The organism is Streptomyces sp. NPDC006326, assembly GCF_040612915.1.
In the GTDB taxonomy this organism is placed as follows: Bacteria; Actinomycetota; Actinomycetes; order Streptomycetales; family Streptomycetaceae; genus Streptomyces.
Genome location: NZ_JBEXRC010000013.1, coordinates 1 through 111294 on the forward strand (window position 1 = coordinate 1; position 111294 = coordinate 111294).

The 111294-nt window shown below is 71.0% G+C and carries 104 protein-coding genes, 8 pseudogenes and 1 riboswitch; of the genes and pseudogenes, 61 read left to right on the forward strand and 51 right to left on the reverse strand.

The annotated features are described in order from the left end of the window. Window positions 1-93: 93 nt before the first annotated feature. The 3 genes from ABZ128_RS12955 to ABZ128_RS12965 all read right to left on the reverse strand — a co-directional run bounded on the left by ABZ128_RS12955 (window position 94) and on the right by ABZ128_RS12965 (window position 3561). Window positions 94-522 carry a hypothetical protein gene (locus ABZ128_RS12955; protein ID WP_356848072.1) on the reverse strand — a complete coding sequence of 143 codons (429 nt, stop codon included), beginning with the start codon at window positions 520-522 and terminating at the stop codon, window positions 94-96. Between the two features lie 90 nt (window positions 523-612). Then, window positions 613-1932 carry a serine/threonine-protein kinase gene (locus ABZ128_RS12960; protein WP_356848074.1) on the reverse strand — a complete coding sequence of 440 codons (1320 nt, stop codon included), beginning with the start codon at window positions 1930-1932 and terminating at the stop codon, window positions 613-615. A 594-nt stretch (window positions 1933-2526) separates the two neighbouring features. Beyond that, entirely contained in the window at window positions 2527-3561 is a 1035-nt protein-coding gene (locus ABZ128_RS12965; RefSeq protein WP_356848075.1) for an endonuclease/exonuclease/phosphatase family protein, read from the reverse strand. Between the two features lie 523 nt (window positions 3562-4084). On the opposite strand from ABZ128_RS12965, the gene ABZ128_RS12970 reads away from it, so the two are divergent. Beyond that, the gene (locus ABZ128_RS12970; protein WP_356848077.1) at window positions 4085-4312 is read left to right on the forward strand and encodes a DUF5133 domain-containing protein; all 228 of its coding nucleotides are present in this window, start codon (window positions 4085-4087) and stop codon (window positions 4310-4312) included. 320 nt (window positions 4313-4632) lie between these two features. Next, window positions 4633-5658, forward strand: coding sequence for an alpha/beta hydrolase family protein (locus ABZ128_RS12975; protein ID WP_356848078.1), 1026 nt, complete (start codon window positions 4633-4635; stop codon window positions 5656-5658). Between the two features lie 21 nt (window positions 5659-5679). Here ABZ128_RS12975 and ABZ128_RS12980 read toward each other — a convergent pair whose 3' ends face one another. Beyond that, window positions 5680-6252, reverse strand: a complete 573-nt coding sequence (locus ABZ128_RS12980; protein ID WP_356848079.1) for a TetR/AcrR family transcriptional regulator — start codon at window positions 6250-6252, stop codon at window positions 5680-5682. Window positions 6253-6374: 122 nt separating this feature from the next. Here ABZ128_RS12980 and ABZ128_RS12985 point away from each other — a divergent pair, with 122 nt between their 5' ends. The 3 genes from ABZ128_RS12985 to ABZ128_RS12995 all read left to right on the forward strand — a co-directional run bounded on the left by ABZ128_RS12985 (window position 6375) and on the right by ABZ128_RS12995 (window position 8500). Next, window positions 6375-6818 carry a nuclear transport factor 2 family protein gene (locus ABZ128_RS12985; protein ID WP_356848081.1) on the forward strand — a complete coding sequence of 148 codons (444 nt, stop codon included), beginning with the start codon at window positions 6375-6377 and terminating at the stop codon, window positions 6816-6818. A 264-nt stretch (window positions 6819-7082) separates the two neighbouring features. Next, complete coding sequence (locus tag ABZ128_RS12990; protein ID WP_356848082.1) at window positions 7083-7832, forward strand: ZIP family zinc transporter; 750 nt, start codon at window positions 7083-7085, stop codon at window positions 7830-7832. A gap of 173 nt (window positions 7833-8005) precedes the next feature. Then, window positions 8006-8500, forward strand: coding sequence for a carboxymuconolactone decarboxylase family protein (locus tag ABZ128_RS12995; protein WP_356848083.1), 495 nt, complete (start codon window positions 8006-8008; stop codon window positions 8498-8500). Between the two features lie 28 nt (window positions 8501-8528). On the opposite strand, the gene ABZ128_RS13000 is transcribed toward ABZ128_RS12995, so the two are convergent. The 3 genes from ABZ128_RS13000 to ABZ128_RS13010 form a co-directional block, all read right to left on the reverse strand. Further along, complete coding sequence (locus ABZ128_RS13000) at window positions 8529-9872, reverse strand: serine/threonine-protein kinase (protein WP_356848085.1); 1344 nt, start codon at window positions 9870-9872, stop codon at window positions 8529-8531. 140 nt (window positions 9873-10012) lie between these two features. Then, window positions 10013-11605, reverse strand: a complete 1593-nt coding sequence (locus ABZ128_RS13005) for an alpha/beta fold hydrolase (RefSeq protein ID WP_356848087.1) — start codon at window positions 11603-11605, stop codon at window positions 10013-10015. 12 nt (window positions 11606-11617) lie between these two features. Then, entirely contained in the window at window positions 11618-13150 is a 1533-nt protein-coding gene (locus ABZ128_RS13010) for an alpha/beta fold hydrolase (protein WP_356848089.1), read from the reverse strand. A 370-nt stretch (window positions 13151-13520) separates the two neighbouring features. Between ABZ128_RS13010 and ABZ128_RS13015 the strand changes: the two genes are divergently transcribed. Together ABZ128_RS13015 and ABZ128_RS13020 are read left to right on the forward strand one after the other, a co-directional pair. Further along, window positions 13521-15224 (forward strand): amidohydrolase, encoded by a 1704-nt coding sequence (locus ABZ128_RS13015; RefSeq protein WP_356848091.1) that lies wholly within the window; start codon window positions 13521-13523, stop codon window positions 15222-15224. 31 nt (window positions 15225-15255) lie between these two features. Then, entirely contained in the window at window positions 15256-16059 is an 804-nt protein-coding gene (locus tag ABZ128_RS13020; RefSeq protein ID WP_356848092.1) for a LuxR C-terminal-related transcriptional regulator, read from the forward strand. A gap of 45 nt (window positions 16060-16104) precedes the next feature. Here the strand turns inward: ABZ128_RS13020 and glgX are convergent. After that, a pseudogene (gene glgX / locus ABZ128_RS13025) lies at window positions 16105-18240 on the reverse strand (glycogen debranching protein GlgX). 143 nt (window positions 18241-18383) lie between these two features. On the opposite strand from glgX, the gene ABZ128_RS13030 reads away from it, so the two are divergent. The 4 genes from ABZ128_RS13030 to ABZ128_RS13045 all read left to right on the forward strand — a co-directional run bounded on the left by ABZ128_RS13030 (window position 18384) and on the right by ABZ128_RS13045 (window position 22661). After that, complete coding sequence (locus ABZ128_RS13030; RefSeq protein ID WP_356848093.1) at window positions 18384-18833, forward strand: TspO/MBR family protein; 450 nt, start codon at window positions 18384-18386, stop codon at window positions 18831-18833. 103 nt (window positions 18834-18936) lie between these two features. Next, window positions 18937-20733, forward strand: a complete 1797-nt coding sequence (locus tag ABZ128_RS13035) for a diacylglycerol kinase family protein (protein ID WP_356848095.1) — start codon at window positions 18937-18939, stop codon at window positions 20731-20733. Between the two features lie 42 nt (window positions 20734-20775). Further along, on the forward strand, window positions 20776-21756 hold the full coding sequence (locus ABZ128_RS13040) for a YihY/virulence factor BrkB family protein (protein ID WP_356848096.1): 981 nt from the start codon (window positions 20776-20778) through the stop codon (window positions 21754-21756). Between the two features lie 101 nt (window positions 21757-21857). Continuing rightward, on the forward strand, window positions 21858-22661 hold the full coding sequence (locus ABZ128_RS13045; RefSeq protein WP_356848098.1) for a phosphatase PAP2 family protein: 804 nt from the start codon (window positions 21858-21860) through the stop codon (window positions 22659-22661). A gap of 57 nt (window positions 22662-22718) precedes the next feature. Here the strand turns inward: ABZ128_RS13045 and ABZ128_RS13050 are convergent, their stop codons facing one another. Beyond that, window positions 22719-23972: an MFS transporter gene (locus ABZ128_RS13050; protein WP_356848100.1), complete on the reverse strand. Its 1254-nt coding sequence runs from the start codon at window positions 23970-23972 to the stop codon at window positions 22719-22721. A 315-nt stretch (window positions 23973-24287) separates the two neighbouring features. On the opposite strand from ABZ128_RS13050, the gene ABZ128_RS13055 reads away from it, so the two are divergent. The 6 genes from ABZ128_RS13055 to ABZ128_RS13080 all read left to right on the forward strand — a co-directional run bounded on the left by ABZ128_RS13055 (window position 24288) and on the right by ABZ128_RS13080 (window position 29871). Continuing rightward, a complete protein-coding gene (locus ABZ128_RS13055) occupies window positions 24288-25370 on the forward strand; it encodes a low specificity L-threonine aldolase (protein WP_356848102.1) in 1083 nt (360 codons plus the stop codon). Continuing rightward, window positions 25367-26752: a condensation domain-containing protein gene (locus ABZ128_RS13060; RefSeq protein WP_356848104.1), complete on the forward strand. Its 1386-nt coding sequence runs from the start codon at window positions 25367-25369 to the stop codon at window positions 26750-26752. Before ABZ128_RS13055 ends, ABZ128_RS13060 begins: the two co-directional genes overlap by 4 nt. Before the next feature lie 58 nt (window positions 26753-26810). Continuing rightward, on the forward strand, window positions 26811-27686 hold the full coding sequence (locus tag ABZ128_RS13065) for a diiron oxygenase (protein ID WP_356848105.1): 876 nt from the start codon (window positions 26811-26813) through the stop codon (window positions 27684-27686). Window positions 27687-27756: 70 nt separating this feature from the next. Next, window positions 27757-28008, forward strand: coding sequence for a phosphopantetheine-binding protein (locus tag ABZ128_RS13070; protein ID WP_356848107.1), 252 nt, complete (start codon window positions 27757-27759; stop codon window positions 28006-28008). Further along, a complete protein-coding gene (locus ABZ128_RS13075; RefSeq protein ID WP_356848108.1) occupies window positions 27995-28870 on the forward strand; it encodes an aminoacyl--tRNA ligase-related protein in 876 nt (291 codons plus the stop codon). Before ABZ128_RS13070 ends, ABZ128_RS13075 begins: the two co-directional genes overlap by 14 nt. Further along, the gene (locus ABZ128_RS13080; RefSeq protein WP_356848110.1) at window positions 28867-29871 is read left to right on the forward strand and encodes an agmatine deiminase family protein; all 1005 of its coding nucleotides are present in this window, start codon (window positions 28867-28869) and stop codon (window positions 29869-29871) included. Before ABZ128_RS13075 ends, ABZ128_RS13080 begins: the two co-directional genes overlap by 4 nt. Before the next feature lie 139 nt (window positions 29872-30010). On the opposite strand, the gene ABZ128_RS13085 is transcribed toward ABZ128_RS13080, so the two are convergent. Both ABZ128_RS13085 and ABZ128_RS13090 read right to left on the reverse strand, forming a co-directional pair. Further along, window positions 30011-30931 (reverse strand): zinc-binding dehydrogenase, encoded by a 921-nt coding sequence (locus ABZ128_RS13085; RefSeq protein ID WP_356848111.1) that lies wholly within the window; start codon window positions 30929-30931, stop codon window positions 30011-30013. Between the two features lie 93 nt (window positions 30932-31024). Next, window positions 31025-31888, reverse strand: a complete 864-nt coding sequence (locus ABZ128_RS13090) for a hypothetical protein (protein ID WP_356848113.1) — start codon at window positions 31886-31888, stop codon at window positions 31025-31027. Between the two features lie 220 nt (window positions 31889-32108). On the opposite strand from ABZ128_RS13090, the gene ABZ128_RS13095 reads away from it, so the two are divergent. Further along, window positions 32109-32852 (forward strand): hypothetical protein, encoded by a 744-nt coding sequence (locus ABZ128_RS13095; RefSeq protein WP_356848114.1) that lies wholly within the window; start codon window positions 32109-32111, stop codon window positions 32850-32852. An 88-nt stretch (window positions 32853-32940) separates the two neighbouring features. Here ABZ128_RS13095 and ABZ128_RS13100 read toward each other — a convergent pair whose 3' ends face one another. Together ABZ128_RS13100 and ABZ128_RS13105 are read right to left on the reverse strand one after the other, a co-directional pair. Continuing rightward, on the reverse strand, window positions 32941-33795 hold the full coding sequence (locus ABZ128_RS13100) for an alpha/beta fold hydrolase (RefSeq protein ID WP_356848116.1): 855 nt from the start codon (window positions 33793-33795) through the stop codon (window positions 32941-32943). A gap of 57 nt (window positions 33796-33852) precedes the next feature. Continuing rightward, on the reverse strand, window positions 33853-34758 hold the full coding sequence (locus ABZ128_RS13105) for an NAD-dependent protein deacetylase (RefSeq protein WP_356848117.1): 906 nt from the start codon (window positions 34756-34758) through the stop codon (window positions 33853-33855). A gap of 92 nt (window positions 34759-34850) precedes the next feature. On the opposite strand from ABZ128_RS13105, the gene ABZ128_RS13110 reads away from it, so the two are divergent. The 5 genes from ABZ128_RS13110 to ABZ128_RS13130 all read left to right on the forward strand — a co-directional run bounded on the left by ABZ128_RS13110 (window position 34851) and on the right by ABZ128_RS13130 (window position 38594). Next, on the forward strand, window positions 34851-35426 hold the full coding sequence (locus ABZ128_RS13110) for a MarR family transcriptional regulator (protein WP_356848119.1): 576 nt from the start codon (window positions 34851-34853) through the stop codon (window positions 35424-35426). A 70-nt stretch (window positions 35427-35496) separates the two neighbouring features. Beyond that, window positions 35497-36108: a DUF6817 domain-containing protein gene (locus ABZ128_RS13115; RefSeq protein ID WP_356848120.1), complete on the forward strand. Its 612-nt coding sequence runs from the start codon at window positions 35497-35499 to the stop codon at window positions 36106-36108. Between the two features lie 13 nt (window positions 36109-36121). Continuing rightward, window positions 36122-36925: an alpha/beta hydrolase gene (locus ABZ128_RS13120; protein ID WP_356848122.1), complete on the forward strand. Its 804-nt coding sequence runs from the start codon at window positions 36122-36124 to the stop codon at window positions 36923-36925. Next, window positions 36925-38268, forward strand: a complete 1344-nt coding sequence (locus tag ABZ128_RS13125; RefSeq protein WP_356848124.1) for a SpoIIE family protein phosphatase — start codon at window positions 36925-36927, stop codon at window positions 38266-38268. The genes ABZ128_RS13120 and ABZ128_RS13125 overlap by 1 nt, the downstream gene beginning before the upstream one ends. Beyond that, window positions 38265-38594 carry an STAS domain-containing protein gene (locus tag ABZ128_RS13130; RefSeq protein ID WP_356848125.1) on the forward strand — a complete coding sequence of 110 codons (330 nt, stop codon included), beginning with the start codon at window positions 38265-38267 and terminating at the stop codon, window positions 38592-38594. Before ABZ128_RS13125 ends, ABZ128_RS13130 begins: the two co-directional genes overlap by 4 nt. 16 nt (window positions 38595-38610) lie before the next feature. Here the strand turns inward: ABZ128_RS13130 and puuE are convergent, their stop codons facing one another. From puuE to ABZ128_RS13155, 5 genes are all read right to left on the reverse strand, one after another. Continuing rightward, window positions 38611-39519 (reverse strand): allantoinase PuuE, encoded by a 909-nt coding sequence (gene puuE / locus ABZ128_RS13135; protein ID WP_356848126.1) that lies wholly within the window; start codon window positions 39517-39519, stop codon window positions 38611-38613. Window positions 39520-39621: 102 nt separating this feature from the next. Beyond that, on the reverse strand, window positions 39622-39972 hold the full coding sequence (locus ABZ128_RS13140; protein ID WP_356848128.1) for a VOC family protein: 351 nt from the start codon (window positions 39970-39972) through the stop codon (window positions 39622-39624). A gap of 91 nt (window positions 39973-40063) precedes the next feature. Next, on the reverse strand, window positions 40064-40237 hold the full coding sequence (locus ABZ128_RS13145; RefSeq protein ID WP_356848129.1) for a hypothetical protein: 174 nt from the start codon (window positions 40235-40237) through the stop codon (window positions 40064-40066). 307 nt (window positions 40238-40544) lie between these two features. Then, window positions 40545-40808, reverse strand: a complete 264-nt coding sequence (locus ABZ128_RS13150) for a GlsB/YeaQ/YmgE family stress response membrane protein (RefSeq protein ID WP_356848131.1) — start codon at window positions 40806-40808, stop codon at window positions 40545-40547. Window positions 40809-40978: 170 nt separating this feature from the next. Continuing rightward, window positions 40979-42226, reverse strand: a complete 1248-nt coding sequence (locus tag ABZ128_RS13155) for a geranylgeranyl reductase family protein (RefSeq protein ID WP_356848250.1) — start codon at window positions 42224-42226, stop codon at window positions 40979-40981. A 471-nt stretch (window positions 42227-42697) separates the two neighbouring features. On the opposite strand from ABZ128_RS13155, the gene ABZ128_RS13160 reads away from it, so the two are divergent. Beyond that, window positions 42698-44245 (forward strand): hypothetical protein, encoded by a 1548-nt coding sequence (locus tag ABZ128_RS13160; protein WP_356848133.1) that lies wholly within the window; start codon window positions 42698-42700, stop codon window positions 44243-44245. A 90-nt stretch (window positions 44246-44335) separates the two neighbouring features. Here ABZ128_RS13160 and ABZ128_RS13165 read toward each other — a convergent pair whose 3' ends face one another. Then, entirely contained in the window at window positions 44336-45376 is a 1041-nt protein-coding gene (locus ABZ128_RS13165; protein WP_356848135.1) for a vWA domain-containing protein, read from the reverse strand. A 236-nt stretch (window positions 45377-45612) separates the two neighbouring features. Between ABZ128_RS13165 and ABZ128_RS13170 the strand changes: the two genes are divergently transcribed. Then, window positions 45613-45945, forward strand: coding sequence for a hypothetical protein (locus tag ABZ128_RS13170; protein WP_356848137.1), 333 nt, complete (start codon window positions 45613-45615; stop codon window positions 45943-45945). A 90-nt stretch (window positions 45946-46035) separates the two neighbouring features. Here the strand turns inward: ABZ128_RS13170 and ABZ128_RS13175 are convergent, their stop codons facing one another. The 3 genes from ABZ128_RS13175 to ABZ128_RS13185 form a co-directional block, all read right to left on the reverse strand. After that, window positions 46036-46575, reverse strand: a complete 540-nt coding sequence (locus tag ABZ128_RS13175; RefSeq protein ID WP_356848140.1) for a hypothetical protein — start codon at window positions 46573-46575, stop codon at window positions 46036-46038. Between the two features lie 121 nt (window positions 46576-46696). Continuing rightward, window positions 46697-46909, reverse strand: a complete 213-nt coding sequence (locus ABZ128_RS13180; protein ID WP_356848142.1) for an N-acetylmuramoyl-L-alanine amidase — start codon at window positions 46907-46909, stop codon at window positions 46697-46699. 128 nt (window positions 46910-47037) lie between these two features. Then, entirely contained in the window at window positions 47038-47595 is a 558-nt protein-coding gene (locus ABZ128_RS13185) for a putative immunity protein (RefSeq protein WP_356848143.1), read from the reverse strand. A 127-nt stretch (window positions 47596-47722) separates the two neighbouring features. On the opposite strand from ABZ128_RS13185, the gene ABZ128_RS13190 reads away from it, so the two are divergent. Then, on the forward strand, window positions 47723-48991 hold the full coding sequence (locus ABZ128_RS13190) for an MFS transporter (protein WP_356848144.1): 1269 nt from the start codon (window positions 47723-47725) through the stop codon (window positions 48989-48991). Between the two features lie 393 nt (window positions 48992-49384). On the opposite strand, the gene ABZ128_RS13195 is transcribed toward ABZ128_RS13190, so the two are convergent. Next, window positions 49385-49888, reverse strand: a complete 504-nt coding sequence (locus tag ABZ128_RS13195) for an NUDIX hydrolase (RefSeq protein ID WP_356848146.1) — start codon at window positions 49886-49888, stop codon at window positions 49385-49387. Window positions 49889-50188: 300 nt separating this feature from the next. Between ABZ128_RS13195 and ABZ128_RS13200 the strand changes: the two genes are divergently transcribed. Both ABZ128_RS13200 and ABZ128_RS13205 read left to right on the forward strand, forming a co-directional pair. After that, a complete protein-coding gene (locus tag ABZ128_RS13200; protein WP_356848147.1) occupies window positions 50189-50461 on the forward strand; it encodes a DUF3253 domain-containing protein in 273 nt (90 codons plus the stop codon). A gap of 67 nt (window positions 50462-50528) precedes the next feature. Then, complete coding sequence (locus ABZ128_RS13205; RefSeq protein ID WP_356848148.1) at window positions 50529-51452, forward strand: hypothetical protein; 924 nt, start codon at window positions 50529-50531, stop codon at window positions 51450-51452. A gap of 54 nt (window positions 51453-51506) precedes the next feature. Here ABZ128_RS13205 and ABZ128_RS13210 read toward each other — a convergent pair whose 3' ends face one another. Beyond that, on the reverse strand, window positions 51507-51686 hold the full coding sequence (locus ABZ128_RS13210) for a hypothetical protein (protein ID WP_356848149.1): 180 nt from the start codon (window positions 51684-51686) through the stop codon (window positions 51507-51509). A gap of 330 nt (window positions 51687-52016) precedes the next feature. On the opposite strand from ABZ128_RS13210, the gene ABZ128_RS13215 reads away from it, so the two are divergent. Continuing rightward, window positions 52017-54626 carry a serine hydrolase gene (locus ABZ128_RS13215; protein ID WP_356848150.1) on the forward strand — a complete coding sequence of 870 codons (2610 nt, stop codon included), beginning with the start codon at window positions 52017-52019 and terminating at the stop codon, window positions 54624-54626. A 214-nt stretch (window positions 54627-54840) separates the two neighbouring features. Beyond that, the gene (locus tag ABZ128_RS13220; protein WP_356848151.1) at window positions 54841-56292 is read left to right on the forward strand and encodes an amidase; all 1452 of its coding nucleotides are present in this window, start codon (window positions 54841-54843) and stop codon (window positions 56290-56292) included. Between the two features lie 71 nt (window positions 56293-56363). On the opposite strand, the gene ABZ128_RS13225 is transcribed toward ABZ128_RS13220, so the two are convergent. Further along, a complete protein-coding gene (locus tag ABZ128_RS13225) occupies window positions 56364-56861 on the reverse strand; it encodes a DUF4232 domain-containing protein (RefSeq protein ID WP_356848152.1) in 498 nt (165 codons plus the stop codon). A 644-nt stretch (window positions 56862-57505) separates the two neighbouring features. On the opposite strand from ABZ128_RS13225, the gene ABZ128_RS13230 reads away from it, so the two are divergent. The 3 genes from ABZ128_RS13230 to ABZ128_RS13240 all read left to right on the forward strand — a co-directional run bounded on the left by ABZ128_RS13230 (window position 57506) and on the right by ABZ128_RS13240 (window position 60391). Then, the gene (locus tag ABZ128_RS13230; protein WP_356848153.1) at window positions 57506-58717 is read left to right on the forward strand and encodes a M4 family metallopeptidase; all 1212 of its coding nucleotides are present in this window, start codon (window positions 57506-57508) and stop codon (window positions 58715-58717) included. A 37-nt stretch (window positions 58718-58754) separates the two neighbouring features. After that, entirely contained in the window at window positions 58755-59051 is a 297-nt protein-coding gene (locus ABZ128_RS13235; protein WP_356848154.1) for a protealysin inhibitor emfourin, read from the forward strand. A 206-nt stretch (window positions 59052-59257) separates the two neighbouring features. Further along, window positions 59258-60391 (forward strand): PP2C family protein-serine/threonine phosphatase, encoded by a 1134-nt coding sequence (locus tag ABZ128_RS13240; protein WP_356848251.1) that lies wholly within the window; start codon window positions 59258-59260, stop codon window positions 60389-60391. 41 nt (window positions 60392-60432) lie between these two features. Here the strand turns inward: ABZ128_RS13240 and ABZ128_RS13245 are convergent, their stop codons facing one another. The 5 genes from ABZ128_RS13245 to ABZ128_RS13265 all read right to left on the reverse strand — a co-directional run bounded on the left by ABZ128_RS13245 (window position 60433) and on the right by ABZ128_RS13265 (window position 66414). After that, window positions 60433-62799, reverse strand: a complete 2367-nt coding sequence (locus ABZ128_RS13245) for a bifunctional serine/threonine-protein kinase/ABC transporter substrate-binding protein (RefSeq protein ID WP_356848155.1) — start codon at window positions 62797-62799, stop codon at window positions 60433-60435. 97 nt (window positions 62800-62896) lie between these two features. Then, window positions 62897-63919: a magnesium and cobalt transport protein CorA gene (locus ABZ128_RS13250; RefSeq protein ID WP_356848157.1), complete on the reverse strand. Its 1023-nt coding sequence runs from the start codon at window positions 63917-63919 to the stop codon at window positions 62897-62899. A 401-nt stretch (window positions 63920-64320) separates the two neighbouring features. Then, on the reverse strand, window positions 64321-64767 hold the full coding sequence (locus tag ABZ128_RS13255; protein ID WP_356848159.1) for a hypothetical protein: 447 nt from the start codon (window positions 64765-64767) through the stop codon (window positions 64321-64323). After that, window positions 64754-65206 carry an Ohr family peroxiredoxin gene (locus ABZ128_RS13260; protein ID WP_356848160.1) on the reverse strand — a complete coding sequence of 151 codons (453 nt, stop codon included), beginning with the start codon at window positions 65204-65206 and terminating at the stop codon, window positions 64754-64756. The genes ABZ128_RS13255 and ABZ128_RS13260 overlap by 14 nt, the downstream gene beginning before the upstream one ends. Before the next feature lie 72 nt (window positions 65207-65278). Beyond that, window positions 65279-65341: riboswitch (guanidine-III (ykkC-III) riboswitch) on the reverse strand. A 53-nt stretch (window positions 65342-65394) separates the two neighbouring features. Continuing rightward, window positions 65395-66414, reverse strand: coding sequence for an AraC family transcriptional regulator (locus ABZ128_RS13265; RefSeq protein WP_356848162.1), 1020 nt, complete (start codon window positions 66412-66414; stop codon window positions 65395-65397). Window positions 66415-66708: 294 nt separating this feature from the next. Here ABZ128_RS13265 and ABZ128_RS13270 point away from each other — a divergent pair, with 294 nt between their 5' ends. Together ABZ128_RS13270 and ABZ128_RS13275 are read left to right on the forward strand one after the other, a co-directional pair. Continuing rightward, window positions 66709-67482, forward strand: coding sequence for a type 1 glutamine amidotransferase domain-containing protein (locus tag ABZ128_RS13270; RefSeq protein ID WP_356848163.1), 774 nt, complete (start codon window positions 66709-66711; stop codon window positions 67480-67482). Between the two features lie 185 nt (window positions 67483-67667). Continuing rightward, window positions 67668-68042: a VOC family protein gene (locus ABZ128_RS13275; RefSeq protein ID WP_356848164.1), complete on the forward strand. Its 375-nt coding sequence runs from the start codon at window positions 67668-67670 to the stop codon at window positions 68040-68042. 320 nt (window positions 68043-68362) lie between these two features. Here ABZ128_RS13275 and ABZ128_RS13280 read toward each other — a convergent pair whose 3' ends face one another. Beyond that, complete coding sequence (locus tag ABZ128_RS13280) at window positions 68363-69160, reverse strand: VOC family protein (RefSeq protein WP_356848252.1); 798 nt, start codon at window positions 69158-69160, stop codon at window positions 68363-68365. Window positions 69161-69248: 88 nt separating this feature from the next. Between ABZ128_RS13280 and ABZ128_RS13285 the strand changes: the two genes are divergently transcribed. Both ABZ128_RS13285 and ABZ128_RS13290 read left to right on the forward strand, forming a co-directional pair. Then, window positions 69249-69446: a hypothetical protein gene (locus tag ABZ128_RS13285; RefSeq protein WP_356848166.1), complete on the forward strand. Its 198-nt coding sequence runs from the start codon at window positions 69249-69251 to the stop codon at window positions 69444-69446. A gap of 245 nt (window positions 69447-69691) precedes the next feature. After that, a complete protein-coding gene (locus tag ABZ128_RS13290; RefSeq protein WP_356848167.1) occupies window positions 69692-71269 on the forward strand; it encodes a hypothetical protein in 1578 nt (525 codons plus the stop codon). Window positions 71270-71330: 61 nt separating this feature from the next. Here ABZ128_RS13290 and ABZ128_RS13295 read toward each other — a convergent pair whose 3' ends face one another. From ABZ128_RS13295 to ABZ128_RS13305, 3 genes are all read right to left on the reverse strand, one after another. Beyond that, a complete protein-coding gene (locus ABZ128_RS13295) occupies window positions 71331-71825 on the reverse strand; it encodes a hypothetical protein (protein WP_356848168.1) in 495 nt (164 codons plus the stop codon). After that, on the reverse strand, window positions 71822-74278 hold the full coding sequence (locus tag ABZ128_RS13300) for a nitrate reductase (RefSeq protein WP_356848170.1): 2457 nt from the start codon (window positions 74276-74278) through the stop codon (window positions 71822-71824). Before ABZ128_RS13300 ends, ABZ128_RS13295 begins: the two co-directional genes overlap by 4 nt. Before the next feature lie 254 nt (window positions 74279-74532). Further along, window positions 74533-75054 (reverse strand): DUF4142 domain-containing protein, encoded by a 522-nt coding sequence (locus tag ABZ128_RS13305; RefSeq protein ID WP_356848172.1) that lies wholly within the window; start codon window positions 75052-75054, stop codon window positions 74533-74535. A gap of 305 nt (window positions 75055-75359) precedes the next feature. On the opposite strand from ABZ128_RS13305, the gene ctaD reads away from it, so the two are divergent. Continuing rightward, window positions 75360-77102 carry a cytochrome c oxidase subunit I gene (ctaD, locus tag ABZ128_RS13310; RefSeq protein WP_356848173.1) on the forward strand — a complete coding sequence of 581 codons (1743 nt, stop codon included), beginning with the start codon at window positions 75360-75362 and terminating at the stop codon, window positions 77100-77102. A gap of 15 nt (window positions 77103-77117) precedes the next feature. Continuing rightward, window positions 77118-77456 (forward strand): hypothetical protein, encoded by a 339-nt coding sequence (locus tag ABZ128_RS13315; RefSeq protein ID WP_356848174.1) that lies wholly within the window; start codon window positions 77118-77120, stop codon window positions 77454-77456. Between the two features lie 9 nt (window positions 77457-77465). On the opposite strand, the gene ABZ128_RS13320 is transcribed toward ABZ128_RS13315, so the two are convergent. From ABZ128_RS13320 to ABZ128_RS13340, 5 genes are all read right to left on the reverse strand, one after another. Further along, the gene (locus ABZ128_RS13320) at window positions 77466-78137 is read right to left on the reverse strand and encodes a DUF3618 domain-containing protein (protein ID WP_356848175.1); all 672 of its coding nucleotides are present in this window, start codon (window positions 78135-78137) and stop codon (window positions 77466-77468) included. Continuing rightward, window positions 78113-78592, reverse strand: a complete 480-nt coding sequence (locus ABZ128_RS13325; protein ID WP_356848176.1) for a phage holin family protein — start codon at window positions 78590-78592, stop codon at window positions 78113-78115. The genes ABZ128_RS13320 and ABZ128_RS13325 overlap by 25 nt, the downstream gene beginning before the upstream one ends. Window positions 78593-78594: 2 nt before the next feature. Beyond that, window positions 78595-79371, reverse strand: a complete 777-nt coding sequence (locus ABZ128_RS13330; RefSeq protein ID WP_356848177.1) for a hypothetical protein — start codon at window positions 79369-79371, stop codon at window positions 78595-78597. A gap of 178 nt (window positions 79372-79549) precedes the next feature. Then, window positions 79550-79966, reverse strand: a complete 417-nt coding sequence (locus ABZ128_RS13335; RefSeq protein ID WP_356848178.1) for an ATP-binding protein — start codon at window positions 79964-79966, stop codon at window positions 79550-79552. Window positions 79967-80113: 147 nt separating this feature from the next. Next, window positions 80114-80485, reverse strand: coding sequence for an STAS domain-containing protein (locus ABZ128_RS13340; RefSeq protein ID WP_356848179.1), 372 nt, complete (start codon window positions 80483-80485; stop codon window positions 80114-80116). Window positions 80486-80961: 476 nt separating this feature from the next. Between ABZ128_RS13340 and ABZ128_RS13345 the strand changes: the two genes are divergently transcribed. Next, window positions 80962-81384 carry a hypothetical protein gene (locus tag ABZ128_RS13345; RefSeq protein WP_356848181.1) on the forward strand — a complete coding sequence of 141 codons (423 nt, stop codon included), beginning with the start codon at window positions 80962-80964 and terminating at the stop codon, window positions 81382-81384. Between the two features lie 95 nt (window positions 81385-81479). On the opposite strand, the gene ABZ128_RS13350 is transcribed toward ABZ128_RS13345, so the two are convergent. Further along, a complete protein-coding gene (locus ABZ128_RS13350; RefSeq protein ID WP_356848183.1) occupies window positions 81480-83027 on the reverse strand; it encodes a hypothetical protein in 1548 nt (515 codons plus the stop codon). Window positions 83028-83307: 280 nt separating this feature from the next. Between ABZ128_RS13350 and ABZ128_RS13355 the strand changes: the two genes are divergently transcribed. Both ABZ128_RS13355 and ABZ128_RS13360 read left to right on the forward strand, forming a co-directional pair. Continuing rightward, window positions 83308-85398, forward strand: a complete 2091-nt coding sequence (locus ABZ128_RS13355; RefSeq protein ID WP_356848184.1) for a SpoIIE family protein phosphatase — start codon at window positions 83308-83310, stop codon at window positions 85396-85398. A 65-nt stretch (window positions 85399-85463) separates the two neighbouring features. Next, window positions 85464-85958, forward strand: a complete 495-nt coding sequence (locus ABZ128_RS13360; RefSeq protein ID WP_356848185.1) for a hypothetical protein — start codon at window positions 85464-85466, stop codon at window positions 85956-85958. Window positions 85959-86036: 78 nt separating this feature from the next. Here ABZ128_RS13360 and ABZ128_RS13365 read toward each other — a convergent pair whose 3' ends face one another. Further along, window positions 86037-86798, reverse strand: a complete 762-nt coding sequence (locus ABZ128_RS13365; protein WP_356848187.1) for a DeoR/GlpR family DNA-binding transcription regulator — start codon at window positions 86796-86798, stop codon at window positions 86037-86039. A 90-nt stretch (window positions 86799-86888) separates the two neighbouring features. Between ABZ128_RS13365 and ABZ128_RS13370 the strand changes: the two genes are divergently transcribed. From ABZ128_RS13370 to ABZ128_RS13385, 4 genes are all read left to right on the forward strand, one after another. Continuing rightward, window positions 86889-88097 carry an MFS transporter gene (locus tag ABZ128_RS13370; RefSeq protein WP_356848188.1) on the forward strand — a complete coding sequence of 403 codons (1209 nt, stop codon included), beginning with the start codon at window positions 86889-86891 and terminating at the stop codon, window positions 88095-88097. Window positions 88098-88305: 208 nt separating this feature from the next. Next, a complete protein-coding gene (locus ABZ128_RS13375; protein ID WP_356848190.1) occupies window positions 88306-88971 on the forward strand; it encodes an HAD-IA family hydrolase in 666 nt (221 codons plus the stop codon). A gap of 83 nt (window positions 88972-89054) precedes the next feature. Next, window positions 89055-89816 (forward strand): thioredoxin domain-containing protein, encoded by a 762-nt coding sequence (locus ABZ128_RS13380; RefSeq protein ID WP_356848191.1) that lies wholly within the window; start codon window positions 89055-89057, stop codon window positions 89814-89816. A 720-nt stretch (window positions 89817-90536) separates the two neighbouring features. Further along, on the forward strand, window positions 90537-90884 hold the full coding sequence (locus ABZ128_RS13385) for a MerR family transcriptional regulator (protein ID WP_356848192.1): 348 nt from the start codon (window positions 90537-90539) through the stop codon (window positions 90882-90884). Window positions 90885-91335: 451 nt separating this feature from the next. Here the strand turns inward: ABZ128_RS13385 and ABZ128_RS13390 are convergent, their stop codons facing one another. The 3 genes and pseudogenes from ABZ128_RS13390 to ABZ128_RS13400 form a co-directional block, all read right to left on the reverse strand. Beyond that, the gene (locus tag ABZ128_RS13390) at window positions 91336-92343 is read right to left on the reverse strand and encodes a hypothetical protein (protein WP_356848194.1); all 1008 of its coding nucleotides are present in this window, start codon (window positions 92341-92343) and stop codon (window positions 91336-91338) included. A gap of 160 nt (window positions 92344-92503) precedes the next feature. Continuing rightward, window positions 92504-92924: pseudogene (locus ABZ128_RS13395) on the reverse strand (GTP cyclohydrolase I); the annotation flags it as partial. A 103-nt stretch (window positions 92925-93027) separates the two neighbouring features. After that, window positions 93028-93723, reverse strand: a complete 696-nt coding sequence (locus ABZ128_RS13400; protein WP_356848195.1) for a helix-turn-helix domain-containing protein — start codon at window positions 93721-93723, stop codon at window positions 93028-93030. 94 nt (window positions 93724-93817) lie between these two features. Between ABZ128_RS13400 and ABZ128_RS13405 the strand changes: the two genes are divergently transcribed. From ABZ128_RS13405 to ABZ128_RS13420, 4 genes and pseudogenes are all read left to right on the forward strand, one after another. Next, complete coding sequence (locus tag ABZ128_RS13405; protein ID WP_356848197.1) at window positions 93818-94264, forward strand: hypothetical protein; 447 nt, start codon at window positions 93818-93820, stop codon at window positions 94262-94264. A gap of 215 nt (window positions 94265-94479) precedes the next feature. Further along, window positions 94480-95763: pseudogene (locus ABZ128_RS13410) on the forward strand (glycoside hydrolase family 15 protein); the annotation flags it as partial. Window positions 95764-95777: 14 nt separating this feature from the next. Then, complete coding sequence (locus tag ABZ128_RS13415) at window positions 95778-96338, forward strand: glycoside hydrolase family 15 protein (protein WP_356848253.1); 561 nt, start codon at window positions 95778-95780, stop codon at window positions 96336-96338. Then, window positions 96335-96817 (forward strand): hypothetical protein, encoded by a 483-nt coding sequence (locus ABZ128_RS13420; RefSeq protein ID WP_356848198.1) that lies wholly within the window; start codon window positions 96335-96337, stop codon window positions 96815-96817. The genes ABZ128_RS13415 and ABZ128_RS13420 overlap by 4 nt, the downstream gene beginning before the upstream one ends. Window positions 96818-96894: 77 nt before the next feature. Here ABZ128_RS13420 and ABZ128_RS13425 read toward each other — a convergent pair whose 3' ends face one another. Continuing rightward, window positions 96895-97728, reverse strand: coding sequence for a DMT family transporter (locus ABZ128_RS13425; protein WP_356848254.1), 834 nt, complete (start codon window positions 97726-97728; stop codon window positions 96895-96897). Between the two features lie 231 nt (window positions 97729-97959). Here ABZ128_RS13425 and ABZ128_RS13430 point away from each other — a divergent pair, with 231 nt between their 5' ends. Both ABZ128_RS13430 and ABZ128_RS13435 read left to right on the forward strand, forming a co-directional pair. Then, window positions 97960-100419 (forward strand): SpoIIE family protein phosphatase, encoded by a 2460-nt coding sequence (locus ABZ128_RS13430; RefSeq protein WP_356848199.1) that lies wholly within the window; start codon window positions 97960-97962, stop codon window positions 100417-100419. Between the two features lie 292 nt (window positions 100420-100711). Beyond that, window positions 100712-101362, forward strand: a complete 651-nt coding sequence (locus tag ABZ128_RS13435) for a dihydrofolate reductase family protein (RefSeq protein WP_356848201.1) — start codon at window positions 100712-100714, stop codon at window positions 101360-101362. Window positions 101363-101867: 505 nt separating this feature from the next. Here ABZ128_RS13435 and ABZ128_RS13440 read toward each other — a convergent pair. Continuing rightward, a pseudogene (locus tag ABZ128_RS13440) lies at window positions 101868-102053 on the reverse strand (leucine zipper domain-containing protein); the annotation flags it as partial. Between the two features lie 59 nt (window positions 102054-102112). Between ABZ128_RS13440 and ABZ128_RS13445 the strand changes: the two are divergent. The 3 genes from ABZ128_RS13445 (at window position 102113) to ABZ128_RS13455 (ending at window position 104053) form a co-directional block, all read left to right on the forward strand. After that, window positions 102113-102736, forward strand: coding sequence for a hypothetical protein (locus tag ABZ128_RS13445; RefSeq protein WP_356848203.1), 624 nt, complete (start codon window positions 102113-102115; stop codon window positions 102734-102736). Between the two features lie 528 nt (window positions 102737-103264). Beyond that, window positions 103265-103711, forward strand: a complete 447-nt coding sequence (locus ABZ128_RS13450) for a hypothetical protein (protein WP_356848204.1) — start codon at window positions 103265-103267, stop codon at window positions 103709-103711. 36 nt (window positions 103712-103747) lie between these two features. Then, complete coding sequence (locus ABZ128_RS13455) at window positions 103748-104053, forward strand: hypothetical protein (protein ID WP_356848205.1); 306 nt, start codon at window positions 103748-103750, stop codon at window positions 104051-104053. Window positions 104054-104359: 306 nt separating this feature from the next. Here the strand turns inward: ABZ128_RS13455 and ABZ128_RS13460 are convergent, their stop codons facing one another. After that, window positions 104360-104572, reverse strand: a complete 213-nt coding sequence (locus ABZ128_RS13460) for a GNAT family N-acetyltransferase (protein WP_356848206.1) — start codon at window positions 104570-104572, stop codon at window positions 104360-104362. Between ABZ128_RS13460 and ABZ128_RS13465 the strand changes: the two genes are divergently transcribed. The 5 genes and pseudogenes from ABZ128_RS13465 to ABZ128_RS13485 form a co-directional block, all read left to right on the forward strand. Further along, entirely contained in the window at window positions 104558-105205 is a 648-nt protein-coding gene (locus ABZ128_RS13465; RefSeq protein WP_356848207.1) for a hypothetical protein, read from the forward strand. The two genes, ABZ128_RS13460 and ABZ128_RS13465, sit on opposite strands and share 15 nt — an antisense overlap. 54 nt (window positions 105206-105259) lie before the next feature. Further along, window positions 105260-105676, forward strand: a complete 417-nt coding sequence (locus tag ABZ128_RS13470) for a hypothetical protein (protein ID WP_356848208.1) — start codon at window positions 105260-105262, stop codon at window positions 105674-105676. A gap of 94 nt (window positions 105677-105770) precedes the next feature. Next, a pseudogene (locus tag ABZ128_RS13475) lies at window positions 105771-106109 on the forward strand (helix-turn-helix domain-containing protein); the annotation flags it as partial. Window position 106110: 1 nt separating this feature from the next. After that, window positions 106111-106287: pseudogene (locus tag ABZ128_RS13480) on the forward strand (ParA family protein); the annotation flags it as partial. A gap of 3 nt (window positions 106288-106290) precedes the next feature. Continuing rightward, window positions 106291-106658: pseudogene (locus ABZ128_RS13485) on the forward strand (transcriptional regulator); the annotation flags it as partial. A 109-nt stretch (window positions 106659-106767) separates the two neighbouring features. Here ABZ128_RS13485 and ABZ128_RS13490 read toward each other — a convergent pair. From ABZ128_RS13490 to ABZ128_RS13500, 3 genes and pseudogenes are all read right to left on the reverse strand, one after another. Beyond that, on the reverse strand, window positions 106768-107169 hold the full coding sequence (locus ABZ128_RS13490) for a hypothetical protein (RefSeq protein WP_356848259.1): 402 nt from the start codon (window positions 107167-107169) through the stop codon (window positions 106768-106770). Further along, window positions 107166-107663, reverse strand: a complete 498-nt coding sequence (locus tag ABZ128_RS13495; protein WP_356848209.1) for a hypothetical protein — start codon at window positions 107661-107663, stop codon at window positions 107166-107168. The genes ABZ128_RS13490 and ABZ128_RS13495 overlap by 4 nt, the downstream gene beginning before the upstream one ends. 67 nt (window positions 107664-107730) lie before the next feature. Next, window positions 107731-107838, reverse strand: a pseudogene (locus ABZ128_RS13500) (IS5/IS1182 family transposase); the annotation flags it as partial. 677 nt (window positions 107839-108515) lie between these two features. Between ABZ128_RS13500 and fxsT the strand changes: the two are divergent. Then, window positions 108516-110729: an FxSxx-COOH system tetratricopeptide repeat protein gene (gene fxsT, locus ABZ128_RS13505; protein WP_356848210.1), complete on the forward strand. Its 2214-nt coding sequence runs from the start codon at window positions 108516-108518 to the stop codon at window positions 110727-110729. Between the two features lie 65 nt (window positions 110730-110794). Here fxsT and ABZ128_RS13510 read toward each other — a convergent pair whose 3' ends face one another. Continuing rightward, window positions 110795-110992: a hypothetical protein gene (locus ABZ128_RS13510; RefSeq protein ID WP_356848211.1), complete on the reverse strand. Its 198-nt coding sequence runs from the start codon at window positions 110990-110992 to the stop codon at window positions 110795-110797. Between the last annotated feature and the right edge of the window lie 302 nt (window positions 110993-111294).

Below are 111294 nucleotides of genomic sequence, written 5' to 3' on the forward strand. Positions count from 1 at the left end.
CCGGGAGCGAGGAGGTCGTGGGCGGGGTACTCCGCCGAGCGGCAGCGACCGAGAGCGTCACGGCGATGGCCGCGCCATCGCCGTGGACGCACCTCAGCCCGGCGGCTGGAGGCAGTTCTCGTCGGACTTGAGGACCGAGAGCGTCACGGGATGACTGGCGTCCAGCGGAATGGAGGCGGGCGGGGACTGGAAGCAGACGCGCCAGTCGGCTTCGGCTTCTGTCGAAGGGGTGCGGCCCTGGGGACTCAGGTCCTTCACCTCGACGGCGGTTCCGGGCGGCAGTGCCTCCCGCGCGTGCTTCAGCGACGTGCTGACCAGCTTCGGCATGTAAGCGCCTGACCAGGCCGAGGGTGTTGCTCCCCCGGAACTCGTGCCACTGGGCTGCGGCGAGCCGGCCGACGGTGTGGCGGACGCGGGCTTGTCCGTACCGGCGTCCGATGACTTCGCCGTGCAGGCCGTCACGGCGAGGAGCCCGCCGGCGACGACGACGGCTGCGATGTGGATGGCGTTGGGTTTCCGCATCCGGCCATGCTCACCGCCGCGTCGGCCCGGCAGGAGGGGTGTGACGATCCTGTGACGGACCAGGGGCCAACTCGTCTCGTTCTCCCGGGACTACGCCGGGGGTGTGCTGCCGACGCCCTTGCATGCCGAGCGGAGGTAGCCGTACATCTGGGAGCGGGAGGCGGCGCCGACCTTGGCATTGGCCACGACCGCGTAGTTGCCGAGCGCAACGCGTACGTTCCGGTCGCTCGCCTTGTTCTGCTTGACGTGCAGGTCGGCCGACAGCCGGTCGGCGGCGGTCTGCGCCGCCGAGCCGTCGCTCGACTGCCCGGTGTAGGACGGGTAGCTCCGCTGGAACGCCGCAATGTCCTGGAACGCCCTGTCGCAGAGCTTCTTGTCTGCGGCGCGGCCGGCTGACGGCCAGTTGCGGGTCAGCGTGAGCACCGCGACGCCCACCAGGAGTACGACGAGCAAGCCGATCCCGATCACCCTTGTCCTCTCGTACGAGACCGCGGTCGTTGCCTGGGCGCCGACCGGTGGCTCAGGGTCTGACCTGGACTCGGGCAGGCCCAGGGGGGCCGGGGCGACGATCCGGGCGGTCCGCTGGGTCGCTTTCGGCGCCCCGAGCAGGGCCAGCGCCTCCGGGATGTCCGGTCGCCCGTTCGGGTCCTTGTCGAGGAGCGCCGTGATGAGGGGGGCGAGGTGGCCGGCGTGCCCGGCCGGCGGGGGCTCTTCGAACAACACCGCCGTCAGGCAGCCGGTGGGCGTGCCGCGGCGGAACGGTGAGAGGCCCTCCACGGCCTGGTACAGCGTCACCCCGAGCGAGAACAGGTCGCTCTCCGGGAGCCCGTCGGTGCCGCGGGCCCGCTCGGGAGCCATGTACTCCACCGAGCCGATGAGCGCCCCGCTCGTGGTCAGCGCCGTGTCCGACGGGTGGACCGCGATGCCGAAGTCGGTGAGGAGGACGTCGCCGCTCTTGGTGAGCATGACGTTCGCCGGCTTGATGTCGCGGTGCACGATGCCCGCCTCGTGCGCCGCGCCGAGCGCCCGCAGGAGTGCCCGCGCGACTCGTTCGGTTTCTTCCGGCGACAGCCGCCCCTGCGCGGCCAGGTGTTCGGCGAGCGAGCAGCCGTCGACCAGCTGCATGACGATCCACGGGAGGTGGCCGTCGACGACGACGTCGTGTACGGCGACGACATGGGCGTGGTCACGCAGCCGGGCCGCATTGCGCGCCTCGCGGGCGGCGCGCGCCAGACGTCCGGCCTGCTCGGTCTCGGAGAGTGCCGGCGGCAGCCAGAGCTCCTTGACGGCCACGTCGATGCGGAGGGTCTCGTCGTGGGCCTTCCAGACCCGTCCGAAACCACCCGAACCGAGGTCGGTGACCAGCCGGTAGCGTCCGCCGACCATCTGACCCGGTTGCGTACTGCTCATTGCGGCCCCCCGCCTCGATGCAGATCCGTACCCGCGGTTCCGTTCCTGCCGTCCCGCTCAACTCGACCTGGCGGCAGTCACTTTACTGGGTGGACACGGCTCGTCCCGGGAGCGCTGTACGGAGCGCTCGGCAGGCCGGCCCGCCCCGGGATGCCCCGGTCCGGCTCCTTCGGATGCCGGACCGGGCCGTCACCCGACTTCCCGGCGGCCTGCGAGGCGGAGCCACCACCAGTGCCCGGGGTGCCATTGGCGGCGCGCGGCGAAGGGATCCGGCAGCGTGCGCCAGCCTGGTACCGCCGCAGCGCGCGGGCCGGTGGCACCGGGGTAGACGTAGTAGTCGCCGGACAACCCCTCCACTCGATGTATCGCGAGGCTCGTGCGAGCGGAGAGGCCGTGGATCCGATCCGGGGGCGGGCTGTTCCAGGCGCGAGGACCTGGCTGGGGGGCGCGCAGGGCGCCGGGCCGGCTACGCGGCATCGGCCTTTCGGTATGCAGTCATGCAGATCATCATGTCAGGGCCCGGGCCCCGACATCGACGGAGATGCGAACGGCACCGCTCCCTCGGCCACTGCTCGGCCCCCGCTCGCACGGGGCTCAGTCGAAGTCGAAGGTGGCGACGACGGGGGCGTGGTCGGACTCCGGGTACTTCTCGTCGGTCGCGAAGGCGAGCGAGTCGTCGTGGAGGAGTTCGTTGTGGATTTCCGAGCCGCGGTAGTGGGCCAGGAGGTTACGGGTGACGAGCATGTGGTCGATCATCTGGCCGCGGCCGTGGTGGAAGAGGGTGTAGCGCGCGTCGTTCGGGATGGTGTGCTCGATGGGGACCAGGACGCGCGGGGCGAGGTCGCCGTTGTTGGTGTCCTCGACGTTGCCGCAGATCGCCAGGACCGGAACCTCCTCGGGCTCGGCGTTGAAGTCGCCGGCGACGATGATGCGTGCCTCGGGGTCGTCGTCCAGGATCTGGTCGACCAGGCGCCGCACTTCCAGGGCCTGGCTCATGCGCTTCATCGACGACAGGAAGCTGCCTTCGGCCCAGGAGTCGGCGGTACGCCAGTTGCCCTTCTTGGGGTCGATCACCTGGCCGGGGATCTCGCTGGGGATCTTCGATTTCAGGTGCACGGTGATGATGTGCAGCAGGCGGCCGGGTTCTGCGTGGTCGATGTCGATCTGCGCGTGCAGGATGGGCCGCTCGATCACGATCGGCACCGGCGCCGTGTCGGGGGGTGCGGCGGTGAGCCGCTGGTAACGGGGCTCGGCGACCAGGTCGTTCTTCAACTGCTGGTGCTTGATGACCGGCAGGTGCGTGGCGATGACCAGGTTGCGGAAATCGAAGACGGCGTCGTCGTCGGGCTTGGTGCTGACCAGGGAGGCGCCGTCCAGGTTGGTCCCGGTGAGCAGCTCTTTGAGCGCCAGCAGGGCGCGCGGCTGGCCGGGGCGCTCTTGCCCGTGGACTTCCTGGAAGCAGGCGATGTCGGCGCGCAGCCGTCTGATCTGCGGTTTCATCAGCTTGATGCGCTGATCCAGGGTGGGATGCGCGGTCGGCGCGGTCTCGTCGAAGTTCTCCAGGTTGAACGTGGCGATCCGGATCTGCGTCACGGGTGCCTCCAGGGCTCGTTCGGTGGATGGGTACACAACGTAACGATATTGATTACATACCGTGAGGGAAGTGGCCCGGTGTTTCGCCGGCTGTCACACCGTCGGCCGGGACCCGCCGTCGGTGTTCCGCTCATCGCCGCCGAGCCGCGCATCCGCGCGCCGCGGTGCTGGGCCTGCTGGGAGTGCACGGGCTGGCCGAGGACGCCGGCGGATCACCGTACCGGTGCAGTTCCTGGCCAGCGGGACGACCAGATGGTGCAGCGGGACCACGGCCTGGCCTGCCCTGTTCGACGCCTTGGCCTCGGCCGAGAAGACGCTGCACGCCAGCCCCGGCAAGCACGGAGACGTGCCGCTGGCAGGAACTGGACGTCGAGCTCGGGTTGCGGCCGGAGTGCGGCGCCCGCGACGCGCACTGGTCACGGCCTACGCTCCGGAACCCGTGACCGGGTGTGCCAGGTGGGGCGGCGGGCGGGGTCCGGTCGCATGAAGGGGGAGGCGGGGGGTATTCGCGGTTCCACCGGGGCGAGAGCCGCCTTCCGGGACCGAAGAGGAGACTGCCGTGCTGACTGGCCGCCCCGCTGTGCTGAACAGCCTTCTCGAACGCTACGAAAGGCTGAGGGTGATGTACGCCGAAGGCGGGAGCAGCGAGGTCCGGCAGCGGATGGACGACATCGCCCGCACGCTCTGCACCTTCACCGGCACAAAGGACTTCGACAGTGCGCTCCTCGCGGTCCGCAGCCGGCACCCGGGCAACCGCGCCAAGGACGAGCCCCTCCTCGTGAACTGACTGCCCGTGCCCGTCCCACGGTGCGGGCCTCGGTACGGCCGGCTGGGCACCCCTCCGGGGGCGTGTCCGAAAGCCGGGTTTGCGGAGCCGGGACGTGCCGAGGACCAACTGCGGGCGCTCGACTTCCCCGAAGCGGACTTCGGGGATCTCAGCGACCACATGCCGACCCACTGTGAACGCCTCGTCGACGGCGGTGGTCCGCAGCCGGTGGCCCCACAGGGATGACCTCGGCACGTACTCCGGTGCGGCTGCTTGCCTCGGGGCCCCCGCCGTGCGTGTCATGTGCGTGGCGAACCTCCGGGGCCGACGGTGAGGGAACCATGGTGAAACGTCCCGCGCGCCGTTCCCTGCTCGTGGCCGGGGCCGGTGGATCGTTCGCGGCCGTGTCCGCGGCCCTCATGCTGCGGGGCCGCCCCGGGGCGCCGGGGCCGGCGCCGTCCTCCGCCCCGCCCGCTTCGTCCACCTCCGGTGCCGGCACGCTGCGTACCGACCTGGCCGTACGCAGCCGGCTGCTCGGCCGGGACGTCCCGTACAGCCTCTACCTGCCCGCCGGGGCCGGCACCGCACCCGGGAGCGGCGTGCCGGGCGGCAGGATCCCCGTTCTCTTCCTGCTGCACGGAGCGAGCGGGAACCACACCGACTGGGTCGTCAAGGGCGGCATCGTGCCGACCCTGGACCGGGCCGTCGTGGCGGGCCGGATCCCGTCGTGCGCCCTGGTCATGCCGGACGCGAGGCGCGACCCCGGCAGACCGGGGGGAGGCCAGGAAGAGACGTTCTACATCAACGACGCAGGATCCGGCGGTGGCGCCCTGCGTTACGAGGACATGTTCATCGAGGAGTTCCTCCCGGCCGTCGAACAGGCCCACGGGCTCGGCGGCCGGGCTGAGAAGAGGGCCGTCGCAGGACTCTCCATGGGCGGATACGGCGCGCTGATGTACGCCCTGCGGTACCCGGGCCTGTTCGGCGCCGCCGCCGGGCTGAGTACGGCGCACTTCACCGCCGAGGGGTACCGCGCGATGCCGATGGGGGAGTGGAACCGCTTCTTCGGTCATGCCTTCGGCCGGGACCTGGCCGGCTCCGCCCGGCTGACGGACCGGTCCAAGGAGTACAACCTGGCCGCCACCATCCGGCGCACCGCGCCCGACCGGCTGCGCCGCACCCGCTACCACCTCGGCTGCGGCACCGAGGACGTCAACTACCTGCCGGGGACCGAGGACCTGCACACCGCGTTCTCGGCCCGCGGCGTGGGCGCCGACGTGCTCCTGCAGCCGGGCGGCCACGGCTGGTCCTACTGGAGCGTCGCGGCGGAGCCGATGCTGGCCTTCGTCGGACGGCAGCTCGGCTGACCGGCGGCCCTCGTTGCGGGTTCAGCGGGGCCGCAGTCCGTCGAACACCACCTTGAAGATCAGCTCCCGGGGCGCCGGATCCGCCCCGAGCTGTTCCAGCGCATTGCCGGTGCCGGCCAGAAGGGCGATGAGCTCCGGCATGCCCAGCTCCGGTCGGACGGCACCCGCCCGTTGCGCCCCGGCCAGCAGCTCGGTCAGACGCGTCCGGATCTCCATGGACGGCTCCTGCAAGGACGCGTGTGCGTCCACCCCGGCTGCGGCGAGAGCCCGGGTGAACTCGCCCTTGCCCAGGGACTTCTCCACGATCAGGCGGAAGCACGCGAAGAAGGCCTCGGCGGGTCCGGCCTCGGCCGCCAGCTGCGCGATCCGGGCTGCGATCGCCTCCAGCCTGCGCACCATCACGGCCGCCAGCAACGCCTCCTTCGTCGGGAAGTGCCGGAAGAGCGTACCGACTCCGACGCCGGCGGCCCGGGCGATCTGCTCGGTCGGCACGTCCACGCCGGAGGTGGTGAACACCTCCGTGGCGACGTCGAGCAGCCTGGCCCGGTTGCGGGCCGCGTCCGCCCGCAATGCGCGCCCCTTGGCGCCACCCATCCCTCTACCGTCCCTTCCCGTCAAGGGCGAAGTCGCCCCTGGACAACCGGAGTTGTCAGTCCGTATCGTGAAACCGGAGTCCCTGGTCCGATTCTAGCCGTGCGTCCCACTGGAGGTTGATCATGTCCGGAACGCTGTCACCACGCGAGGTCTTCCAGAAGCTGATCGAGGGCATCGCCGCGGGGCGGTACACGGAGCTGGCCGAGCTCTACGCCGAGGACGCGGTGGTGGAGACGGTTTTCGAGCCGGTCGGTCCCCGCCGGTTCGAGGGGCGGGCCGTGCTCAAGGAGCGGTTCGCGCAGGTCGCGGCACATTCGCCGGTGGAGCTGACCCCGCTGAACGTGGTCGTCCGGGAGACGGACGACGCGGAGGTGGTCGTCGCCGAGTTCGACTACCGCGTGCACCACCGGGTGACCGGCAAGACCTTCGAGTCCGCCAACGTCCAGGTGCTGCGGGTCCGTGACGGCCTGATCGTCGGCAGTAGGGACTACCACGACCACCTGGCCCTCGCGGTGGCCAGTGGCCGTCTGCCCGAACTGGTGACGGCACTGGAAGAACGAGAGTAGCGCCGGCGCGGTACTCCCGGGTGGGGAGGCCGTGCCGTGCCGGTGAACTTCCCCGCCCGGGCGGGTGAGGGAACGGCTCAACCCCTGTCGGTGTCCGCAGGGGCCCGGCTACAACCCTGTCGTGCCCACCCGCGGCGCAAGTGTTCCCTTCGGCGGCGGCCGCTCTCCGGCGCGCCCGTCCGCTGCCTCCGACCGGCTGCGTCAAGGCCCGTTCCCGGGGCAGGGGCTGCGTGAAGGTCAGTGAGACGAAGGGACGGACAGGTCATGGCAGGAGCACTGGTGGCGGGAGGGTGGGGGCTGTGCGCGGGGGCGGCCCTGCTGGTGGGTGCGGCGGTCGGGTCCTTGTTCCGGGTTCCCGCCCAGTGGATCGCGCTCATCATGGCCTTCGGCAGCGGAGTGCTGATCTCGGCCGTGTCCTTCGAACTCGTGGAAAAGGCGTACGACCAGGGGGGTGTCCTGCCGACTGCCGCCGGGGCGGTGGCCGGGGCGACCGCGTACTCCCTCGCCAACGTGTTCCTGTCCCGGCGCGGCGCCCGGCACCGCAAGCGCTCGGACGCACGCCAGCCCTCCGAAGAGGAGCAGCCCGGTTCGGGCAACGCGATCGCCCTGGGCGCACTGCTCGACGGAATCCCCGAGTCGGTGGTCATCGGCACCAGCCTGCTGGGCGGGGGGAGCATCGGCATGGCCACGGTCGCCGCCGTCTTCATCAGCAACGTCCCGGAAGGGATGGCCAGTGCGTCGGGAATGCAGCGCGCGGGTCGCAGCCGCACGTACGTCTTCACCTTGTGGGCGGCCATCGCAGTGGTGTCGGGGCTCGCCGCGCTGGCCGGTTACGCGTTCCTCGGCGGTGCTTCCGGTACGTGGATGGCCGCGATCACGGCGGTGGCCGCCGGGGCGATCCTCGCGATGATCGCGGACACCATGATCCCGGAGGCATTCGAGAAGGCGCACCTCCTCGCCGGCCTCACCACGGTTCTGGGCTTCCTCGCCGCCTTCGTCCTGTCCCACCTCTGAGGTCCTGGAGCCGGTGGGGATTCGGCTGGTGGTGCGAACGGCGCCCAGGACGCCGGCGCCCCGCACGGTGGGAGGGCCGGCGAAAAAACCCTCTGCTTCCTGTCACACCTGCGCCGCCCCATCCGTCAGTGCTGTGAGAACGCCGACCAGGCAGACACGAAGGAGCTCCAGCCATGACCGACACCACCACCTCGATCTCCCGCATGCCGAACCCGGGCGCGTTCGTACCGGAGCTGGCGGACGTCAGCGCCGCCCTCTTCCGGGCCACGGGCAACCGCTCGGTGCCGCGTACCACCGTCAGCCTGGTGCACCTGCGGGCCGGCCAGATCGTCGGGAACACCTACCTGACGATCCTGAACACCAGCTTCCTCCGCAAGCTCGGGGAGACCGAGGAGCGCATCACCGCCGTCGCCTCCTGGCAGGACGCCCCGTACTTCACCGGCGCCGAGCGCGCCGCCCTCGCCCTGGTGGAGGCCACCCTGCAACCGGCCCCGCACGGCCGGGAGCGGGTCACCGACGAGCTGTACGCCGAGGTGGCCGAGCACTACGACGAGAAGGCCCTGGCCACCCTCACCATCGCGATCGGCCAGATCAGCTTCTTCATCGCCCTCGCGGTCATCGGCAAGCCCGCCCCGGTGGCCTCCCTGGCCGACCAGCAGTGGGACTGAACCACCTCAGGACCACCTCAGGACCACCTCAGGCCGTTTCGTACTCGCCCTGGATCCGCATGTGCGCGCCGGCCGCCCAGGTGTAGGGGATCCGGCCGGGGGGCACCCAGCCGCCGTCCCTCGGGCGGCACGCGAAGACCGTGGCGACACTGCCGCCGTGCGCGATGACGGGGGTGAGCCCCTTCCACGTGCCGCGGGTGCCGTCGCGGTAGCGGCCGGTGCCCTGCCAGCCCCACTCGGTGCTGCCGACCCCCGCCGCCGCGAGCGGCAAGGACGCCTTGACCTCGCCGGAACCGAGCTTGCTTCCGGAGCCCCAGGACAGCTCGGCGACGTACAGGACGGTGGTGCCGATCCGCGCGTACCGGCCGCCCGGGACGGCCGAGCCGAGTGCGGCCAGGCCCGACCAGGCCGGCGTGTACGGCGTCCAGGTCAGGCTGTCGGCCCGTCGGTAGGTGTCCCAGCCGGTGCCGTTCCAGCGCAGCAGGTCGCTGCCGTCTTCGTGGTACGGGCCGCTGTGTGGGGCGGCGGCCGCGGCCAGGGAGAGGGCTTGTTCGATGGTGGGCCGGTCTCCGGGCCCCTTCGCGAGGAGGGCGGTGATCAGCGAGGCCAGCGGGGTGTCGCCGCCTTGCGGTGGTGGGGGATCGTGCAGTGCCACCGCCGCGAACGTGGCGGTCGGGGTGTCGCGCCGGAAGGGCGAGGTGCCTTCCAGCGCCTCGTACAGGGTGACGCCGAGCGAGAAGAGATCGCCGGCGCCCCGGTCCTCACCCCCGTTGAGCCTCTCCGGGGCCATGTACTCGGCCGAGCCGACGACCCCGCCGGTCACGGTGAGCCGCGTGTCGGTCAGGTGGACGGCGATGCCGAAGTCGGTGAGCAGCACGTCCCCGTCCAGGGTCAGCATCACGTTGGCGGGCTTGAGGTCACGGTGCACGATCCCCGCCGCGTGGGCCGCCTCCAGGGCCTTGAGCAGGGCGGTGGCCACCTTCGTCACGCGCGCGGCCGGCATCCTGCCCTCCACCCGCAGGTACTCGCTCAGTGAGCACCCTTCGACGAGGCGCATCACGATCCAGGGGGTGCCCTCTTCGACGACCACGTCGTGGACGGCGACGATGTGCGCCTTGTCGCGCAGCTTCGCCGCGTTGCGGGCCTCTCGTGCCGCACGGGCCAGCCGTTCATCCTGTTCGTGCTCCCGGCCGGCCTGCTGCGGCAACCAGACCTCCTTGACCGCCACCTCCACGTCCAGCGCCTCGTCGTGCGCCCTCCAGACCCGTCCGAAGCCCCCGGACCCCAAAGGACCGACGAGCCGGTAGCGCCCGCCGATCGCCCGGCCCGGTTGCGCCTGCGCCTGCCCCTGCGCCTGCTCCTGCGCTGTCAACCTCGCCCGCCATTCCCCCGGTTGCCGGTCCGATCACGCGTGAGGTGGCCGGGATCCGAGGCTACGGACTCATGCGGCGGGCTTCAATGACGCGGCATCCGCCCGCTCGGGCGCGCGGATGCCGCTCCTTACGGCCTGGTTCACGGCCCGATCTCGAACCGGGGCGGCTTGAGGTCCTTGAGGCATCCGGTGTTCGGGGCGGTCGGGGTGTCGAAGAACGAGACGGTGATCTCCTGCGCGCACTTCGAGGTGGCGAACACCACGTGGGGTTCGTAGGGGATCGTGACGACGGTGGCGTTGCCCAGGGTGCGGGCGACGTAGGGGCCGTTGGCCGCACCGGTCTGGGCGTCGAAGCCTCCCGAGAGGGCCAGGGTGGGTATGTCGCTCTTCGTGGCGTCCCGGATCGAGCGCGGTGCGGCAGGGACGTTCCAGGCGGCGCAGTCCTCACGGAGGAAGGTCAGCTGCGGGGCCTGGGCCTGCACCGAGCGGGGGAACGTCGGGAAGGCTTCCTGGCCTCCCTTGAGCGCCTGGTCCTGGGTCTCGTACGGCGTCCACTCGCTGCAGAAGACGCCGTAGACGAGACCGTGGGACGTCCTGCCGATGGCCTGGGGGCTGTACTTGCCGCCCGCGTACTGCCGGGCGATCCGCTGGGGCTTGCCGTGGGCCAGCTCGTCGAGGGCCGCGGGTACCTGGGGCGCCACGTGGGTCGCGGAGGTCAGCCAGGTCACCAGGGCTGCGCCGTCGAGGACGACCTTCACCTGCTTGTCGCTGTCGGGGAGCGTGACGGTGGTGGTGACCGGCTTGGCTTCGAGGTCGCGGACGAGGCGTTCGAAGGTGGCCGACAGGTTCGGATAGCGTCGGTTGCAGGCGGGCTGCTGCGCGCAGGCCTTGAACAGGCCGTCGAAGCCCTGCTTGGCGGCGCTCCAGGTCAGGGCCGACCCTGCCGTGGACGGCGGCAGGATGCCGTCGATGCCGACCGCGCGGATGCCCTCCGGGTGCAGGCGCATGTAGACCAGCGCCAGCTGGGTGCCGTAGGAGATGCCGAACACGTTCCACTGCTTGAGGCCCAGCGCGGTCCGCAGGTCCGCGAGGTCGGCGGAGCTCTCGATGTCGTTGTAGGCGCTGAGGTCGGCCCCGGCGGCCGCGAGTCGGTCGCGGCAGGCCTTGGTGGCCTGGACGTGCTCGCGCTCGGTGGACGACGCGCCGGAAACGAGCCCGGTCGCGCGCGCGTTGAACTCGTCGATGTTGCGGCAGGTCAGCGCCGGATCGGCCGAGTACGCGCCCCGCTGGGACATGAGGATCACGTCCCGGTCGCGGTTCAGGCCGCCGTCGACGGCCATCTTCGCCTCGCCGACCGCGTCGTCGCCGGGGCCGCCGGCGAGCCACACGATCGGGTCCGGCTTCGGCGTCGCCGCCACCGCAGGCACGATCGCGACGCCGAGCTTGATGGTGCGGCTGTTCGGCTTGGCGCGGTTCTCGGGCACGGTGAGCGTCCCGCAGCGGGCTCCCTTGAGTTCGGCGATCGGCTCCGCCGTCTTCGGGCACGGGCCCGCCTCGTAGTGGGCCCCGCCCGCCTTCCCGGTGGCCGTTCCGGTCGGCGTTCCCGGGTCGTCCTGCGCTTGCGCGGGCGCCGCGAGCAGGCCGGTGATGAGGAGCCCGGTCGCCGCGCCGGCCGCAGTGGCCTGGATCCGGCGTACGGTGCGCCGGGGGCGGTGCGCTGGGTGGGAAGCCATCTGTCCTCCCGGTCACTTCGGGGTGATCGTGAACGGTTTCGGGGAGAGACCGGCGACACAACCGGTGTCGGGCGCGGTCGGACGGGCGAGGAACGAAGCCAGCACCTCCTGCGCGCAAGGCGACTGGGGGACCACCCAGTGCCCGATCCCGGGAATCAGCACGGAGGTGGAGCGGGACAGGGTGCGGGACGCGTCCTTCGCGTAGCCCGCCCCCGTCTTCACGTCGAAGGATCCGGAGATGACGAGCGCCGGCACCGAGCTCACGGTGGCCACCCGGTGCTCGGCCGCCTGGTCCTTGACGCCCCAGACCCGGCACACGTCGTACTGGAAGGGCAACTGCGGTACCTGTGCCAGGACCGATTCCGGCCACCCCGGGAAGGCCCGGCGCCCCGCGTTCAGCACGTCGGACTCCGAGGTGCCCGCGACCCACTCCGCGCACGCCACGGACTGCGTGAGGCCGTGCGCGTTCTGACCGAGGGACAGGACCGAGTCCTTCGCGCGGGCCTGCGCGAAGCGCTGCGGATTGCCCTGGCCGAGCTCCGTGAGCGCCGCCGGGAGGTCGACCGGCTTGACGCCGAAGGAGACGATCAGGTTCAGCAGGGTGCCTCCGTCGAGAACCACCTTCACCGGGTTCCCACCGCTCGGCGGACGGGCGTTCATGGTCAGCGGCTGGGCCTCCAGCTTGCGCACCTGCTCGTTCAGGGTGGTGCGCAGGTCCGGGTAGCGGTCCTTGCAGCGGGGCTCGGCCGCGCACGCGTCAAGGATGTTGCCGATCCCCTCCCGGGCGCTGCCCCAGCCCCACGGCAGGATCGTGACCTGCGGCGGACTGGGCGAGTCCAGCGCCACCGCGCGGATCCCCTGGGGGTGCATGCGCAACAGGGTGAGGGCCAGGTTGGTGCCGTAGGAGTACCCGTAGACGTTCCACTGCGCGATGCCGAGGGCCGTGCGCAGATCGGCGAAGTCGGTTGCGTTCTCGGCGCTGTTGTAGGCGCTCAGGTCGGTCCCGTCCGCCGTCAGGCGGTCCCGGCACTCCTTCACCGCCTTCAGCATGAGCTGCTTCGCCTGGGCGGCGTCCCAACCGAAGGCGACCGACTTCGCGTTGAACCGGTCGATCTCCGGGCAGGTGAGCTCCGGCTGGTCGTAGCGGTTCCCGCGCTGGGCCATGACGATCAGTTCACGGTCCTTGTTCAGGCCGGAGTCGATCACGAAGGGCAGGTCGTCGAACGTGTCCCCGCCGGGACCACCCGCCATGAACACCACGGGGTCGGCGGCGGGCTTCGCCGAGACGGCGGGAATGACCGCCACGGCCAGCTTGATGGTCCGCCCGCCGGGCCGGGCGCGGTTTTCCGGGACCTCCAGGAATCCGCACCGCGCCTTGCTCAGGGCGGCGACCGGCTCGGGCGTCTTCGGGCAGGGGCCGGGCACGAACCGCGACGCCGGAAGCGCCCCACCCGATCCCGGGAGCCGACCGTGCGGTGACGCCGCGCTGCTCGGTGCCGGGCCTGCCGCCGCCAGGAAGACCAGCGCGGCTGCTGCGGCCGACACGCTGCTCAGCGCGCCACCGGACCGCCGTCCCGGGGCACACCGGCGTCCGGCGCCCGTTCGTGATCTGCCGTGGTCTGCCATGGGATCCCGTTCCTCCTTGCCCGCAGCGGTGGCTGCTGCCCTGCCGCGGACAACACCGCAGCGGTATGGGCGGAACGCACGTAATGGACGATACCGGGCGGCGTGCGCACACGCACACGGACGGCCGAACCGCCTGGTAGCGGGCACGGCGGCCGGCACCAGCCTGCCCCAGGCAGCCCGCATCGGTGGGATGACCGATGTGCGGGAGGCGGGGCCTTGGCCATAGTCCTCGGGAGATCGATCGCCGGATGGCCGTGGCGCACCCGGCTCTTGAAAGGACAGACCTTCTGTGGACGTACAAGCGGACCTGGTGTTTCTCGGTGGGCGAGTGGTCACGGTCGACGCGGAGTTCAGCGTCGCCTCGGCCCTGGCGGTGACCGGTGGAATCATCAGTGCCGTCGGCGGCAGTGAGGACGTCGCGCCGCTCGTCGGACCCGGCACCCGCGTCGTCGACCTGCGCGGGGCGACGCTGCTTCCCGGCATCAACGATTCGCATCTGCACGGATGCGCCTTCGGCATGTCGACGCCGCCGCTCTCCCTCGACCTCGGCCATCCCGCCGTCGGCTGCCTCGCGGACGTGACCGAGGCGGTACGGGAGGCCGCCGGGCGGGTTCCGGACGGGCAGTGGATCACGGGGCACGGCTGGGACACCGGATACCTCGACGAGTGCGTCGGTGATCCGTCGCGGCTGCCCTCGCGGAGCGACCTCGACGCCGTGAGCCCGGACCACCCCGTCGTCCTGTACTCCTTCTCCGGACACGCCACCTGGGTCAACTCCAAGGCGCTGGAGCTCATGGGGATCGACCGGCACACCGTCGCCCCGCCCGGCGGGGCCATCGTCGTGGACGACGCCGGGGAGCCGACCGGACTGCTCCACGAGGGGGCCCAGGCCCTGGTCCAGAACGCGCTGCCGCCGCTCGGCCTGCAGGAGCGGACCGACGCGATCAGGTCCACCCTCGCCACGCTCGCCGGGCTCGGCGTGACCAGCTACACCGAGCCCGGGCTCGGCCCCGGCGGCGCCGGCATCATGCGGGGCGCGCTCGGCCCGGAGACCCTCGACGTCTACCGCCGACTGCTGGCCGACGGTGAACTGACCGCCCGCGTCGGGGTCCTGCTCCTGCCCACCGGAATGGCGAGCACCGCCGAGGAGTTCGCACGCACCCTCACCGCCCTCGGTGAGTCCCGCGACGCCGACCCGCGCCGCCTCGCGATCCACGGGGTGAAGATCTTCGCCGACGGCATCGTCCCCAACAAGACCGCCTGGATGCACCAGCCGTACGTCGGCGGTGGCTGCGGCTCCCTCTGCGTCGGCGGAGACACCGACGCCGAGCGCACCGCCGAGATCGACGCCATGATCCGGCACGCCCACGCCGCCGGACACCAGCTGGGCGTCCACGTCACCGGCGACCGGGCCATCGACACCGTCGCGGACGCCTTCGCCGCGGCCCTGGCCGAGCACCCGCGCCCCGACGCCCGCCACTACGTCATCCACGGCGACTTCCTCACGGCGCACAGCATGAAGGTGCTGGCCGCACACGGCTTCGGCGTCAACATGAACCCCACCATCAAGTGGACCGTCGCCGACATGGAGGAGGCGTTCGTCGGCGCAGAACGGGCCGCGTACGCATGGCCGTACCGCGACGCCATCGACGCCGGCGTGCGGGTCGCCAGCGGATCCGACGCCCCCGTCACGTACCCGGACTGGCGCCAGGGCGTCGCCACCATGATGCTGCGCGAGTCGAAGGCCGCCGGCCGGGTCAGCGGCCCCGAGCAGCGCATCGGCCTGGCCGAGGCGATCCGTACGTACACCATCGACGCGGCCTGGCAGGACTTCGCCGACGACTGGAAGGGCTCCTTGGAGCCCGGCAAGGCCGCCGACCTCTGCGTGCTCGACGGGGACCTGCTCACCGCCGACCCCCACGACATCCCGCAGCTGCCCGTCGTCCTCACCGTCGTGGACGGACAGGTCGTGCACGACGCCCTGCGCGATTGACCTACTCCCGGTACATGATCATCCTGGGACGATGGCAACGGAGCGGAGCACGGCGGACATCCTGGACGCGGCCGTCCACGTCCGTGACACCGCCAGGAGCGCCGCGGCCGGCGCGACCGGCGTGGACACGGTCCTGGCGGCGCTGTCCGAGGTGATGGACCACGACCACGCCTCCCTGTCCCGGTGGGATCCGCTGCGCCGGCGTCACACCACCCTGGCCGGGAGCTACCCGGACGACGCCACGGCCTACATCGAGACCCGACTCCACCACGACCCGGTGTTCCCCGTGCTGCGCAGCCCGGCCCAGGGCGGTCTCTGGCTCGGGGACGTCCCCGGGCCGCTCCTGGCGGCGTCCCCGGGCTTCCAGGAGGTGTTGCGTCCCCTCGGCATCGAGGACGGCGTGGCCCAGTGCCTGTTCGCCGCGGACGGCCGGTACGTCGGCATGCTGAACGTCAGCATCCGACGGCCGCGGCGCACGCCCGATCCGGCGCGCGCCGTGTTCACCCTGCTCACCGAGGCCCTTGCCGCGGCCGTCGACCTCCACGGAGGCCCGCCGTCGGCGGAGGCCGCCGCCGCCGACCCCGTCGCGAGCCGGGCCGCCGCGGACGCGCGTCGGCTGGGCTCGCGGCGGCCCGGCGGTCTCTCGCCACGGGAGCTCCAGGTGCTGGCCGAGCTGACCGCCGGCCGCACCAACCGCGAGATCGCCGAGCGGCTGTACATCACGCCGCGCACCGTGGGCACCCATGTCGAGCACATCCTCGCCAAGCTCGACCTCCCCAACCGTGCGGCGGCCGCCGCCCGAGCCGCCGCCTGGGGCGTCACAGCCTCCCGCTGACCAACGAACCCCTGCACGAGGGGCGTCGGGGCAACCGCCGTCCCGTCAGCTGCCGTCCACCGCCGAATCCTGCCGTGCGCTGCGCAGGACCACCGTGCTGTGCGACTCCAGCCGCAGCACGCTGCCCGCCTTCAGTTCGCGCTCGTCCGGGGCGTCCGTGGTCGCGGTGTCGACCAGCAGCGTCCAGCGGGCCGCGAACCGGTCGCCGGGGAGGCGGAAGTCGACGGCCGTGTCCGAGCTGTTGAACATCAGGAGGAAGGAGTCGTCGGTGACCCGGTTGCCGTAGCGGTCCGGCTCGGTGATGGCCTCTCCGTTGAGGAACATGGTGAGCGGGCCGGCCTTCGGCCACGTCCAGTCCTCGTCCTCCATCGGCGAGGCGTCGGGGCGCAGCCATTCGACGTCCGCGGGCATGCGGCCCGCATGCCCGGCCGCCCGCCCGGAGAAGAAGCGCCGGCGCCGCAGCACGGGGTGGTTGCGGCGCAGCCGGATGAGGCCGGAGGTGAAGTCGAGGAGCCGGCGCCCGCTCTCGTCGACGTCCCAGTCGATCCAGGTGGTCGGGTTGTCCTGGCAGTACGCGTTGTTGTTGCCGCCCTGGGTACGGCCCAGCTCGTCCCCGTGGCTGATCATCGGGATGCCCTGGGAGAGGATCAGCGTGGTCAGCAGGTTGCGCTGCTGCCGCTCCCGCAGGGCCAGGACGCCGGGGTCGTCCGTCTCGCCCTCCGCCCCGCAGTTCCAGGACCTGTTGTGGTCCTCGCCGTCCCGCCCCTCCTCACCGTTCTCCTCGTTGCGCTTCCCCTCGTACGAGACCAGGTCGCGCAGGGTGAACCCGTCGTGGGCGGTCACGAAGTTGACGCTGGCGAGCGGGCGGCGCCGGTCGTGTTCGTAGAGGTCGGCGGAGCCGGTGATGCGGGAGGCGAACTCGCCGAGCGCACCCTCGGTGCCGCGCCAGTAGTCGCGGACGGCGTCGCGGTAGCGCCCGTTCCACTCCGACCACAGCGGCGGGAAGTTGCCGACCTGGTAGCCGCCCTCGCCGAGGTCCCAGGGTTCGGCGATGAGTTTGACGCGGCTGATCACCGGGTCCTGCTGGATGACGTCGAAGAAGGCGGAGAGCCGGTCCACCTCGTGGAACTGGCGGGCGAGGGTGGCGGCGAGGTCGAACCGGAAGCCGTCGACGTGCATCTCCTGGACCCAGTAGCGCAAGGAGTCCATGATCAGCTGCAGCACGTTGGGATGGCGCATCAGCAGGCTGTTGCCGGTGCCCGTGGTGTCGTAGTACTGCGAGCGGTCGTCGTCGACCAGCCGGTAGTAGGCCGCGTTGTCGATCCCCTTGAACGCCAGCACGGGTCCCTTGTCGTTGCCCTCGGCGGTGTGGTTGTAGACGACGTCGAGGATGACCTCGATGCCTGCCGCGTGCAGGGCCTTCACCATCTGCTTGAACTCGGTGACCTGGGCTCCGCGGCCTCCGGTGGCCGCGTAGGCGTTGTGCGGGGCGAAGAAACCGATGGTGTTGTAACCTCAGTAGTTGGACAGGCCCTTCTCGGCCAGGTGGCCGTCCTGGACGAACTGGTGCACCGGCATCAGTTCCAGCGCGGTCACCCCGAGGCCGGTGAGGTGGTCGAGGAGGGCGGGGTGGGCGATGCCCGCGTACGTGCCGCGCAGTTCCTCGGGCAGGGCGGGGTGGGTGCGGGTGAGGCCGCGTACGTGGCCCTCGTAGATGACGCTCTCGGCGTACGCGTGACCCGGGGGCTGGTCGCCGCCCCAGTCGAAGCTGCGGTCGGTGACCACCGACAGCATGGTGTGGCCCACGCTGTCCAGGGTGTTGGGCTCCGCGCCGTCCGCGAAACGGTGGCCGTAGAGCGACTCGTGGTGGTCGAGCTGTCCGTCGATGGCGGTCGCGTACGGGTCGAGCAGCAGCTTGGCCGGATTGCAACGGTGCCCGGCGGCCGGGTCGAAGGGGCCGCTGACGCGGTAGCCGTACCGCTGGCCGGGGCCCACGTCCGGGAGGTGGATGTGCCACGCGGACCGGTCGATCTCGCTCATCGGTACGCGGGTCTCGTGCCCGTCGTCGTCGAGCAGAACCAGATCCACGCCCTCGGCGACCTCGGAGAACAGTGCGAAGTTGGTTCCGGAGCCGTCGTACGTCGCTCCCAGGGGATACGGTTTGCCCGTCCATGTGCGCATATGGTCAGGTTAGTGTCGGCGAGGGTCCCAGGACTGCTGGTCCGCCGGTCCAGGGTGTCGCGCCCCCGCGGCGCCGGCGGCCCTCACGACGGTGGTGTCCCGCGCGGGGCGCGCCCGGCCGGCGGCCGGGGGGGCCCTACGCCGTGTCCGCCCTCGCCGTGGCGGCGGCGGCCTGGGCGGGCTCCGCCGCCGTCGACCCGGACGACTCCTGGTACCGGCGGCTGGGCAAGCCCGCCTGGCAGCCGCCGGACTGGGTCTTCGGCGCGGTCTGGACCCCCTTGTACACCGGCATCGCCTGGGCGGGCGGCCGTGCGTGGAACGCGGCGCCGCCCGGCCGCCGGGCCGCCCTGGCCGCGAGCCTGGCGGCCAACCTGACCCTGAACGCGGGCTGGAACTGGCTGTTCTTCCAGGCCCGCAGCGCCGCCGCCGGCCTCGCCGGCACGCTGGCACTGGACCTCGGCAACGCCGACCTGATCCGGCGCACCGCCCACGCGGACGGGGCGGCCGCGGCCGCCCTGGTGCCGTACGCCGCCTGGTGCGGCTTCGCCACGGCCCTGAACGCCTCACTCGTACGCCGCAACCGGACCGGCTGACGGACCCGCAGCGGTCCGCGGGGGCGAGGAACAGCGCACGGCGCCGGGCCGCTGATCGCGGCCGGACACGCATGAGCGGGCCGAGGCGGGTTACACGGCGTCAATGAGACCTGAACGCAGCGCTTGCGCGCCACCGGGGAGCCTCACCGTACTGTGGCTGCTGCCGGTACAGGCGGCCCTGATGGTCGGCGTGGGGCTGATGGTCACCGGTCCGCTCGCGGACCAGTGGCCGCTGGCGGCGGAAGACGGCATCAACCGCGCCCTGGCCGCGCACCGGGGCGGCCCCGCCGGCCCGTTCTCGGAGTGGCTGTCCCTGCTGGCCGGTACCCAGAGCATCATCGCCCTGACCGTTCTCGCCGTCGTGGCCATGCCGGCCTTCTCCCGGGGCCGGTGGCTGCGGGAGGCGGTCTTCCTGGCCGCGGCCGTGGCCGCGCAGTCGGCGGTCTTCCTGCTGGTCACCCTGGTCGTGGAGCGGTCGCGTCCGCACGTGCCCCAGCTGGATGCCGCCCCGCCGACCTCCAGCTTCCCCTCGGGGCACGTCGGGGCGTCGGTCGCCCTCTTCGGCGGCCTCGCCGTCCTCGTGGCGCTCCACCCGCGCGGGGCCCGGCGGTGGATGCGGTACGCCGTGATCTCCGCCCTGCTCCTGATTCCGGTGGCCGTGGCGTTCTCCCGGGTCTACCGGGGGATGCACCACCCGTCCGACGTGGTGGGCGGGCTGCTCAACGGCACCTGCACCCTGCTCGTCATGGCGTATGCGGTGCTGCTGCCGACGCGGTCCGGGCCCTTCGCGCTTCCGGCCTCCGGCGCCGTCCCGGCGGGCCGGCTCCCGGCCGCCCGCACCACCCGCGACCACGACGGGACGCCCCGGCGGGCCGTGGTGGTGCGTCACCCGCACGGCTGCGGCCCGGAACTGGCCGAACGCGTACGCGGGGTCCTGCGCCGCCACGGCTACGCCGACCAGGCGTGGACGGCGACTTCCGCCGAGCGCGCCGCCGGCGACCTCGCCGACCGGATCGCCGACGGGGACACCGCCCTCGTCGTGGTCTGCGGTGGCGACGGCACCGTACGCGCCTGCGCCGACGTGCTGGCCGGCACCGGGATCCCGCTCGCGGTGGTCCCCTGCGGCACCGGCAACCTGCTGGCGCGCAACCTGCGGCTGCCCGCCGACCCGGCCGCCGCGCTGGAAGCGGCCCTGTCGGGGGAGCCCGCGCGGATCGACGTGGGCCGCGTCGGGGGCGACGGGCCGGGCCACGCCCGCTTCACCGTCATGGCGGGAGCCGGCTTCGACGCAGCCATGGTCGGCGACGCCTCCCAGCGGGTGAAGGAACGCCTCGGCTGGGCCGCGTACGTGCTGTCCGCCGTCCGCCACCTCGGGGACCCCCGCATGCGCCTGTCGATCCGGCTGGACGGGGGCCCCGTACGGGAGCGCCGCGCCCGCATGGTCGTCATCGGCAACGTCGGCAGCCTGCAGGGCGGGCTCCCGCTGCTGCCCGACGCCCGGCCCGACAGCGGCCGGCTGGAGGTGGTGCTGCTCGACCCGCGGGGCGTTCGCGGCTGGCTCGCGGCGGCGGGACACCTTGCGGCGCGCATGCTGCCCGGCCGGGCGGCGGCCGGTCCCGGCGGCGGGGACGGCAGGGTGGCCGGCGGAGCGCTGGAGTACTTCAGTGCCGTACGCGTCGACATCCGCTTCGCCCGGCCCCAGCCGCGCGAGCTCGACGGTGACGTCATCGGCGTCGGCACGCGGCTGAGCGCCGAGGTGGAACCGGGCGCGCTGCGGATCTGGCTTCCGCCGCGGACACCGGCCGAGCACGCCCGTACGGGCGCGGCCGCGGCCGTTTCCGCTGCCGAGGACACGGCCGGGGTGCCCTCCGGGCGGTCCGGATACACCGTCGGCGGCTGAACAGCACTACGGGGCATACGACTTCGACAGGAGGTGAAGGCCATGGGAACCGCGACGCGGGTACCGCAGCGCGAGGACGTGGCGGCCGCGGCAGCCGCACCGGAGGTGCAGGGCGAGGAGCTGTCCGCCGAGGAGGCCTTGTCCGCGCTGCGGCGCCACGGGGGCTGGAGCCTCGTAAGGGACTCCTTCATCCGGTTCCGGTACGCCGACGGCTTCAGCCACTCCAGGGCGCTGGCCCTGCAGACGGTGCTGTCGATCGTCCCGCTGGCCATCGCCGTCATCGGGCTGTCCAGCGCACTGCACACCGAGGACATCGGCCGCGTCGCGGAACTGACGATCCGCCGGCTGGCGAGCGGGCCGAGCCAGGAGGTGGTGGACGACGCGCTGGAGCAGAGCCGGCACCAGGGCGGGGACGGGAGCCAGGTCGCCCTCTGGCTCGGCCTGCTGTTCTCCGTCGTGAACGTGACCACCGCCCTGTGCCAGGTGGAGCGGGGCGCCAACCGCATCTACGGCACGGAACGCGACCGGCCGTTCCTGCACAAGTACACCCGCGGGCTGGTCATGTCCGTGCTGGCCGGGCTGCCCCTCGGGCTCAGCTTCGCGGTCACCGTCCTCGGCGCCCACCTGAGCCGTGCCGTGGCACAGGTGTACCACCTCGGCCCGGGCGCCGTACGCGCGTGGGACCTGCTGCGCTGGCCCTCGGGGGTGGTGCTGGCCATCCTCGCCACCAGCGCCATCTTCCGCCTGTCCCCCCGCCGCACCCAGCCCGGTTACACCTGGCTGGCCTTCGGTGCGACGGTGTACCTGGTGCTGTGGCTGCTGGCGACGTGGGGGCTGAGCCTGTACGTCGGCGCCAGCGGCTCCTTCGCCACCGTGTACGGGCCCCTCAGCGCGTTCGTGTCCCTGCTGCTGTGGTCCTACCTGACCTCGATGGCCCTGTTCCTGGGGCTGGCCTTCGCCGCCCAACTGGAGGCCGTACGGGCAGGCGTGACCGAACCGGTCACGGAGGATCCCGGCGTCTGAACGCGCCCCGCGGCCCGGACGTGTGGCGCGTCCCGGGCGCGGGGCGCGCGAGGCGGTCCTCACGCGCGACAGAGAAACCCCTGAAAGGAAGCACCACGGCCATGGCACGACTCCCCGCCCGCCGGCGCGCACGCGCCCGGCTCGCCTCCGCCCGTTCGGGGCCCGATGCCCGGTTCGGCGCGCGGCTGCTCACGACGGTGGCCGCGACCGCCCTGGTGTCCGTACCCTTCGCGCTCGCCCTGGTGCTGGTCGAAGCGCAGTGGACGCCGCTGCGCCGGCTGGACCAGGGGGCGGCCGAGCGGCTGCACGCCGCCGCCTTGGAGCATCCCGCGTGGGTGCGGGTCCTCGACTTCCTGACCCATGTGGCGTGGGACCCCGTGACGATGCGGCTGCTGGTGGCGGCGCTGGTGGTGTGGCTGCTGGTACGCGGTGCTGTGCGGCTGGCGCTGTGGGCGGCCGTCACCGCGACGGCAGGCGGCCTGCTCGGCCTGCTGGTGAAGAACGTGGTCGCACGGGCCCGGCCCCACCTGCCCGACCCGGTGTCCCACGCGCCCGGCTTCTCCTTCCCCTCCGGGCACGCCATGACGGCCACGACGTCCTGCGCGGTGCTGCTGCTGGCCCTGCTGCCGCTGGTGCCCCGGCGCCTTCGCCCCCTGCCCTGGGTGCTCGCGGCGGTCTCCGTGCTGGGCGTCGGCTACACGCGCGTGGCGCTCGGCGTGCACTGGGTGAGCGACGTGGTGGGAGGCTGGCTGCTCGGTCTGGCCGTGGTGACGGCGACGACCGTGGCCTTCGAAGCCTGGCGGGCGGACGTCGGACGGCGCCGCACCACGCCCGCGCAGGGCCTGGAGCCGGAGATCCGCTCCGAACACCCCGAGCCGCCGGTGGGCGTCCCGGAGCGTCGGTGACTCGCCTCGCCCGGCCGGCGGGCACGCCCGCTCAGACGTAGCGCCGCAAGGAAGCGCCTAGTCGCGGGAAGTGCGGGGGCCCACCGCGTCACGCACCGGCGCTGTCCCGGCCGGGCCCTCGGCAGGCTCCGTGCCGGGCTCGACGTCGGCGGGCATCCCGTGCGGCATCCGGCGCGAGGCGGCGGTGATCAGCAGGGCGAAGCCGACGGCCGTGGCGATGCCGGTACGGAGCGAGGTGGCCTCGGCGACGAAGCCGATGAGCACGGGGCCGACGAGCAGCCCGGTGTAGCCGATCGCCGACACCTGCGCGATGGCCGCGTCCGAGTGGCCGGGGGCCACGGCGCCGGCCAGGGACATGCACAGCGGCACCACGACGCAGACGGCCAGCCCCGTCAGGGCGAATCCGGCGATGGCCCAGACGGGGGAGGGAGCCAGCACCACGAGGAGCACGCCCAGTGCGGTCGTGGCGCCGGCGGCCGCGAGGAGCGGCCGGCTGCCGAAGCGCACCCGCAGCCGGTCGCCGAAGAGCCGCCCCGAGAACGTGGCGAGTTCGTACACCGGATAGGCGATCGCGGCGACGGCCTCCGTCGTGTGCAGGTCGCGCGTGAGGAGGAGACCGCTCCAGTCGGCCACCAGCCCCTCAAGGAGGAGCGCCAGGAAGGCGACCGCACCGATCAGGTAGACGATGCCGGGAAGCTTGCGGCGGCCCTCCGTCTCCTCGTCTTCGACCGGCTCGTCGAGGTAGGTCCAGCCCACCGCGAGGGCGAACGGGAAGGCGACGGCCGCGACCCCCAACACCGAGTCGGTGTAGGAGACGTCGAGAGCCGCGAGCAGGACGGCGAGGAGCCCGCCGGCCACCGCACCCGCGCTCCATCCGGCATGGAATCCGTTCATCACCGGTCGCCCGGCACGGCGTTCGACCAGGCTGCCCTGCGCGTTCATCATGGCCTCGGCTATGCCGGAGGCGACCCCGAACCCGGCAGCGGCCGCGAGCAGCAGCGGGAACGAGGTGCTGAGGGCGATGAGCCCGACGGCGATGGTGACGAGCGGTGTGCCGACGCGCAGCAGCAGCCGGTTCCCCAGGGCCGCGACGATCCAGCGCATGCACTGCATGGTCACCGTGGCCGCGACGCCCCAGGAGAGGATGACCAGCCCCACGTCCCCGGTGTCCAGGCCCAGTTTGGCGGCGAGCCCCGGCAGTCTGGCCGCCAGGATGCCGTTCACCACACCGACGAGGGCGAAGGTGGCGACGACTCCTCTGTGGGCGCGCCGCAGGGTGCTTGCCGGGGCACTTGCCGGGGAACTCCGCATGGTCCGTCTTCCTGTGGGCGCTACGAGCCCCTGCCGGGCACGACAGACGGGCGCGGCAGGCATTCCTTCTTGATCGGAAGTCTGCCGGAAGTCTTGCGCTGATTACTAGATCATCTCGTAAGATCTTGCTACCGGACGAGGCAAGGGGAGTGGTGCCCGCCAGGGCTGCCACCAGCGGTCATGGCCGCCTTGCGCGCCCGATCCCCCAGCTTTCCCCATCCCCACGCCCCCCTCGCATCCCCTCACATTCCCAAGGTCCAGCCGACACCGCGGCGCCCCCTGCAACGGGCCGCTGCGCGAGTGAAGGACGAAGGATTGATCTCCCGACTGCACGACCCCGCCGCGCGGGGCTTCGCCAGCGACAACTACGCAGGAATACACCCGGACATCCTGGCCGCCCTCGCCATCGCCAACGGGGGACACCAGGCCGCCTATGGGGACGATGCCTACACCGCCAGGCTCCAGCAGGTGTTCCGTGAGCACTTCGGGGAGCGGGCGAGCGTCTACCCCGTACTCAACGGCACCGGCGCCAACGTGGTCGGCCTCCAGGCGATGAGCGAGCCCTGGGGCGCCGTCATCTGCGCCGAGAGCGCCCACGTCAACACCGACGAATGCGGAGCCCCCGAGCGGGTCGCCCACGTCAAACTGCTGACCGTGCCCACTCCGGACGGCAAGCTGACGCCCGAGCTGATCGCACGACAGGCGTGGGGGAGGGGCGACGTCCACCGTGCGCAGCCGACCGTCGTCGCGATCACCCAGCCCACGGAACTCGGCACGCTGTACACGCCGCAGGAGATCGCCGACATCTGCGCCTACGCCCACGAGCAGGACATGCGGGTGTACCTCGACGGGGCGCGCCTGGCCCATGCGGCCGCGGCCCTCGACGTACCGCTGCGGGCCCTCACCACCGATGCCGGTGTGGACGTCCTGTCGTTCGGCGGTACCAAGAACGGCCTGTTGCTCGGCGAGGCCCTGGTCGTACTGGACCCGGACGCCGTCCGCGGGCCGGCCTTCCTGCGCAAGGCGGCCACGCAACTCGCCTCCAAGATGCGCTTCATCTCCGCACAGTTCATCGCCCTGCTGGAGTCCGGGCTCTGGCTCGACAACGCGCGGCACGCCAACGGCATGGCGCGGCGCCTGGCGGAGGCGGTGAGCGGCCTGCCGGACGTACGGATCGTGCAAGCGGTGCAGACCAACGCGGTCTTCGCCGTCCTGCCGGCGGCCGTGACCGCCCGTCTGCAGAAACGCTTCCCCTTCTATGTGCGGGACGAGCGGACGGGCGAAGTCCGCTGGATGTGCTCCTTCGACACCACCCCCGCCGATGTGGACGCCTTCGCGGCGGCCATCGCCGAGGAACTCACAGCCGACCGACACACCCTGGAAACGGTGCCCCGGTGAACCCCGACCTCAGCGGACAGCCCAGCGGACAGCCCCTCCCCTCGCGCCTCGGCCACGCCCCGTTCACGGGCCGACGTGCCACCGAGGCCGCTCTGACCTGGAGCCAGCAGGAAATCTGGGCGCTGATCGAGAACGCGGCGCCCCACGACCACGTCTACAACGTCGTCGGGGAGTTCCGCGTACCCGCCGGCTCCCGCCCCACGGAGGCCGAGTGCCTCGAAGCGCTCTCGTTCTTCCTCACCCGCCACGAAGCCCTGCGGTCCGTCTTCCCCCGCGACCGGGACGGCCGCGTCGTACAGCGGGTGCTCGCCCAAGGGCTCCTGCCCGTCGAGTTCGTCGAGACGCAGCCGCAGACCCCCGGGGACGAGGCCGTCGAAGAGCTCAAGGCGTTCTTCGCCACCCGGCGGTTCTCCTTCGCGGACGAGCTGCCCCTGCGCCTGGTGCTCCTGGTCACCGAGGGGCGGGTGTGGGGCGGCGTGTACGTGTTCTCGCACATGGCCATCGACTGGTACGGCATCCAGCACCTGGCCGACGAGGTGACCCGCTACTTCCGCGACGGCCGGACGCTGCCCCCGCTGCCCGAGGACACCATGACGTCGGCCGACCTGGCCGTATGGCAGGCATCGCCGGCCGGGATCCGCAAACGGGACCGGACCCTGGGCCACGTGGCATCGCTCTTCCGTGAGCGGGCACCCCTCGCGCTGCCCCCCGCCGTCGCGGACCTGCCCGAGGAGGAGGCATACCGGCAGGCCGCCCTCCGTTCACGCGCCGCCCATCACGCGGTCGCCCGGATCGCGGACCTCACCGGCACGAGCGCGGCGGCCGTCATCGTCGGCGCGACGGCCCTGCTCCTGCGGGACATGACCGGCAGCGACCACGTCGATCTCCATCTGACGAGCTCGCAGCGGTTCAGCCGGGAGAGCCGTTCCATGGTGGCGACGCTGATGCAGGAGACGTACTTCTCCGTGGATCTCGCGCACGCCGATCTGCCGGAGGCCGTCAAACGGTCCTGGTCGGCAGCCATCACCGCGTTCCAGAACTCGGGATGCGACGCCGACAGCATGGACCGGCTGCTGGCCGAGCTGGGCGACGGGGCGGACACGCCCCTGCGGTTCTCCTACTGCATCAACGACAGGCGCACCGGGGCGGCGGACGGTTCGAAGCCGCGGGCCGAGCCGGCAGCGGATCTGCTGGCCGACACCGCGTTCACCTGGCTCCCGGTCACCGAGGAAGAGCCCTTCTACCTCATCGTCGACGACGGCGAGGACCATCTCGAATTCTCCCTGACCTGCGACATCCGGCACATCCCCGAGCCGGGCATGGAGTCCTTCCTGCGCGAACTGGAGCACTCACTCGTCGCGTTGGCCGACGCGGGTGCCTGAACCGCGCTGACAAGCACACCCGTACAAGAAGACGCACCAACCGAAAGATCGCATCACCATGGACGATTCCGGCTTCAGCACCATGCTCACGCGCCTCTCCGAGAAGTCGCGTGACGACTACTACAACCCGTACACCAAGTTCTCCTGGCCGGACTCCGTGTCCGAGGAGCAGTGGTGGATGAACCCCGATTACCTCACCGTCTCCGGCACCGGCCTGATCGAGGACGAGAAGGTGCTCAAGGCCCTCGCCCGGTACGAGACGGTCAACTTCTTCAGCCTGCACGTCCACGGCATCCGCGAGCTGATGATCGAGGTCGCGAAGCGCATCCACACGCCCGACTTCGCCGATTACAACGAATACCTGCACCACTTCATGGGCGAAGAGAACGCCCACATGTGGTTCTTCGCCGAGTTCTGCTACCGGTACACTGGCGGGATCTACCCCGAGGCGGCGTCCCCGCTCCGCCGCGAGGGATTCGGAGACCTCTGGGACGACGTCGTCGTCTTCTCCCGGATCCTCATCTTCGAGGAGATCTTCGACTACTACAACAGCCGCATGGGCAAGGACCCGCTGATCCCGGACATCCTCCGGGAAATCCACTCGGCGCACCACCACGACGAAAGCCGGCACGTCGCCTTCGGCAAGCAGCTCGTCAAGCGCCTCTACGACCGTGCCCTGGCCGCCGATCCGAGCCGCCGGGACGAGATCGAGAAGTACGTCAAGGACTACATGACGTACTCCGTGCGCAGTCTCTACAACCCGCAGATATTCCGGGACTGCGGAGTGGACAAGCCCCTGGAGGTCCGCCGCAAGGCGCTGTCCCACCCGGTGCGCGAGGCGTTCCACGTCAAGCTGATGGCCCGGGTCGACCGGTTCTTCGTCGCCAGTGAAATCTTCCGTACCTCTTGGGGGCTCGACCATGTCAACGCGTGAGAACGAATCCACGGAACCCATCGCAGCCACCGTGTCCACCGCCTCCACGGGACGGGCGGAACCGGCGGAAGTGAGCGAGTCGATGGAAACGGTCATCGAGTTCCTCCGGAAGCTCAACTCCGACGTGGACACCATCGACTGGGACCGCGACCTCATCGAGGCCCGCATCCTCGATTCGCTGGCGTTCGTGGAGTTCCTCCTGCTGATGGAGGAACTGACCGGCGAGCCGATCGACCTCGCCAAGACGGACGTGAACAACCTCCGCACCCTCAACCGCATCAACGCACTGATCACGAACGGGGCCGACCATGCGCACGCCTAGTACGGCCCTCCGCACGCCGGTCGCCGTGACCGACGGCCTGGTCACCCTCGGCCCCGAGGCGGTCCGCCTCCGTGCCGCGCTGGATTCGGTGTTCACCGGCTGGGCCGCCGCAGCCCGCGCGGCGGACGTGCTGTACCCGCCGTTGATCCGGGTCGCCGACCTGGCCCGCTTCGACTACTTCACCAACTTCCCCCACCTCGTGCTGGCGGCGGCCCCGGTCAGCACCGACGCGGTCGCCGAGCTGCCCACGCACCCGGCGGAGCCCGGTACGGCACTGGCCGGACACCAGCTGAGCGGGGCGGGCTTCGTCCTGCCCTCGGCGGCCTGCTACAACGCGTACCTCTCCCTGGCGGGCGCCGAGCTGGACGAGCCGGTCGGCTTCACCACCATCGCGCAGTGCTTCCGGCGCGAGACGGAGTACCAGGGGCTGCGCCGGCTGCACGGTTTCACCATGCGCGAGATCATCGCCGTGGGTGACGCCGAAACGGTGAAGGACCACCTCACCACCCACAAGGCGCTGATCCTGGAGTTCGCGGCGCACTTGGGCCTGAGCCTGACGACCGAGGTCGCCACCGACCCGTTCTTCGACGCCAACGGCTCACGCGCCGTCATGCAGCGCCTCTTCCCCACCAAGGAGGAGTTCGTCGCCGACGGCGGCCTCGCGATCGCCTCGGTCAACTACCACCGCAACTTCTTCGGCGAACGCGCCGGCATCACGTACGCCGGCGACGAGGCCCACACCTCCTGCGTGGCCTTCGGCATCGAACGGTGGCTGCACGTCCTCGCCGACCGCTTCGACGGCGACTGGGCCGCCGCCGAGGAAGCGGTGCGCTCCTTCCCCGCGGCGAGGGGACTGTCGTGACCGGGCTGCTGATGCCGGCCGAGTGGGAGCCCCACGAGGCCTGCATGCTCGCCTGGCCGCCGTACGAGTCGCTGTGGGGCGAGAGCTTCGCCTCCGTCGAGCAGGAGTACGCGGCGGTCGTCCGCGCCATCGCCGCCTTCGAACCGGTGACGCTGCTGGTCCTGCCCGGCCACGCCGAGCGGGTACGGGCCCTGTGCGGGGTCGACGTCACCACGGTGGAGATCCCCATGGACGACGCCTGGCTGCGCGCCACCGGGCCGATCGTCGTCCACGGTCCGCGGGGGAGGGTCGGGGTGGACTTCCGCTACAACTCCTTCGGCGAGCGCTTCCACCCGTACGCGCAGGACGACCGGATCACCGAGCGCCTCCTGCCCGTGCTGGGCATCGAGCGCCGCGCCACCATGACGGTGCTGGAGGGCGGGGCGATCAGCGTGGACGGTGAGGGCACGCTGATCGCCACGGAGCAGTGCGTGCTCAACGCCAATCGCAACCCACGGCTCGGCCGCGCCGACATCGAGGCCGAGTTCGAGGCCCTGCTCGGCGTCACGAAGGTGATCTGGCTGCCCTACGGCCACCTCGCCGGCGACACCGACGGCCATGTCGACCACGTCTGCCAGTTCATCGGCCCCGGTCGGGTCCTGGTGGAGGCGTGCGGCGACCCGGAACGCCCGGACCACGCCAGACTGAAGGCCAACCGCGCCGTTCTCGAAGCCTCCACCGACGCCGCCGGACGGAAGCTGGAGATCCTCGAACTCCCGCCGCAGCAGAAGATCCACGTCCACGGCCAGGAGACGGTCGTGAACTACATGAACTTCTACATCGCCAACGGGGCAGTGATCATGCCGCTGGCCGGCACGGACACGGACGAGGAGGCACTCGCGGCGGCGGAAGCCGCCTTCCCCGACCACCAGGTCGTGGGCGTCGAGGCCCGGACGCTGGCGACGGGCGACGCCGGCATCCACTGCATCACCCAGCAGCTCCCGGCGGCCCGGACGCTCTGACGACCGTCCCGGCAACGGCGGGGACGGGATGACCGACACCTCGAAGGTGCAGGTCGTCCCGTCCCCGCCCCCACCTCCCGCCGTCGGAAGGCCGAGGACGAACCGGTGGCCGGTCCGTGACCGCCACCGCTCGCGGCGATCACGGACGCAGTACGACCTTCCCCAGGTTGCTGCGCGACTCGATCACCTCGTGCGCCTTCGCCGCGTCCTCCAGCGCGAACTCCGCGTGTACCGCGGGCTTCAGCGCGCCCTCGGTGAACAGCCGCCACAGCTCCTGGCGCCACCGCTCGTACAACTCCGGCTTATCGCGGGCGATCAGCGCCATCTGGAAGCCGATCACGGACTTGGCGCCCACCAGCAGGTCGTACGCCTGGACGGTCCCGCCGCCCGAGCTGTACGCGACGAGCCGGCCGCCCGGCGAAAGCGCGGCGATCACCGGGGTGAGCAGTTCGCCGCCCACCGCGTCGAGCGCGTAGTCGACGGGCTCGCCCCACCCGGGGGCGTCGTCGTAGACGACGACCTCGTCGGCGCCGAGCGAGCGCACGAACTCCGCTTTGCCGGCGTCCGAGACGGCGCCCACGATGCGCGACGCCCCGCGCAGCCGCGCCAGTTGGAGCGCCAGATGGCCGACCCCGCTCGCCGCCGCCGTGACCAGGGCCGATTCATCCGGCTCCGGACGCGCGGCCTCCAACGCACCGAACGCCACCAGCCCGCTGCGGACCAGCGCGACGGCGTCGACGGCGCTCGCGGTGGCGGGCACCAGCGAAGCCATGGCCTCGTGCAGGACGGCGAAGTCGGCGTACCCGTGCCCGAAGCACAGCCCGGTCACCCGGTCCCCCGGCCGGAACCGGGTGACACCGTCACCGGCCGCCACCACCTCACCGGCGATCTCACCGCCGAGCGGAATCGTCTCGGCAGCCTCGGTGACCTTGCGCACAACGGGCAGGGTGACCCCGACGGCCTCACAGCGCACCAGGAGTTCTCCCGGCCCCACCTCGGGGACGGGCGCCTCCTCCAGGAACAGGGGACCACCGGTGGACTCGTACCGGACGCGACGCATCACACTCCAGGGGGACTTGAGAGTTTGGAGGTGCCAACCATATTCCCCACAGCACCGACGGGCCGCCGTCTGCTGGTCACGGACTGCGCGAGGCTATCTGCTCTTCTTCAGCTCGTACCGGTCCTCGGCCTCCGGGTCGCCGACGTACTGGTACAGCTCCAGGTGCCCGGACCTGCCCGCCACCCTCCACTCAGCCGGCGAGCAGCCCGCGATGTCGACGTCGACCCGCTGGCCCCAGGTGGTGCGTCCGGCCTTGTAGGTGTAGGTGCCCGGGCCCGAGCACGCCGGCACGATGTCGTCGGCGCCGTCACCGGGCCGGAAGTCGCTGATGCCCATGGCGGTCACCCGGCCGTCCGCCTCGAAGGTCACGAGCCCGCCCCGTCCGTCGTGCCACGTGCCGACCACGGCCGCTGCGTTGATCAACGGAGGGCGGTACCTCGGCACGATGTCCGTCCAGAGCGCGAAGGTACCCAGGAGGCCGGTCCCCACCACCAGCGCCGTGCCGCGCGTCGCCACCAAGCCGAGCAGCCCCTCCCGCCGCGGTCGGCTCAGCAGGGCGGCGCTGGACAGGACGGCCGTGGCCACGGCCCACGGCACCAGCACGGCGGTCCAGTGCGTACCGCCGGCGAGTGCCGCCCCGGCGAGAGGTGCGAACAACGCCCCCACCGTCGCCGGCACCCACCCCCAGGCGTCCCGACCGCCGATCAGGCGCCCGAGGAGGTCGCTCAGCGCCACGGCCGGCAACACCACCACCAGCGACAGCAGCAACCCCAGAATCGTGAAGACCACGGTGAGGGTCGTGAACGCCCCCACGGCCTCGGCATACTGCTCATGGGTCGGCAGTGGCTCCCGTGTCAGGACGTACAGCACGCCGACCACTACCGCGAGCGTCGCCTCCAGGTACAGCACCAGAACCGAGACCAGCAGTATCCGACCGTAGGACCGCTTCAACTCCACGGTCGCCCCCCCTCCAGGCATGCCGAACGGACGCCGCCGCCTCTTCCGAGGACGCGGCACGCGCTCATACTGCCACCCGGTCTGAACATGTTCAATTCCAATGGACCTCCGGTCTCCGCCTGCTCGGGGCGGGGGTGTTCAGGCGTTCCCGGGGCCCCTGTAGCCTCCTTGCCTGCACGTACGTCCCAGGGGGATCGCCTTGTCTGTTCGCTCCACCGTCATGCCCGTATCGGCTTGCCTCGCCGCGGTTTTCGTCCTGACGGCATGCGCCGCCGAGGAGTCGGCTGCGGGGGGTCCCGGGGGCGCCGCGCCCGCGGCGGCCGCCGCTGCATCGGACCCGTACGCCGGCAAAACGCCCGAGGAAATCCAGACGCTGGCCTACGAAGCGACGCGGACCGCCACGTTCAAGAAGGTCCGCGGCCAGATGTCGGCAGAGGGGCGTACCGGCTCGCTTGAGCTCGCTTTCGCCAATGTGGACTGCGCGGGCACCGTGAGCGGCGACGGCCTGGGCAAGACGGAGGTCCACTCCACGCCCGAAGTCGTGTACGTCAAGCGTGACGCCGACACCTGGCGGGCCGTCCTCAACGGTACGAAGGCCCAGGAAGACGCGGCGGTCGACCGCTTCGCCGGCCGCTGGGTCAAGCTGGGTGCCGAACGGGAGGATGCCGCAGCGGTCTCCTACGGGTGCAGCTTGATGAATCCCCACGTGCTGCAGCAGGAAAGGACCCCCGGGCTCACGAGAGGAGCCGCAGCCACGGTGGACGGACAGCCCGCCCTGACTCTGACCTATCCGGGGGAGTCCGGCGGGACGGTCACGGAGTACATCGCTGGGCAGGGCCGGCCGTACCTGCTGAGGCGGACCGAGACGGGCCAAGAAGCGTCCGATCTCACCTACTTCGACTTCGAAACGGTCACCCAGCTCCGGGCCCCCGCGGACAGCGAAGTGGTCCTTCCCGAAGGGTGATCCTGCCCTGCGGATCGCGTCGGCCCGGCTCGGCTGACCCCGGGCGTCAGGTGACGAACACTCTCAGCCTGCACAGGCGTGCGTCGTCTCAACTCTGTTCACCCCCGGCGGTATGCGCGATGACCGCGCGGGCGATCGTCTCCCAGTCCGCTCGGTCGACCCCATGGCCTGCACCGTCCAAGGCCAGCAGTCCCGCAGCCGGAATCGCTTCGGCGAGCGCTTCGCCGTGCCCGAAGGGGAACATCGGATCCGCGGTGCCGTGGATCACCAGTGTGGGTACGGCGATCGACGACAGTGACTCTCGCGACTGCTCGCCCTCCGGCAGGGTGTCGTGGTTCCGTACGGCGGCGAAGTCGTGCGCACGCTCGACGTCGCGACGGACAAGGTCGCGCACGGCGCTCTCGTCGAACGGGCGCCGGCCTCCGGCGAGCACGCGCGCGTAGTCGACCAGGTAATCGATCACCGAAGCGGCCCGCGACCAATCGACCCGTGCGGACGATAGGAACCGTACGAACTCGTCGGTCGGCGGCGGCAGCTCGCGGTCACCGGGGACCGCGCGCGAGGTGCTGATCAGGACGAGCGAGAGGACGCGATCGGCATGGTCGAGCGCAATCAACTGCGCGAACGCGCCACCGGCCGAGACACCCACCACGTGGGCGGCCGGGATCCCATACGCGTCGAGCACGCCGACGGCGTCGCCGACCAGATCCGCGCCGGTGTACCCCGGTCGCCCCGGCTCGGAGGTGACCGAGCGGCCGGTGTCGCGGTGGTCGTAACGGATCACGTACCGTCCGCCCCCGGCGAGCAGCCGGCAGAAGCCCTCCTCCCACCAGAGCATCGAAGCCCCGGTCCCCATGACGAGCAGGATCGGCGGGTCCGACCGATCCCCGAAGGGCTCGGTGCACAGTTCCACACCGTCCACCTCGATCATGCGCTCCGCCACCGCTACGCCTCCTCACTCCACGTCCGAGGATGACCGAAAGCCGGTCTCTGTGGAGCCTCAGGCCTGTGGGGCCGCTTCGCCGCCGAGGGGAATGCCCAGTCGGCCGGCCACGGCGGTGAGGGCCGCTCCCAGGGGGAGTGCGACGCGGGTGACGGCGTGCTGGTCGCCCCGGGTCGGGTCCCGGTTGACGATCAGCACCGGTTTCCCGGTCTGGGCTGCCTGGCGGACGAACCGGAGCCCGGACATCACCGTCAGTGATGAGCCCAGGACCAGCAGCGAGGCCGCTTCGCGGACCAGTTCGCGGCAGTGCTCCACCCGCCCCGGCGGAACGGCCTCGCCGAAGAACACCACGTCCGGTTTGAGGATGCCGCCACACACCGTGCAGGGCACCACCCGGAAACCCCCGACCTGTTCGTCGGTGAGGTCGGCGTCACCGTCCGGGTTGATCCCGGCCGGCACCGGCTCGAACAGCGGATTCGCCTCCTCCAGCCGCACGGCGAGCTCGCGGCGCGCGCTGAAGCGCCCGCAGGACAGGCAGACGACGCGGTCCAGACTTCCGTGGAGTTCCACGACGCCCCCGCTGCCGGCCGCCTGATGCAGTCCGTCGACGTTCTGGGTGATCACCCCCGAGAGCAGTCCGTGCCGTTCGAACGCGGCCACCGCCCGGTGCCCGGCATTGGGGCGGGCTCGGCCGAAGGTGCGCCAGCCGAGGTGGCTGCGCGCCCAGTACCGGCGCCGGGCCCGGGCGCTGCCGAGGAAATCCTGGTAGGTCATCGGGGTGTGCCGACTCAGGCTCCCGCCCTCGCTCCGGTAATCGGGGATGCCCGACTCCGTGGAGATGCCCGCCCCGCTCACCACCAGGACACCGCCGGCGCTCAGCGCGTCGGCCACCGGCGCCACATCCGTGGTGCCGGGAGGCAGGTCCCCGGCGGGGGTCCAGCTCAGAGTGGGACGCATGCGCATGCCGCCAGGGTACGCAACACGCCTGCTGTCCCGGTCCCGACGGGCCGCGTGGTGGCGGGGCGGACGCCAGCCGGATAGGGTAGGGCTTCATTATGAAGCAGGTACATAACTCCGAAGGTCTGGCCTACGACCCCGACGGGTTGCTCTACGACCGTGGTGTCCGGGATTCCATGCAGGCGTTCGCGGCAGGGGACGCCACCCTCGCACTGGAGGCGGCTGCAGCCGTCCGCTCCGCCTCACAGGCCGTCGAACGGCTGCGCTCGCAGGGTGCAGGCGGGCGCGGGCTCAGTGCAGGGGCTCTCGACGTACTCGCCCGGCTGAGTACGGCCGCGGACGAGGGGCTGAGCATCGGCGAATTGGCCCGCGCAGCCGGCGTCAGCTCTCGCAACGTCACGGGCCTGGTCGACACGCTGGAGCGGGACGGGCTGGTGCAGCGGGTCCAGGACCAGCGTGACCGCCGCTCGGTCCGGGCTCGGATCACGTCGGCCGGACACGACTGGCTCGATTCCTTCCGCCGGCCGACGCAGCGCGCGATGTCCGCAGTCTTCCAAGGCTTCACCGAGGAAGAACTCGGGCAGTTCCGCCACCTGTGCCTGCGCCTCGTCGAGAACCAGCACCGGATCGAGCACTACCTGACCACGGTCGAGCCCGATCAGCGGCCTTCCTGAAACCGAACACAACAGCCGTCACATTGAAGTGTGCCGACGGCACCCACGTCACTGAAGGGACACCGACGCCGTGCCTGCTCTGCCCGCCGCGACCGACCGGGCCGTCGCCCTCCTCAAGGAGCTCGGTGCCGAGAGCATCGCCCACCCGGGCGGAACCCTGCTCGCCCACCTCCTGCGGGTCCAGGCGCGACTCGCGAGGTGGCAGGCCCGACCGGCCCTCCAACTCGCCGGTCTGTGCCACGCGTTCTATGGAACGGACGGCTTTCCCACGGTCCTGCTGCCGCCGGACCGGCGCGAGGACCTTGCAACCGTGATCGGAGCCGAGGCCGAGGCCATCGTGTACCTGTACGCCTCATGTGACCGGAAGGCCACCTACCCGGCTCTCGACCAAGCCGCTGCCGCCTTCCACGACCGGTTCACCGGGCGCTCCGGCGTTCCGGCACCGCAGGGGCGCCGCGACTTCGCCGAACTGTCGGCCGCCAACGAACTCGACCTCGCCCACATCGACCCGGTCTTCCGCGCCACGTGGGGTCGTGACCTGCTCGCCCTGTTCACCCGATGCCGGGACTTGCTGAGCCCCCACGCCCGGCTCGACTGCCGCACGGTGCTCGCCGCACCTGCGCCCTCCGCACCCCCGGAACAGGTGGTCCCGGGCGCCGACCAGGCCGGTTCCGCAGGATGAGAGGATGGTTGCCGTGGACATCCGTCGCAGGAACAACGTGACCGTCACCGGCCCGGCCGACGCCCCCGTCGTGGTGCTCGCCCACGGATTCGGCTGTGATCAGAACATGTGGCGCCTGACCGTGCCGCCCCTGGCGGAGCGGTACCGGGTGGTGCTGTTCGACTACGTCGGATCCGGCGGTTCGGACCTGTCGTCCTGGAGCGAGGAGCGGTACTCCTCGCTGGACGGCTACGCCCGCGACGTGGTCGAGGTCTGCGAGGAACTGAACCTCGAACAGGCGGTGTTCGTGGGGCACTCGGTCAGCGCGATGGTCGGGGTACTGGCAGCGCAGGCCGCGCCGGAACGCATCGGGGCCCTGGTGATGGTGGCCCCCTCCCCCTGCTACATCGACGACGACGCTTACCGCGGGGGCTTCACGGCGGAGGACATCGACGAACTGCTGGCCTCCCTGGAGTCGAACTATCTCGGCTGGTCCTCCACCATGGCCCCGGTGATCATGGGCAATCCCGACCGGCCCGAGCTGGGACAGGAGCTGACCAACAGCTTCTGCGCCACCGACCCCGACATCGCCCGCGTCTTCGCCCGCACCACCTTCCTGTCCGACTGCCGCGACGACCTGAAGGGCGTGGCCGTGCCGACCCTGGTGCTGGAGTGCTCCCAGGACGTCATCGCGCCGCGCGAGGTCGGTGCGTACGTACACGCCGCGATCCCCTCCTCCCGCCTCGTGACCCTCGACGCCACGGGTCACTGCCCGCAGCTGAGCGCGCCGGAGGCCACCGCCGAAGCGATCCTCGACTTCCTGGAGACGCGGAAGTGATGTGCCGTACGGGCGACGTTCCGGAGCCTGCCGAGACCGGAGACGGGACCGGCACGGACGCCGCCTTCACCGCACTGCTGGAGGACAGTGTCGAGGACCTGTACGAATCGGCCCCTTGCGGCTACCTGTCCACGATGATGGACGGCACCATCGCCAAGATCAACAACACCTTGCTGGACTGGCTCGGGCTGTCACGCGAGGCCGTGGTCGGCACCAGGCGCTTCCCCGACCTGCTCACCGTCGGCGGGAAGCTGTACCACGAGACGCACTTCGCGCCGCTGCTGCGCATGCAGGGCGAGCTGCACGGAATCGCCCTGGAGATGAAGACACGGGACGGGCGCCGCCTGCCCGTACTGGTCTCCTCGCTGGTCAAGCAGAGCAGCGAGGGCGAACCACTGCTCATCCGCACCACCGTCTTCGACGCCTCCGACCGCCGCGCCTACGAGGAAGAGCTGCTCCGCCGCCGCCATGAAGCGGAGCAGGCCCGCGCCGAGGCCGAGGCGGCGCGCGTGCAGGCGGAGGAAGCCCGCAGGCAGGCCGAGGCAGACCGCGCCCGGCTGGCCGATGCGCTGGCCGTGCTGCAGCAGTCCCTCGTCCCCACGTCGCTGCCCGACGTCCCGGGCCTGGAGACGGCCGTCTACTACCACACCGCATCTGCCGACCGGCTCGGCGGCGATTTCTACGACCTGTTCCCACTCGACGGCGAACGCTGGGGCTTCTTCCTCGGCGACGTATGCGGCAAGGGGCCCCAGGCCGCGTCCCTCACCTCGCTCACCCGCTACACCCTGCGTGCCGCCGCCCTGCACGACCCTGAGCCCGCGGCGGCCCTGGCCACACTGAACGCCGTCCTGTACGAGCGCTACGCGGCCGGCGGCGACCCCCGCTACTGCACGGCCGTCTTCGGCATAGTCGAACCCGGCGCCGACGGCGGCCCCGCCGCGGTGCGCATGGCCTCCGGCGGACATCCCCCGGCCCTCGTACTGCGCTCCGACGGCCGCGCCGAGTTCCTGCCCACGCCCGGCGGCCTGCTCGTCGGGGTCCTGCCCGATGCCCCGATCGGCACCGTGAAGACCGCGCTCGCCCCCGGTGACACGCTCCTGCTGTACACCGACGGCCTCACCGAGGGACGCACGGGCCCCACCCGAGGCGACATGTACGGCGAAGAGGCCTTGCACGCATTCGCCACCGACCTCGCCCCCGCCCCTCCCGACGAGGTGATCACTGCCCTGACCGGGCTGCTGAAGAGCTTCGGTGACGGCCTGGACGACGACACCGCCCTGCTCGCCCTCGGTGTCCCCCCGGTTCGCCCACACCCCCGCCCCACGACGAGTCACCCACGATGAGCCCGCTGAACATCACCCGCCGCGACGTCGCTGCCGGCCCCGTCCTGCACGTGGCCGGAGAACTCGACTACGACCAGGCCGCCGCTCTGCGCCGACAGGTCGACGAACTCGTCCTGCAGCCCGGCCAGTGCCTGGTCATCGACCTGTCCGAGCTGCAGTTCTGCGACTCCAGCGGCATCACGGCCCTCCTCGCCGCCCGCCAGCACGCCTTGGCCGCCGGAGCCGACATGGCCCTGACCGCGGTCCCCGCGAACACGCTGCGCATCCTCGCCGTCGTCGGCCTGGACCGGGTCTTCACCATCCGCCCCGGCGCCGACACCGGTTGATTCCCTCCGGGGGCGCTCAGTGCAGCGGCGGGTGCGTGGCGAGCCAGTGGCGCGCGATCTGCTCGCGCGTGGCGACCCACGCCCCGCCGAGCTGGGCGACGTGCTTCAGGAACCCGTCGAGCGCACGGATGCGGCCGGGGTGGCCGATGATCCGGCCGTGCAGGCCGACGCTCATCATGCGCGGGCGCTCGGCGCCCTCGGCGTGGAGCCTGTCGTACGTGTCGATGAGGTAGGTGAGCATGTCGTCGGCGGTCGTGAAGCCGTGGACGATCAGGAACTTGAAGTCGTTCACGTCGAGGCTGTACGGCACCACGAGGTGCGGCCGGCCGGCCGTCCCGACGTAGAACGGCAGGTCGTCCGAGTAGTCGTCGGAATCGTAGAGGAAGCCGCCCTCCTCGACGACGAGTCGGCGCGTGTGGGGGCTCGTCCGGCCGGTGTACCAGCCGACGGGCCGACGGCCGGTGAGCCGCTCGATCGTTGCGGTCGAACGCGCGATGTCGGCGCGCTCGACGTCTTCGGGCACGTGACGGTAGTCGATCCAGCGCCAGCCGTGGCCGGCCACCTCCCAGCCGGCGGCCGCCATGGCCCGTGCCGCGTCCGGATTGCGTTCGAGCGCCTGCCCCACGGCGTGGACGGTGAGCGGCGCGCGGTGCGCGGTGATGGTGCGGTGGATGCGCCAGAAGCCGGCGCGGGAGCCGTAGGCGAACATCGACTCGACGTTCAGGTCGCGCCCGCCGACCACGGGCGGCGCGCCGACGATTTCGTGGAGGTAGCCCTCGGAGGCGGCGTCGCCCTCCAGGACGCTCTGCTCGCCGCCCTCCTCGTAGTTGAGGACGAGGCTGACGGCGACGCGGGCGCCGCCGGGCCAGGCGGCATGCGGCGGCTCGGCGCCGTAGCCGACGAGGTCGCGCTGATGCTCGGACACGGCCGCACCCTACTGCCTCGGCGCGTGCCCTGCCGTTCGTGCCGCGGAGCCGTACGACTCCTGCCGCGCCGGTGACGGCCGCCCTCCAGGGGTTCGGTTCCATCAGCGGCGGTGGCTCAGCACGTTGACCACCCGGCCGTTGGGATCCCTGACGAAGAAGCGGCGTACGCCCCACTCCTCGTCCTGCAGGGGATGCAGGATCTGCGCGCCACTGTCGCGGACGAGTGCGTAGGCCGCGTCGACATCGTCCACCTCGATGCTCACATCGGGGATCACCGGCGCGGTCTTGTCGTGGGTCATGACGCTGACCTGCGCCGTCGGAGTGGACGGTGAGGCAAGCGTCATGATCCAGCCGTGGTTCATGACCTCCTCGAAGCCCAGCAGACCGTAGAAGTCCCGACTCTCCTGGACGGCCTCGGACCGGATGTTGGGCACCACACGGCGAACGGACATCAACGCCTCCAGGAGTAGGTGGACAGTAGGTGGACATGCCTCAGAGCGTCCCCGGCTGTTCTACAACACACCCGTGCAGGTGTCGGAGCGGTCAGCGCTTGAAGGCGTCCTTTCCCTTTTCCTTCGCCTCCCGGGCCTTGCCCCTGGCCTCCAGGGCGCCGCCCTTGGCCTCGGTGGTCCTGTTGCCCAGGGCGTGCGCTGCCTTTCTCACGGACCTGCCGACCACTTGCTCGGCCCTGGCCTTGATCTTCTCGCTGGCACTCATGTCCGACCCTTCTCTCACCGCCACCGCTTTCCGGACTCCCGCGGGTGGCGAGCCGTGCCGTCATCAACCTCGGCGGCGATTGAGCCCAAGGCCCACATCACCTCCATCCGCAGTCCGCGGGGCAACAGCCCGCGAAACGCGGGGCGCAGCGCATGCCGAAGAGCGACTCCCATGGCCCACGCCATCAGCCGTACGCCCCAGGCCGTGAGCCGTACGGCGACCCGGCGGAGCAGGGCCCGGGGCGTCCAGCCGGCGAGTGTCCGCCGACGCCTCCCCTTACGGCCGTGCCTCCCCAGGGCGACCTTCACTAATGTCTCCTGCCGACTGCAAGACGGTAGATCGTCAGGAGGATGAAGGAACCGACAATGGCGGCGATCCACGTGGAGAGCTCGAAGAAGCCGTCAATGGAATCGACCCCGAAAATGACCTTGCCGAGCCATCCGCCCAGAAGGGCGCCGGCAATGCCGATCAGCGTCGTGAGGATGATGCCGCCAGGGTCCCGCCCCGGCATCAGGACCTTCGCGATGATTCCGGCGAGCAGGCCCAACAGAATCCAACCGATGATGCCCATGATTTCCTCTTATCAGCGCACAAGCCCTGCATAACACCGTCTGCGCGATTTGTTTGATTTTAAACATGGGAAATTAACCGAGTCCGGGTGGAAGTGTTCCGTCGGTCGGCATGACGAGCGGGGAAAACCCGGGCCCGCTCCGTCCCCGCCTCCCGTCCAGTCCCCGCGTCTCAACGCCGCGGCGCCGGAACGAGGCGTACGAGTGCGTGCAGGACGGCGTCGATGCCGTCCTGCGCCGGCTCGGCGGTGACGTTGGTGAGCAGGCGCGCCAGGACGTGCAGGAGCTGGGGCGAAGCCATCACCCGGGGGTGCAGGACGGGCCGGAAGCCGTACCGGGAGAAGAGGAGATCGGCGGCCAGGTTGCCCAGCCGGTAGTAGCGCCCCCAGCGGCGCTGGATCTCCGCCGGGTACTGCAGCAGCGCGTGTTCTCGCCGCGGCCCTGCCGGCCGGGCCACGGCCAAGGCGATCGTCTCCGCGGCCACCTCTCCGGCCTCCATCGCCTGGGCGATGCCCTCGCCGCTCCAGGGGCTGACCATGCCGGCGCTGTCGCCGACCAGCAGCAGGCCCCGCCGGTACTGGGGCCGCCGGTTCAGGCCCATCGGCAGTGCCGCGCTGCGCAACGGAGAGTCGGCGTTCTCCTCCCGCAGCCCCCAGTCCGCGGGAAGCCGGGCCAGCCACTGCTCCAGAGCCGCCCGCAGGTCGACCGGCCGGGCGCGCCGCCGCTGCGGCAGGACACCGAGACCGACGTTGACGCGGCCGTCACCGAGCGGGAACACCCACCCGTAACCCGGCAGGTCGCGCCCGCTGCCCGGACAGCGCAGGTCCGCCCACAGCTCCAGGTAGGGGTCGTCGGTACGGGCCTGGCTGCGGTAGTAGCGACGGGCCGCCACCGCGACCGGTCGGCGGGCATCCCGTTCCAGCCCCAGGGCCAGCGCCGTCCGCGCCGAGGCCCCATCGGCTGCCACGACGAGCGGCGCCCGGTAGCGGACCGGTTCCCGGTCCGGGCCGCGAGTGGCAGCGACACCGATGAGGTGTCCCGCCCGGTCGGTCAGCGGAGCCGTCACCTTCACCCCGGTCCGCAGGCGCGCTCCGGCGGCAGCGGCGTGAGCGGCGAGCAGATCGTCGAAATCGTGCCGGGTGCGGGTCAGCCCGAAATCCGGAACGCTGCCCAGCCGCGGCCAGTCCAGCTCCACCTGGTGGCCCCCGCAGATCCAGCGCATCCCCTTGTTGCGCATCCAGCCCGGGGCGCTGATGTCGATCCCCATCCGCACCAACTGGTACACGCTCCGCGGTGTCAGCCCGTCGCCGCACACCTTCTCGCGCGGGAAGCCGCTCTTCTCCAGCAGCAGCACGTCCAACCCCGCTCGCGCCAGGTGCACTGCCGCGGCCGAGCCCGCAGGCCCCGCCCCCACGACAATGACCTGCGCCTCTTCGACGGCACCGTCATCCGGCGCCGGAGAGCCGCCGTCGTAGGAGCCGTCGGCCTCGTCCCGTTCGGTGGTCACCCCACCACTATGCCCGTGGCCGTACGGCTCGGCCCACGCGACATGGCCGTGTCCGGCAGCCGATGTGCCCACACCTGAGGACGCCCGCACGCGACCGCGTCCTGGTGGACGCACGCCTACCGACCAGCACCGCCGTGCCGAGCCAGGCCCTCCTCGTCGACATGTCGACTGCCTCGTCAGAACGTCGCGGTGGCGCCGCTCTGGTGGTGCCACATCACCCTCAACTGCCTTCAAAAGGACGGTCGTTGCAAAACGATCAAGCTTGCGCTTCGCATATGTGTTCTGGAACCCTCCGTTCAACTTGTCTGTACATCAGCAACGGAGAGAACCCATATGCAGCTACGCCGACCACGTCGCGCTTGGCTCACGGCAACTGCCGCCGCCATGCTGGCGTTCACCGGTCTTGCGGCACCGGCCCAAGCGGAGGACCTTCCGCCCGACGCGTCGGCGTCCTGGACCCAGGAGCCCCGGACGGCCGAGAGCAGCCCCTCACCGAACGGCGCGGCCGTGGCCGGCATCGTTCCCGGCGGCGCGGCCTCGGCCGGTGACTTCACGCTGTCGCCCGGGGAGATGAACGCCGAGACCACCAGTCGGGTCACCAGGCTGGACGCCGTACTGCCCAAGTCGGGAGTGCAGAACCTGCTGGCGGGCGCGAACCGCACCGTCCAGCCGTGGTGCTCCCGCGACCCGTTCGGCACCGCAGCGGACCCCGACATCAAGTACTGCCTGCAGAACGACGACTCCGTCTCGCAGGAGTGGATACCTCAGGGCTTCACCGGTGTCTCCGACGCCAAGGACAACGGGCTGTGGGGTGACGCCGGGAACATCCAGCTGTTCGCCTCCTACGACGGCTGGGACCCGGGCCGGGAGACCGACCCGAACCCGGCGACCGGCGACTGCACCACCGCCGAGCTGAATGCCAACGACGCCTGCAACCAGAAGGGCGTCCGGATCACCTTCGTGCAGAGCCGGACCAATCCGGCCACCGGCAGTCCCGAGGTCAAGTACCGGCACGTCCTGCTGGGCTGGACCTATGTGAACTCCGCCGACCACGTCTCCTTCGACGGGCTGCACGCGTCCGAATACCCCATTCAGAAGGGCGTCCACGCCGGCGGGATCGTCTGGTACGGCAACTACCTGTACGTCGCGGACACCCGCAACGGCCTGCGCGTCTTCGACATGCGCTACATCATGGACCTGGACCCGGACGGCGACCCGGGCACGCACGACGCCATGGGGGCCGACACCGACGGTGTGAAGACCACCGCCAACACCGAGGACAAGACGAAGGTCGGCCGGCACGACAACGTCTGGTACAGCTTCGGCTACCGCTACGTGATGCCACAGGTCGCCGCGTGGAAGTTCAAGGCGACGCAGAGCAACCCGCAGGGCTCCTACGCCTGCGTCTCCACCGGTGCCCCGAAGGCGTCCTACATCTCGCTGGACCGCAGCACCGTCCCGGACCGTCTGATCATGGGCGAGTACTGCCGTCCCGCGAGCGGCTACCCCTCCACCGGCCGCATCGCCTCGTACCCGGTCGCGGCCCTGGAAGGGCGCTCCGCCGACGTGACCGCGCAGGGCTGGTCCAACTACCTGCCGCTGACCAACGGCGGCGCCCAGGGAGCGGCTGCGTACAACGGCACGCTGTATGTGAACGAGTCCAAGGGCACCGACGAGCCGGGCAACCTGTGGCGCTACAAGTGGAGCAACGGCCAGCTGGTCCAGCAAGGCCAGCCCGTCAAGACCGCCCGGGGCGCCGAGGACCTCTACGTCGAGCGGGGTACCGGGCGGCTGTGGTCCCTGTCGGAGCACCGGCCGGGCGAGGCGTCCGACTGCACGGCGAACCGGGACACGGCCGATCCGGTGGGCACTGACTACTGCCAGCGCGTTCTCTACGGACACAAACTGAGCTGGCTCGACGGCCAGCCCTAACCCGGGAGCCGGCCTCTCCGCGCGCCGGGCGGGGTCACGGGGACCCCGCCCGGAGGCGTGGACGGCCGCTGGCCGCCGCCTGCCAGGGCATCAGGCCATGAGGAGCAGGCGCGTGTTCGGCACGAGCTTCCGGTTCACGCTGGTGCTCTGCACGAATATCGTGAAGTCGTCATTGTGGTCCGGCTTGACGCGGACTTCCGTGGCCGGCAGACCGAGCAGGGCTCGGGCCTCCGGCCCCGTGTACACCTGGTCCGTCTTCTTCTCCAGCACCGCAATCTGCTTCTGCGCCTGGATTTTCTCCGACTTGCTCAGCTGGTAGAACGCGCAACCGCTCCGGTAGGTGTGCCCGCATTCGATGACCCAGTCCCGGATCGCGGCGTCACGAGCGACCGGAATCAGCTGGTATTCCGACGGATTAAGCGGCGTGAGACCGGCCGCCTTGATGGTGTCCTTGTTGACTGCCTCTCCACCCGTGGAGAACACCGCGCGGGATCCCCGGATACCCTGGGCGCGGCCCACCATGAACTTCTCCGTGGCCTGCTGGATGACCTGCCCGGCCTCCTCCAAGCCCTGGGTGCTCGTGGCGTCCCAGATGGCGACATTGTCCTTCGGGAAACCGCACTGCATGGCCTCCCGCTTGCCCATCTGGTCCGGCACGAGGACGGCCAGCGTCCAGTTGTCCTCTTGCGTCTCGATCATCTTGGCCACGGCCTGCACCAGTTCACGCGGATCCCTGGCAGGGGCGTCCGGGCAGCGATGGCTCGCGTTCTCCTGCCCGTCGGTCAGTATGAACGTCAGGAAGCTGTGGTCGCCGTACAGCTGAGCCGTCTGCGCGAGCTCCCGCTGCGACTTCAGCGCGGCCGCCAGCAGAGCCGTCATTCCACCGACCCGGTACAGCTGCTTCAGGGACGGCATTCGCAGCACGTCCTTGTCGTAAATGACGCACTCCACCTTGTCCGCGAAGACGTACACCGTGACGCGGGTTTCCTGGTCCAGTTCCTTCGACCGGCGGGCGAGATAGGCAATCTGCTGGTCGGCGACTTCGACGACCTTGCGGTTCAGATTGGACATGGACGAACTGGCATCCAACACAAGAGCCACGTGATTGATGTAGTTCTGGTTTCCGGACATGACCGCTCCCCCTCATTCCGACTGGATGCTCCTACCTTCTCACCCACCACTGACAATCGATTTCCGCGACGATCGCGCGACACATCGATCGCTGGATCCCGGCGCCCGCGGCGCTCCGGGCGCCCGGTCGCACCGGGGAACGGGCGGGGTGACGATGGGAAGGCGGACCTCGCTCGCCGTCCGGCAGCGCCCGGGCGTGCGGCCCGCCGCTCGATCCCTCCCGGTAAGGAAGACCCATGAACCGGCGCACACGCCTCCTCGTCCTCAGCCCCCTCGCGGCCGCTGCACTCGTTGCTGCCCCCACCGCCCTCGCGGCGGTCCCGCAGTCCCCGTCGGCCGCCCTCCCGGCCGCGACGTGTTCCATCTCCGGCGTGCTCGGCAACGGGAAGGTGCACCTCTCCGGCGGAGGCTTCACCCCGGGTCCGGCCTATGTCTTCGGGTCGGCCGGCTTCGGCGGGACGGTCGAGATCTCCCAGAACGGCGGCTTCCAGATCATGAACGTGCCGCCCGCCCAGTACAGCGTCCGACAGGGCGGCGAACTGACCCAGTGCAGCGGCTTCAGCGGCTAACTCCCGGCTCCGGCCCGGTCTGGCCTGGACGCCGTCCGCGATGGGCGCCCAGGGGTCCGCGCGCCGGTCCTGGCCGCCGACCCGCCCGGGCTACGCTCCTTCCTCCTTGACCTCCAGCGCTTGCCTCGCCAGGCCGATGAAGGTCACGTATGCGTCCCGGAAGTCGACGAACGCCGCGTCGTAAGCGCGCCTTTGCTCCAAGCCGTCGCCGCCGATCAACGCCTTGAGCAGCGGCTGCACGCGGCGGGCCATCTGCCGTACGTGCTCGGAGGCGTCGGAGACGTTGGCAGGGCCGTCCAGGCGGACTTCGTGGTTGGCCCGGTTCATGTTCGCGATGGTCGGGCCGATGCGCTCGTACATCCGCATCAGAAGACCGTCCTTGGCCTCTCGCTCATGTGTGGCGTCCACCTCGTCGATCTGCCACGTCACCTCGAAGAAGGCATGCGCGCAGCTCATCATCTCCCGATAGGTGGACCGACGCCGCTCGCGCTGCTCGCGCAGCGCCTCTGCCATCGAGGTCGTTCGAGCCTGGGTCAGCGCCGCGCGCGCGGTCGCACGCGCGGTGATGTAGCTGGCTCCGAGCGCGGTCAGTCCGGTGAGGACGCCGACCCCCAGTTCGCTGTATGCCATGATCCGGAAGTCTCTCAGCCTGCAGGCCCTTGCGACAGCCCGCCCCCCACCCCACCGCTGCCTCCCCGTCGAGCCCGTACTCGGCGGGGAGGCACGACGCTCGGGGCCGTGGCACCCTCCGTCAGCCGAGGTACCCGAAGAGATCGACGACCACATGGGCGGAGCCCCAGCCGAGGTTGGCGAACTCCACCTTGCCGTCAGGACCCACCGGCACCGTCACCAGGTCGGCCACGGTCGTACCGGTCGTCCAGTTGAGGTTGGACGAGTCGGGGCGGGTGGTGCCCGACGGCCAGGCGGTCAGGTGGCCGTCGAACTTCGGGTCCGTCACCGTCACGTCAGCACGATGGCCTTCACCCCGGACTGCGGCACCCCCGCCCGGCCGCGACCTGCAGCGACACCTCACCGCCGGCCCTTCCGCCGGCCGAACCGGGCCTGGGCCGTGGACCGCACGGACCGTGGGGATCACCGGAGCGACGCGTCCAGCTGCCGGATCAGCTCCCCCACCCGCCCACCGCCGGGCGGGGCGGCCGGGTAGCGCCTCAGGACGTCCACCACCACAGGGCGCACGAGGGTCAGCGACTGCGCGAGGTGCTCGGCTCCGACGGCGGGACCGTCTGCGACGGAGAGTTCGAACGCTCGCGCGGCATGAGCCGCCGATCCGAGGATGTGCTTGACCTGAGTGGCTTTGGACAGGGGGTGGAGGAAAGCCGCACCGCACGCGTGGGCGGCCGCGCGGGCGGCGTCGCTCGCCGCAGCCTGTCCTGCATCGCGGGATTCCTGGGCCGCCCGGTGTGCCGCCCAGGCGTTCTGACGCAGCACGTTGGTTCGCTCGGCCCCGTCCACGAACGCCTGCGCAGCCTCGATCGCGGCCCGCGGCCGCCCGTCACCAGGGCGTTCACGCTCGAAGATCGCCAAGGCACGCCGTGCGCACGCCACTGCGTAGCCGGTGACCTCGCGGAGCTCGGACCGGCTGAGTTCGATCGTCGTGGAGTCATCCGCCATGGCCTCATCCTGCTCCATGCCGGGGTCCGCGCCGATACCCTCTGGTCGTTTGGTCCCCGGGCTGCTGCCCGCTTTGATGCTTCCGGTTCCGGATCGGTCGCGGACGGGTCGCGGTCGGTCGAGTAGGCGGAGGGGGGTGTCAGGCATGAGGAGCGCGCGTCGGCCGGGACATCTGCCCGGACACCGCCTGGGGCGGCGGTTCGGGTGGCTCTGGGGCGCGTACGGGACCAGCGCGCTCGGCACGTGGCTCGCCTTCGGCGCGTTCCCGCTGATCGCCGTCCAGGTGCTGCACGCCGGACCTGCGGAGGTCGCCGCGCTCTCCGCCGCGGGGGCTGCGGTGGGGGCGGCCGTGGCGGTGCCGCTCGGCCCGTGGGTGGAGTTCCGCCGCAAGCGGCCGGTGCTGATCGCGACGGACCTGCTGCGGTGCGCGGCACTCCTGACGATCCCCACCGCGTTCGCGCTCGGAGTGCTCACCTTCCTTCAGCTCCTGCTGGTCTCGGTCGTCGTCGCGGCCGCCGACATCACCTTCCGCGCCGCCTCCGGCGCGTACCTGAAGACGCTGCTGCCGGCCGAGGACCTGCTCGTCGCCAACGCCCGGTTCGAGTCCACGGCGTGGTCGACCACGATCATCGGACCACCCCTGGGTGGCGCGGCGATCGGGCTCTTCGGTCCGGTGACGACGGTGCTCGCCGACGCGGTGAGCTACCTGCTCTCCGCCCTGGGCATCCGCGCGACGGGCGGGCACGAGCCGCGGCCCGAGCGCCGCGACGCCGCGCGCATGCGGGCCGGTGACCTGCTCGACGGTTGGCGCTTCATCCTCGCCGACGCGACGCTGCGTCCGCTGTTCTTCAACACCGCCTGCTTCAACGGCCTGCTGATGGCAGCCGAGCCGCTGCTGGCGGTCCTGATGCTCGGCCGACTCGGGTTCGCACCATGGCAGTACGGCCTCGCCTTCGCCGTGCCCTCCATCGGCGGCCTGCTCGCATCGCGGCTGGCCCGACCGCTCGCCACCCGGTTCGGGCAGCACCGGGTCCTGATCGTGGCCGGGACGCTGCGCGCGTTCTGCCCCATCGGCCTGGCCCTCCCGGGGGCGGGCACCGGAGGGCTGCTGCTGGTGATTGGCGTCGAGCTCGGGATCATCTTCAGCTGCGGGGTCTTCAACCCCGTCTGCGCCACCTACCGCCTTCAGCGCACCGCGCCCGACCGGGTCACCCGCACGCTGTCCGCCTGGGCGGTGACGACCAAGGCCTCCACCGCGCTCCTGACGGCGCTCTGGGGCGTGCTGGGCGTCCTGCTCGGCCCCCGTACGGCCATCGGCCTGGCCGGCGTATTCCTGCTGGCGACCCCACTGCTGCTGCCCCGCCGCGCGCCGGCGCCCCTCCCCGAGCCGGAACCGACACCGAGCCGCAGCTGACGGGCCGGACCGGGACTGCCCCCAGGTGGGGCCCGGTCCCCGCAGCGACAGCTGGGCCTATGGGACCGCCGGGTGCTGGGCCGCGATGGAGGAGGACGTTCACGGGCTTGAGTTCGTCATGACCGCTCACGTCCGCGACCAGCGGTTCATCGAGCTCATGGCAATGATCGCCTTCTACCAAAGGGTCCGTGGGGATGATCGCCGCCTTGTCGAAGAGCTGCTCCAACGCCTCGTGTCCGTGACGCCTGCGGAACTCGATCTCGGCCGTCGTCACGGGCAAGGTCCACGGGATGCGGGCACGGCCCCGGGAAGCACCAAGGGTTCACCGATCGGCATGCTGTGCTCCAGGTCGAGCCGATGACCTCCGCAGTCGGACTCCAGGACGGTGCTCGGCTACGCCTCCCAGTCCCAGGTGTCGAAGTACACCGGCACGCCCGCACGGCGGGCGGCCATCACCGCTTCCAGCCGTGCGTGGTCACGGCCGGGCATCAGCTCACGCCATTCGGGCACGGTCAGGGACCGGACCTCGTCGTGTTCGTCCGGGTCCAGAACGATCCCGGCGAGCCGGCGCGCGGTGAGGCGGCCGCCGTCGAAGACGAACCCGACCGTGCTCAGCGGCCACTCCTTCCCGGGCAGCCCGAACACCGCCGCGAGCAGCCGCGGCGGGCCGGGGACGACGATCCCGGTCTCCTCCCGGCACTCCCGGACGGCGGTCTCCCATGGGCGCTCGCCCGGATCGGCGATGCCGCCAGGCCACTGCCAGGGGTGGGCGCTGGAGTAGGTGGCGCGCAGCTGGACGGGCCGGTCGTCCTCGTCGGTGAAGAAGACCGCGCCGAAGATGCCGGCCTTCGGCAGCGTGGCGGCGAACTCCTCCGGCGGTAGCCACGGTTTGCTCACGAAACGCTCCCGTTGGCCGGCCACGGCCGCGGAAGCGTGTCGTCCGCATGAGCGCCGGATGGTGGCTGGGGCACGCTGTTGTCCTTTCTCGAAGGGGAGTGCCGGGGGATGGCACAGAGCGCGTCGTAGGCCGCGCTCGGCGGGCCGGTGGACGCCCTCGTGGCCCTCTTCGCGCGCATGGGGCATACGGCCCACGACCTGCCCGCCACCGAGGCAAGGGAAACCATCCCCACCAGCCCGGCCGATCTCCTGGATCGCCAGGTGCGCGGTCCCTGTGCCTGCATCGCCGATACTGGGGGAGTGGCGGACAGCGGACGCCCGACGGACCAGCGCCTGGAACGAGCCATTCTGGAGCTGCTGGAGCGCCGTGGCCCCGACGCATCGATCTGCCCCTCCGACGCCGCGAGGGCGGTGTACGAAGGGGACGACGACGGCTGGCGTGCGCTCATGGAACCGGTCCGCCGTGCGGCCCGGCGGCTGGTCACCACCGGCGAAGTGGAGATCACCCAGGCCGGCCGTCCCGTGGAGCCGACGAAGACCCGCGGCCCGATCCGCATCCGTCGCGCCCGCTGAGCCCCGGCCCAGGGGCTGAGTACGCGTACTCATGTGCGCCCGGACGCTGATTGCCAGGATCCGCGGTATGACGCGTGACAAAGGGTTGTTGGCGGCCCTGCATCTCTTCCTGGTCTGGGCCGCGATGGCGGCCACGGTCCCGACGCTCGGTGGATTCCTGCTGGTGAGCGCCTGGGCTGGTGGGGCAGGTGCGGCGGTGGCGGTCTTCGCGGTGGGTGCGACGCTGGCGGTGGGCCTGCTGGCCGTGGCGGGCATGCCGGCGCGGACCGTGCTGCGGTGGTGCGGCTCCCGGCCCCAGCGGCTGGGTCGGGCGGTGCTGGTCTTCGTCCTCGGCACGCTCGGTGTCGTGGCAGGTCTGGCCGCCTACAGCGGAGGGGTCGACCTGGGCAGCGGCGGTACCCGGATCGCGCTGACGGGGGTGCCGTACGCCGTGGCCGCGGCGTTCTTCGTGCCGAGCCGGTGGGTGCGACTGGGCGCGGTGACCGCGCTGGCGTCCGCGGTGGCCTACGGAGGCTTCGTCGGCCCGGCGCACGAGCAGCAGCGTCGGCACGCGGCGGAGGTCTCGCGGCTGCGGGAGCGTCCGGAGTTGCAGTACCTGGCGGCGGCACCGCCCGGCATGCAGGTGTCCCGTGCCGAGGTCGGCCCCGGCTACTTCGGCGTCGACTACCGCTCCACGCGGCAGGATGCGTCCGGGTACGCGGGCCTCACAGTGCGCCCGCTGCTCCTGCCGACACCCCAGTGCCCGGAGCCTGAAGAGGAGGGTGTGACGTGCACGGTGGACGCGCAGGGCGAGATGCGCACGGTCCGCGCGTTTCCCGATGGCAGCCGCGAGGTAGGGCTCGTCCGCCGCCACCGGGACGTGCAAGTCGAGGTCTCCAGCCAGACCCTGGACGAACGCGGGCTGCGCGGTCTCCTGGATTCTCTGCATCCGCTGTCCGATGCGGAGCTCGACGAGTTGATGCGGGAAAAGGCGATCGTCAACCACCTCTGATGCCTGCGTGGTGCCTGCTCGCGGAGGACGACCGCGTACGCGACCAGCCCGCCGTCAGCTGCGCGAGGCCTCGCCGCCTGTGGCGGCCTCCTGCGGAGCCACCTCGGCACCGGTGCACACGCGGGCGAAGCGAGCGTAGCGCTCGCCGCCCACCGCGTCCGGCCGGCCGCCGACCAGCCCGGCGTACACCCGGGCGAACCGGTCACTCAGCTCGGCGACGGCCTCCGTGGCCACCTCCGGCCGCCCTCTCGGCCCCCGGGCGCGGGCCGCCCTCGGGGGCGTCGGCCACCAGCCGTCCGAAGCCGCCCGCCCGCAGCCACTCGTCCAGCTGCGCGATGTTCTCGGCCACTTGCCGGGGCGCCGCCGGCAGTCCCTTCCGTACGCCTGCGCCGAGCGACGCCCGGTAGCCGGTCTGCGGGGCGGTCGCCGCAGGGGTTGGATCTCCGACACGTCGGCAGCAGGTGGAACGATTCGCGAGCTGCGTGCATCTAGCAGTGCGGCGGGCTTCGCAGGGGGCATCGCCGCACGGTATCTGCACAGTGTGAGTGGCAAGGCGGGGCTGGGATGAAGGCGATTACGGTGGCGGGCGATTCTCCGGACGGCCCGGAGCTCGGGAGGACCACCACCGAAGGGGCGGCCCCTGAGGACACATGCACGGAACCGGACACCGCGGACGCTGCCGAGCCCGAGCGTGTGCGGGACACCGAGCCGCCCGCATCCGACCCTGCTGCAGAAGGCGACGAGGCGTCGAGCAGCACGGCGAAGGCCCGGTCCTCGGCCGGCAGCCACACCGACACCGCGGGCGAACCCGCTACGAAGCCCGGCGGCGCGCCGTCCGCGCGCGGTACCGCCACGCCCGTCGGCACCCCCACCCCCGGGGCCGAACCGGAGGAGGCCGCCGACAACGAAACGGAGGCCGCCCAGACCGAGGCCGAGGCCGGTGCCGTGGCCGCGTGCGACCCCGACACGGACGCGGACACCGGCACGGACGCGGACACCGACACGGACGCGGACGCGGACGCGGACACCGACACGGACGCGGACGCGGACACGGACACGGAAGCCAAGGCGGGGGAGAGGGCCGACGACACGCAACTGCTCACCATGCCCGCCCGCGCCACCGCCGAGCCCAGGAGCGGGACCCGACCCACCCCTGACCCCGGGGCCGACGAGAAGTCCGACGGCAAGCCGACGCTCACCGAGCCCACGCCCGACGATGCAGAGCCCGCCGCCGGCACCGGAAAGGACACCGCGTCCGAGCCGGATGACGCGCCCGCAAGCGGCACCGGGACGGCAGCCGGGCCCGATGCGATGGCCGACGGCACGCTGACGCTCAGCAGGCCGACGCGCGACGGGGCCAAAGACGGGGCCAAAGACGCGGCCAAGGACGCGGCCAAGAGCAAGGCTGGGGCCAAGGCCGGGGACGCCTCGGCCTCCACCGCCGACGACTCCGACGGCGGAGGCGAGGACACGCGAACCGTCGTGTTCCGTGCGCCCGACGCTGCCGCGACGGGCCAAAAGCCCGAGGCCGACTCCGCGACGGACACGTCCGGCGACGGCGACAAGGCGCCTGGCGACGGGAACAGAGAAACCCGGCCTTCGAAGGAAGCAGAAGGCGCCGACGCGCCGAGCGACGAGTCCGACGCCCGAGGAGGCCGGCGCGACACCGACACCGACGCCGATGCCGGCACCGGTACTGGTACCAAGACCACGGCCGAGGGCGACGGCCGGAAGGTGCCCGCATGGGCCCGGGAGGCGGAGAGCGACTCCGAGCGGACGAGCCGGTTCGTCGCCCTGAAGCCGCTCGACGAGCCGGCGCCCGCCGCGCCGCCGCGCGAGCCGCAACTCCCGGCGCCCGCGCCGACGGCGCCCAAGGCACCCCTGGATCTGCTGGCCGAGCTCACCAACACCCCCGCCCCGCCGGAGACCCCCCGCCGGACGGCGCTGCGTCGCGTCAAGGTGTGGACGCCGATCCTGTTGCTGCTCGCCGGGGTCTACGCCGGCGCCCAGCTGTTGCGTCCGCTCCCCGCCCCTCAGCTCGTCGCCACCGAGACCGGTCACCCCGTGGACGGGCAGTTCTCCATCCCGTGGCCCGCCAAGGGCCAGGGGGCCGTCCGCATCTCCGGCTCCGGAGACGTCGGCACGTTCGGTGAGCAGAAGCCCGTCCCCACGGCCAGCGTGGCCAAGGTGATGACGGCCTACGTGATCCTCAAGGGCCACCCCCTGCGCAAGAACGAGCCCGGTCCCGACATCACGGTCGACGCTAAGGCCGTGGCCGACGGCAACTCCGAGAACGAGTCCCGGATCCAGGGGCTCACGGCCGGCACGAAGTTCAGCCAGCTGGACATGCTCAAGATGCTGATGATCCCGTCGGGCAACAACGCCGCCCGACTGCTGGCCCGCTGGGACACCGGCGGTGACTCCGAGGCCGCGTTCGTGGAGAAGATGAACGCCGCCGCCAGGGACCTCGGGATGAAGGACACCACGTACACGGATCCCAGCGGCCTGCACGCCGGCACCGTCAGCACCGCGACCGACCAGCTGAAGCTGGCCGAGGAGGTGATGAAGGACGAGGTCTTCCGCTCGATCGTCGCCATGCCCAGCGCCCCCGTCAAGGGGCTGGCCCAGCCGCTCATCAACAACAACGACCTGCTCAGCGAGCAGGGCCTCAGCGTACGCGGCATCAAGACCGGCTCCAGCACACCGGCCGGTGGAGCGCTGATGTGGGCGGCGTACAAGTCGGTCGGCGACGAGACCCCGCTGATCCTCGGCACCTTGATGGAGCAGCGTGTGGAGGGTGCGGACCCGAACGCGACCAAGAGCCTGGCCCTGGTGCAGGCAAACAGCAAGAAGATCATCGAAGCGGTACGGACGGCCCTGGCGTCCACTCCGCTCATCCGCAAGGGCGACACGGTCGGCTACGTGGACGACGGCCTCGGCGGCCGTACGCCGCTGGTGGCCACCAAGGACCTGAACGTGATCGGCGTACCGGGCCAGCAGTTCAAGCTCACCGTCGCCGCAGGCGCCACGGCCCTACCGCGTACGGCGAAGGCCGGCACGGAGGTCGGCACCCTGACGGCCGGCGACGGCGGAGGGGCCAAGAGCGTGCCTGTGGCCGTCAAGAACGCCCTGACCAAGCCCTCCGTCGGCACCCGGCTCACCCGCCTCGGCTGAGCGCTCACCGCCGCCGGTCCGGCCGTGGTGCCGGGCCGGCGAGCGGGAGAGCCCGGAGCGTGCCGTGCCGCCCGCCGGATCCGGCCGGCGGCTCCAAGGCAGGCCAGTGACCCTCACCACCGGCCTCACCTCGCCTCCACACACCGAGACCCCCAACCCCATTGCACAAAACGGCATTTCATGACCTCTTCCAGCGGCCGTTACGGTCGGATTCATGGAGTGGAATTTTTCGTCGGCCGAAGAACTCGCGGCCGCCTTGCGTGCCGGTGACGTGACCTCGGGGGAACTGACCGAAGAGGCGATCGCCCGTATCGAACGGGACGACAAGACGATCAACGCGATCTGTGTGCCGGACTTCGACCGTGCACGGGCCGCCGCGCGCGCCGCCGACCAGGCGCGCGCCCGCGGTGAGGACCGGCCGCTGCTGGGCATCCCGGTGACGGTCAAGGAGTCCTACGACATCGCCGGACTGCCCACGACCTGGGGTATGCCGCTGCACCGGGACCACATGCCGGCCGAGGACGCGGTGCAGGTGTCGCGGCTCAAGGCCGCAGGCGCGGTGGTGCTCGGGAAGACCAACGTGCCCTTGGGGCTGCAGGACATACAGAGCTTCAACGAGTTCTACGGCACCACCAACAACCCGTGGGACCACCGTCGTACGTCGGGCGGATCCTCCGGCGGCTCGGCGGCTGCCCTGGCGTCCGGATTCGGCGCGCTGTCCATCGGCTCCGACCTCGCCGGTTCGTTGCGCACCCCCGCGCATTTCTGCGGCATTTACGCGCACAAGCCGACACTCGGGCTGGCGGCGACCCGCGGCATGGTCCCGCCGCCCGGGCCGGCCCTGCCGGTCGAGCACGACCTCGCCGTCGTCGGTCCGATGGCGCGCACCGCTCGCGACCTCACGCTCCTGCTCGACGTCATGGCCGGACCGGACCCGCTGACGCTGGGTGCGGCGTACCACCTGACGCTGCCGCCCGCGCGCCACCAACGGCTCCGCGACTTCCGGGTCCTGGTCCTCGACGAGCATCCGCTCATTCCGACCGGGTCCGCCGTGCGGGCGGGCGTGGGCCGGGTGGCCGACGCGCTGGTCGACGGCGGTGCCCGCGTCGAGTGGGGCAGTCCGCTGCTGCCCGACCTGACCGAAGCAGCGGTGCTCTACACGCAGTTCCTGTTTTCGGGCTCCGTTGCACGTTTTCCCGTCGAAGCGTACGAGCAGCTGCAGGCCCGCGCCGCGGGGCTGAGCGCGGACGACCGGAGTCTCGATGCGGCGCGACTGCGCGGCATGGTGTTCAGCCACCGCGACTGGATCGAGGTGAACGGCCGTCGCGAGCTCCACCGCCACGGCTGGCGGCAGTTCTTCGCCGAGTTCGACGCGGTGGTGTGTCCCATCACGCCCACTCCCGCGTTCCCGCACGATCACAACCCCGACCTGATGAAGCGTCGGATCGACATCGACGGCGTCGAGCGTCCGTACTTCGACCAGCTCGTCTGGGCCGGTCTGGCCACCATGCCCGGTCTCCCCGCCACCGCCGTGCCGACGGGCCGGTCCCCCGAGGGCCTGCCGGTGGGAGTGCAGCTCATCGGTCCGATGTTCGAGGACCGCACCCCGCTGCGGCTGGCGGAGCTGCTCGAACAAACGATCGGCGGCTTCCGGGCCCCGAAGTAGGCCGTACCACCCGGGCCCGTCCGCGTTCCCGGGGGGCGGTGCACCGTGTGACGCGCCGCTCCGCACCCACCTCATTCGGCAGCTTGCACCGGGCTGATCTCGAAGGCTCCGCACACCCGCAGGTGGTAGGGGATCTGAACGGCCTGGTAGCTGTTCGGCGGATAGACCTTCACGTAGGTCGACGTCCGCCGACAGCCCAGCCCCACGCCCTCGCTGTTGGTGCGGAAGGTGGCGGTCACCGTCTCGCCCGGCTCGACGGAGACGGTGTTCACCTGCTCACCGGTGCGCGCCGCGGAGGTGCCGATCTGGCGATGGCGGACGTCCACGACGCTGACTCCCGGGTACCCGCGCAACACGCAGGTGTGGGTCGAGGTGTTGGTGAACTGGATGGGGTAGTAAAGCGATCCCGCGGCGCCGTCCGCCTCGCCAATGGCCAGGTTCAGGTCGGCCACATGGCAGGTCGGGGCCTTCGGCAGGGCGGATGCCCGGGGGGCTCCGACCGCGACACCGGTGGTTGCGAGAAGGGCTGCGCAAGCGATGGTCGCCGCCCGGGCCAGGACGTTGATCATGGTGCCGACTCCTGCCAGCGAAGGAAAATGTCCGCATTCGACGTGGCGGGATCCACGCGGATCCGAGGATGCGGTTCGACGTGTGCCGTCTGTGGTGAGAGGCGCTCGCACGCCCGCGGATGCCCGACGGGGCGGGGCGCACTCCTGCGAGTGAAATGTGCGCGCCTGATGGCACCATTCTAGCGGTCGGCGGGCCCCGCGACCTTTCGGCGGCCCTTGCGCCGGAGGGGCGGCGCGCCCGGCAGCCGTGGCGGGGGAGATTCCGAAGGGCGGGCGAGCTGCCGCACGGTGAGGTCCGTACGGCAAGAGCACATGTCCCGCACCAAGCCTTCGGCAGCACCGTTCACGACTGATACCCGGCGCGCTCGCGTGCGTTTGCCGGTCGCTACGGACGGCCGGAGACTGGTGGTATCAGCGTGGCCCCCTCTGGAAACGTGACTGGGCGGGCGCCGACGCTTCTCCTCTTGCTGCCGCGGCCCGGTCCCGTGGCGACCTGCCGTCCGTCCACGACGCCAGGCATACCCCGATCTCCCCCGATCTCCCGAGGCCCCTGGCAACGCGGCGGCCGGCCACCGTTGGTGTCGCACGTCTTCCGCGCGTTGAGGAATGTTCAACCGCCGGTCCTCTTACTCAGGAGGTGTCCTATGAGCAGGACCTGCCGACTCAACTGCATCATCCCCCCGTACCTTCTGAAGAGGCTCTTGGAGAGCGAGGACGGTGAGGTGCGCCAGGCCGCCTTGGACACCCTGCTCACCACTGCTCGACTCCGGGGCGAGCGAGGGGTCCGCGCGGCCTTCGCCGGCGCGGCCGCTCCTGCGAACGGCCGACGCACCGTTTTCGACTGCGAGCAGAGCACTTTCCTCTCCGCCGCCGTCCTGGTCAGGCCGGAAGACGGACCGGACTCCGTGGACGAGTCCGCCAACCGGGCGTTCGACGGGCTCGGCCTGACGCGTGATTTCTACCAGGAGGTGTTGCAGCGCAATTCGATCGACGGCCGCGGGATGCGCCTGGACGGGTACGTCCACTTCGGTGCGAAATACAACAACGCGTTCTGGGACGGACGGCAGATGGTCTTCGGTGACGGGGACGGCAAGAAGTTCAGCAACCTCACCGGTTCCCTCGACGTGATCGCCCACGAGTTGACGCACGGAGTCACCGAACACACCGCGGGACTCGAATACCACAATCAGTCCGGGGCCCTCAACGAGTCGATGTCGGACGTCTTCGGATCGCTGGTCAAGCAGTGGTCGCTGAAGCAGTCGGCCGACGAGGCGGACTGGCTGATCGGGCCTGACGTGTTCACCCCCGGAATCGATGCCGATGCGCTGCGGTCGATGAAGGCCCCGGGGCACGCATTCAACAATCCGCTGTTCGGAAGGGACCCCCAGCCCGACCGTATGAGCAAGTTCATCCACCTGCCCGACACCGAGGAAGGGGATTTCGGCGGAGTGCACTTCAACTCCGGCATTCCCAACAAGGCGTTCTTCCTGGCGGCCGCCGGAATCGGCGGATTCGCCTGGGAGGCTGCCGGGCCCATCTGGTACGAATCACTCAAGGCGTCCAGCAGGGAGACCCAGTTCCAGGACTTCGCGGACACCACCTTCCAGAAGGCCGGGGAATTGTTCGGCGTCGGCGGCGCCGAGCAGTTGGCCGTGCTGGCGGCGTGGCAGGAAGTGGAGATCCCCATCACGGGCGTCCCCACCGGGGTCGCGCGGGCCCGGAGCTTCGCCGTCGACGGGAACGGTGGCGTGGGTCGGCAGGACGGCCTGGCAGGCCTGACCCGACAGGTCGCGGACCTGAGCGCCAAGGTGACGGCGTTGGCCAAGGACGTGGCCGCACTGAAGGGGGCCAAGTGACCACCGGGCATTGCCGTCGGCTGATCGGCTGCATGCAATGAAGGTGACCCTGGCGACACACGGCGGGCTGGCGGGCGCGATCAACCTCCGCCTCCCGCCGAAGGTGCTGGACACGGAGGCCCTGCCCGAGAACGCCGCAGCGGAGCTGGCCCAGCTGGTGGCGGCGGCCGTTCCGACGCCCGAGGCGGACCGGCCCGGCCGTGCCAGGGATGCGATGAGCTACACGATCACAGTGGAGGACGGCGGCCGCCTGACGGTTCTCAAGCAGTCGGACGCCGACATGTCCCCCGCGTTCGCGGCCTTGCTCACGTGGCTGCAGGGAAGGGTGAGGTAGCGGCTCGCCGACCGGGCACGCCGGCTGCCTCTCCGCGCCCGCCCCCTCGCGCCGACGGTGGTGACCTTGTGCGGCTTCCCATGTGCATACGGTCACGCTCACGGCCATGAATGGCTGACCGCGCAGCTCTGAGGTGTCAGCCGCTGACCCGGACGACGAGAGGTACGTTTCCGTCGCAAAACCGACGATTATTTTGCTCCGATATGATGCGTTCTGTGATCAGGCCAAGACGGTCGGAACGCCGTCGCCCTCTCCTCCTCGGCGGCCGGTGGGACGCAGCCCTGCTGTCGCCGGTGATCGTTACCGTCTTCGTCACCGCTCTCGCGTTCTCCACCCCGAGGGAGATCGCCTTCAGCCGCCTCCTGCCTACCGCACCTGCCCTCGCTGCCGCGATGTGGCCGGTGCTCCCCACGATCTTGCTGGGGGCGTTCTGCTTGCTGATCATGATCGGCCTGAGCTACGCCTACACCGACCTCGGGACGCCCTACACGGCGGCTGCGATCATCGCGGTGACCTTGGCGGCCGCGTACGCGAGCCATGTCCGGCTCCAACGGGAGGAGACGCTCCTCCACGTCCGGCTCGTCGCTGACGCGGCCCAGAAAGTACTGCTGCGCCCACTGCCGCGCCGCATCGAGAACGTCGAGATCGAATCGCTGTACCTGGCAGCCCAGGAGCAGGCCAGGATCGGCGGGGATTTCTACGAGGCGGTCGACACACCGTTCGGGGTCCGGCTGCTCATCGGTGACGTACGCGGCAAGGGCTTGTCCGCGGTGGGGACGGCCTCAGCGGTGATCAACAGCTTCAGGGAGGCCGTGTTCGACGAGCCGGACCTGAGGGGGGTCGTCCACCGCCTGGAAGTCAGCATCTCCCGCCACAGCGCTGCCTTCCCCGCTCTGGACCTGCCGGAGCGCTTTGCGACCGCTCTTGTGGCCGAGTTCCCCCACGGCGGAGGCCGCGTGAGCATTCTCAACTGCGGACACCCCCCTCCTCTGCTCGTACGCCGCGGCGAGATCCGCGTCGTCGAGCCCACCACCGCCTCCCCGCCCCTCAACCTCGCGACACTCATCGGCGACCAGTACTGCGTCGACACCCTCATCTTCGCTCCGGGTGACCAGCTGCTGCTCTACACGGACGGTGTCACGGAGACCAGGGACCGCGACGGCGAGTTCTTCCCCCTGCCGGAGTGGATGCGTCAGCAAAGCCCGACGGCACCCCGCGAACTGCTCGACCGGCTTCATCAGGCCCTGCGCCACTACAGCGGCGGAAGGCTCGAAGACGACGTCGCGGTCCTCGCCGTGCGGTGCACGAAGAGCACCCACGGCCAGGAGCAGCCGGTATAGGCGGCGGCCGGCCGTACCGTGGCCTGACGCGTACGACTCGGTCAGGGGGTGCGGGGGCCGCTCTTCACGGGCGTCCAGGTGCCACCCTTCACCGCGTACACCGTCAGCTGGCGGTTGAGCGTGTCGCCATACTCGTCGAAGGCGACGCGGCCCGTGACGCCGTCGAACGCCAGCTCCGCAACGGCCTGCGGCATCTTGGCCCGGGCATTCGCCGGGAGCGTTCCGCCATTGGCCGTCACGACGGCCTTCACCGCCTCGATGACGGCCCAGGCCGCGTCGTACGCGTAAGGGCCGTACGAACCGGCCGCCTCCGGATACCCCGCCGTCCGGTACCGGGAGAGGAAGTCGGCTCCACCGGCCAGGCCCTCGGCGGGAAGGCCGATATTGGTGACGAGGTCGCCCTCGGCCTTCGCATTGGTCGTGATGAACTGCTGGTCGAAGACGCCGTCGCCCCCCATCAGCGGAATGGTCACGCCGCCCTGCTTGAGCTGCTGGGAGAGCGGCCCCGCGGTGGTGTAGTAGCCGCCGAAGTACACGGCGTCGGCGCCGGAGGAGCGGACCTTCGAGGCGACGCCCGAGAAGTCGTTCTGCGCGGGATCGACGTGGTCCGTTCCGACGATGGTCCCGCCCAGCCTGGTGAACTCGCTCCTGAACCCCGACGTGAGGCTGGTGCCGTAGGCGCTGTCGTCGTCGATGACGTAGAGCTTGGACTTCCGGGCCTCGTCGTGGAGGTACCGGGCGGCGAACGGCCCTTGGTCGACGTCCGTGGCGACGGTGCGGAAATACGTCTTGTACGAGCGGGACTTGGTGCCGTCGGCCCAGTGGGGGCCCAGTGTGAGCACGGGGTCGGTGTTGGCCGGTGACACGTTGACCAGGCCGGCCTGGCCGAGCGGCTCCACCAGAGTCCGGGCGACGCCGGAGTTGAGCGGTCCCACGACCCCGAGCACCTTCTCGTCGGCGACGAACCGCGCGGCGTTGGAGCGGCCCTTGGCGGGAGTGGCCTCGTCGTCCAGGGCTTTGATCTCGAAGTTCACGCCGGGCACGTGCCTGGTCCGGTTGGCGGTCCTGACCGCCAGGTCGGCGGAGTTCTTGATGCCGACGCCCATGGAGGACAGGTCGCCGCTGAGCGGTGCGTCCACCCCGATCACCACCGTGACGGGGGCAGCAGGGGAGCCGCTGCCGGCCGCCCCGCCGCCGCCCGGCAGATCGTCACGGGTGAGCGTCCAGGTCAGGACGGAGCCGACGGCGAGCGTGGCCAGGGTCGCCCCGAGGAGCGTGGAGCGCCGGGTGAGGGTACGCCGCCGGGCGGATACGCCTTCGCCACGCCCTGTCTGGCCCGTCCCCCCGAGCGGTACCAGCTCCTCCTCGGCCGGGGGCACGGGCGTGGGCGGGCTGGTCGGCCGGTCCGGTACCCGGTGGCGGAGGGTGTCGGGGCTCGAAGCGGAATCCCTGGCCGTCGGCGTCGGCGTCGGCGTCGGCGTCGGCAGGGGCGAGGGGTACGGCGTCTCCACCACCGTGTCCGGTACGGGTACCGGCTCGGCCTCGGGTGGGACGGCATCGGCGGCTGCGTCTGCCCGGGACCGGCACGACCGCAGCACCGAGGCCAGCAGCTCGGCGGCCTCGGCGGCGCCGGCGCGCTGCGCAGGGTCCTTGGTGAGGAGCGCATCCAGCACGGGGGCCAGCGGGCCGGCGTGGGTCGGACTCCGGTGGGGGCGGGTGAAGACGGCCACGGCCAGGGCGTGGAGTCCCTCGGCGTCGAACGGCGGACGCCCCTCGACGGCGTGGTAGAGGGTGGCGCCGAGCGCCCAGAGGTCGTTGGCCGGAGTCGGGCGCTTGCCCTCCAACTGCTCCGGCGGCATGTACTGCGGGGTGCCGATGACGATCCCGCTGTGGCTGAGCTTGGTCGTTGCGTCCGCGAGATGCGCGATGCCGAAGTCGGTGAGGACGACGCGGTCCTTGGTGAGGAGTACGTTGTCCGGTTTGATGTCGCGGTGGACGATCCGCGCGTCGTGCGCCTCGGCGAGCGCGTCGAGCACGGCCGAGCCGATCTCCGCCACCCGCTGCACCGGCAGCCGGCCCTGCCGGCGGATGGCCGCGGCGAGGGATTCCCCCCGGATGAACTCCATGACGATCACGGGGGCGCCGCGGTGCTCCACGACGTCGTGGATGGTGATGATCCCGGGATGGCTGAGAGTGACCGCCGCGCGGGCCTCGCCGGTGAAGCGCCCGAGCAGCGTGGCGCGGTCGTGGTCCTCCAGCCCGGGCGGGAAGAGGATCTCCTTGATGGCGACCTCCCGCCCGAAAAGCTGCTGGTCGACGCCCCGCCAGACACGGCCCATACCGCCCTGGCCGATGCGTTCGAGCAGCTTGTACCGCCCGGCGATGAGTTCGGAGTTCTGCTCGGTCACGCGGATACTGTAGGACCTGACCGGCCGGTCGGGTGACGGAACTGTGGCCTGATCACGTACCTCGGCACGACATCGGCACCACCGGGTGCGCCACCCGCTAAAGCCAGCCGTTGCGGCGGAAGACGCGGTAGAGGAGCCCGGACGCAAGTGCCATGAGTCCGAGGGCGAGCGGGTAGCCGTAGCCCCAGCCGAGCTCGGGCATGTGCTCGAAGTTCATCCCGTAGACGCCGGCGACCATGGTGGGGATCGCGAAGATCGCGGCCCAGGCCGAAATGCGCCGCATGTCGTCGTTCTGCCAGGTCCCCACCCGCGCTTGCTGTGCGTCCAGAACCGAGTTCAGCAGCTCGTCCAGGGAACGGACCTCGGTGTCGGTGCGGTTCAGGTGATCCGCGACGTCGCGGAAGTAAGGCAGCACCTTCGGCGGGTGGCCGTGCCCCTCCTGGGCCGGGCCGGTCAGGATTCCTTGCAGGACAGGCACGAGGGGCTGCACCGCGTCACGGAACTCCCGTACCTCGCGTTTGAGGGAGTAGATCGCCTCGGTGTGGTCCACGCGGGAGGTGGAGAAGACGCAGTCCTCCAGCTGGGTGAGCGCGGCCCGCACCTTGTCCGCCGAGTCGCTGTAGGCGTCCACGACCACGTCGAGGACGGCGTGCAGGACGGACAGCGGGCCGAAACGCAGCATGCCGGGGTCGGCTGCAAGGCGGCGGGCGGCTTCTGCTGCCGGGTCGACCGGGCCGTGCCGCACGGTGAGCACGTACCGGGGTCCGACGAAAACCATCAGTTCCCCGGTCTCCACGGCGGTGTCCGCGTCGACGTACCAGAGCGTCTTGAGGGCCACGGCCAGCACATTGCCGAAGCGCTCGCGCTTCGGGCGCTGCCGTGCCTGGACCGCGTCCTCGACCGCAAGGGGATGCAGGCCCAGCTCGTCTGCCAACTGGACCAGCTCCGCCTCGGCCGGATCGACCAGACGCACCCACCCGAACTCCCCTTCACCGAGTTCCCGCAGCCGCTTGAGCACCAGCCGGCAGGCTTCGTCCTCCAGCCCGCACTCCACGACCTCCGACCGGCCGGACCGTTCCTCGTACATCACGCATTCCATCTCACGCGCATGCTTCACCATGCCGTTTTCATGCATCACCGGCCGCTTCCCAGGGCTCCGAGCACCCGAGGGGCACGACCCGGCGCCGGCCTCATGCCGGGCGGATGGCCGCGGTCAGCCGGTCGATCCTCGCGCGAACCTCGGCGAGCTTGTCCGACTTCGAGGGCGGGAACCAGGCGGTGGGGTGGAACTCGCCTGGTCCTGAGACACCGGCCGGCGGAGGGTGACCGGCAGTCCGTGTACCAGTGCCCGGCCAACGGCAGCCGCACCGCGGGGTCCTCCTGGTGGCCGCGCGGGGCGAGCAGCGGCGGCTCCCGGGCTGGTGGAGACGATCGAGCGCCACCGGGGGAAGCCCGGTCTCCAGTACCTCGACCACCAGGGGGAGGTCGTCCCCTGGTAGAGGCACCCCCACCACAGGCGGGTCACAGCCGCCAGTACGTACCCGCGCTGGCATCGACGTGCACCACGTGCCGGCCGACCCGCACCACGTGGTGGTCCGGGCCGATCCACGAACCGCCGGCCCCGTCGGCGCCGGGCAGTGGGGTCCAGATCTCCAGGAAAGTGCTGCCGTCCGGGTTGGTGCCCCGCTCGACGAGGTCCGCACCCTCCCACCGGAAGGTGCCCGCGTCCTCGCCGGGCTCGCCCGTGAGGTGGTGGAAGTGCACCTGGGAGCCGTCGAAGGACGTCGTACCGGCGAAGCCCCGGCTGTCGGCGTAGTACGGCCCGGCCTGCAGCCACACCACCTCGCGGTCTTCGAGAAGGGGTCCGCCGTTCCGGCTGATCCCGCGCCGCAGCCACGCGCCGTGGCCGGGAACCGGGACACCGGGACCGCCCGGGAAGCGGCCCGCACCCGGCTCAGGCACGGTCATCGACGGCCGGGTCGTCCACGGCCAGGAGGGTGAGCGGTACGTTGCCGCGCACCGCCTGGGAGTAGGGGCAGACCGCGTCCGCCCGGTGCAGCAGGGGCTGGAGGTCCGCTGCCCGCCACCCCGGGAGGCTGACCGTGAGGGTCACGGCGAGGCCGTAGCCCGCAGGCGTGTCCGTGGTGCCGAGCTGCACTTCACAGGCCACGCGCGCGGCCGAGGCATCCGCCCCGAACTCGGCGGCGACCTCCGCGAGCGCAGAGGTGAAGCAGGCGGCGAAACCCGCAGCGAACAGCTGCTCGGGGTTGGTGGTGCCCGGCACCTTCTTGCGCGGCGGGGCGAGACGGACCTCCAGCCGCCCGTCGTCCGTGCGGACGGATCCGGTACGGCCCCCGGCGGCATGCGCGGTGGTCCGGTACAGGCTGCGGGTGAGTGGCACGGTCATGGGTTCGGCCCATCTTGCTCGACGAGGACGCTGCCCGGGTGCGGACAGCGGCGGCGCTGCTCGTGCAGCACCTGCGCGTCGTCGTGCGTAACCGGGTACGGCGCATCTCGTCCGGGGCCGGGATCCGGCCGCCGGACAATCTAGCAACGGGGCACGGCCGGCCGGGACCGGACCGGCGGTGACCTTCCTCACCCGCCGTCGGCCGCGCCGCGGTCAGGGGCCACGGGCCGGTGCCGGCTGCGGTACGCCCCGGGAGCCATGCCCTCCCACCGGGTGAAGGCACGGACCAGGGCCGTGGCGCCGCTCAGGCCGACGAGGGGGGCGACCCGGTCCAACGGCAGGGCCGTGGTCTCCAGCAGCCGCCTGGCCCGGCTGTGACGGGCGGTGTCGAGGAGCGCCCGCCACGACGTGCCCTCCGCGTGCAGGGCCCTGCGCAGGCTGCGGACGCCGAGGTTGAGTTCCGCGGCAGGGCCCTCCGGGCCCGCGTCCGCGAGGGCGGCGCTTTCCAGCCACTGCCGCACGCGCCCGGTGACGGTTGCGGCCTCGGACAGCTGGTGCAGGAGCCGGTCGGCGTAGGCCCGGTGCAGGGCGTTGAGCGTCGGATCGTGGAGGGGGCGGCGCCTGTCGAGGTCTTCGTTGGCGACCGTGATCGCGTTCTCCGGGGCGTCGAAGCCGACGGGACAGCCGAGGACGCGGGCGTACGGTTCTGCCGAGCCCGCACGGGGATGGGCGAACGACACGGCCAGGGGCGCCCAGTCGTCGCCGGCGATCCAGCGGGCGGCCCGCACCATGCTGCTGATGACCGCCTCCACCTGCTGGGGGTGCATGGCCGCCGGGTCGACGGTCGGCCGGTAGCAGACCCGGCTGACGCCGCTGCTGCGGTGCAGGGTCACCGTGCCCGCCTGGCTCACCAGGGGGTGGTAGCGCTCGGCCGCCCGCGCGGCGTCCGAGAGGCTGGCGCAGGTGAGCACGAGGTGGCCCAGGACGTGCAGACCCTCCGGCCGGATGCGGTCGCCCACGAGGAGCCCGGTGTGCGGTCCGGCGTCCCGGGAGCCGAGCACTGTCTCCCACAGGGCGCGCATCTCGCCGAACTCCAGCCGGTCGGTAGGGGAGGTCCAGGAACCGGAGCCGCCGACGCCCTCCGTCGTGGCGCTCAGGACGGCGAGGGCGTAGTACGCGGTGACGGTGGGCGGCTCGATGGCGGACACGGCCGCCAGTCAATGCGGGTGCACCCCCCTCGTCAACACCGTCACGCGCCGGCGGGCGCCCGGAGGGCCGGTCCGGGGAGTCAACGGATTGGCCGCGGGAGTGAATGACGGACCGTTGGGCGGCTGCTTAAGGTCGGCCGTCGGACACCGAGGGGGCCGGGGACCGGAGGACCGGGGGATCCAGGGGCCGGGGACCGGGGGACCGGGGCCCGCGGAGCGCGGGGGAGGCCTCCTGCCCCTGTCGCTGTCCCGATGGCCCGCTGCCCCGATCAGCACCGCTCAGAGGAGTACGCCGTGATTCTCTTCCTGCTCCCCGCAGGCGACTACGACCCGACCGAGGCGGCGGTGCCCTGGGCCGCACTGCGGGACGCCGGCTTCGAGGTGCGGTTCGCCACCCCCGGCGGGAAGGTCGCGCTCGCCGACCGCCGGCTCACGGACCTCGGCTTCTCCTGGCTGTCTCCCTGGCTGATGACCCGCCGCGCCGAGCTCGCCGCCTACCGCCGCCTCACCGAGGACCCCTGGTTCCTCGCCCCCTCCTCGTACGCGGACGTCGACCCGGCCGAGGTCACCGGCCTCTTCGTACCCGGCGGCCATGCCGCGGGCATGCGGACGCTGCTTGAGGACGCCACCGCCCAGCGGCTGTTCGCCCGGGTCTTCATCCGCGGGCTGCCGGTGGGGGCCGTCTGCCACGGCGTGCTGCTCGCCGCCCGCGCCAAGGACCCCGCCACGGGGCGCTCGGTCCTGCACGGGCGGCGGACGACGGCTCTGACGTCCCTGCTGGAGCTGACCGGATGGAACCTCACCCGCCTCTGGCTGGGGCGCTACTACCGTACGTACCGCACCACCGTGCAGGCGGAGGTCACCGCGGCCCTCGCCGATCCGAGCCACTTCCTCACCGGCCCGCCGCTGCCGATCCGCGACTCCGCCGCCCGTCCCGGCCGCGGCTTCACCGTCAGGGACGGCAACTACGTCTCCGCACGGTGGCCCGGCGACTGCCACCGCCTGGCGGCGGAGTACGTGGCCCTGGTCCGCGCCCACGAGACGGGAGCGGTGCACCGGACGGGGTGAGCCCGGCCGGTCCGCGGTGCGGATACGGGGCTGTGGTGGCGGCACTTGACGAACGGCGCGTGCCGCCTCACGCGACAGCCCGGCATCCGACCGGCGTATCACCAGGCATGCCGGCCGCGGCGGTGGGTACGACCCCTCCAGTGCGGGCCGTCGTGGCAGCGGCCCGAAGAACGAGAGTGTGGGAAGTGATTCGAAAACTGCAGGCAGTTGCGCTGGACTGCGCCGATCCGGTACGGCTCGCGGAGTTCTACGCGGCTCTGCTCGGCGGCCGCGTGGTCGCGGACCCGGACGATCCCGACTGGGTCGAAGTGCACGGGTTCGAGGGGACCCCGCTGGCCTGCCAGCGCGTGGACGGCTACCAGCCGCCCCAATGGCCCGGCAAAGAGCGCCCCCAGCAGCTCCACCTCGACTTCGACGTCGACGACCTCGACGGGGAGGAGAGCCGGGCGCTGTCCCTCGGCGCGACCGTGCTGGAGCGGACGGACCAGCTCCGCCCGGACGCCAACTGGCGGGTGTACGCGGACCCCGCCGGCCATCCTTTCTGCCTCTGCGTCCACTGAGTCACCATGCGGAGGGGTTCCCCGTACCGGGCTCCCGCGGCCCGGTGCGGCGGTACTGGACGACATCGCCGCCAACGGCTACCCGGCGCCGGAGACCGGCATGCTGTGGGAGACCGCCCGCGACGCCCACCTCGCCCGGCTGGCGGACGAGCGGGCCAGTGTGACTATGCAGACGAGATCGGCAACCACACCTGGGGATGGGAGCTCGACCCCACGTTCTGGATCGGAGCTCGCCCCCACGTTCTGACGGCTGGGGTACGGCAGGACGCCACGCGACCTCGACGCGCCGTCTTGCCGTACCCGCCGCCCGCGCCGCGTCGTCAGGCCGGCTGGTCCGGGGCGGAGGCGGTGATCACGGAGAAGGCGCCGCCCTGTGGGTCGGCGAGCACGGCCATGCGGCCGGCCGCCATGTCGAAGGCCGGGGCGAGGACGGTGCCGCCGGCGCGGACGGCGGCCGCCTGGAGGTCGTCGACGTCGTCCGCGTGGAAGTACGGCTGCCAGTGCGGGGGCACGCCCGGCGGCAGCTTGCTCAGGTCCATCATTCCGCCCACCGCGCGGTCGTCGACCTTGAACTCGATGTAGCCCTCGGCGCCGGGCATGTGGGAGCGGGCCGTGGTGACGGGCAGGATGGCGGAGTAGAACGCGGCCGCCGCCGGGAGGTCGCCGGTGGTCAGCTCGTTCCAGATCAGTGCGCCGTGCTCGTTGACGATGCCCGCGCCGTCGAAGGTGCCGGGCTGCCACAGGCCGACGACGGCACCGGTCGGGTCGGCGATCACGGCCATCCGGCCGAGGTCCATGACGTCCATCGGGCCCATCATGACCGTGCCGTGCGCGTCGGTGACGGCCTTGATCGTGGAGTCCAGGCTGTCCGTGGACAGGTAGGTGGTCCACGCCGTCGGTGGCAGCGGGTCGGGGACCGTTCCGTCCGGGTTCATCGCCTTCATGATTCCCGCGACGGGCTTGCCCTTGAGCGTGCAGACGGCGTACCCGCCCTGCTCGGCGGGGCCGATCTCGCCCTGCCAGCCGAAGAGGTCGCAGTAGAAGTCGATGGCCGCCTGCTGGTCGGGGACCATCAGGTCGACCCAGCACGGGGTGCCGGGCTTGTAGGGGCCGTTCATGTCGGGCACGGATGCCTCCGGGATACCGCTCGGGGGAAGGACGGGGCGTCCCCTACCCGCGCCACACGCCCGGAATCGGGCCGAGCGGGTGAGTTCCGCGTGGGGGCAGGAGGCCGGCAGAACACCGCTGCGCCCGACCTCGGGGCGCATCACCGGCCGCTGCGACGTGGGCTTCGAGGACGACTCCCACCCGGGGCGGCGCAGCGCAAAACCCTTCGACACCACACCGACCGGCTGGCAGGCTGCGTTCATGACCTACGGAATCGAGTCCCACTTCACCCGGTGAGCGCCCAGGAAGAGCGCAACGCGCTCACTCCGCCGCCTGCTCTGTACGACCACGCCCTGCGCCTGCTGCGCGAGTCCCCTGACGGAGTCCCGCCCCATCGCGGTTACTCACTACGCCCGCGCCGGAAAACCGCAGCGGGCGAGGACCCGCTCCCTTGGGAAGAGGCGCAAAGCGCCATCCGGGAAGCACTCAGCCCGCTCCCGGACGACGCTGCCACCCTGCACCGCCGCTTCGAACAAGTCGGCTTGCACGGCCGCCACGCGCGTTTGGTCCAGTCCGCCGTCACCGGACTGTCCCTGCCGGCCGAGCAGTGGGGCGCGGCCCGCGCCCTGGGACGGCAACTGATCCGGACCGGTACGACCGTGCCCGCCGTCACCGCCGGCCTGGCCCTGCTGATCCGCCTCGGAGAGCCCGAGGACGTCCCCGCTCTCTCCGTGCTGGGCCAGTTCCGGGAGTTCGCCGGCCCAGCGGTCAACGCGCTCGACATCCTCGATCCGCGAGCTGCCGCCGTCCTCTGGCTCGCGCTCCATGCGGGCCGCGGCGAACTTCAGCCCCTCGCCCATGCCCTGTGGACGGGCAACCGGCAGGCTGTGCGCTCGGAGCTCATCGCCTTCCCCACCTCGCCCCGCTTCCTCGACAGCGCGACGGCCCGCCGGATCGCGGAGGCTCCCCGGCTGCCCGATCTGCTGGACCAAGCCCCCTCCGACACCGACCTGCTCGCTCGCGCGGGAAGGCTGCTCGTCCGGATGGGGTGCTCACCCGACGATCCGACCGACCTCCTCGACTACCGCGACGCGCCCCGCCTCTACGAAACCGTCGTCACGCGCTCCGGCCTGCTGCCGGCCACCCTCGGCAACGCCGCGTTGCTGCTGTCGCTCGCCCTGGACCTGAGCAGCGGCACCGCCGTCCTGCTGGACTGGCCGCCGGGACGGCGCGAGGCACTGCTGGACTCGCTGGGGCAGCTGCTGGCCGAACCCCGATGGGCGCGAGCCGGTGCCACCGCGAGCGAGGCGGATGAGCGGCGACGGGCCGACTGGATCCGCCGCACCGGACGACAGCCCTTCGAACGCCCGGGGACGCCCGGCAGGTTCCGCGTCGAGGTGGTGGCCGGCGACCCCGCCGACCGGGAACCCGTCGAGGCACGCGTACTCATCGACGGCCGCCCCGTGGTCCCGGCAGTGTTCGGTCGCGGGCGCACCAACAGCCCCGAGTACCTGCTGGACGAGGGTCGGCTGCGGGCCGGGGCGGAGCCGCGCGAGGTGCAGCTCGCGGAGGCCTACTGCACCGAGGGGTGCTGCGGCGCGCTCTACGTCACCATCCGGCGGGAGGCGGACCAGGTGGTGTGGGAGAACTGGCGGCGGTCCATGTCGGGCTCCCGAGACGCCGCCGCCGAGCTCCCCGCCCACCGGTTCGAGGCCTCCGCCTATGACCGTGAGGTCGCCAGGGCGGAGACAGACGGCTCCTGGTCCTGGCGCGCTCGCACCGTCGCCCGCCTGATCAAGGCCGGGCTGACCGGGGAACCGGATCTCCTGGGCCGATGGGACGCAAGCCGGGGCTGGACCACGACGGACTTCGACGACCCCGACACCGCCTTGGTGGTCTTCTCGTACCTGCCAGGGCCGGCGTCCGGCAAACCGGAACGGGCCGACAGCCCCCTCCAGTTCCGCTGGGACATCCCCGACGACGGCACCCCGCCCGAGGCACAGGCCGCCGCCGCCTTGCGCCGGCTGGCCGAAGAGGACCCGAAGACCTACGCACGGGTATGCGGCGGCAGCCGCGAGCGCGCGGAGGAACTCGGCTTCCCCTGGCCGGACGGCACCTGACCGACCGGCCTCGTCTCACTTCGTGTTCCGTTGAGGAGCGCCAGGCCCGTGGGCAACCGCTTCAGAGGCTGGTGAGGGCCTGGGGCGACAGTGTCTTGATCATGGTGTTGGTCCAGCGCATCTGGCGCAGGGTCTGCGGGTGGCACGCGGTGGCCAGCGCCACGAGCCGCTCGTCTCTGGCTGCCTGGGCCGCCTGCGCGAGCATCTCCCAGTACAGCGAGTTCCCGGCGGCCGCCAAGTGCAGCGAGCGCAGGTCGCGCAGGAGCAGCAGGGCGGGCTCGGGCCGGTGGCCGAGCATCTCGGCGGTCTTCTCCCGTACGGCGGCGAGCAGTCCCTCGCCCGGCCGTTCGCCCTCGTCGGCCCGCAGGTCGAGCCCGTGCTGACGGGCAGCCTCCGCGATGCGGTCCACGTGTTCGTCGGACCAGCGGGCGAGATCGGTGGCGACGTGGTGGATCTCGTGTTCGGTGCGGTGGCGGTCCGCCACCGCGACGAGCTCCTTGGCCAGATGGCCCTCGCCGTGGTGGAGCGCGCGCAGGATGAGGGTGAAGCCGCTCATGGGCGTTCCTCCGTGGTCCGGGCCCGTGGTCCACCCGTAGTGGCAGGGATGCCGTCCGGTGCGGACGGTGCGGACGCCGTGGTGGTCGGAGCGGGGGCCGGGGTGCCGTCGCCGCCGGCGACGCGCTCGATCCGGGCGGCGGCCGTCTTGTACAGGGGCTGCTTGGACACCGGGTCCCAGTCCGTGACCGTCGTCTCGTTCGCGGCGCGGGCTTCGGCTTCCGAGGCGGGGCGATGGCCTCCCGGGGTGTCCCAGTAGCCGTAGTGGAAGGGTACGAAGACGAGTCCGTCGCGGATCCCGGTGATCCGTACACGGGCTTGCAACGTCCCCCGCGCGGTGGTGATCCGGGCCAGGTCGCCCTCCTGGATGTCCCGCGCGGCTGCCTCGGCCGGGCTCAGCTCGGCCCACACGTCGGGAGCCGCCGCATCGAGTTGCGGAGCCCGCCCCGTTTTCGTCCGCGTGTGGAAGTGGTAGAGCGTGCGGCCGGTGGTCAGCTGGAGGGGGTATTCCTCGCTGCTGTCCTCGTGCGGAGGGAGGTATTCGGCGGCTTTGACGACGGCCTTGCCGTCGGGGTTGAGGGACCGGTATTCCACTGCTTCGACGGAGGCTCCGGTGACCAGGTCCTTGCCGTAGCTCTCGCAGACGTCCGGATGCGCCCAGCTGATGCCCTCGGTGTAGAGGCGCTCGGTGCCCTCGGGGGCGTCCTCGGTGCAGGGCCACTGGATGCCGCTGCCGCCGCGCAGCTTGTCGTACGTCAGGCCCGTGTAGTCGCAGGGGCGCCCGGCACTGCAGCGCTTCCACGCCTCGAAGGCCTGCTCCGGGGTGTGCCAGCTGACCAGCGGCCCGCCGTCGCGGTTGCGGAAGTCCATGCGCCGTGCGTAGTCCAGGAAGACGTCCAGGTCGGAGCGTGCCGACCCGGGAGGGTCGACGGCCTTCTCCGACAGGTGCACCGTGCGGTCGGCGTTGGTGAACGTACCCGTCTTCTCGCCCCAGGTCGCCGCGGGCAGGACCACGTCGGCCAGCTGCGCGGTCTCGGTGAGGAAGATGTCCTGCACGACGGTGAACAGCCGCTCCTGGCCCAAGATGGCGCGGATGCGGGACAGTTCCGGCAGGGAGACGGCCGGATTGGTGCCGCTGACCCACAGCATCCGCACGGAACCCTGTTCGGCGTAGCGGAAGATCTGCATCGCCGGGGTCGGCGGGGCGTAGTGGGGGATCGCCGACGGCTCGACGTTCCAGACCCGGGCCAGATCGGCGACGTGCTGGTCGTTCTGCCAGTTCCGGAAACCCGGCAGGTCACCGTTGGCGCCGGTCTCGCGGGTGTTCTGGGCGGTGGGCTGGCCGTTCATCTGCAGGACTCCGCAGCCGGGCCGCCCCAGCATCCCGCGGATGAGGTGCAGGTTGTTGACCTGGACGGCGGCCGCCGTCGCCTGATGCGACTGGTAGAACCCTTGCAGCACCGTGGACAGCAGCCGTTCCGCCCCGCCCAGCAGCTCAGCGGCCTCGGTGATGGCCGACGCGGGCACGTCGCAGATGGCCGAGGCCCATGCAGGAGTGCACTCCGCGACCTGCCTGCTCAGCTCATCGAAGCCGACCGTGTGCGACTCCACGAAGCCGCTGTCGACCCGGTCGCGACGGATGACCTCGTGCAACAGCGCGTTGAGCAGTGCGACGTTGGTTCCCACGCGTGGTGCCAGGTGCACATCGGCACGCCGGGCCACCACGGTGGGGCGGGGGTCCACGCACACCAGCCGCGGCGGGTCCTCCCCTTCCAGCCGGTCCAGCACCCGCATCCACAGCACCGGCTGAGTCTCGGCCATGTTGTGTCCGAAGAGCGCGATCGTGTCCGCGTGGTCGACGTCCGTGTACGAGCCGGGCTGGCCGTCGCAGCCGAACGACTCCTTCAGGGCCTCCGCCGCAGTGGAGGTGCACAGGCGGGTGTTGCCGTCGAGATGGTTGGTGCCGATCCCGGCGCGGGCCAGGACGGCGAGGGTGTAGTACTCCTCCAGGAACAGCTGTCCGGTGGTGTAGAAGCCGATGGCCCCGGGGCCGTGCGCGCTGAGCAGCTCGCGGGAACGGTCCACGATCCGGTTCATGGCCGTGTCCCAGTCGCACTCGACCAGGCGGCCGCCCTCGCGGACCAGCGGGCTGCGCAGCCGGTCGGTGGCATGGTTGGCCTGCCAGCCGAACAGGTCCTTCGGACCGAGGCGGCCACGGTTCACCCGGTCCTCGGCCCGCCCGCGGACCCCGACGATCCGGCCCGCCCTGACCGCGATGTCCATCGCGTCGCCGTTCGAGTGGAGCACCGAAGCCGACTGCACCCACCGTTCGACCTCGTCCGGCGTGGTGCCCTCGGCCAGATACGTGTCCACGCGGGCCGGCCAGGTGCCGCCTGGCCCGTAGGCGGTCCGGCCGCCCCAGGGCTGCGCGATCCGGTCCACGGACGACTCCATCGGCCACCTCCGCCTTTCGGCTGCTCAGCGAGCCACGTGTACCCCCGCAGCGGCCGGGGATGCACCCGCAGGACGCTGTTCAACGATCGGGTGTACGGCGTGCGCCTTGCTGGGCTAGTGGACGGACGTGCCGGACCGCCTGCGGGCGGCACGGCGCTTTCCCGCCCACCACAGCGCGGTGGGCGGGAAGCGCCCCGCCTCAGCAGGGCCGCGCGCAGCAGGCCCAGGTTCGCCGATCGGCCAGTGGTGTCGTCTTACGGGGCGTGGCAGTTGCCGCCGCGGACCATGTCGAGGTGCATGACGACGATGGGGCGCGCCTTCTTGGCCGCGTTGGTGAGGGCCGTGTTGGTGCCCGAGCGGATCTGCGTGTCTATCAGAGCCAGGGTCTTGGTGTGGGCGGTTGCCTGGGCGGCGAGCCACGCCGAGTCGTATCCGGCCGTGCCGGCCTTCTTCTGGAGGTCCTTCAGCTCCTGCTGCTGCGCGGCGGTGGGAGCGGTGGGCAGCGTCATCTTGGCTTTCGCGGCGACGGCTTTCACGTCCGCGTCGAGCTTTTGGTGATCGGAGACCAGCTTCGCGCCCACGTCCTTGACACACGAGGTCATGGCGTTCTTCTGGGCGTCCTGGCCTGCGGCGATCTCCGCCAGGTTGCCTTGGTGGACGGTGCTCGCGAACGAGGTGTCCTGGTCACCGGCGGGTACGGCGGCCAGCGCCGCGGGTGCGTACATCCCGGTTACCGCCGTTGCGGCGGCTGCCACAGCCAGCAGTCGCTTGCGCATGGCGCTCATCTCCTCACACGGCCTGGGCTCGGAGAGCCACGGGTGCGACCGCGTTCTGACCGGCGCCTAACCCGGTTGCTGCCCGTCAAACGTCGACGTCACCGGGGCCCTGCCCCGCCGCTCTTCGCCCCGGCCGTTGGGGCAACGAGGGGTGGCCTGCCAGTCGGCGGTCGCCGGTTCACTCGGACGCGCGTGCCGTGCGGCGGGCGGTTCGGGGCATGGGGCGCTACAGATGAGGAGCGCGCAGCAGCCGGACCGAGGGGGCCGCGCGCTGCCCGCTTCATCACCACGACCAGGGGATGCGTATGGCCACTGTCACCGAGGAGCCGGTTGCTCCTGTTCCGACGCCCGGGAGAACCCTCGGACAGGTGGTGGTGTCCTGGGTCACGACGACCGACCACAAGAAGATCGGGCATCTCTACCTGATCGCGTCGTTCGTCTTCTTCCTCATCGGTGGGCTGCTGGCACTGCTGCTGCGGGCCGAGCTGGCCCGTCCGGGCATGCAGATCGTGTCGAGCGAGCAGTACAACCAGATCTTCACCCTGCACGGCACGGTGATGCTGCTGCTGTTTGCGACACCGACGTTCGCCGGGTTCGCCAACGCGGTCATGCCGTTGCAGATCGGCGCCCCGGACGTGGCCTTCCCCCGGCTGAACATGCTGTCGTTCTGGCTGTTCCTCTTCGGCGGCGTCATCGTGGTGGCGAGCCTGCTCACCACGCAGGGCACCGCCGACTTCGGCTGGACCGCATACACCCCGCTCAGCGGTGGCGAACGCACCCCCTACGTCGGCGGCGACATGTGGATTATGGGTCTGGCGTTCGCAGGATTCGGGACCATCCTCGGCGCGGTCAACTTCGTCACCACGATCATCTGCATGCGCTCGCCCGGCATGACGATGTTCCGGATGCCGATCTTCACCTGGAACATCCTGCTGACCTCGGTGCTGGTCCTGTTCGCGTTCCCCGTACTCGCGGCGGCGCTGCTGGCGCTGGAGGCGGACCGGAAGTTCGGCGCGCACGTCTTCGATCCGTCCAACGGCGGAGCACTCCTGTGGCAGCACCTGTTCTGGTTCTTCGGGCACCCGGAGGTCTACATCATCGCGCTGCCGTTCTTCGGCATCATCACCGAGGTCATTCCCGTCTTCTCCCGCAAACCCATCTTCGGTTACCTCGGCCTGATCGGTGCCACGATCTCCATCGCGGGCCTTTCGCTGACCGTGTGGGCCCACCACATGTTCGCCACGCAGGCGGTCCTGCTGCCCTTCTTCTCGTTCATGACGTTCCTGATCGCCGTCCCGACCGGGGTGAAGTTCTTCAACTGGATCGGGACCATGTGGAGGGGCTCGATCTCCTTCGAGACACCGATGCTGTGGTCCATCGGATTCCTGGTGACCTTCCTCTTCGGGGGTCTGACCGGCATCATCCTCGCCTCCCCGCCCATGGACTTCCACGTCACCGACACCTACTTCGTCGTCGCCCACTTCCACTACGTCGTCTTCGGAACCGTCGTCTTCGCCATGTTCGCCGGCTTCTACTTCTGGTGGCCGAAGATGACCGGCACGATGCTCGACGAACGCATCGGCAAGATCCACTTCTGGACCTTGTTCATCGGCTTCCACCTCACCTTCCTCGTGCAGCACTGGCTGGGCGCCGAGGGCATGCCGCGCCGGTACGCCGACTACCTCGCAGCCGACGGATTCACCGCCCTCAACACCCTCTCCTCCATCGGTGCCTTCCTCCTCGGCGCCTCCACCCTCCCGTTCTTGTACAACGTGTGGAAGACAGCCAAGTACGCCCCACGGGTCCACGTCGACGACCCGTGGGGGTACGGCCGCTCACTGGAGTGGGCCACCTCCTGCCCGCCACCGCGCCACAACTTCGTCACCCTGCCCCGGGTCCGCTCCGAATCCCCGGCCTTCGACCTCCACTTTCCCGAGATCGCAGCACTCGACTGGAGCGGCAACCCCAAGCGTGACGTCATCGACCAGGACAACGCCTCCGCGCCCCGCGGCTCCGAGCCGGGCTCGGGCCCCGACGTCACCCCGTAGCGGGGGCGAGCGCCGATGAGGAAACACTCACACGAGACGGCCGCCGGCCTGGCCCGGATCGAGGGATACCTCGTGAGCCAGGCCGCCCGGCAGGAAGCCGACCGGGAAGGGGAGGCGTTCGCCCGCGACTTGACCTGGCTGGGCTTCCAGGAGCAGCAGGAAATCGCCACCCGCTTCGCACAGCACCATCTGCGGCTGCGCAAGCAAGGACTGCGCGCCATCGTCGAGCGTGCCGAAGAACTCGAAACCGAATACAGCCGGCGCTACACCGCGCTGCGCACCCGTCTCGTCGGGCTCTGCGTCATGGTCTGCGCCCTCTGCTTCACCGCAGCCATCCTGCTCGCCGTGACCTGATCGGGCCCGTCAGCTGGTCGGCGGACTCTGACTGCCGGGAGTGCCGCCCACTTCCCGGGCGGCGTCGCGGCCGACCTCGCGCAGTCCCTCGGAGGTCTCCCGGCCGGCTGCCTGGGCTTCGTCCTTGGTCGTCGTCATGGCTTCCTGCGCCGTGGACTTGACCGACTCGACCGCCTCGGCGGTGGGCCCGCTCATCTCCTCCTTCACTTCTTGTGCCGCTTCCACGGCGGCCTGCTTGACAGGTTCGAGCAGTTGGCCGGAGTGCTGCTTCAGCTGCTGCCCTGCCCGTTCCTCCGCCTCGGTGGTGGGCAGCAGAGCCGCGGCGAGCATGCCTGCACCGAACGCCATGATTCCGGCGGCCAGCGGGCTGCCCTGCGTCTGACGTGCGACCTGGGCCGGCGCCTGCTGAATGGTTTCACCCATGCTTCCGACCGCTTCCTTCGCGGTATCCGCCATGCCGCCGACCGCCTGCCCGGTGCTGTCGGCGACGCTGTGCGCCGTGTCGTGTGCCGTGCCCATCACGCGCTCCTTCGCCCCGGTCATTCGATGCCGCACGGAGGCGGCCTTGCGGCGCGCCACCCTGCCCGGCGTCAGTTTGTCGGCCAGGAGGTCGACGTTGTGTGCCAGGTGAGCGCGCCGGTGTTCCACGTCGGCCCTCAGCTCGTGGGGTGTCGTGCCCATCGGGCATCCTCCTTCAGCGTTTCCACAGTCTGTTCCGGCTTGAGGTTGACCGTGCGCAGGCGCTTGCGCCCGGCGGCGTACAGAACGGCGCCGACCACGGCCCAAACGGCGGTGACGATCAGCGCGGCCCACGCCGGGTCCATGACGTTCGCCAGGGCGAAGATCACCGTAAGGCTGCCCAGGAGCAGGACCAGATGCCCGGCGTAACCGGAGCCGCCCAGCATGCCGAAGGCCTTGCCGGCCTTCGTCGACTCCTGTTTGATCTCTGCCTTCGCCAACTCGATCTCGTCCCGGACCAGCTGGGACAGGTCCGTGCCGATCTCGCCGATCAGGTCACCGATCGAGGGGTCTTGCGTCGCGCCCGGCGCGTGCCGAGACGCGCCGGGCGCCGGGGGTGCCGGGGGCACCGGGGGTGCGGGCCGGGCCGTGGGCCGCTCGTGTGAGGAAATGGCCACCATCAGCTCCCTTCACCCAGCCGGGGGTCGTGCGCCGACCCGGGCCGGGAAGGATCCGCCTGCGTGGGCGGGTAGGCGGGCGGCGCCGGTGTGACCGGCGGCGCGTGCGTCAGGTGCGGTGGCTGGGACTGCCCGTAGGTGTCGGCGGGGTCGGGGTAGCCCGGCGCGTCGAGACGGCCCCGCGTGGTGAGGGAGGCGTCTGCGGCGTGCGAGGCTTCGATCGGCGGGCGGCCCGCCGCCGGGGCGGACGTACGCCCAGCGGTGGAGTCCGAGGACGTCGCTCCGCTGACGCCCTTGCCCGCTCGGGCCACGGCGAAGCCGGCCAGTGCGGCACCGGCGAGGAACACTCCGGGCCGGCGGCGGGCGAAGTCCTGAAGATCACTGACCAGCCCGTCGGGCCCGCGCTTTTCCAGGTGCTCCGCGACCTGGTGACCGCCGTCGGCGATCTGGCGCACGAGTCCTGCAGCGGGGGAATCGGACGTGCTGTGGTCGCTCATTTCGCGAAGCTCACCGGCGAGCTTGCGTACGTTGTCCGCCAGGCGCCGGGTCTGGGTGTGGGCTTGGTCCTGGAGCTGGTTCCGCAGTTCACCGACGAGGTCCTTCGCTTGTACCGTCGCCTCGCCTACGACGTCCGACGCTTGTTCCTTGGCGGTCTGGGCCACGTCGGTGACCTTCTCCCCGACCAGGGCCGCTCCTTCGCCTGCCTTGTCCTGGGCGGTGTGCGCCATGCCCGTCGACGTCGTGTCCTGCCGGCGGTCGAAATCCTGGATGTCACTCAAGGCTCCTCCTGGTCATGCGCAGCGATGAGTCGGTTGCTCAAGCGGCGCGTACCCCGCTGACCGCACCCCATCCACGGCGGGGCGAGTTTCTGCCGGAGCCTGCGGCCGGGGAGCAGCGGGGACGGCCGCGGCCTCTCCCTCATGCGCCACTGGGCGGGCTCGACGGCCCGCCCGCCCGTCAGGAGGGCCTGGGGCGGTCGGGGGTGAAGGTGGCGGTGATGGTCTTGCCGCCGGGGTGGAAGCGGACGTCGGTGGTGTCGGCGAGCTGGTTGACCAGTCGCCATCCGAAGCTCCCGGGCTCCTCCGGGTTCCAGGGCCGGCTCTGCGGCGGAAGGGGTGAGCGGTCGGAGACCTCGACGGTGACGGCTCCGGGCCGGACCGCGACTTCGAAGCCGGTGACACCGCCGGCGTGGCGGTGGGCGTTGGAGACCAGTTCGCTCACCACGGTCAGTACGTCTTCGACCCATTCCTGCGGTGCTTCCAGCCCGGCCAGCACGTCACGGGCCATGGCCCGGGCGTCCGCGCAGCTGACGTCCGGGGAGGCCGCCGTCGATGGGCCCGGATGGATTCGGGACGAACCGGTCCACTCTTCCATACAGTGCGCTTTCCCCCGCTTCCGTCCGGTAAGCGGCGGCCCTGCTGCCGCCCGTGCCGCCGATGATAGGACGCCCCGCGAGGGCGGTCGGTTCGCCGGAAGGCTACGCCCCTGACGCGGGGCGTCACAGCGGGCGGGATGACAGGATCAGGCGGGGTGGCCGGTATCCGCGTGGGGCGTGAAGGTGAAGTAGCGGCGGGTGTTGCTGAGATCGAAGAGTCTGCGCAGGTGGCGGGGGAGCGGTCCGGCCAGGACGAGGCGGTGGTCGGCCCGTGCGTTGAGGAGGGCGTGGAGAAGTGCGCTGTCCGCAAAGCCGACGTGGCTGAGGTCGACGATGGTGCGGCCTTCGGTGGTGGCCTGCAGGGCGTCCTCTATGACGTGGACGGTGTCGAGGTCGATCTCGCCCCGGACGCGGATCAAAACCCCCTTCGGCCCCGATCTGCACTCGGCCTCTGCCACCGGCGTCGGGCGCGTTCCGGGAAGGGCGGGAGATGTCCGCGTATGACTGTGGGGCTGCATGACTGCCGTCCTTGACGGTCGGAGCCCTCCCTTTCCGCGCGGTGCAGGCGGGAAAGAAGTGTGCGGTTTCTACGGCGACCGCACGGTTGAGGAGGCCCGTACCGCGGTGCCCTCTGCGGGTAAGGGGACACGGCAGCGCGGATATCGCCAACGGCTACTTCCAAAGTACCCCTTTCCGTCGCCGTCAATGCGGCACCGCACGTGCTGGCCCATACGGGCCGCTGCATGCTTCCTCCGGTACGCCCCCCCTGCCGGCCGAGCATGACGGGCGGGAGGAGGCCAACCGCTCCCGGCGTGAGGTGGTTCCCGAACAGCCACCGACCGGGCCCTTGACGGGGTGGGGATGTTCCGGCACGCGCTCCCTTCCTGAATCCGTGGAGTCCCAACAGGCCCGTGACGCAAACAAGTTGACTTACCGATCGCGATTCCTGTGTCATCTCTCCCTGTTCGGACAGCGACGGGAAGGAAAACGCTCCATGAAGCTGAAGCGACTGGCGCAGGTGGGCCTGGCCCTGGCAGTGAGCGTGGTCACGGTCGCCGGGATGGAAGGTTCCGCCTCCGCGAGCGGGCTCAACGTGACCGTCAGCAAGAGCTGGGGCACTTCGACGTTCTACCCGGACGGTGACTGGCTCTACATCACCGACCACACCGCCGACGGCTACTCGGTGCACGGCAAGATCCAGCAGCGGGTCTGCGCCAATGTCGGCTGTGACGGCTACACCTGGGTGGACCTGCGCACGGGTTGTTACGACACCACCAGCATCGGCGACAACGGCACCGAGATCCGCCAGTGCAACTACGACATCACCGAAAACATACCGGTGCGCGTGTGCGAAGCCCGGTACAGCGGCGGCAGCCGCTACGGCGACTGGTACTGCAGCAACGAGACCAAGTCCTGACCCCGCGCCCGCTCGACGCTTGGGGGACGGGACCGCGGCGACGACACCGGACGTCATGAACCATGCGCGGTTCCTGCGGAGCGCGAACGGCACCGCTAGCAGGACCGCGGGGACCACGAGCAGGAGGATCGGCCCGCCGTTGACGGCGACTGCGAGGGCGCCACGTACGCGCGGTAACGGGGCCGGCCCGGCAGGTCGGGCAGCGGGTGGGCGTGCCAGTTGCGGGCCCAAGGCGGCGGTTGCAGGCTTCCCGCCACCAGAACGGCCGTCGGTCGCGTCCGCGCCAGGGAGATCAGCCCACGGGCGGTGATGCTGCCGTCGTGACCCCCGTACACCTGCCGGGCAGCGCATCCGGTGGCGAACGCGGCGCGGACCGCCTCCGTGCCGCTGAGGAGGCACGGCGGGCGCACCCCCAGACGGTGGAGTTCGCCGGCGACGGCGGTGAACGCCGCCCGGTCGGCGCGGCTGCGGGCCGCTGCGCCCCCGGTGATCGCGAACTGCAGAGCCAGATGGGCGGCCAGGGCGGCACAGAGCGCGCTCAGGGCGAGCGGGCGGGTGCGGCACGCGGCCACCAGCCGGGCCAGGCACAGGGCGACCGGAAGGGCGAGCAGCGCGTATGCGGGCAGCAGGAAGCGCGGAGCCGCGTATCCGATCATCAAGAGGTACGGCAGGGCGAGGAACAGCGCGACCCCGGTGGGCACGGCGACCTGCTTCACCCTTCCGCTGCGGTACGCGGCGAAGAGCCCGCCCGCGGCCAGGAGCGGCAGGGCGAACCACCACAGGGCCGTGACGGGCCGGGACCACGCCACATCGCAGGGGCGGCACAGGGTCCGCCCGTCGAGCGAGCGCATCTGGTCCGCGAACGCCGGGTTCCAGCCCAGCCCGCCTTGGATCTCACTGGCCCTTCGGAGCCTCGGCAGGACCCCGCCGTAGCGAAGGTGCGCCTCGACCGCCCATTCCGCGCCGCCTGCAACCAGGCCGACCACCAGAGCCGCCGCAAGGGCCGCTCGCCGCCAAGGCGGAACGGCCCATGCGGCGCACAGCAGGGGCATGACCAGCCAGACCGCGTCACCGGGACGCATGAGCGCGGCGAACGCCACCCCCGCGGCCACGCCGGCCAGCGCGAGGCGGTCCCCGGGACGACCGGCGGCCCTCAGGAAGCACCCGACGGTGAAGAGCGCCCCGAAGGCCACCCAGAGGTTGGGCATGGCCTGGGGACCGTAGAACACGGTGACCCACAGACCCGCGAACAGGCCGCCCGCCAGAGCCGGCACGGGGGCGGGAAGCAGCCGCCTCCACACCCACAGGGACAGCAGCAGGGCCGCGGCCGCCAGAACCGCCAGATAGACCCGGAGGGCCAGTACGGAAGAGGTGATCGCGACGACCGGGGCGACCACGTAGGTGATCCCGCGGGCGCGGGGGGCGCTGAAGAACGCGGCCGGGGAGCCGGGGGACACCTGGCTGACGTACACCGTCTCATCCCATCCCAGGCCGGTTCCCGGTACGGCCAGGAGGAGCTGGACAACGGCGTACCCGACGGCTACCGATCCCAGCCGGAGCAGGTCGCCCCGCCGGTCCCGGACCGTGGGGGAGCCGGCCTGGACGCTCGGCGGACTCGGGACCGCTCCTGCCTTCTGGGGCATCGACGCACCTCCGGGGCGTGGGCACCCCCACCCTGCCCGGCGCGGAACGCCCACGCCATTTCAGGCGGCAGACGGCCGAAACCGCCGGTACGATCGCTGCCTGAACCCGGGGCCGACGCAACGGCGCGAGTTGCGCAAGGCCGCCAGGCACACGCGACGAGAGCGGTCGGTGACTGCCGGCACATCTCTGCGAATCGTCTCTGCCCCGTTCCGGGCGCAGCATGGAGGAGAAGGTCCTCGGCAGGCGCAGGGGCGCGTTCCGTCAGGAGGGAGCTGCCGGATGGACGAAGGCGAGCCGCTCCCCGACGACAAGGGTGAGCACTGGGCAGCCGGACCGTCACCGCCGGGCGGTCTGCTGGATCTGCTCAGCGTTGCCGCGGTCGTCCTGGACACCACCGGACGGATCGTCTTCTGGAGCCCGCAGGCGGACGAGGTGTTCGGCTACACGGCCGAAGAAGCCCTGGGCGAGTACGCGGGACGGCTCCTGGTCCAGGAGGAGCACCGCGACCTGGTGGTGAAGCTGTTCGCCGAGGTGATGGCGACCGGCGCCAGCTGGGCCGGCGCCTTCCCGATCCGGCACAAGGACGGCGGCACCCGCCTGGTGGAGTTCCGCAACATGCGGCTGCTCGACGACCTGGGCGAGGTCTACGCCCTGGGGATCGCCGCCGACCACGGCACGCTTCAGCGCGTCGAGACCGATCTCGCCCTGTCGGAGCGACTCGTCTCCCAGGCGCCGATCGGCATCGCGCTCCTGGACACCAACCTGCGCTACCTCTTGGTCAACCCCGCGCTGGAGCGGATCAACGGGGTGCCCGCCGCCGACCACATCGGCCGTCACCCCCACGACATCCTGCCGTTCCTGGACGTCGAAACCATCGAGTCCGCCCTCAGACAGGTCCTGCTCACCGGTACGCCCCTGATCGACCAGTACACCGTTGGTCGCACCCCGGCCGACCCCGACCACGATCACGCCTGGTCAGTGTCCTTCTACCGGCTCGAAGGGGCCAGCGGGCGGGTGATCGGGGTGGCCAACTCGGTCGTGGACGTGAGCGAACGGCATCGCGCCACCACCGAGGCGGACCGGGCCCGTCGCCGTCTGGCCGTGATCGCCGACGCCTCCACCCGTGTGGGCACCACACTTGAGGTGACCAAGACCGCCCAGGAGCTGGCGGAGGTCGCCGTTCCCGAACTCGCGGACGTGGCGGCGGTCGACGTCCTCGACGCAATCCTGGCCTTTCGCCGCACCACACCCGGCTCCCACGGCGGCTCGGAGCTGTTCCGTGCACTCGCCGTGGCCTGCGCCTACCCCACCGAAGCCGCCGCCGTTGCCGACAAGGTCGGGGACCTGGCCGCCTACGATGCCGACCGCCTCATCACCCAGTGCGTCCACACGGGCCGGCCCGTCGTCATCGCCCACACCGACCGGGAGGACCTGCAGCGGATCGCCCGGAACACCGACGCCGCAGCCGCCTTCGCCCGCGCGGGCGTGCATTCGTACCTCGCGGTGCCGCTGATCGCCCGCAACGAGGTCCTCGGAGCCTTCGACCTGCTGCGCGCACGCAACCCGGCACCCTTCGACGACGACGACGTCCTTCTGGCCGGAGAGCTGGCCGCCAGGGCGGCCATCGCCATCGACAACGCCCGCTGGCACCAGAGCGTGCGCAACGCGGCCGAAACCCTCCAGCGCAGCCTGCTGCCGGGCCGGCCGCCCCGGCTCACGGGCCTCGAAGTCGCCGCCTACTACCAGCCCGCCCAGGCCTCCAGCGAGGTCGGCGGCGACTGGTACGACGTCATCGCGCTTGAGGGAGACAAAACCGCCCTCGTCGTCGGCGACGTCATGGGCAACGGCATCGACGCCGCCGCGACCATGGGACGCCTGCGCACCGCCACCTGCGCCTTCGCCGATCTCGACCTCCCTCCCGGGGAGGTCCTCCAACACCTGGACAAGATCACTCGTGGCCTGGAGCACTACATCGCCACCTGCATCTACGCCGTCTACGACCCACATCACCGGCGGTGTCACATCGCCAATGCCGGCCACCTGCCGCCCGCCCTGGTCCGCAACGGGCTGCCACCCGAACTGCTGGAGCTGCCCACCGGGGCGCCGCTCGGCGTCGGCGGCGTTCCCTTCGACACCACCATCTTCACCCTGGACCCGGGGGACCGGTTCTTCCTCTACACCGACGGGCTGATCGAGACCCGCCACCACCCCATCGACGAGCGCCTGGACGCCCTGCTCCGCACCCTCGCCGAACCGCCCAGGCCCCTGGAGCAGACCTGCCGGTGGCTGGTCGACGCGATGCGTCATCCCGACGACCACGACGACGTCGCCCTCCTCATCGCGCAAGCCGGGCCGAGCACCACGTCCTGACCGCGGTCGCGGCAGATCCGGCGTACGGGGGCGTCAACGGGCCACCCGTGGGCACACGGGCTTCCATGTACGGACAACAGGCGCGTTCCACGAGCACGTCGAGCAGCCCGGCCCAGGCCGGTGCTCTCCTGTCGCCTGCCCACCGGGCGCGGCACGGGCGCTGGGGACGATTCACGGGTCGCTTTCGGCGCCGACTCCTCGCGTACCGGGAAGTCGAGTTCCTGTCCACGCGTATCCCCGGTGATGCGGGCCCGGGTGAGGAATGCCTCCTCCTCGTCCATGTCCGCAAGGTCGTCGGCCGGGTCCACTACCGGATATGCCTGGACTGCGCGGAGGCCGTCATCACGGGCATCGTCATCGACGAACGGTTCCTGTCCACGGGCCTGGGAACCCGGGCGCTGTCCCACCTGCGCTCCCGCCACCCGGGAGTCTCCTGGCGGAGCACCCTGAGTCTGCGCACGACCCGTGATCTCCTGCGCCGTATGCGGATCCCGGTCATGACCGCCGACGTACGGTGCCCCCACGCGCAGTCCGTGGAAGCGCCGGCGGAAGGCCCCTGACTCCTCGGACCGCCGGGCGGCCGGAGCGGGCGCGCAGACCGAGCACCGTCCCGCGCGTGCGCCCGCGCAGCGGACGGGTCAGGCGGTTTTGACGAGGGTGCCGGCGCCTTCGAGTGCGGTCACCTCGTCGGCGTCTGCGGTGGTGTCGGTGACGAGGGTGTGCAGCAGCGTGGAGGGGCCGACGTAGGCGTGGGCGGTGCGGCCGAGCTTGCCGCCGTCCGTGGCGACGACGGTGCGGCGGGCGGAGGCGATGCTCGCCTTTTTCACCGCGGCGTCATCGAGGTCGTAGGCGGTCAGGCCGTCGGCCGCGCTCAGTCCGCAGCAGCCGATGACGGCGGTGTCGAAGCGCAGGGCTGCCAGGGAGGCGAGGGTGAGGGGGCCGGTGAGGGCTCCCTCGGCGGCGCGGGGCTGTCCGCCGGGCACCACCAGGGTGGCCGGGCCGGGTGTCTCGCCGAGCAGGTGGATGGCCTGCAGGGACAGGGGCATCACGGTGACGGGCCGCTCGCGAAGGAACCGGGCGACCTCCAGGCAGGTGGTGCCGCTGTCCAGCACGACGCTCTCGCCGTCGGCGATGAGGGCGCAGACCGCGGCGGCGATCCGGCGCTTGGCGTCGACGGCCTCGTGGGCACGCAGTGCGAACGGAGGCTCCTCGCCCCTGAGCAGCAGGGGGCGTGCCCCGCCTCTGACCCGTTCGAGGACGCCCTGCGCGGCCAGGGTGTCGAGGTCGCGCCGGATCGTCATGTCCGAGGCGCCGGTCAGCTTCGCGAGCTCCTGGACCGTGGCGCCGCCGGAGTCCCTGACGGTCTGCGCGATCCGCCTGTGCCGGTCTGCATTGCTCATACCGGGATTGAACACCATCCCAAAACGAACAGGCAAGACGTTCATAGGCTCCTCTATCAAACACAAATCATGTTCGTTATGGTCGGTGGCATGGAACGTTCGCTTCGGGCCGCCCGTGTGGCGACCTATGTCTACTTCGTCCTGTGCGGCACCCTGATGGGCGCCTGGGTGGTGCACATTCCCGCCGTCGAGGAGCGCGTGGGCATCAGCCACGCGACGCTGGGCGGCCTGCTGGTGCTGCTCGGGCTCGGGGCCTTCACCGGGATGCAGGTGGCTGGGCGTCTGACCGACCGCTTCGGCGCCCGCATCGTGGTGCCCGCCGGCGGCGTACTGTGCGGCGCGACCCTGGTGCTTCCCGGTGTGGCCCGGGATCCGTGGACGCTGGCAGGAGCGCTGCTGCTCTTCGGATTCTGCAACGGCGGACTGGACGTGAGCATGAACGCCCACGCCGTGCACGTGGAGACGGCGTACGGCCGGCCCGTCATGTCGGGCTTCCACGCCACGTTCTCCGTCGGCGGTGTCCTCGCCTCGCTCGTCGGAGCAGGTGCCGCGAGCGCCGGCCTGAATCCGGTCACGAGCATGGCCGCCACGGGCGCGGTGGGCTGCGTGATCGCCCTGGCGTCGGCGCGCGCCCTGCGGCCGGCCATCCCCGCAACTGCCGGCACCGGCCCCGTGGAGGAGACCGAGGCATCACCGGCCGTCACGCGCCCCGGCACCAGGGGGCGCGTCCGGCTCCTCGCCGTCCTGGCGCTGATGGTCATGCTGTGCGAGGGCGCGGCCAACGACTGGAGCGCTCTGCACCTGAGGGACGTACTCGGTGCGCCGGCCGGCACCGCCGCCTTCGCATACGGCACCTTCGCGGCGGCCATGACCACCGGCCGACTGCTCGCCGACCGCCTCGTCGCCCGGTTCGGTTCCACGGCGATCCTGCGCCACGGCGCGGCCACGGCCGCCGCCGGCATCACGCTCGTGGCTCTCGGTCCGTGGATGTGGGCCGCGTTCGCGGGCTGGGCGCTGTTCGGCCTCGGCCTGTCCGGCTGCGTCCCGCAGCTGTTCAGCGCGGCCGGGCACGCCGACCCCGCGGCCGCCGGCGCCAACGTCTCCCGCGTCGCCGGGCTCGGCTACGTCGGCATGCTCGCCGGTCCCGCCGTCATCGGCTGGCTGACCCATCTCGTCGCCCTGAACCACGCCTTCGTCCTGCTGACCCTGCTGTGTGTGACCACCGCAGTGGGCGCCGGGATCCTCCGCACCGGATCCGACCGCACACGCCAGAGCGAGATGGCACGCAGCGGCCACTGACCGCTTGTGCGGCACGGTCCTGACCCGTGCCGCACAAGCCCCTCGCCTCCCCGCCCCTGCTCCTCGTAGGCGAGTCCTCCCCGCGAGCGGCCACTACGTGCGCTGCGCAGGCATCGTCCTCACCGAGACCACCGGCACCGTCCCGCCGGCCATCCCGCGGCCGCGTCCGCCCCTGAAAGACACCGCCTGACCTGGAGGAGCCCCCGCCGTGCCCGCCAACCGACCCATCGTGCTGTTCGACCTCTTCGGCGTCATCGCCTGCCATCAACGCCCGGGCGCCATGGACGAGATGGCCGCCCTGAGCGGCGCGTCCACGGACGCCTTCACCGCTGCCTACTGGGCCTGCCGCCCGCCCTACGACGCCGGGCAGTGGTCGGCCCCCCAGTACTGGACGGCCGTCCTGCGCCGGCTGTCCCTCACGGCCGGCCCCTCCACGACGGAGAAGCTGCGACTCGCCGACATCGACAGCTGGTCACGCGTCGACGACCGCATGGTGGCCTACGTCCAGTCCTTGCGGGACGTCGCCGAGGTCGCCCTGCTGTCCAACATCCCCGCGGACCACGCGGATGCCTTCCTCACCGCCCAGCCGTGGCTGCACGACCTGGACCACGTCGCCTTCTCCGGGAAGATCCGCCTGGCCAAGCCGGACCGGGCGGCGTTCCGCCACTGCATCGTCGCCATGCACGCCGCCCCCGCCGACTTCCTCTTCGTCGACGACCGCGAGGAGAATGCGCGCGCAGCGCAGGCCTGCGGCATGAACGGACACGTCTTCACCGGGCGCGACGCATTGGCAGCAGCCCTTGACACGTGGCTGCCGCGACAAAGGACAGGGGTCGGCCGCGTCCCTGGGCGGACCGCTGCGACAGCCGACTGAGCGCCTCCAGGGGGTCGTCCCCCGGGGGTGCGTTTTCTCATGCCGGGACCCTAGAGTGGCGCTTTCGTATGGGGAGGGAATCGATGCAGGTCAGATATGTCAGACCCCTGGCTTACGCGGCCGTGTGGGGGACGCTGGCAGTGGCCGCGGTGAGCTTCGGTCCGGGCGCGTTGGCGGCGTTGCAGCCCGAGGACGAGCCGGCACCGCAGGCCTACGCGGGAGCCACCGAGCTGCCCGAGGCGCTGTCGTCGGACGGCACGACGATCACGGTGGGGGACCCGGACGCCGCGATGGCCGTCCGGCTCTACGAAGACCCGCGCTGCCCGATCGTCGCGGACTTCGAATCCAGTGGTGCCAAGGCGATCCGCGAGCGGACCATCAAGCGCCAGGCGAAGACGGAGTACACCCTCGCCTCCTTCAAGGACGACAGGCTCGGCGGAGACGGTTCCAAACGCGCGGTCAACGCCCTGCGCGCGGCGCTCGACGCGCAGAAGTTCACCGAGTACCACGCCGTGCTGATGGAGCACCAGGCAGGGGTCGAAGCCTCCGGCGGCTACACCACCCAGCGCTTGTTGAGTCTTGCCGACGAGGTGCCCGGGCTGCGGAGCGAGACCTTCGACGCCGCGGTGTCGACCATGAAGTACGGCGACTTCGTGACCGCCTCGCAGAAGGCGTACCAGCAGACCGGGGACGATCCGATCGGACCGGGCACTCCCTCCGTCGCCATCAACACCACGATGCTCACGGGTGATGTCCGAGGAGACCTCTTCGACGAGGACCGCCTCACGCGCCTGCTGACGGTGATCGACAACGCCCCTGAGGTCTGGCGGAACGAGCGCTCCTGAAGAGCTGGGCGGGGCGCAGAGCCGCTGCCGCTGTGCCGACGGCCCGCACCGGCGCCCGGGGGGACGGGACGCCGGTGCGGTCACCAGCCGCGGTGGTCCTCCGTCTGCGGGAGACGCCACCGTCACGGGCGCGTGTATCCCCGATCTCCGCCCCCAAACGGGCTTCCCCCACGGCTTGTGTGGCACCGCGGTGGACTGAGTGGGAACTTACACCCTGCGGGTGAGGCTCGTGAAGGAAATCTGTGGCGGCGGAGATAGACATTCGCCGCGCGTCGTGGCTAACATTTTCTCGTAGCCAAGGAAGTCGAAGAAGGCGCGGCAGAGACGAAGCTGCCGCTCACGCGGATCAACGCAGGTGCGGAACGGCAGCGGAGTGACGGGGCCGGAAACGGTGGGTTCCTTCACTGGCTGCCGGGCCGAGCGGCCCCAGGGGCCGCAGAGCAGTACCGCAGTACCCGGCAGTACAAGCGATCGAAAGAGTAAGGAGCAGAGCGCCATCAGGATCACCCGGGCGCAGGAGCAGTCCGCTCGGGTACGCAGGCCCCGGATTGGAAGGTGGTCCCCGGTCACGCATACGCGATCCCCGCACCCCCGCCCAGCCGGGCGGGCACGCGGACACAGAAGGCCGGCGTAGTTCGCCGGTAGATGGTGTTGAAAGCTCGGGGCCCGGGTGCCAGTACGGCACCCGGGCCCCTCGACGCGTCCCGAAAGAAGAGGCCTATGCCCCCTCGCAGTGCCCACCCCGTCGCCAACCTCGACGACGACGATTACCCCGCCTACACCATGGGCCGGGCTGCCGACATGCTCGGCACCACCCCCGCCTTCCTCCGCGCCCTTGGCGAACACCGCCTGATCACCCCACTGCGCTCCGAAGGCGGCCACCGCCGCTACTCCCGCTACCAGCTGCGCATCGCAGCCCGCGCCCGCGAACTCGTTGACCAGGGCACACCCATAGAAGCGGCCTGCCGCATCATCATCCTCGAAGACCAGCTCGAAGAAGCCCAACGCATCAACCAAGAGCTCCGCGCAGCCCAAGAGACCGGCCACCAGTCGAAGGCCCCCGCATGACCCCCGCCGTCTCCCATGGCGGCTGTGCGAATGCCGAGGGACCCACTGCCCCGTGGGGTGGCGTCACCGTGAGCGGCGGTGTTGGTGCAACGGGCCCGATGGTGCCCGTGCCGTGACGCCCAGGCGCAGCCGCGCGAAGCGCAGCGGATGGCCCCACCGCGCACGGTCCACCCGGCGCTTCCCGTCTCCGGGCCGGGCGGGCGGTCAGCGGGTGTGGCGGTGTCGGCCGTGCTTGTGCGGCTCGGTGGTCGTCAGCAGTACGAGGGCCAGTCCGAGGGGCAGCAGGAACAGCAGTAAGAGAGTCATGTAAGCACGCGTGCCCATCCAGGGGGCGTCGACACCGGCGAACAGGCGTCCGAGGGCTCCTCCGGACGTGTCGCGGCGCGCATCGACGCGTCGTGGCCGGTGCTGCCGGGCCAGGCGCTCGCTGCGGAACCTGGCGGACAGGTCGTCAGCGCCCCAGCGCGGCACGGACCGTCAGCCCGTGGTGGCGGCGCAGTCGGCGCATCTCCCACCAGGACAGGGCCGTGACGGTGACGGGGGCGCCGAGGACGAACACCGCCCGGACGCCCGCCGGGACCTGCGGGTAGGCGCCCGTGACCACGTCCAGGAGCGCCATCTCCCACACGAGGACGCCGGCGAGGACCGGCGGCACCACCTCGTGGATGTCGGCGGTACGGAAGACGTGAACGAGCGACAGGCCGATGCCGTAGAGGGCGAAACCGATCGACCACAGGCACAGCACCCCGATGGTGATCTTTCCCGGCAGCCCGACGGCGTCCCGGAGCCCCGCCAACTCCGGCGCCATCGCGAGCGCCGAGGTACCCATGGAGGCCATGATGGCGAGCACCGCGCCGAGTGAACGCAGGGCCCGTCGCAGGTAGACGCGTCGCAATCCGCCCCGCGCAGCCGCCACGAACGCGCCGACCACCACGGGGAAGGTGCACACCAGCACCAGCACGCTGGACCAGCTCTGGTTGAGGCGATCGTCCGCCACGGCCTCGACGTCGGTGACGCTGACGACGGCGTTGTAGGTGGCCGTCAGGCCCACCCAGGCCACGAGTCCCAGCGCGGTACGCCACAACTGGAGCCTGCGGACCTGCGGATCGTGCACGATCCCCCGGCGCGAAGGGCGGAAGGCCAGCTGGGCGGCGTACAGCGGGTTGTAGACGCCGCGCAGGATCTTCCGCCCCCGCGACGGTTCGGCGCGCGGCGGCGGGACCGGCGGATGGGCCCACGCGTAGGGGTACGCCTGCTGCGGGACCGGCTGCGCGTACGGGTACCCCGGCGGCGGGGCGTACGGGTACCCCGGCGGCGGGGCGTACGGGTACCCCGGCGGCGCGGCGTACGGAGGCCCAGGCGGCGGGACCGGGGAGCCCTGGCCGGCCCAGCCCGTCGGCTGCCGACCGTCCGCACCGCCCACCGGACCCCCGTACGCGCCCCCGCCGTAACCGCTCACGCCACGCCCCCCGTTGTCCTGCGCTGTCGAACCCACGCATCGTAGTCGCCCCGGCCCCCACGAACAGGGCTGCCTCGGCAGGCACTGCTCGTTGGCGCGGTCGCCACGCCGGCGCTGTATCTGCCCGGCCCGCGTACCAGCGCACCAAGGGGGTGTGGGTTCAGGTGGAAAGCCCGGTGAGGGAGAGGAATTCGGCGCGGGAGCGCGCGTCATGGCGGAGCGTGCCGAGGCGGGTGGAGGTGAGGGTGCTGGAGCCGGTGGCCTGGACGCCGCGCAGGGTCATGCAGGTGTGCTCTGCTTCGATCACGACGCCGACGCCCTTGGGTTCCAGATGGGTGTGCAGCCAGTCGGCAATCTGCTTGGTCAGGCGTTCTTGGACCTGGGGCCGACATGCGAGTGTTCGACGACACGCGCCAGTTTGGACAGGCCGAGGATGCGGTGCCCGGGGAGGTAGCCGACGTGGGCGGTGCCGACGAACGGCAGGTCGTCAGGTCGAAGGGGCGGAGGCTGAACAGCTCGGCGTAGGCGCGCGCCATGCGGCCGGGAGTGCCGTTCAGGCTCTCGGTTCCGGTGTCGATGCCGGCAGGTCAGCCTTCCACGACGCCTTGCCGGTGATCGATGCGGCGAGGTCCATGGAGTACTCCTCGGGTGAGGGGAAAGGTGCTGCCTGGCGGTGGTCCTGCGTTAGGAGCTCGCCGTGGTGGCTGCGGAGGTGGCGGGCTCAAGGCGGACGCAGCAGTGGCCGGGACTGGGTGCCAGGCATGCCTGGTAGTCGCCCTCGCCGAGTCCTTCGAGGACGCCGCGGAGCAGGTGGAGGTTCATGCCGCACACCGTCTGGGTATGGTCGCGGGCCAGCGCGTGGAAGGGGCAGTTGCCCAGCACGATGGCGTCACCGTCGCGGCGGGGCTCGAACCCGTTGCCTTCCAGCAGGTCGAACACGCCCCTTTCGCCCTGCCCGGCGAGCTCCGCGCCGAGGGTGTGGGCCTTTCGGTGCAGGACGGTGCGCACCGGTTCGCCGGTGGCTTCGGACTGCTCCAGGGCTTGGGCGAGGAGTCGTCCGGCCAGCTCGTAGTGCCGCTCGGGCAGGCTCACGGTGACCTGCCTGGCGGAGCGCTTGTAGAGCTTGGCGGGGCGGCCCGCCCCCGGACCGGTGCGGCCGCTGCGCCGTTCGTAGACGACGTCGAGCAGTGATTCGTCCGCCAGGCGGTCCAGGTGGAAGGCCGCGGTCTTCCGAGGCAGGTCCAGGGCTTCGGCCGCTTCGTCGCGGCTGACTGGTCCCGGCTGGCGCACGACGTGTTCGTAGAGCCTTCTGCGCGTCGGCTCGTCGAGCGCGGCGACGGCGGAGACGTCGGGGCGGGGTGCCTCATGCGGGTGGTCCATGCAGACCAGTGTAAAACCCACAGCCATTGACTAAAGAAGGCTGGCGCGTTTCTATTGCTAGTGAAAGTTGCCGATAGAAGGAAGGGCGTACGTCATGTCGTCCGCAACCACCCCCACCCCGTCCACCCCGGCCACCACGTCCCGGAGAGCTGCGCTCTCCGACCCCGGCTACCAGGCATTCGTCATCCTGCGCACCGGGTTCACCGTGGCGCCGATCCTGTTCGGGCTGGACAAGTTCGCCAACCTGCTCGTCGACTGGCCCACGTACCTCGCGCCGTGGATCAACGACATCGTCCCGGGCAGTGCCCAGGCCGCCATGTACGCCGTCGGCGTCATCGAGATCGTGGCGGGCCTCGTCGTCGCCCTCGCCCCGCGCTTCGGCGGCTGGCTGGTGGCCGGATGGCTCGCCGGCATCATCGTCAACCTGCTGACCATCCCGGGTTACTACGACATCGCACTGCGTGACTTCGGGCTCCTGCTGGGTGCGGTCGCGCTCGCCCGGCTCGCCCAGCGCTACCACGGCAAGCAGCCCGCTCACTGACGGCACGAGCAGCCGCAGGGAGGTGACGAAAGCGGGTGGGCCCCTCCGCCCGGCTCACCCGCAGCGCAGCCGCAGCCGCAGCCGCTGCTGCGGCGGGCCCGACCCCCCGCTGCGGCTCACCGCCTGCCCCCCGTGCCGTGCCGGTGAGGACCCGGACCGGGGAATCGGCCTACGCGGACCGGCGGGCGGGCAGCCCCCGCGAGAGGGTGGTGGTCATGGGACGCATCCGTGGTTCTCCCGCACGCGCCACTGATCCGGGCCTGTCGCCCGGAGACGTGCGGCTCGGCGGGTACGCGCCGCTGCGGGACTACGCCGTGATCGGTGACGGCCGCACCGCCGCCCTGGTCGCCCGGGACGCGTCGGTGGACTGGCTGTGCCTGCCCGACCTGGACTCGCCCGCGGTGTTCGGCGCCGTGCTGGACGCCGCCCGCGGCGGCCGGTTCACGCTCGTACCGTCCGTGCCCTACCGGGCCGAGCGCCGCTACCTGCCCGACACCAACGTCCTGGAGACCACCTTCCTCACCAGCCGTGGGACAGTGCGCGTCACCGACGCGCTCACCCTCCACGACGACGCGACGCTCACGCCGATGCGCGAGCTGCTGCGACGCGTGGACGGACTCTCCGGGGCCGTGCCGTTGCAGTGGAGCGTGCAGCCCCGTTTCGGCTACGGCACCAGTCGCACCCGGATCGCCCGGCGCGCCGGTGTCCCGGTGGCGACAGCCGGGAGGGACGCGCTCGCCGTCTGCGCTTGGAACGCCGGTGAACCCGTATGCGACGACCAGGCGATCAGCGGCCACTGCGAACTGGGCCGAGGCCGAACCGCTGTGATCGCGATGCCGTTCGCGCATCAGGAGCCCCTCGTCTTGCCCACCCGCCCCGAGTGCGAGGCGCGCCTGGACGCGACGTGCGCGGCCTGGCGGGGGTGGGTGCACGACCGCCTGTACACGGGGCGGTGGCACCAGGCGGTGATGCGCAGCCTGCTGGCGCTGAAACTGCTGGTCCACGCCCCTTCCGGGGCGGTCGCGGCCGCGGTGACGACCTCACTGCCGGAGGAGATCGGCGGCGAGCGCAACTGGGACTACCGCTTCTCCTGGGTGCGCGACTCCGCCTTCACGGTGGCCGCCTTCCAGCGCCTGGGCTGCCCGGCGGAGACGCACGCCTACTTCTGGTGGCTGATGCACGCCTCCCAGCTCACCCACCCCGCCCTGAACGTGCTGTACCGGCTGGACGGCGGGCACCGCGCCCCGGAAAAGGTCCTGCCCTGGCAGGGCTACCGCGGCTCCGGCCCGGTCCGCATCGGCAACGCCGCGGTCGCGCAGGTCCAGCTGGACACCTATGGCGAGCTGATGCAGACGGCCTGGCAGTACGCCCAGGCCGTCGGCGGCCTGGACGGGGACGTCGCCCGCCGTCTGGCGGAGCTGGCCGACTTCGTCTGCACGGTCTGGCAGGAGCCGGACGCGGGCATCTGGGAGGTCCGCAGCCCGCCCAGGCACTTCACCCAGTCCAAGATGATGTGCTGGGTGGCACTCGACCGCGCCGCCGACCTCGCCGAATCCGGCCTGATCCCGAACCGGCACCTCGACCGCTGGCGCACGCACGCGACGAGATCGCCGCGTTCATCGAGACCCGTTGCTTCTCGCACCGCCGCGACAGCTACGTTCGCGCCGCCGGCGGCGACGACCTGGACGCCGCCGTCCTCCTGGGCCACCTCTACGGATACGGCGGCAACGCGCACCGCATGCGTGCCACGATCAGCACTCTGGACCGCCACCTGCGGCACGGGCCCTACGTCGACCGGTACTCCGGCGAAGACGGCCTTTCCGGCGGCGAAGGAGCCTTCCTCGCCTGCTCCTTCTGGCTTGCCGAATCCCTCGCCCGCACCGGCGGCCTCGCGCAGGCCGTCGAGCTGATGGAGGAGCTGGTCGGCCTCGCCAACGACGTCGGCCTCTACGGCGAGGAGATCGACCCCGCCACCGGCGACTTCCTGGGAAACCTGCCGCAGGGCCTGAGCCACCTGGCGCTGATCAGCGCCGCCTGCGCCATCACCGCCGCGAGCAAGGACACGGCACGGTGAACGCGTGGGGAACCGCCGCGGGCGCCTTCGTCGGCACCCTCGCCCTGACGACCGCACTGCGCGCCGCCAGTGAGCTGCGACTGACCCGCATGGATCTGCCGTTCCTCCTCGGCACGGCGGTCACCGCCAACCGCACCCGCGCCAAAGCCGTCGGCTATCTGCTGCACTTCCTCAACGGACAGGTCTTCGCGTTCGTCTACCTCGCCGTCTTCGCTGCCCTGGACCAGGCCGGCTGGTGGCTGGGCGCCCTCTTCGGGCTCGCGCACGGCCTCTTCGCCGGCACCGCACTGGTCAACATCCTCCTTCCACTGGTCCACCCGCGCATGGGCAGCCCCCTGACCAGCGCCCCACAGAGCGCGCTGCTGGAACCGCCCGGTTTCCTGATGCGCAACTACGGCCCCGGCACCCCCCTGGTCACCGTCCTCGCCCACATCGGCTACGGAGCGATCGTCGGCGGCTTCACGGATGCGGCAGCGTGAGTGCGGTGGGCGGCCTTCGTCGAGAGAGGGCCCATGGGTGAGCCGGGCGAGGATGCGCTCCTCGCGGTGACGACGCCTCAGGGGCCACCGGTGAGCTGGAGCACCGCGATGCCTGCAAGGACAGCGGTGCTGGCGGTGATGCGCCGGTGGCCGAGCCGTTCGCGGAACACGAGCGCGCCGATCAGGGCGCCGAAGACGATGCTGGTCTCCCGCAGGGCGGCGATGGTCGAGAGGTCACCGCGGGACTGCGCCCATACGACGAGCCCGTACGCCAGGAGGGACAGCAGCCCGCCGGCCATGCCGCGGCCCCAGAGCGGGCGCAGCGCGGTCAGCAGGGCAGGGCCCCGGCGGCCCCAGGCGATGAGCGGGAGGACGAGTCCCTGGCAGAGGAACAGCCAGGCGATGTAGCCGAAGACGCTGCCGGAGACGCGGACGCCGCTGCCGTCGACCAGGGTGTAGGAGGCGATCACCACGCCGGTCCCGACCGCGGCGGCCAGTGCGGGCAGTTGGTCGCGGCCGGGGATTCCGTCGGCGAGGGCGAGACCGGCCAGGCCGCAGGAGACCACCGCGATGCCGAGGGCCTGGCCGACGGGCAGGGAGTGGCCGAGGAGGGTGGTGGAGACCAGCGCCACCACGACGGGTGAGGTACCCCGGGCGGTGGGGTACATCTGGCCGAAGTCCCCGAGTTGATAGGCGCGCAGGAGCAGGAGCTGGTACGTGACCTGCAGAGCGGCGGAAGCGGCGATGTACGGCCAGGCCGCCGGGTCCGGCAGCGGGGCGAGGCAGACGAGGACGGCTCCGCAGCCCGCGGAGGCGAGGCTGATGAGTGTGAAGCCCGCCAGTTTGTCGCGCAGGCCGTGGGTGAGGGCGTTCCAGACGGCGTGCAGCACCGCCGAGGCGACTCCGGCCAGGTGCGTGGAGCTGGAGAGCGCCCCGGGATAGGCCGCCGCCGAGACGGCTCCGAGCGCCACCCGTCGCCGTCATGGCAAGCACACTCGTCCTCGCTGTTGGCATAAACATGAAGGCGTGCCCGGCCTTCCAGCCCGGCGAACGCCACGGATCGGGTACTGCACTCTGTGACCAAGGTGTCCCACTGGGTGGCCGTGTTGGGTGTCGGGGACTGACCTGCGCAGACTGGAGGTGTGCGCGAGGTGATCGTCGGTGAGACGGCGGAGCGCGAGCATCTGCTCGCCGCAGCCGTCGTCGAGGCCGTCGACGCAACCGGCGCGTATGCGGCGAGTGTCTTTCTTCGCTCACGCGACCGCCGGTCCATCGTGCTGACTGCGACGTACGGGACCACGCCCTCCCTGCTGGGTGGCTGGCGACTCATTCCGGTGAACAGTCCCATTCCGGTCGCCGTGGCGTACAGCACGGGGCGCACCGTCCACCTGGCCGACGCGGACGAGACGATGCGCCGGTTTCCCCAGCTCGCCGTGGCGCTGCCGTACGCCTTCGGCTCCTGCTCCGTGCCGGTGGCCGCGGGCGGGGAGACGTTCGGATCGCTGGCGATCGTCTGGGCGACCTCCCCTGGCAACGAGGGCCTTTCCAAGACCCAGCGCCGCAGATTGCGCTCCATCGCCGGCCGACTCGGTGACTCTCTGGTCGCACTGCGTGGCCGTACCGGCGATCCGGTGGAATGCGATCCGGGCACGGCTCCGGTCGAGATCCCGGCTCCCGTGGCCAGGGCCGTGCGGGTGGGCTTGTTCGACTGGGACCTGGTCTCCGGCACCTTCACCGCGGACGACGAGTTCTGCGCGGCCTTCGGTCTGGATCCCGGCGCCTTCGACGGCCGAGCCGAAACGCTGGCTGCCTGCCTGCATCCCGGCGACCGTGCCGTGTTCCGGGCCCTTGCCCGGGAGGCAGCGGGCGAGGGCCGGATCACCGCGCGACGCCTTCGCGTAGAGGAGCGCGGGCCCGGCAGGGAGGGATACCGCACGGTGGAGGTGTGGGCGCGCCTACTGGAGACCGACGACACGCCGACGCGACTCCACCTGCTTGGTTCGATCGTGGACGCCGGGGCCGGCCATGCGGCTCTCGTCGCGGTCGAGCGGTTGCGGGACGGGGTCTTCTCCCTCGCCCCTGACGGGCGGGTGACCTTCGCCAACCACAGCGCCCTGCGGCTGCTGGGCGTTTCCGGCGAGGAGGTGATGGGCCGGGCTCTGTGGGACGTGGTGCCGTGGCTGTCGGACCCGGACATCGAGTACCGGCACCGGTCCGCGATGATCTCCCAGACGCCCTCGTCCTTCCTGGCACGCCGCTCGCCCGAGCAGTGGCTCGCCTTCTCCCTCGACCCCCAGCCGGACGGGGTCACCGGGCGGGTGGTCCCCACCACCCGTCCGCAGGCGGCGTCAGCAGTCGGCGCCTCCGCCACCGCAGGGGCACCGGCGCGGATGGGCGTCATCTACCACGTCTTGCAGCTGGGCAGCGCGCTGACCGAGGCGGTGACGGCACGGGAAGTCTGCGAAGTTCTGGCCGACCAGCTGCTGCCGGCGTTCGGAGGGCAGCAGCTGGCGATCTATGTGGTCCGGGGCAAAACGATGCACCGGCTCTTCCACACCGGCCGTCACGAAGACTTCCTCGACTGGCTGGAGGGCGTTCCGCTGCACGCCCGCCTGCCCGGTACGGAGACGCTCACCTCCGGTGCGCCGCTCTTCATCGAATCGCAGCAGGACCTCTCCCGGGGCTACCCGGGCATCCCTGTCGGAGAGGTGAGCTCCTGGGCGTATCTGCCACTGATCGCCTCCAGCCGCCCTGTCGGCACCTGTGTCCTGGGCTTCGACGAGGCCCACCGGTTCACGGAGAAGGACCGCGGCGTCCTCACCGCACTCGCCGGACTGATCGCCCAGGCCCTGGAACGAGCGCGGCTCTACGACTCGGAGTTCGCCGTCGCGCGGGGCTTGCAGCAGACACTGCTTCCGCACCGGCTGCCGGTGGTCCCAGGCATCCGTACCGTCGCGCGCTATCTGCCCGGCACCAGCGGAATGGACATCGGCGGCGACTGGTACGACGTCATCCCCACCGAGAACGGGGTCGCTCTCGTCATCGGAGACGTACAGGGGCACAGCATCGCCGCCGCAGCCACCATGGCCCAGCTGCGCAGCGCGGTACGGGCCTTCACGGCTGTGGGCAACACACCCGGCGATGTGATGGCGGGCGTCAACCGGACCCTCATCGACCTCGACCCAGGGTTGTTGGCCAGCTGCTGCTACATCCGCCTCGAACCCCACAGCCACCAAGCCCACGCCGTCACCGCCGGGCATCTTCCACCCCTGCTCCGCCGTCCCGACGGCCCGACCGGCGCCCTTGACCTCGACGTCGGCCCACTCCTCGGAGTCGAGCCCACGAGCGCCTATCCCCCCACCCGGCTCGCCCTGCCGCCGGGGTCTCTCCTCGCCCTCTACACCGACGGCCTGGTCGAGGAACCGGGAGCCGACATCGACGTGGGGATCGACCGCCTGCGGACATCCCTGGCCCACGCCTACGCCGAATCCCTGGACGAACTCGCCGACCGGCTTCTGCACAACGCCCGGCGCTCCTCCTACCGTGCCGACGACATCGCTCTGCTCCTCACCGAGCACGGTTCCGGTCACGACGCCCCATGACACTGCGGACCGGCTTCCCGCACGGCAGACGGTGCGGCGCCGAGGATCTTGCGGCCTGGAAAGAGCCGAGCTCGTCGGCGGGGGTCCGGTCACGGGGGCAAGGCGGGTACCGGACAGCCTCGCGGCGGACGAGGCAGCACGCTGCCGGTCTTTTGCTCACACTCGTCCTCGGCATGCGCGCACGGGCTTGTCGTGGTGTGTGGTGAAACGCGATTCCGGCGCGGCGATGAATCTGCCGGCGCCCGCAGGTCTATCTCTTTGACGGAGACAACCGACTCATCGGGAGTGAGCCATGGGCCTCATCCACATCGAGCTGTTCGCGACCCTCGACCTCGTCGGGCAGGCGCCCGGTGGCCCTGACGAGGACCCGCTGGGGTTCCCGTTCGGCGGCTGGCAGGCGCCCCTGCTGGACGAGGTTGCCGGGGCACAGGTCGGTGCCGCGTACGAGGGCACGGACGCCCTCCTGCTCGGCCGGCGGACGTACGACATCTTCGCCGCCTACTGGCCGCACCAGGAGGGCGGCCAGGACAACGAGATCGCCACGCTCTTCAACAGCGTCCCGAAGTACGTGGCCTCTCGCGGCAGGCCCGACCTCTCGTGGGCCGGGTCCACACAGCTCGGCCCCGACCTGAACCTGGCCGGTGCGGTGCGCGAGATCCGTGACCGGCACGAGAACGTGAAGGTCGTCGGGAGCCTGAACCTCGTGCAGACCCTCCTGCGCGAGAAGCTCTTCGACCGTCTCGACCTCTGGCTGCACCCGATCGTGCTCGGCGTCGGGAAGAAGGTGTTCGACGGTGGCGCGGTGCCCACCAACGTCACGCTCCTCGCACCCCCGGCAGCCAGCCCGAAGGGCACCGTCTACCTGCGCTACGGGCTCGCCGACGGCACGCCCGCCACGGGTGACATGAGCGCACCCGATCGGGGTGCCGGCAGCGACGACTGAACCCACCCCGGGCGACTGGTGGGTCCGAGCCGCTGCGGAACGGACCCCGGGGATGCCAACTGCCAACCCCACCGGTCTGGCCTCGGCGGGGAAGTCGTCGGTCCGGGGGACGAGGGCCGACCCTTCAGGCCTCGTGCGAGGAGGACGAAGCCGACGCGCTTCTCCGCCGGAGCCTCGCGCTCCCGTTGCGGAGCCGTACCGAGGACGGACCATCCTGCACAACCCGTTTCCGCCGGTGGGCAAGGACGGCACGGACGGCACATTCAGCAGATGTTTCGTGCTGCGCAGGCCGAGGCCGACTCCTGACGTGCCTGACGCGCCGCCGGGCGTGGTCCGTACCCCGGCCGACTACGGCAGTCGGCTGGTCCGCGGCCTACTCGGTGGCGCGGGCCGGGCGGCCCCCGAACCGTGAGTTGATAAGCCGTCACGTGTCACTTTCCCGCTGCTCACCGCAAAGGGGCTGGTCCATGCCGGGCACGCCGACGATCCGACGACGACTCAACCGCCTGTTCGCCGCGTCCCCAGGTGTATTGACCCGTAGCGGCGTGCTGTGCGGCCGGCTCGGCCGGTCGTGCAGGCCGGCCTCTCCCTCGTCCCGCCACCGGCGGACCCCCTTGTGGGAGGTGGGCCGCGATATGCCCATCTCGGCCGCCACATGCTGGACCGGGCGCCCGGCCAGCACGCGACCCAGGGTCCGTTAACAACGCTCGTGATCAATACACCCTAGGTCGGCCTGCCTATGCTGCCGCCATGGGTTTGGATCTCATGTTGTTCATGGCGGACTGGAAGTATTTGAGTGCCATACCCGTCGAGAAGAGGGCGGAGGCACTGGAGGATGTCGCCCTCGGGCGACCGGAGCTGGACGGCGCGTACTGCAGCGGTGGGCGGAACGGCGGCTGGGTGTGGCTTCCGCACCGGGAGTCCGCATGGTGCGCCGAGTACGACTTCTTCACCACCACTGGCTCCTTTCGCCCGCACTCCCGCGCGGGGGATGCGTGGGACGACATGCGGCCCCTCGTCGACGCGTTTGTGCGCGAGGCGATGGACACCTTTCTCATCGGCCTGATCTGGGATGCGGACCCGGAAGACGATCCTGCGCTGACTGGTGGCGGAGGGTTCTTCCCGGCGGCCACCGACCGCTGGCACCCGCGTGTCCTTCTGGTCTGCCCGCCTGAGGCCTTGCCTGGCAAGGCCCGTGCCTGGACGCAGGTGGAGTCCCGCCTTGAGGAGCTACGCGAACCGTTCGCCGTCGAGTGCGACGGCTGGGCTGGCCGCCCGGACACCTTCGAGGACTTCACCGGGCTTCTGCGTGAATGGGGCGACGTGACTACCGAGGCTGCGCGCCACGGTTGGGGGCTGGTGGGTCTGCCCTAGCCGTCAGCCGCGAGACGAACGTGGTCCGCATGCGTTGAACACCTTGAAGTGAGCGTCACGACTGGCGAACGACGCCACGTGACTGCTCAGTCACAAGAGCACATATACGCAGGGCAGGTCCCTGGCGGGCTGCATGCGAGCCGGCGCGGCGGCCGCCGTTCATCGAGATCAACCACGTCCTGGACCTGGAGTTCGACCTCTAGCAGGCCGCACCCGAACAACCCGTGAGCCCCGGACCGACACGGTCCGAGGCTCACGGTATTCCGAAGGCGGCTGGCGTTCGTCAGAGACGCTGCACCTCACTGTTCAGGGGACCCGCCATGCTGGGCAGCATGTCCTCCCTCTTTGCCCATTCCCGCTGACATGAGCCGAGCTGTTGAGCCGGCCGTACGGGAGAAGGCCCGCACCCGTACCTGCCCGGACTGCCGGGCCCTGCCGGGGGAGAAGTGTGCGCCGGACAGGGCCGGACGCTCCCAGCTGCACGGGGGCCGCATCCAGGCGGCCCGGCGCACGATGGCACCGTTGCCGATGCACCAGATCCTGCCGGACACGGGCGAGGACCGGAGGCTCCTGCCGCTCGATGCCGACTCCGTCGACACGCTGATGGTGTCGTTGCACCCGCACTTGCTGCGGGAGTTCTCGAACTCGCCCTACGAGGCCGCTGCTCTGCTGTGGCTGGTGCTGCTGGAGGCGAAGCAGCACCACCCCGAAGAGAAGTCGAAGATCAGGAACTTCCAGCTGGGATTCATGGCCGCGCCAGCGTACTTTCTGACGCCCGGCGAGCTCAGGGAAGAAGTGGACCTGCTGGCGGCCCGCGGTGTTGTTGAGCGGGTCGGCGACAGCGCTGTCCGGCTCAACCCTGCGGCCGTCTGCCTTCTCGAGTACCGGCAGGTCCCGGCCCGCAGGCGGCTGGAGTGGAACGCGGAGCGCACCGCATGGGCAGGTTCGGCGATGCCCACCTTCCCGTCTGCCTGATCACTGATGCGGGGAGCCGGACTCTACGCTGACGTGATGGAGTTGAGTGTTCACGAGCGGGGCCTGCTGCACGCTGTTGCCCAGGCGTCGGCCCCGGCCGCAATGTCCGCGTTCTTCCCCGCCCTCACCCGGGCTGTCCCACCGGAGGTTCACGCCCCGGAGGACGACCCGGTTCGCCTGGCCTGGTACGAGGAGCAGTTCACGCTCTACAGGGCCTCGGTCTCCCTCTGGAAGAAGAACCTGGTGCGGGTCGTCCACCCGGCGAACGGTGAGCGGCCCGACCTGGTCGAGGCCACGGACGAAGGGCGCGCTGCGCTGCTGACGAGGATGATCAACGATTAATACAGCCCGGGCAGTCGCCACTCGGCCGCACCCGAAACAACCCGCGAGCCCCGGACCAATACGGTCCGGGGCTCGCTCGCGTAGCCGCAGGGCAGGAAGGTCAGCGCGCAGGCACAGGCAGGACCCCACGGATCACCAGATGCCGCCCATACGGGGTGGCCATCGGCTCCGTCTGGACACCGGTGCGCAGCGGTTTCACCGAGAACTTGAAGCCCTTGAGCGGGCCGTGGCAGATGAGTCCGGCCGGGGTGGGGATGCCGATGCCGTCAGGGGAGAGGGTGAAGCCGAGACTCGCGTAGAAGTCCGTCAGCCCCGGCTCGTGCGTGGCGTACAGGACGGCCGCGCCAGCTTCCCGGCCGGGTGCGAGCCGGCCGCCTTCTCCGTTTCAGTGACCAAGGCGCGCCCGATGCCCTTGCCGCGCCACTGGTCGACCACTGCGAGGGAGTCAAGACAGGCGACCAGACCGGCGATGATGTGCGCGTTGGGCGACCCGAGGAGCATGGGGTGGCGAAGGCCCATGCCGCCGGCAGCGCGAGCATGCCGCCGACCAGTGCTCCCGACGCCGAGTCCTCCACCACCCGCGCATACGTGAGCGGCTCCGGAGCGAGACTCTGGTCAATCACGGATGGAAGAGCCCGCCAGGAGCCGTCGGGGTTGTCCGGGTCGGCAAGCCGGATCACCGGCTCCAGCGAGGCCGTGTCCGCTTGGGTCGCGTCCCGAATTACGATGCCGTCCGGCAGCTGCGGCGCGCTCACTGGGATGATGTCTCCCGGCTGCATACCCGACCGGTCGGCCGTAATCGGGGCGGCGTACGAGCGCTCGCCCATCACGTTCCCCGAGTACATCTGCTTTGTGTCCCTACGCGCCGGATTCCCCGATCGACGGGCGCCCTTACGCGCCCCGTTCCGCTTCCCCACAGCGTTCACGCACGATGACGCCAAGCTGGCCACGGCTGTTCTGGGTTCGTACACGGCGAACTATGAGATACTCCGCGAAGGAGTAAATGGCGTTCAGGCGCGGATCATCATCACCAATGGAATGACGGTATCGTCCTTCGCCCACGCCAAGACGGGGTATGGCACTCCGGCGGACGAGTTCCTGCAGAAGAATGTCGACCATGTCGGCGTCTTGGGGCGCGGGGGCAGGCCATGACGATCGTCTTCCGAGTGGTAATTCCGCGAAATTACAACTACGGGGTCCGAATAAGTGAGAATCCTCAAATCGATTCGAGTGGTCGCACTGTTCCTGGCTCTTTCCGCTCCTGTCGTGTCTTCCTGTGCGGCCCTTGAGGACGCCGGGGCGGGGTATCCGAAGGGGGTCTCGGCAGATCGAGACTCACTGGTCCGCTCCTGGGGCAAGGATGGAGCCGAAGTCGCTCTCAAGGCGGACGGTTCATTCGAATCCAAGGGTGTCGACTTCGGCAAACGGGACTGCCGTGACGGGGTTCCGGATCCAGAGGCCGGCAGCTGGTCGTCAATTGACACGGGTCAGGGGGCGACGAGGATTCAGCTGAAATTCGGAACCGGATGCTTCGGCTCGCTCTGGGTCGGAACGATGGACGGTGTGACGGTACTGTGGCGGGAGACGAGCCCGGAGAAGCACGAATTCACATCTCTGAAGTAGGTGTGCCCGGGCCGCACTGAAGCGCCCACCCACGACCGCCGTGCGGCCCTTCCGCCCCAGGGCGACGGGCGGCATACTCCCGGCTCATGCAGCAGGCGTAAGCAACACGGAAGCGTGCCGGATCGTCGGGATCGCCCGGCGGGCTGGGAAACGCTGGCGCTACGGACGCGGCGCGTCCGGCAGCAACAAGGCGGCTCCACCGATCACCGCGGTGGAGCCGCCTTCCGTGCCGTCGCGGTACCTGTCCGAGGCCGACCGGATCCACATCGACGACCGGTTGCGCGAGAAGGCGACGGTCCGGGCGATCGCGGCGGAGCTGGGCCGCAGCCCTTCCACGGTCAGCCGGGAGATCCGCCGCAGCCGGCACCCGGGCAGCGGGGCCTACCGCCGGCACGCGGCCCAGGCCCGCGCGGATGCCCGTCGGCCCCGCCCCCATCGAGCAGCTCGGCCTCGGCGTGAACCAGTTCGACAGCCGGCGCGGCTACATCGCGACCTCCTCGCTCGACAAGTGGAAATTGCTCGGGACTACCCCGGCCCTGGCCGTAGCGCCTGACGTCAAGGAACAGCGTGACGCCGTACGCAAGCAGCGCCCGCTCCTGGACTATGCGCCCGAGCCCAGCCCGTTCACCCGCACCGGCGAGCGGCCCGAGGGCCCGGCCTGGTACACACGACGCCGTCCGTCGCCTACGCGGTCAAGCTCGGCTTCCCGATCACACCGATCGAGGCGTACCTGCGCCCGGACAGCGGCCGCTACCTCGACCCCTGGTACACCCGACGCTATGGCCGCCTCCAAGACGGCGGACCCGGAAATGCTGAGGTGCTGCGGGCGATCAAGGCCACCGCCAAGGGCGGCATCGGCAAGCTCCGCGAGCGCCCCCGCGACACCCAGCTCGGCCAGCCGTGGCCGGCGCTGTCGCGGCCCACCTGGCGCCCCGACATCCGCGCCGCCGTGCTCTCCACGAGCCGGATCATCATGCACCGCACCGGCGGACTCGTCATCGAGACCCGGGCCCCCTTCGGCTACACCGCTGACGCCGGCACCACGGACGACGGCCGCATGCGCCACCTCACCCAGGCCCTGCCCCCCCCGCCTACGCGGCGCGTCCTTCGAAGCCCAGGAGCAGGGCGCCACCGAGGACCAGCTTCTGGCCATCGCCGCCGAGGGGTTCCAGGAGATCTACTTCAAGGACCGCGGCCGCCGCGCCAGCGGGCTGGTCGAGTTCACCGACGTCGACCACATCGATGTCCAGCTGTGAGTGACTCCCACGACCCGTCCTGAACTGCAGGTTTGTGACTGAGCGCTTCAGTTGGCGGATGAGCGCGCCACTTGGCGAGACTGAGCAGCGTAGATGGCGGACGACTCGTCGCAGGCCGGCGTCGCCACGGAGTGCACGGAGGAGCCGGGCCCTGGGCCGCGGGCCGCTTCCTAGCCAGAAGCCCGGCTTGTCGATGTCGAGCCAGGTGACGTGCTTGCTGTACCCGTCGTCGATCACGCACTCGACTCTGGGTCTGATCCCTGAAGAGGCTCTCTAGGGTGCTGTGCGTGGCCGCGGCGCACGCGCTTCACCGTCACCGCCGCCGGGAGACCCGCCAGGAGGAGGGACAGCCCCACCGGGAGCACCCCCGCCCACGCCGTTGGTGAGACGTACGCGGTGCCGGACGTACCATCCACCAGCCACGCACGGACCGGTTGCGAATCGATGTCGCCCTCGACGGGGACGTCGAACGACGAGCCGCCGTCGTCCGGCGTGAAGGCGCCCGAGCAGGACGTCGACGTTCCCGCATTGGCCACGGTGTTGTCGTACGTCCGGCAGCTGACCTCGGTCACGGTCCCGGACTCGCCCCACAGCGCCGCCCGTAGCTCGCCGGTGAAGTTCGTCAGCACGACGTAGGCCAGAAACAGCCCGAACAGACAGGCCAACGCCAGCCACGGCGCGGGTCCGACCTGCTCCGGTTGCCCATCCAGAACGTCCCTACCCTCGCTCATTCCCACCCTCGGATCGCCGACGGACCTCCATGGTGACCGATCCGAAGCACCCTCGGAAGCCCTCCATGGCGTGCTGGTGGGCCCGCACGATCGTCGAGTCGACCGACACCAGCCAGTCGATGTCACCGGCCGCGTCCTTCTCCGCCCGGACCGCCCGCGGCATCCGCGAGAACGTGGCTGTCGAGACGTTTCGGCAACGCGGTGAGGTGCCGCGCCAGACGTCCCGGCCGGGCGCTGGATGGGCCGCGGGCGCAGGTCGCACCGGAACTCGTCGGCTGCTTCGTACGCCCAGATTGCCGCCACCTCCGCTGGCGTCTGGTCGCGGGTGGGCTTGGGGCGCCGGGTACCCGCTGCCGCCCGGAGCCGGCTGCGGCGTTCGCGTGAAAGTACCCAGCCCGCTACACGGCTACGAACCCAGCAAGTTCGATACCGCCGGGTGCCAGGGGCTGCCCGAATGCCGGCCTACTTCAGGACGGGTGTGCTGCACCAGCTTGACTACCAGTCTTTCAACCTCCCGTGCAGGAGGTCTCGGTTGGGGCATGCTGATGACGGCGGACCGGGGGGGCAACTATGCGGCGTAGGCAGGGTGCGTGGGCTGGGTCGGCCGTGGCGGGGACGGCTGCAGTTGTGGCGGCGGGGCTGGGGCCGGTGACCAACTACGCCAGTGCCACCGTGCCAGGATGGGCGTCTCACGCGTGGGTAATCTGGCCGGTGTTCGCCGTGCTGGTGACGACCAGCGTCGGGCTGGTGTTGTGGAGCCGACGGCTGGATGTTGCAGCAAGACCGCCAGCGCCGCTGGGACCGGTGGGCCGACCGGCCCGGGGCCGGCAGGATTCCTTACGCCCCCCACATGTGGAGCGCGTGCGCGGACGTGAGGCCGAGCTGGCCGAGCTGGCAGGCATGCTGCGGCGGCCACGAGGACGGTTCGCGGTGTTGTGCGCGGCTGGCGGGATGGGCAAAACAACGGTAGCCGCGGAGTTCGCCTCGCAGGCCACCGCGGCGGGCTGGCGAGTGTTTTGGGTGCGCTGGCGTGATTCTGCCGACCTGGCGCAGCAGATGGTGCGGGCGGCACTGGCCTGCGGGCTTACCGAGGCAGAGTTGGAGTCCGCGCGGGCCGGGCGGGTGAGTCTGCCCGATGTAGTGTGGCGGCAGTTGGGCCGGGCCCGGCGGTGGCTGCTGGTGTTGGACAACGCCGACGCGCCGCAAGAGATCGGCCCGGCAGGGGAGCCGTTGGCCGACTACCGCGGTTGGATCCGCCCGCACGGCCGAGGCCTGCTGGTGATGACCAGCCGAGATGGCAGCCCGCATACATGGGGGCCGCGTGCCCGGCTACTGCCCTTGAAGCCGCTGCCCGCAGAGCCTGCAGGCCAGATCCTGGTCGACGCTGCTCCCGCAGCTGGCACAGCCGAGCAAGCTCGGGACCTGGCCATGCGGCTGGGAGGGCTCCCGCTGGCGCTTCACGCGGCCGGCACCTACCTGGCCGGGCCTACCAGCCGCTACCGCACCTTCACCACCTACCGCCAGGCCCTGGAGCATGAACTGCCCCTCCTGCTGGGAGCCGAACACCCGGACGCCTCTCATCCGCAATTTGCCCGCACCGTGGTGCGGCACACCTGGGAGGTGTCCCTGGACCAGCTCGCCAGAGAAGGCAACGCTTTGGCCCGCCCCGTGTTGCGACTACTAGCAATACTCGCCGAAGCTCCCATCCCGCTGTCCCTCATCACCCCGGACCTGCTGTCCGCGGTCACCGGAGACGACGTCACTGCCCTAGCGTTGGAGGCTGCGTTTGCAGGTCTGCACCGGTATGGCCTGCTTGACCTCCCTTACTCTCCCGGCAACGCCGGGCAGGCATCGGGCATCAGCGGTCCGGCGCAGGTGGTGCTCCACCCCTTGATCCGAGAGATCAATGCCGTCGCGCTAGCGGCCGAGGCACCCCATCTCGCCACCTGGCACCGAGCCCTTGCCGAGCGGCTGACCGAAGCCGTGCACGAGGTAGACGAGCAGGGGCGCGCCGCCTGGCCTGCCGCCGTACTCCTCGCCCCTCACCTACCGGTGCTGCTCGACCTCCCGGAACCAAGCTCCGCCACACACCACCGCACCGCCCTCAGCACGCTCGCGCAGGTACTGGAGCACGCCGGCGCCTTCAGTGCAGCCCGCCTGCTGCACGAACGCGTCCTCGACTTCGAGAGCCGCACCCTGGGCCCCCAGCACCCCGACACTTTGACCAGCCGCAACCACCTGGCCAACGCCTTGTTCGGAATGGGCGAGCCTGCTGAGGCGATACGTCTGCTCCGGCAGACCCTGGAGGACCGTAACCGTGTCCTGGGCCCCGCGCACCCTGACACCCTGATCAGCCGTCACGACCTCGCCTGCGCCCTGGACGGGACGGGGCAGCATGCAGAAGCGGTGTCATTGCTGCGGCAGACCCTCGCCGACCGTGGCCGTGTACTGGGCGTCGTGCATCCGCACACCCTGGCCAGCCGTGACAGCCTCGGTCTAGCCCTGGACGGGATGGGCGAACATGCGGAGGCGGTCCGCCTGCACCGGCAGACCGTTGAAGACCGCATCCGCGTGCTGGGCCCCGAACACCACCTCACCCTTCTCAGCCGCCACAACCTCGCCAGCGCGCTGGCCAGGCAGGGCGAGCATGCGGAAGCATCAAGGCTGCTGCAGCGAGCTCTTGACGACCACACCCGTGTCCTAGGCGTCATGCATCCGCACACCCTGGCCAGCCGTGACAGCCTCGGTCTAGCCCTGGACGGGATGGGCGAACATGCGGAGGCCGTCCGCCTGCACCGACAGACCCTTGACGACCGCATCCGCGTGCTGGGCATCAACCACCCCGATACCCTGACCAGCCGCCACAACCTCGCCGGCGCACTGGCAAAGATGGGCGAGCAGGAAGAGGCGGTACGCCTGCTGCGACAGACCCTCGCTGACCGCGTCCGTGTGCTGGGCCCTGAGCACCCGCACACCGTGCGCACCCGCGACGACCTGGAGATAGCTTCGGCTGCCTGGCGTGCCGCGCAACGGCGACAGGCCTGGTTGCGCCCCTCGCGACGCTAGGAGCCGTCCCCCACAGGCACCGCATGAAGACACGGACGGATCCAACGCGGCCACGCCCCGTCGATTCAAAGGCTGGGTACATAGCGGTGTACACGCCTGAGCACATCCAGGCGTACGCCGACACCGGCCGATGAGAACGTGCCCGTACTCGTGCCCGACCAGACCTCGTCGAAGTCCTCGTCGGTCTCTGCGTCACCGGTGCCGAGCACGATGGCCGTCTCGCTGAAGTCGCGGACCAGATTGATCGTCTTGCCCATCACCATGCCGCCCGCCCGCTCGGGGCTGAAGTCCCGCTCGGTTTCGCTGCGTGCCTGGATCGGACGCGGTGATGTCGCCGGTGAGCACCACCGTTAGATCCACGTGCGGAACGCCAAAACCGTCGGCGATCACGCAGATCATGGCGTGCACACTCTCGATGATCCGGGTCAGGCCAGGCTGGGCACCATGTTCCTCAACCACGTCAGGGCATAGGTGGCGCTCACCTCGTCCTCTCGCTCGATAGTCAGGTGCCGCCCATATGCGCCGTACCACCGACATGCCCGCACGGCGATCTCCCCCCCGAGGC

Excerpts from the sequence above, each read along its gene's own strand:
- ABZ128_RS12955 (WP_356848072.1), bottom strand. The coding sequence starts at position 522 with ATGCGGAAACCCAACGCCATCCACATCGCAGCCGTCGTCGTCGCCGGC.
- ABZ128_RS12960 (WP_356848074.1), bottom strand. The coding sequence starts at position 1,932 with ATGAGCAGTACGCAACCGGGTCAGATGGTCGGCGGACGCTACCGGCTG.
- ABZ128_RS12975 (WP_356848078.1), top strand. The coding sequence starts at position 4,633 with ATGGTGAAACGTCCCGCGCGCCGTTCCCTGCTCGTGGCCGGGGCCGGT.
- ABZ128_RS12980 (WP_356848079.1), bottom strand. The coding sequence starts at position 6,252 with ATGGGTGGCGCCAAGGGGCGCGCATTGCGGGCGGACGCGGCCCGCAAC.
- ABZ128_RS12985 (WP_356848081.1), top strand. The coding sequence starts at position 6,375 with ATGTCCGGAACGCTGTCACCACGCGAGGTCTTCCAGAAGCTGATCGAG.
- ABZ128_RS12990 (WP_356848082.1), top strand. The coding sequence starts at position 7,083 with ATGGCAGGAGCACTGGTGGCGGGAGGGTGGGGGCTGTGCGCGGGGGCG.
- ABZ128_RS12995 (WP_356848083.1), top strand. The coding sequence starts at position 8,006 with ATGACCGACACCACCACCTCGATCTCCCGCATGCCGAACCCGGGCGCG.
- ABZ128_RS13005 (WP_356848087.1), bottom strand. The coding sequence starts at position 11,605 with ATGGCTTCCCACCCAGCGCACCGCCCCCGGCGCACCGTACGCCGGATC.
- ABZ128_RS13020 (WP_356848092.1), top strand. The coding sequence starts at position 15,256 with ATGGCAACGGAGCGGAGCACGGCGGACATCCTGGACGCGGCCGTCCAC.
- ABZ128_RS13035 (WP_356848095.1), top strand. The coding sequence starts at position 18,937 with ATGAGACCTGAACGCAGCGCTTGCGCGCCACCGGGGAGCCTCACCGTA.
- ABZ128_RS13040 (WP_356848096.1), top strand. The coding sequence starts at position 20,776 with ATGGGAACCGCGACGCGGGTACCGCAGCGCGAGGACGTGGCGGCCGCG.
- ABZ128_RS13045 (WP_356848098.1), top strand. The coding sequence starts at position 21,858 with ATGGCACGACTCCCCGCCCGCCGGCGCGCACGCGCCCGGCTCGCCTCC.
- ABZ128_RS13050 (WP_356848100.1), bottom strand. The coding sequence starts at position 23,972 with ATGCGGAGTTCCCCGGCAAGTGCCCCGGCAAGCACCCTGCGGCGCGCC.
- ABZ128_RS13065 (WP_356848105.1), top strand. The coding sequence starts at position 26,811 with ATGGACGATTCCGGCTTCAGCACCATGCTCACGCGCCTCTCCGAGAAG.
- ABZ128_RS13075 (WP_356848108.1), top strand. The coding sequence starts at position 27,995 with ATGCGCACGCCTAGTACGGCCCTCCGCACGCCGGTCGCCGTGACCGAC.
- ABZ128_RS13085 (WP_356848111.1), bottom strand. The coding sequence starts at position 30,931 with ATGCGTCGCGTCCGGTACGAGTCCACCGGTGGTCCCCTGTTCCTGGAG.
- ABZ128_RS13095 (WP_356848114.1), top strand. The coding sequence starts at position 32,109 with ATGCCCGTATCGGCTTGCCTCGCCGCGGTTTTCGTCCTGACGGCATGC.
- ABZ128_RS13105 (WP_356848117.1), bottom strand. The coding sequence starts at position 34,758 with ATGCGCATGCGTCCCACTCTGAGCTGGACCCCCGCCGGGGACCTGCCT.
- ABZ128_RS13110 (WP_356848119.1), top strand. The coding sequence starts at position 34,851 with ATGAAGCAGGTACATAACTCCGAAGGTCTGGCCTACGACCCCGACGGG.
- ABZ128_RS13125 (WP_356848124.1), top strand. The coding sequence starts at position 36,925 with ATGTGCCGTACGGGCGACGTTCCGGAGCCTGCCGAGACCGGAGACGGG.
- ABZ128_RS13130 (WP_356848125.1), top strand. The coding sequence starts at position 38,265 with ATGAGCCCGCTGAACATCACCCGCCGCGACGTCGCTGCCGGCCCCGTC.
- ABZ128_RS13140 (WP_356848128.1), bottom strand. The coding sequence starts at position 39,972 with ATGTCCGTTCGCCGTGTGGTGCCCAACATCCGGTCCGAGGCCGTCCAG.
- ABZ128_RS13145 (WP_356848129.1), bottom strand. The coding sequence starts at position 40,237 with ATGAGTGCCAGCGAGAAGATCAAGGCCAGGGCCGAGCAAGTGGTCGGC.
- ABZ128_RS13150 (WP_356848131.1), bottom strand. The coding sequence starts at position 40,808 with ATGGGCATCATCGGTTGGATTCTGTTGGGCCTGCTCGCCGGAATCATC.
- ABZ128_RS13160 (WP_356848133.1), top strand. The coding sequence starts at position 42,698 with ATGCTGGCGTTCACCGGTCTTGCGGCACCGGCCCAAGCGGAGGACCTT.
- ABZ128_RS13165 (WP_356848135.1), bottom strand. The coding sequence starts at position 45,376 with ATGTCCGGAAACCAGAACTACATCAATCACGTGGCTCTTGTGTTGGAT.
- ABZ128_RS13170 (WP_356848137.1), top strand. The coding sequence starts at position 45,613 with ATGAACCGGCGCACACGCCTCCTCGTCCTCAGCCCCCTCGCGGCCGCT.
- ABZ128_RS13175 (WP_356848140.1), bottom strand. The coding sequence starts at position 46,575 with ATGGCATACAGCGAACTGGGGGTCGGCGTCCTCACCGGACTGACCGCG.
- ABZ128_RS13185 (WP_356848143.1), bottom strand. The coding sequence starts at position 47,595 with ATGGAGCAGGATGAGGCCATGGCGGATGACTCCACGACGATCGAACTC.
- ABZ128_RS13190 (WP_356848144.1), top strand. The coding sequence starts at position 47,723 with ATGAGGAGCGCGCGTCGGCCGGGACATCTGCCCGGACACCGCCTGGGG.
- ABZ128_RS13205 (WP_356848148.1), top strand. The coding sequence starts at position 50,529 with ATGACGCGTGACAAAGGGTTGTTGGCGGCCCTGCATCTCTTCCTGGTC.
- ABZ128_RS13215 (WP_356848150.1), top strand. The coding sequence starts at position 52,017 with ATGAAGGCGATTACGGTGGCGGGCGATTCTCCGGACGGCCCGGAGCTC.
- ABZ128_RS13220 (WP_356848151.1), top strand. The coding sequence starts at position 54,841 with ATGGAGTGGAATTTTTCGTCGGCCGAAGAACTCGCGGCCGCCTTGCGT.
- ABZ128_RS13225 (WP_356848152.1), bottom strand. The coding sequence starts at position 56,861 with ATGATCAACGTCCTGGCCCGGGCGGCGACCATCGCTTGCGCAGCCCTT.
- ABZ128_RS13230 (WP_356848153.1), top strand. The coding sequence starts at position 57,506 with ATGAGCAGGACCTGCCGACTCAACTGCATCATCCCCCCGTACCTTCTG.
- ABZ128_RS13235 (WP_356848154.1), top strand. The coding sequence starts at position 58,755 with ATGAAGGTGACCCTGGCGACACACGGCGGGCTGGCGGGCGCGATCAAC.
- ABZ128_RS13240 (WP_356848251.1), top strand. The coding sequence starts at position 59,258 with ATGCGTTCTGTGATCAGGCCAAGACGGTCGGAACGCCGTCGCCCTCTC.
- ABZ128_RS13250 (WP_356848157.1), bottom strand. The coding sequence starts at position 63,919 with ATGGTGAAGCATGCGCGTGAGATGGAATGCGTGATGTACGAGGAACGG.
- ABZ128_RS13255 (WP_356848159.1), bottom strand. The coding sequence starts at position 64,767 with ATGACCGTGCCTGAGCCGGGTGCGGGCCGCTTCCCGGGCGGTCCCGGT.
- ABZ128_RS13260 (WP_356848160.1), bottom strand. The coding sequence starts at position 65,206 with ATGACCGTGCCACTCACCCGCAGCCTGTACCGGACCACCGCGCATGCC.
- ABZ128_RS13280 (WP_356848252.1), bottom strand. The coding sequence starts at position 69,160 with ATGAACGGCCCCTACAAGCCCGGCACCCCGTGCTGGGTCGACCTGATG.
- ABZ128_RS13295 (WP_356848168.1), bottom strand. The coding sequence starts at position 71,825 with ATGAGCGGCTTCACCCTCATCCTGCGCGCGCTCCACCACGGCGAGGGC.
- ABZ128_RS13300 (WP_356848170.1), bottom strand. The coding sequence starts at position 74,278 with ATGGAGTCGTCCGTGGACCGGATCGCGCAGCCCTGGGGCGGCCGGACC.
- ABZ128_RS13305 (WP_356848172.1), bottom strand. The coding sequence starts at position 75,054 with ATGCGCAAGCGACTGCTGGCTGTGGCAGCCGCCGCAACGGCGGTAACC.
- ctaD (WP_356848173.1), top strand. The coding sequence starts at position 75,360 with ATGGCCACTGTCACCGAGGAGCCGGTTGCTCCTGTTCCGACGCCCGGG.
- ABZ128_RS13315 (WP_356848174.1), top strand. The coding sequence starts at position 77,118 with ATGAGGAAACACTCACACGAGACGGCCGCCGGCCTGGCCCGGATCGAG.
- ABZ128_RS13320 (WP_356848175.1), bottom strand. The coding sequence starts at position 78,137 with ATGGGCACGACACCCCACGAGCTGAGGGCCGACGTGGAACACCGGCGC.
- ABZ128_RS13335 (WP_356848178.1), bottom strand. The coding sequence starts at position 79,966 with ATGGAAGAGTGGACCGGTTCGTCCCGAATCCATCCGGGCCCATCGACG.
- ABZ128_RS13340 (WP_356848179.1), bottom strand. The coding sequence starts at position 80,485 with ATGCAGCCCCACAGTCATACGCGGACATCTCCCGCCCTTCCCGGAACG.
- ABZ128_RS13345 (WP_356848181.1), top strand. The coding sequence starts at position 80,962 with ATGAAGCTGAAGCGACTGGCGCAGGTGGGCCTGGCCCTGGCAGTGAGC.
- ABZ128_RS13350 (WP_356848183.1), bottom strand. The coding sequence starts at position 83,027 with ATGCCCCAGAAGGCAGGAGCGGTCCCGAGTCCGCCGAGCGTCCAGGCC.
- ABZ128_RS13355 (WP_356848184.1), top strand. The coding sequence starts at position 83,308 with ATGGACGAAGGCGAGCCGCTCCCCGACGACAAGGGTGAGCACTGGGCA.
- ABZ128_RS13360 (WP_356848185.1), top strand. The coding sequence starts at position 85,464 with ATGTACGGACAACAGGCGCGTTCCACGAGCACGTCGAGCAGCCCGGCC.
- ABZ128_RS13365 (WP_356848187.1), bottom strand. The coding sequence starts at position 86,798 with ATGAGCAATGCAGACCGGCACAGGCGGATCGCGCAGACCGTCAGGGAC.
- ABZ128_RS13370 (WP_356848188.1), top strand. The coding sequence starts at position 86,889 with ATGGAACGTTCGCTTCGGGCCGCCCGTGTGGCGACCTATGTCTACTTC.
- ABZ128_RS13380 (WP_356848191.1), top strand. The coding sequence starts at position 89,055 with ATGCAGGTCAGATATGTCAGACCCCTGGCTTACGCGGCCGTGTGGGGG.
- ABZ128_RS13385 (WP_356848192.1), top strand. The coding sequence starts at position 90,537 with ATGCCCCCTCGCAGTGCCCACCCCGTCGCCAACCTCGACGACGACGAT.
- ABZ128_RS13400 (WP_356848195.1), bottom strand. The coding sequence starts at position 93,723 with ATGGACCACCCGCATGAGGCACCCCGCCCCGACGTCTCCGCCGTCGCC.
- ABZ128_RS13405 (WP_356848197.1), top strand. The coding sequence starts at position 93,818 with ATGTCGTCCGCAACCACCCCCACCCCGTCCACCCCGGCCACCACGTCC.
- ABZ128_RS13435 (WP_356848201.1), top strand. The coding sequence starts at position 100,712 with ATGGGCCTCATCCACATCGAGCTGTTCGCGACCCTCGACCTCGTCGGG.
- ABZ128_RS13445 (WP_356848203.1), top strand. The coding sequence starts at position 102,113 with ATGGGTTTGGATCTCATGTTGTTCATGGCGGACTGGAAGTATTTGAGT.
- ABZ128_RS13450 (WP_356848204.1), top strand. The coding sequence starts at position 103,265 with ATGCACCAGATCCTGCCGGACACGGGCGAGGACCGGAGGCTCCTGCCG.
- ABZ128_RS13455 (WP_356848205.1), top strand. The coding sequence starts at position 103,748 with ATGGAGTTGAGTGTTCACGAGCGGGGCCTGCTGCACGCTGTTGCCCAG.
- ABZ128_RS13460 (WP_356848206.1), bottom strand. The coding sequence starts at position 104,572 with ATGGGCCTTCGCCACCCCATGCTCCTCGGGTCGCCCAACGCGCACATC.
- ABZ128_RS13495 (WP_356848209.1), bottom strand. The coding sequence starts at position 107,663 with ATGAGCGAGGGTAGGGACGTTCTGGATGGGCAACCGGAGCAGGTCGGA.
- ABZ128_RS13510 (WP_356848211.1), bottom strand. The coding sequence starts at position 110,992 with ATGGTGATGGGCAAGACGATCAATCTGGTCCGCGACTTCAGCGAGACG.